Source organism: Sphingosinicella sp. BN140058, assembly GCF_004135585.1.
GTDB lineage: Bacteria > Pseudomonadota > Alphaproteobacteria > Sphingomonadales > Sphingomonadaceae > Allosphingosinicella.
The window spans coordinates 57,672-169,880 of sequence record NZ_CP035502.1 but is presented as its reverse complement, the minus strand read 5'-3'; the positions used below and the strand labels follow the sequence as shown (position 1 = coordinate 169,880).

Sequence of the window (112,209 nt, the reverse complement as noted above, 5' to 3'; positions counted from 1 at the left end):
TTGCGTCATTCGCCGAGACGCTGCTTCGCTGGCCCGCCACGAAGCGGGACGTCCTTTGGTCCGACGTCGACAAGCGGCGGCTCGCCTTCTTCGAGACCAGTCGTGACCTGAACCTCGCGCAACTCCATGGCTCGGGAGTGGCCGCATTTGGCGTCCAGCCCGAGGCCCTCGCCGGAACGAGCTACGACGAGTGCCAGGCGATTACCGCGATCGTGCACGACAAATCCAACCTCGACGGCATCCGCTATCGGTCTCGGTTCAACAACGACGAGTTCTGCATCGCGCTCTTCGAGAGAGCCGGCGCCGCGGTCAACCTGGTCACAGAAGGGGAACCCATCGACCGGGATTGGGCATTCGATGTGCTCAAGGACGGAGGGTACAACCTGATCGACTTGTGACTGGCTTCGATTAGGTGTCAGGCCTTCGTGCTTGATGCGTCGGCCTCCACATTAGTCAGAGTTCGAGCATTCTTTCGCCCGCCCAGGCTCCGCTTGGGTGGGCTTTCCGTGTTCTGTGATAAAGAATTCCGCTGTGTGGGTCTCGGGGGCAGGTGCGGTAAGGGGGAGTGTAGACTCCCTCAGGTGATTGAAAATGCCGTACGTGTTCAAAGTTTCCCTGGCTCTCGTGATCTTGGCCCTGCTTGCGGGTCAGTCGTGGCAGTCGATTGCGGCGGCGCCTGGCTCCAACGCTGTGGCTGCGGAGCTTCGAGCTGGTTGTCCCGGCATGGGAGGTCCGAAGCGGGTGAAGACGAGGGGCGACATGGTCCGCGTCTATGACGCCTACGCTGTCCGCGTTCTCAGCAGCCTGACTGGCGGCCGCGGCTGCTGAGCTCAACCGCGCGCTGCGACGCGCTCACGAGACCCACCGGCGTCCACGCGCCGGTGGGTCTTTTTGCGCCACAGGCGCCGACACTCAGGCAAAATTTCGGCTGCGCAGTCTTGATCCATTCAAATGGACGAAATCAGGAGAAGCCCAGTGTCTCACCACGATATCGCGCTCGGTCTGGCCCACGGTCACAATCACAGCATCTGCCTCGTCAGCATGGCTGTGATTGGCGCGCTCTTCGGCGCTGTCATCTTTTACTCGATCGCGAGCGGCCTGATCGACTGGGTCTCGACGCCGAGCCGCTGACTGTCGCTTAGCCTTCCAGAACGATCCTCTGCAGAGGACGAAATCAAGAACAGGAGTTTGCATGACGAGCCATGCCGCCGGCACCACCCGATTCCGCCCCGCCTTCAAGGTCATCGTGACCCCAGGCGCGATAGAGACGCGAACGGGCGAGAACGGCGACTACACGGTCCTTCCCGATGCCCACGTCGCAAAGCTGGGACGGGCGGATCGGAAACACACCCTCCTTGCCTTCGACGGCGTCCGTCAGACCCTCGAAGGCCGCCTCAAACCCGGCCAGCCGATCGAACTCACCTTGCGGAGCACCGCCCGTGGCGCCCTCAAGATCGTCGGCATGCCGACCGCGCAGGCCGCCTGAATTTACAAAGCCCTGCCCGATCGGCGGGGCTTTCAACCTTTAATCAACCACTGCTCCGCAAGAACGGGTTGAAGCAACAAGGAAGACGAGAATGCTCTCTATCGACGCGGCCGCTGCTCGCACCGACGTCCGCATAGCAGCCGTCGCCAAGCGGCTGGAGCATGCTCAGCGGTTCGTCGACCGCCGTGAAAGCTTCCTTGAAGGCTTCAACTTCGATGCCCTCAGCATCGAGCAGAAGAAGGCCATCACGCTCGACGATTGTCTCTACGACGATGATCTGGCGCTCCTGGCCGAAGAACTGCACATGCTCGAGGATGGTGGGCTCCCGCCCACGACCGCGGAGACGGCTGCCGAGTGGAGCCGCCTTTCTGCCTGCGAGCGGGAAGAGATCCACAGGGACTTTCTAGCCGATTGTGCCCTCGGATCCGCTGACGCTTGTCGTTTCTATCCCATTCTCATCAACGCCTAACAGCCCTGCCTCTATAAGGAAAAAGGGGCGCTGATCGCTGCGGTACGTACTTAAACGTAAGATACGTTTTCCGTCTCGTTCGGTACCTCGCCGGTGGACCATTTCCAGTTTGGGGCTTGGAAAGCGTTCCCAATTAAAAGGATGAAATCAGTGATCACGTCTCGCGCACTTTGCATGTCCGCATCGATCCTCGCGCTCGTGTCGCTCTCCGCTTGTGGTGGTGGCGGCAGCGGCGGCGGTGTGACCCCGCTTCCCCCGGCGCCTCCGGCCCCGACGCCTTCGCCGTCGCCTTCGCCGTCGCCGACGCCGGCCCCCACGCCGACTCCGGCTCCGACGCCCACTCCGACTCCGACTCCGACCCCGACCCCGACCCCGACGCCGACCCCGACGCCGACGCCGACCCCGACGCCGACGCCGACCCCGACGCCGACGCCGACCCCGACGCCCACGCCGACCCCCTCGACCACGGCCGAGTACGACCGCTCGCAGGCCGTCTCTCTGTCGAAGGCCGACTATGCGTACGACAAGGGCTTCACCGGCAAGGATGTGACCGTCGCGATCATCGATAGCGGCATCGACATCGGTGGCGCCGAGTTCACCGGCCGCATCTCCGACAAGTCGAAGTCGTTCGAGAACCGCTTCGCCGACGGCAACAACGTGACCTTCGATCTGGACGACGTCCAGGGCCATGGCACTCTCGTCAGCTCCATCGCTGCCGGCGGCGCGAATGACACCCTGACCCAGGGTGTTGCCTACAACGCGACGATCCTCGCTCTCAAGATCGCTGGCGCGAACTTCGACACCCGTGCCGAGGAGGGCATGAACGGCTCGAACATCGACGACGCGATCAAGTACGCCGTCGACAACGGCGCATTCGCGATCAACCTGAGCGTCAACGGCCGCGGCGGCGCGCTGTTCATGTCCGACCTTAACGCGGCGATGGACGCCGTCCGTCTCAACGACCGGCTGCTCGTCCAGTCGATCGACAATGCGGCCGGCGACAGCTTCGCCGGCACCGCCTCGGAGGGCCTCGTCGGCTCCGACTTCGAGAACAAGGCTTGGTTCTTGTACGCCATCGGCGTCGACAAGAACCTGAACCCGCTCACGGAGAACGGCAGCCCCGGCGCCCTCGCGGATCGCACCCTCGCCGTCGCGAGCCAGGGCGCGAGTGCCGTCAACAAGGACGGTGCTTCTGAAGTCGTCTTCGGAAACAGCTTCGCCGCTCCCGCGGTCGCTGGCGCTGCGACGCTGCTGAAGCAGTATTGGCCGCAGCTGGGTGGCAAGGAGATCTCCGAGATCCTCCTCACCACTGCGACCGACCTCGGCACGGCCGGTGTCGACCAGACGTACGGCGTCGGCCTCCTCAACATCGAGGCCGCGTTCAAGGCGAACAGCCCGACGATCGGCTCGAGCTCCGTCAAGGCGTCCTCGCTCGACGCCACCGGCATCGTCTTCTCGGCAGCCTTCGGCGGGACCGATGCTTCCGAGGCGTTCGGCGAGCAGGCGGGCAAGAGCGTGGCCGTTGACGCCTATGGTCGCGACTACGGTGTCAACATGTCGGCTCTCGCGGGCGGCATGCGCGGCAAGGGCATCAGCCTTGCTCCGCTGGCACAGGATGCGGGCATCGGCTATCAGCAGGTGACCGGCGGTGACGCTGGTCTGCTCGGAGGGACCAGCAGCCTGAACGACCGCCGCAACGTGACCCCGAGCGGCTACTTTGCCGCCCAGCTCGGCCGCAATTTCGCGGTTGCCGCGAAGCTGAACAGCTCGATCGACAGCAACGATCTCGTCTCGGGTTCGATGCTGCGCGCGAGCAACATCGCCACTTTCGGCCACCAGGTCGACATCATGGCGATGGGCCACAAAGTCAGCTTCGGCAGCGCCCGTTCCAGCTACGGCCGCCTGTCCTCGTCGACGCAGCGCTTCAGCATCGTGTCGCCGGATGGCTTCACCTTCGGCCTTACTTCGAACCGCGAGATCGGCTCGGCGCTCGGCATGATGGGCTCCGGTGCGTTCAACATCGAGGGCTCGCGCTCGACGTTCGCCACCGGCGGCTGGACCGGCAACCTCGCTGGCCTGCGCATGACCGGCGAGGCTCTGGTCGGTCGCACGAAGGTCGAGACCTCGAACTCCTTGCTGGAGTTTGCGCAGCCCGTCCTCTCGACTGGCTTCCGTCTGTCGGCGGAGCGCACGATGTTCGGCGGCATGGCCCTTCTCGGCTTCACGTCGCCGCTCAAGGTCGAGCGCGCGCAAGTGCGCTACACCCGGGCGGTTGGCTACAACCTCGAGACCCGGTCTCTCGTGGACGCGACGTCCATGATCGACCTCGCTCCCGAGGCTCGCGAGCTGAACGTCGAGATGGGCTGGTCCAAGACCGTCGGCACTGGCCTGTTCTCCCTCGGCGGCGCCTACGGGCTGAACAGCGGCAACATCCAGGGCGCCCGCTCGGCGGCGGCCTGGATGCGCTTCAACAGCCGCTTCTGACTGATGCGGGGAGCCTTCGCCGGCTCCCCGCGACCCACCTGACTTAGGCTCGTTGACGCCTCATCCTCGTCGCCGACTTGAGCAGATGGACCTGAGAACCCGCCCGGCACACGCCGCGGCGGGTTTTCTTACGCCCGGTCCACTCTCCCGACCTCCCTGAACTGCGACCTTGCACCCGAAGTGACGAGTGCTCCTGCAAGGAAATAGTCATGACGACATCGCAGCCAAAATCGAGAGAGCCGATCCCCGATCACGCCTTCCAATTCGACAAGTACGGCATCTCAGCTGACGCCTCCGAGCTCGCTCGCTACGACTTCCTTCAGCGCCTTCCCCGCGGCGACACCGGCTTCTGGGTTCAGACACCCAGGCGCAAAGTGCTCTTCGTCCTGCGTGATACCGAGGAGGATCCCTCCGGCCAGGTCATCCATTGGCACTTTGCAAATGCCACTTGGGCACCGCCCCGCGGCAAGCCAGTCCATCTGACCATCGCTAACCGCTGAGGGGCTGCCCCTGTTGCGGCGCGCCGCGCCCGCCGACGCGGAGGGTTGGGAGCCTTCCGCCGTCCCATCGCCACCCCGACGCCGCGACCGGGCTCAATCCAAGATTTGCCTGCGGGACCTTGGTCCAATCAACAGGAGGAAATCCAGGTGGAGCCCAACACGTTGAGCCTTGCCGCCATCATCGCTTGGCAGATCGCCACGATCATCGCAGCGGCCGCTACCATCGGCTGCGCTGCCATTGCGTGCGTCATCTACAACAACCGCCTCCGGAATGGCGAAGGCGGCGGCGCTACGCTCGAAAAGCTCATCGGCACCAGTCTCACCGCCGTCTCCGGCGTCGCCCTTACAACCCTGCTCTGGATCGACATGCCCAGCCGCATCTGATCAGCAGACTGCTCCAGCCCAGCAAGAGAGACCCGCCGAAGATCAGGCTTCGGCGGGTTTCTTTTTGCCGGCTGAGCCGCGGCCGACCGTCTGCCGATCGGCGGTCGCCTTCGCCCAGCGCCTTCGTGGCGCCGCGCTCACCCCGGGTCAGAATTTGGTCAGGGAAAGCGATCCCCATCCAGGGGATGAAATCAAGAAGGACACATCAGATCATGAACGACAACGGCACCACCGAGACCCAGGGCAACAACGGCTTTCGCGCGATCTTCCATGCAGACGTCACCGTCGGCGCAGTCGAGACCCGCACGTCGGCCACCAAGGGCGACTACAGCTACATCGCCGGCTCGAAGATCAGCTACAAGGGCCGCGAGAATCTCGGCGTCGTGATGGCGTTCGGCAACCAGCGCGCCGAGGTGCTCGAGCAGCTCGTCGAGGGCAACACCGTGAAGCTCGCGCTGCAGCGCGACGGCGGCACCCTGCGCGTCGTCGGCTTCCCCAAGGAGCGCGCCCCGCGCCAGGCGAAGGCCGCCTGAGCCCCACCAGGCTCGCGAGCACGTGAGGCCCGCCGGCGATGCCGGCGGGCCTTTTTCGCATGGTTTGACGACGAACTCGGTTCCGCGCACCACCCGGCGTACGTCAACCTGGCGGCTGCGGCGCTGCCGGATCGGGCTGAGGTGGAGTCGGCGTGGTCAGCTTCCAATTGAAGGTCTCCTCGAACGTCTCCGTCGATGGCTCGCCATTCGAATTCCGGAGCACACCGCCGCGGTAACGCGAGCGGATGATCCTGCACGTGGTCATGTCCAGTGAAACGGACCCACTCGAACCCACTACCTCACAGGCAGTTACTCGACCGTTGGAGCCCACCGTGATCTTGGCACGAACGGCACCCTCTTCCCCTGCGCGGATAGCGGCCGCTGGATAGTCGGTGTCAGTTATGATCCCTGCCAACGCTTTGCGGCGGGCTTCCACAACCTCACTCTGCGTTGGCGGCGGCGCCGCGAACGGATTTGCAGGGATATCTGCCCAGCGGGCTTTCTCTCGCGCCTCGGCTGCTCGCAACGACTTGACGTGCGAAAGACAGCGCCGCGCCTGTGCGAGTGCGGCAGCGCTCCCGGTCATCTTCAGCCGGTCGACCGCGACTTCACCCTTGTCGATGTGCAGGTATGTCGACTTCGCCAGATCATCAAGGAAGCCGCTATCGGCTTTGAACTTCGTGATGAATCCACTTCTGCCCGAGAAGTCTCCGCCGAAGGCCTTCTTCTCGTACTCATAGCCGTTTAGCGAATACACGAGGTCGAGGGCCTCTTCCTTCTTGATGGTCCAACTCGCGTTGGAGATCATCACGACAGATGAGCCGTCACTCTCGACCGTAGCCACCATCATCGTCTCGCCCGGGCCTTCGAATTCCATTCCGATCCCGCAGCTGTCCTCGTTTTCGAAGATGGTCCAACCACTGACTTCTCCCCAATCTCTCGCCGCAGCCGGACCTGCAGCGAACACAGTGGCGGCTACCACTGCATGCAAGATTCTCATTCCAAACTCCCTGCTTGTGCTGATTACTCTATGAGCGCTGACGCGCATGCGCGAGCGCAAAACGCTCGCGCCGAGCCGTAGCTCAAGCGAATATACCGGCTGCGCCACGGCCGACCGTCTGCCGATCGGCGGCCGCCGTCGCCCAGCGCCTTGGTGGCGCCGCGCTCACCCAAGGTCAGGAATTGATCAGGGAAAGCGATCCCCATCGAGGGGATGAAATCAAGAAGGACACATCAGATCATGAACGACAACAACGGCACCACCGAGACCCAGGGCAACAACGGGTTCCGCGCGATCTTCCATGCAGACGTCACCGTGGGCGCGGTCGAGACCCGCACGTCGGCCACCAAGGGCGACTACAGCTACATCGCCGGCTCGAAGATCAGCTACAAGGGCCGCGAGAATCTCGGCGTCGTGATGGCGTTCGGCAACCAGCGCGCCGAGGTGCTCGAGCAGCTCGTCGAGGGCAACACCGTGAAGCTCGCGCTGCAGCGCGACGGCGGCACCCTGCGCGTCGTTGGCTTCCCCAAGGAGCGCGCTCCGCGCCAGGCGAAGGCGGCCTAAGCCTCACCAGGCTCGCCACCCGATCAAGGCCCGCCGGCGTCACCGGCGGGCCTTTTTCATTCCCCAATCCCCTGCCGGATGATCAGCACCCACGCAGCAACACTGCGGCCGCGCATCCCGACCCGCCGAAGCCCAGGCTTCGGCGGGTCTCTTTTTGGCTGCGCCGCGGCCGACCGTCTGCCGATCGGCGTCCGCCTTCGCTCAGCGCCTTCATGGCGCCGCGCTCACCCAAGGTCAGGAATTGGTCAGGGAAAGCGATCCCCATCGAGGGGATGAAATCAAGAAGGACACATCAGATCATGAACGACAACAACGGCACCACCGAGACCCAGGGCAGCAACGCCTTCCGCGCGATTTTCCATGCAGACGTCACCGTCGGCGCCGTCGAGACCCGCACGTCGGCCACCAAAGGCGACTACAGCTACATCGCCGGCTCGAAGATCAGCTACAAGGGCCGCGAGAATCTCGGCGTCGTGATGGCGTTCGGCAACCAGCGCGCCGAGGTGCTCGAGCAGCTCGTCGAGGGCAACACCGTGAAGCTCGCGCTGCAGCGCGACGGCGGCACCCTGCGCGTCGTCGGCTTCCCCAAGGAGCGCGCTCCGCGCCAGGCGAAGGCGGCCTGAGATCGACCGCGGCGGACCGCTGCCGCGATCTGCGGTCGCCCGGAGACAGAGACCCGCCTCGGACAGCCGAGGCGGGTCTTTTCCTTGCCCACCTGCGAGCGCCCACCGAAAGGCCTCTCTCCTCGAAAGATTGGACTTCGATGACGTCCCGAACCTTTGCAGATTGCCCGAACACGATCGTTCTCGTCGGCCTCAGTCTGCACGTCGCGATGGTCCGCTACTTCGCGGCGGCTGCCGACTTCATCGCAGATGGGGGCGACTTGACTCCGTTGGCCGAATTGGATCCGGATGCCATGGCGCAGGACGCAGAAACGAAGCGCCTCCTGCAGCTGGCTCAAGCCAACATCAACGACCCGGAGTGGCTCGGCTTGGTCGCGAAGGCAAAGGCCGGGGCTAACGGTCTCGCCCAGGCATTCTCAACGATGATGCTCTGTTGAAACGCTACGGATAAGATCGAACGAGCTTAGAAGGGATCGAAGCCTGCCGCACTCCAGCGGCGGGCTTTTCCTACTCCTGCGGTGCAGCAAAGCTGGTGCGTGGGTTATCCCTGCCGAGGTCCTCTAGGGTCGTGCTGCTGTGAGCGGCGTGATGGCCTAGAGCTCATCGCCCGGCCGCTCTGCCAACTCGTTCGTCGAGAGGGACCGGGTGCGGGAGTTCGTAGGCAGGGGATGCCCACTGCCCCGGTGTTTGGCCGGAGAGTTCCGAATAGTAGGCCGTGCCCGGCGGACGGTTCACCCCCAGCCCAGCAACGCTGGGCTCTTCTCGCCTCGCGATCTCCGTCGCTAAGCTCACCATTGCGCGATCTCGCCTGAGCCGCCCCGTCGCCCATCGCCCTCGTGGCGCCGCGCTCACCCGAGGTCAGGATTTGGTCAGAGAAAGCGATCCCCATCGAGGGGATGAAATCAACAAGGACATCAGATCATGAACGACAACAGCGGCACCACCGACACCACCGACACCCAGGGCAACAACGGCTTCCGCGCGATCTTCCATGCAGACGTCACCGTCGGCGCCGTCGAGACCCGCACGTCGGCCACCAAGGGCGAATACAGCTACATCGCCGGCTCGAAGATCAGCTACAAGGGCCGCGAAAATCTCGGCGTCGTGATGGCGTTCGGCAACCAGCGCGCCGAGGTGCTCGAGCAGCTCGTCGAGGGCAACACCGTGAAGCTCGCGCTGCAGCGCGACGGCGGCACCCTGCGCGTCGTCGGCTTCCCTAAGGAGCGCGCCCCGCGCCAGGCGAAGGCCGCCTGAGCCCCACCAGGCTCGCCACCCGATCAAGGCCCGCCGGCGTCACCGGCGGGCCTTTTTCATTGCTTTGTGCAAGGAGTTGCAACCCTCAGCCCCGCACAAACGCAAGGAACGTCGGACGGCTCGCCGCAACCGAATGATCGCTCTCGCCCATTGGGACGTCTGGCGTCCAAACCTTGAGCTCGGCCGCTAACTGCACCAGCTTCTCGAAGCCTGCGCCTGCAACAAAGGCAACAGCGGGTCGGTACGGCACGTTCCCAACGATCGGTGTGAAGGCGGTGGCCGCTAACCCCGCCAAGACCACGAATACGATCGAAAATACCACGAAGACAGGTCGCTTGAACTGAGCACCGTGGTCCTTCAGGAGCAGAGACCGCCAACGCAAAAATTCGAAACATGCGCCACCGAGCAACCCGTACAGAAACGGCTCATATTGTTCCATCATCAGTCTCCCCGCGGAGGAACTGGACACGTTATCGTTGGATCAGGCGACTCGAAGCAAAGGACGCTGATCAGCCTGCCCCCGCCGACCGTAGACGCGCCACCAGCGAAAGCAGCGAAGTCAACGATCCACTCGGTTCGCTCGCTAACCGTTTCCTTCGAGTTCGGCGCCCGCCCGCCCGCGCTCAAGGTGGCGACGAGGTTCCCTGCGTCACGCGTCCAGATCCGACCTACTATGCTGAATCCGTCGGTCGCCGACGGGCTTGCCGCCGAGTTGCAGAATATGAACCAAGTCGCCCGTCTTGCCGCCTCGCTCAGCGTAGCTGGATCGAAGGCCTGGGCTGTTCCAGGTAGCCTTACAGCCTTACCATCTGGCATCCCCTCTCCGATAATGACTGGACGCCTGCCAGCGGCGACCTCCGCTTCGATAGCTGCCGCCAACGCCGCGGCCCCCAGACCGCTCCCCTGCTCCCGAAAGCCAGCTCTGCGCAGCTTGGAAGCCATACGACCATGCGCCACGGCGTAAGCATCTGCCTTCTCTGCATCGAAGCCCCAAATTCGCGCGTCGCTTCGAGTTCTCGGCAGAAGATTGAAGGGGACATGCTGGGCCTGCCCACTCCCGTGGACTAATTGCGCAAGCTGACGGTACTGCGGATGCCGCATCGATGGCAGCCTGATGAGCGGACGCCCCTGACGTTCCAGAATCTGTGTTTGATCCAAGTCAATGCGATCCAGAAACACGAGCTCAGCCCGGTCTAACTTCTCGATCAAGGGGCTGTCCGCAGCCAAAGCACGTGCCAGCTCGCCGCCAGACGTCTCGAGCATTACCCCGCGCTCGATACCAGACATCCCAATCGCCCTCTGAGACGCTGGATCATTGGTGTAGATGTAGGTTAGCTCGTGGGTCTTACCTTCAGCTTTGTAGCTCAATGGATCGGCCGACGCTCTTGCTGCATTTGCACGCAGCTCGCTCATCTCCTCGCTAATCAGCGGCCGAGAGCGATTTAAGACTACGCGAATGAACTCCTTCGAATATCTTCCCTCGTGCAGACTGTAGATCCGCGACACTAATGCTCCGTCGCTGAACGACCTTTTATCCGACGCGTAGGCAGGGTCGGCCAATATGGCCGCTCGTCTAGGCCCATAACGCTCAAGCAGTTGGCTGGCTGCAGCTTCATGGTAGCCACGTCTGTAGGCGGCCTCATGTCGCGAAATGTCCCCGAAGTTCGGCCTGGTTATCAATACAAACTTGCGATCTCCCGCTAATCGTCTCAGCTCGGGTAGCAGCGGCTGGATAGCTTCCCAGGTTGCATCACGCGAGGCGGCTCCAACCGGCAATGCGCAAAACTTTGCAGCAAAAGCAGGAACAGCGATGAGGAGCAGAAGCGCTATCGCTACTAATACAGGCTGTCGGAGAGCACGAACTCGAGTCCGGCCGTAAACGACTGTCATTGTCGCCTCCCTGTCCATCCCGGAGAATACACGGGAATCGAGGGGAAGGAAATACGCTGCTCTCGGCTTTTCGAAGGCGGGACTCGCCCCTCTGCGGCTCCCGGGGCACCCCAGATGGCCGGCGGCCCAGCGTCTTGGTGGCGCCGCGCTCACCCAAGGTCAGGATTTGCTCAGGGAAAGCGATCCCCATCGAGGGGATGAAATCAAGAAGGACACATCAGATCATGAACGACAACAACGGCACCACCGAGACCCAGGGCAACAACGGCTTCCGCGCGATCTTCCATGCAGACGTCACCGTGGGCGCGGTCGAGACCCGCACGTCGGCCACCAAGGGCGACTACAGCTACATCGCCGGCTCGAAGATCAGCTACAAGGGCCGCGAGAATCTCGGCGTCGTGATGGCGTTCGGCAACCAGCGCGCCGAGGTGCTCGAGCAGCTCGTCGAGGGCAATACCGTGAAGCTCGCGCTGCAGCGCGACGGCGGCACCCTGCGCGTCGTCGGCTTCCCCAAGGAGCGCGCCCCGCGCCAGGCGAAGGCGGCCTAAGCCTCACCAGGCTCGCGACACGATCAAGGCCCGCCGGCGTCACCGGCGGGCCTTTTTCATGCGGTTCGAGTGGCAAAGCCCTTTGGGGAGCAGTTCGCTTGCTGCTGCGATCCCGTTTCAGATGAGGAAATCAGACATGGCATTCGCGCAGCACTATCCGCTCTCCGCCTTCCAAGAAGCCGCCGCGATCAACCGCAAGGACGATCGAAAGGCGTTCTGCAGTCATCGAGTGTCGACCTTTCAGCCCGCGCTTCTCGCCCACCTCCTGGAGCTCCGAGCCGCGGGCCGCCTGAGCAAGATCATCGGCCTTGCTGGCCGGGACGTTTGGCAGGCCACTGCGTGGAACGGCTTTGTCGACGGCGGCGAAGTCCAGCCTTCGCTGCTGGCTGTCATTGGCGATCGTCTGATCATCTCCGCGGCCGTTGCTGTCGACTCCAAAAGCAACCGGCCGCTCGGCCGACTTGCCATGCAGGAGGAGCTTCCCCGCGAGAAACATGTCGAGCGGATCTGGAGCCAGCTTTGCGAGGTGCTCGAGCTTGGGGACACAGACGAATTCGACTGGCGCATCGACGACATCCAAGACGGAGCCTCCGGCGATCGCTGCGAAATCCAGTTCCGCAGCTGGGTCGCTACCCTCATGCGCCGCAATGACAGGTTCCATCTGGAACCCGCCCAGGATCTGGAAACGGTCCCACTCGTCTCTGCCGACTTCGACGTGCCCACCGGTCGCTTGCTTCTCACCGACACTCTTCGCGTGTCAGGCTTCTCGAACGGCATCGAGTTCGACGCCGATCGCGCTTACGGAGCGCTCAGCCTCAACCATGAAGCGGGCTGCGTGGCCCGCACCAAGGCACATGCTTCCGAGCACGGGCTCGGCTTCGCCCAGACCACCAACACCTATGTCGTTGCCCATCTCCATCCGACCAGCGGCCGCATCATCGTCTCGGAATGCTGGACCAGCGATGGCAAAGAGGATGCCGACGGCGACGCCGCGGCGCTCGGCTGGAAGAAGATCGGCACCTTCTCCTGCGACGTCTGGCGCGTAACCGCTGTCGACCAGGCAACCGCATGCGCGCTGATGACCGCTGGCGGAAATGCTTCAGCCAGGGCTACGCTCGACGCCTACCTCGCCTCGGACGATACCTACGCCCAAAATGTGCTCCGCTTGGACGTGCCGGCCGGACCCTGGCGTATCCACTCCGGTCCGGATTTTGCCGAGCGCGTCGACCGCGCTGCGTTCGACATCCCAGATCACATCATGCCCTGGCTCGTGCTGGAGCCGGTCACCGCCTGACAGCCGTCGAACGAAGGAGCCGTACGGCCTGCGCCCCAGGCCTCCCTCACTGATCGCCTCCGCTCCCGTGAGCCTGGCCAATTCAGATCGAATCAAAGCAGGTGTCCCCGATGACGGGGATGAAATCAGAAGAGGTTCCCATCGTGAGCAAGTTCGTTCCTTCCTTCGTCGCTTTCGTCACCCCGGCGTCCGTCTCCACCCGTCGTTCCTCCGCGGACAAGCCGTACGCTTATCTCGGCGGCGCCAAAATCGAGGCGGCCGGTCGCACCAACATCGCGACCGTGATGGTCTTCGGACCGGCGCACGCGGCAGTGAAGAGCAAGCTCAAGAAGGGCCGCAAGATCGAGCTCGTGCTCCAGCGCGACGGCGGCACCCTGCGCGTCATCGGCTTCCCCAAGCCCGCCGCGCAGGCCGCCTGAGCAGCGCGCACGCGAGACAACCCCGCTGCCTCCCCGCAGCGGGGTTTCTCTTTCACCGGAGCTGACGAAACCCGGGCTCATCCTGAAACCGCCAGTTTCAGGATGAGGAATAGAAAGCCGTTCTATTCCTCATGGAATGCCGGTATGAATGAGGAATAGAGGAGTGGGACGTATGCCTGTTTGGATCTGGCAGAAGTCGACCTGGCCTGAATTCCAGTACGACGCTGCTCGGCTACGGCCCTTGGAGGATCGCTTCCTTCATCTTGGCGGCCTCGCAGTTGCCAATCTGGATTATCTCTCGCCGTCCGACAAGACCGCCATCAAGATCAGCCTCTTCGAGGAAGAGGCAGTCGAAACCTCTGCCATCGAAGGCGAGGTCCTCGATCGAGCGAGCGTGCAATCGTCGCTCCGCAGGCACATGGGCCTGATGGCCGCCGGCCGTTCCCACCCGCGTGAGGCTGGCATAGCAGAGATGATGACCCACATCGGTAAGTCATTCGAAGACCCGCTGACCGAGGAGATGCTCTGCCAGTGGCACCGCCTCGTCGTCGCCGGGCGGAGCGATGTCGACGAGGTTGGGCGCTACCGCACCGATCCCTCCCCGATGCAGGTCGTCTCGGGTCCCGACCACGACCGCACCGTCCACTACGAGGCGCCGCCTTCCAGCGCCGTGCCACACGAAATGGCGCGGTTCCTGCTCTGGTTCAACGCGAGCCGAGAGAACGTCCCGGCGCTCACCCGCGCCGGCCTCGCGCATCTCTGGTACGAGACCGTCCACGCATTCGAGGATGGCAATGGCCGCATCGGCCGGTCGATCTCCCAAAAGGCCCTCGGCCAGGCCATTGGCGCGCCGCCGATCTCCATGCTCTCCGAGATCATCACCAGGAACAAAGTTGCGTACTATGACGCGCTAAACGCCGCCCAGAAAGGTGGATCAGTCCACGACTGGCTCACATGGTTCGCGGAAACCGCCCTAGCTGCGCAAGCGCGCACGATTGAACGGATCCGCTTCATCATCATGAAGACCCGACTCCTCGACACTCACATGACCACCCTGAACGCCCGCCAGCGCAAGGCCGTGCTCAGGCTGTTCGATGCTGGTCCCGACGGATTCAAAGGCGGGCTCAGTGCCCAGAATTACATCAAAATCACGGGCGCGACAGTTCCCACCACGACCCGGGACCTTGCCGACCTCGCCGACAGGGGCATTCTCCGACGCGAAGGGGAGAAGCGCTACACCCGCTATTATCTCGCGGTGTAGCGCGGATTGACGATCCCGGCTTCGCGCCGATGATCCGATAAGCCTCGCGGCACAGCCGCCGACTTCTTCCCGGCCGAGCGCTCCCGCGCCGGCCGGCTCTCTCTCGAAATTTGGGAAGGGAGAGTGTCCCCGACGACGGGGATGAAATCAGAAGAAGGCACCCATCATGAGCAAGTTCGTTCCCTCTTTCGTCGCCATCGTCACCCCCGCCTCCGTTTCGACCCGCCGCTCTTCCAAGAACGAGCCGTACGCCTACCTGGGCGGCGCCACCGTCGAGGCCGCCGGCCGCACCAACATCGCGACCGTTATGGCCTTCGGCCCGGCGCACGCAGCGGTGAAGAGCAAGCTCAAGAAGGGTCGCAAGGTCGAGCTGCTGCTCCAGCGCGATGGCGGCACCCTGCGGGTCCTCGGCTTCCCGAAGCCGGCCGCCACGGCCGCCGCCTAAGCCCGACAGCGATCGTACGAGAAGAAGCCCGCCCGGCACCGCCGCGGCGGGCTTCTCTCTGTCACTCGCGCCGACTGAGCAGGAAACACTGGCCGAGCTGCTGGCGTATGACAGGCAGGACGTGCGTTCGTTTGGCTTGGGCAAAGCTCATCGGAGACATGAAATGATTAGCGCTACTCCGGCCTTCGCCTCCTCGGCCATCGCAGTCGCAGCTCGAGCTCGTGGTCTCCAGAACGACATCGCGGCCGAAAGAGCTGCCCTGGCAACCGCAGCCTCGTCCCTGCCCGTCCATGATGCCTACACGGCCCGCCAAAACCTGGCAGCCGCCGATATCGCGATCCTGCAGAGCACCATCTTTCGCGATCATAACGCACTCGCGATAGCCGCCGCTGCTTATGGCCGCGCAACTCGCATTGTCGCAACCGCGCCGCGGAGCAGAACCGCCGCTGGGGTCCGGCTTGCGCCGACCATCATGGCCTAGCCGACACGCCGCCTCCCGCCGGAGAAATCACGGCTGCGAGACTGTGCCTCTTGCCCACATCAGACCGACGAACCGACGGGGGTATAGGCGAGATACGCGTTATAGGTGATCGACCTGAAACAACCGGCGCGAGGGCGAGACCGCATCGCTCCTCCCAGGTCCGCTTCACCCGATTCGATATGCGGCAAAGTCCCGCTTTGGCCGGATAAGCGCTCCAAGGCGTAGCAAGTTGCGCGTGCTTCGCTCGTACTCCCGATACTGAGCACTAGGAACGCCGCAGCCTGACCGTTGGTGCCGGCTGTTCGGTCGAGCAATTGATAGATGCTGGAGCCTACGGGCGGCGCCGGCGTCGACTTCAGGTAGCCGTCCGTGACCAGACTTGCGACTCTAGCTCCGGCGGTCGCCTGCGAGGCTTCCGCCGCTTGCATTGTGCCAGTGGCATATACTCGATCCTGAACCGCCTGCCCAATCAGCGCGAAGTCAGCCGCGATCCGTGTCGCCTTGGCTTGCGCCTGACCGTCTTGCACGTTCTCTCCAAAGTAGCTGGCGCCGGTCAACGCCATACCAATGAACAGAATGACTCCCAGAATGCCCATGAGCACATTAGACACAAAGATCTCCTGATTCGAACCGGTCTCCCGGTGCGCTGGCTTCGGCCTCGTTGAACGATGTGGACACGTTCAAAATCCGTCGCCGACCGGCTTATAGACGACGTAGCTGTTACCATTCTGGTTCCGAATGCAAGCGGGACGCCGGGATGGGTTCGCGGCCTCATGCGTCTGAGTATATGTGGCGTTCTCGATGGTATCCGGGTTTTCAAAACCGGCGCGCCGCTCGATCTCCAAGCAGATCTGTTTGGCCCGGTCGGTTAGGTCCATCCGGTAGTTGATACGAACCACGGGTCCTGTGGAGGCAGCATTGTTGCCATTGGCCCAGATCGTGATGGAATTTCCGGGGAAAATGTTGATCGGCGCGCTCTTCAGGTAGCCCTCAGCTACAAGCTGGTCGACTGTCGCATTCGGCCCCTCTAGCACCTCGCCCGTGCGCTGCTGTCGCGCCTCGATCGCTGCGTTGATCTGCTCCAACTGCGCCATGATGCGCGCCGCGTCACTGACCGTGCGAGCACCGGTAAATCTTGGCCCGAGATGAACGGCCCCAGCGATAGCCAGGCCGATGAACAGGATCACTCCGATGATCCCGATGATGACGTTCGACACAACTACCCCGCTGGCGTGGACGCGCTCTCTGCGCGGCTGGAACCTTATCCCTTACCCGACAGGCTGTCATCTGGATCTTTTCCCTGCGCATGGTCGAGGTTTGCGGAGCCAGGTCGCTGGAGGAAAACTTCCCGCTGTTGGCCTCTCACCATCATCCTCTCACCGGAAAGATCCTCATGGACGACCTGTACAACGATGTTTCCTCTCTCGCCTTTGACGAAGGGCTCAGCAATGAGACCGTCATCCGAGCTCTGACGGACTTCATCCATTCGAAGAACCTCGAGCATGAAGCGCTCGATTATCTGAAGCGCGTGGCGGTCGGCGACATCTAAGCGGATCCCGCCGAGCGAAACAGCTCGTCGGGACTTCGCCGCCTGCGCGGCACTCGTCCCCCATTCTCACCGGGATCTCCTGTCGAACCCCATCATGAGAAGGAAATCGACGATGCAAAAGCACGTCACCTGGACCTCCGTCACCGTCACCCTTCCTTGGGCGAGCCTGGTCGTTCTGGCCGCCCGCTCGAGCGGCATGTACCATGGCCGCACCGATTACCGGACCGCGACGTATGCGGCTCAACATCCTCTCGCCCCGTGGCGCACCGTCGCCAATGATCACCTCGGCGAGAGCGGCGAACTCCCGTTCGCCTGGACCGAGATCCGCCAGTTCGACGACCTCGACTGGATCAGCGCCTCCGCGATGGGGCTGCCGCAGATCGGAGATCACGTCCTGATCAAGCGCCCCAGCGGTTACATCACGATCGAGACCGAAATCATGTCCGCGACCTGGGAGGGTCCGGAGCGTAGCTGGCACAATCTTCAGGGCACCCGCCTCAGCGAGAGCGGGCCAGACCCCATCGCCTGGGTCCCGATCTCCTTCATCGAACAGGCGGAACCTACGACGACGTCCCTCGTCTTTCACGATCAGGGCGCCGACATCGTTGATCCGGTTCTCAACTTCGGCAAGCACCGTGGCCAGCGGCTCAGCACGGTCGACGCCGGATATCTCCGCTGGCTCGCCAACCCCGGCGCTGACCGCGGGGGCCAGGCCTATCGCGTGCCAGCCGACATCTCGGAGGCGGCTAAGGCGCGCCTCGCCGCCGACAGCACCCAGACCGTTCGCCTCCTCCTGTCGGGCGCCGAAGATCCGAAGCGTCCCACCGCCTATGTCATCGAGCATCATGACGATCGCGCCGTCGACACCGCTCACCCGTCGCTCGCAAGCGCGCTCGACCTGCTGCGAGAGACGTTCGACGAGAACGGAGGTCCGGACCCAGAGAGCGACCGCATCCTGATTTGGGAGGTTCTCCCGTCAGGGCATCGCAAGGCGGTGTGGCAGTTCGCCGGCTGGCACTTCAGCGCAGACCGGTTCGCCGTTGGGCAGTGTGCGCTGCCAGGCCAAACCGAGGATCTCTACACTATCGCCTGTCGCGAGGACGGCGATTGGGCCGAGGTAGGCTCCTGAACATTTCAAGGCAAATCCAGAGGACTCCATGACTGAAGCTCACGATCCGCTTGCGGCGCTGCGCGCCATGTTCGCTCCCGCTACCAGGGTGATTGCCATCGATCGCCCACCAGACATTCGCGCGACCCGCTGTGACAAATGCCCGTTCGGCGACGGCCTCACGGAATCGGAGCAGCGAGCCGCCGACATCCTTAAAGCGCGGCTTGCCGGGCGCCTGTCGGCCGGCGAGAGCGTCATCTGGGGCTGCCATGAGACGGTCGACGGTTCGAGGCCGCAGGTCTGCAATGGTTTTGCCGAGTGGACCAGGGAGCGGCCCGACCTCGAATAGGGCGTTTGCGTTCCTCCGGCGAGCGAGGATGCGACGCAAGCATAGTCAGATCTAAGATCCTTCCGAAGCCGCCTGAAGCTTAAATCGGGAGGAAATTATGGCCTTTGGTCGCTCGCGTCCGCTATCCGCTGCCGTCGCCACTTCGATGGCGATCGCCGCTCCTACCGCCGCTCCGGTGGCCTTCGACCTCCGGATCCCGGCCGTCGCCACCTTCCAGAAGGACGTCTGCGCCGTCTTCTGCAAGGCGAAGGACGAGCATGGCGCGCTCGGCAATATGGCCAACGGCATGCCGATCTACGCCTTCGGTCTGCGCTGGGGCTCGTCCGAGGCTCTGTACCAGGCGCTGCGGTTCCCGCACCTGCCTGAGTTCCAGGAGCAGATCCGGCACGCGCCGACCGCGTGGGCAGCGAAGGACCTCGCTTACACGCGCAAGAAAGAGACCCGGCCCGACTGGGAGCAGATGAACCTGCTGGCGATGGCGTTTGCGCTCACCTGCAAGCTGCAGAGTGAGCGCTTTCAGCTCGCGCTGGCGAACGCCGGCGGACGCCAGATCGTCGAACTCTCGATGCGCGATCGCTTCTGGGGTGCGGAGCCGCGCGGCGCCGTGCTGATCGGCCGGAACGTGCTGGGGTTCCTGCTGACGCAGCTCGCCGCTGGCGCCCGCGTGTTCGAAGCCGACCTGCCGGTTGGCTTCTTCCGCCTCGCGGCTTGAGCCCGCCTCGATAACTGCCAACCCGGAGACCTTGATGCACCCCTATTCGATTGTCCTCCTCGCGATCCTTCTTCTCGGCCTCTTCGCTGCCGCGCGTAGCCGCGCGCAGGGGTCGCTCCCCGCCTTCTTCGCCTACTCGTTCTATGAACTCGGCGACCCGGCCCGAACGGGGTTCGAGGCGCACAGCGGCATCCTCACGGAAGCTGAGGCAGCACTCGTCGCGCAGGGGAGGACCGTCATTCGCGAACATAGCTATGCGGCCCGGGACGCCCTGCGTCTGACGTTCACAGACCGAGGCCTAGCGATGCTGGACGAGCTCATGCCACACGAGATCGCGATGATCACCGACGGCAAGCATGACCTGCGGTCCTACGATCCGTCCGATCCGGCGCCGCTCGCGCGAGTCCTCAACAAATGGCACGCGCCACGCGCGAGCGCTTGATCACAACTCGGGAACCACGGATCCCCGCTGCTCTCCGGCAGCGGGGCTTTTCATGCGCTCAGCTTGCCACAGGCGCCCAGACCATGAGCGAGCCCGCAAGCGGGCGCCAGAAGCAGCCTGGACGCGGATTGGCCGCGGTCCAGGCGCCCATCCCGACTGCCGTGGCGGCCTCAAGATGCGCCATGCTCTGCATCCCCGCCTGACGCTCCAGCGCGATGCACGCGTCCTTCGCGCGATCCGACGAGCCGATGTCTACCCCGACAACCAACACAGCCTGATTGGTCACTCTCGCCCCATTATCCGAGTACAGTTGGTACGGCCGAGCCGCATCGAACGGATTCGTCGGCAGACTCTTCAAGTAGCCCTCCGACACGAGCAGACTGATGTCTGTGTTCGACGGCAGGACCTCGCCGGTCCTCTGTTGCCGCAGCTCAACCGCTGAGACGATTTGGGACAAGGCAGCTGTCACCTTCGCCATATCGCCGACGTTCTTCGAGTTCGTGAATTGCGGTCCCAGGTAGACGGCCCCGGCAATCGCCAGACCGATGAAGAGAACCACCCCGATGATCCCAATGATGACGTTCGACACTTGCCGTTCCCTGCTTCAAACGCCTCAGCCGCCGATCGGCGCGTAGACGAGGTATGATGATGATCCCTGGTTCATGAAGCAGCCGAGACGGCGATGAGCCGCGACGTGCGCCGACCAGAGGGTGCTCGTGTCGAGATATGACGGGCTCTCGTGGCCGGCGCGACGCTCGATTTCGAGGCAGGCGCTGCGCGCTCGCTCGCTCGTGCCGATCTCCATCGCGGTGAACGCGATCGGCTGCTGTGACCCGTCGGCAAAGCCGCCGTTCGAAAACAGAAAGGTGGCACCATCCGGCTTCACCGCATTCGGCGGCAAGGCCTGCAGATAGCCTTCTGCCTTGAGCAGAGCGAGCGTCGCCGCCGAGTCCTCGGCCAGCAGCTTCGTCCCATGATCCTGATTTCGGAACTCCACGGCGGCGCTAAGCTGCAGCAGCGCGGTACCGACACGCCCCGCCTCGGAATGGCTTCGCGCCTCCTCAAACTTCGGGCCCAGATTGGACACGGCGCCAAATGCCAAGCCAATCAGGAGAATGACGCCGATGACGCCGATCAGAACATTCGACACGCAAAAATCCATCGATGAGCGCGACGAGCGCGGCGCTGAGCGCAATTCTAGCCCGTGGCGCACGGGGTGTCATCTGGATCTTTTGCACAAAAGACCCAGCCGCGCAGCGGAACCCCTGATTTGAGTATGGATCATCGATCCACAAACGGAGAGGAAATCATGACCGTCCGCGCCAAGATGATCGACGCAGTTCCCTATGCCCCTGGCTCGGAAGCCGTCCGCGTCACGGCGGCTCCGGTCCGTATCGTCGAGGGTCGCGTCACATTCGATGAGGCCAACCCGATCGAGGCCGTGTACGTGCCTCTGCCGTGGAACATCGCAGGCGAAGTGCTGCGCTTCGCCCGCGACCAAATCGGATCTGTCGGGAAGATGTGCTTCGCTGACGGCGCTCCCATCGGCGGTATCCCGGAGGAAGTTCCAGCGGACCAACGCTTCCTGGAATTCTTCCTGGTAGGCCGCTGATCGCGCATCCTCTCTCCCTCCGTCCTAAGAGACAATCACTCCCTTATTCACCCCGCGAGCGGGACAAGAGGAACCAGATGCTCCAGAAGCTGCAGCAGCTTGCGATCGGCCTTCACGCCCAAGGCGATGCGCGCGAACTTGTCCAGTCCGTTCGGCGCCTCTTCATCGGCGCTGGGAACCTCGCCCGGAAGCCCGCCGAGCTCGTCCAGGCGATCAAGGGGATGGCAGAGATCTCGGCCCTTCATGAAGCCGAGACCGGCTCGTGGGTCGATCCGGATGTCGTCGCGGCCGGCGAAGGAGGAGCTTTCGACGCTTGCGACCTTCGTCACTGGCTAGCGCTGGCCGAACGCGCCGGGGTCTCGTACATCCCGACACGGGAGATCCTGCGCCTGGAAGAAGACGAGATTGGCCTCGTCTCTGGAACCATAGCGCCGCCGCCGAGCACCCCGGCGACCCGCCGCCTCCGCGCCAGCGCAACAGCTATCGCCGAAGCCTTCCCCGACGCGGCGCCCGCCGCGGCCGCGCCGTTAAACGGCGAGGCGATCCACGAACGTCTCTTCGCAGCCATGGACGACGTTCCGGAGGGCTGGATGGTTCGAAGCAATCGTTGCGGAGGCGGCGAGCTCAAGTCCCTCGCTGGCCTTGGTGCGATCGGCGACCGGACGCCCGAAGTCCGCTTTGGCCCGACCCTTGAGGTCGGTCCCGGGTGGGTCCGCGTCGGGAATCGTCGCCAGGTGAATTGCCGCGACATGCGGACGATCCAGGCAGCTGCACAGGGCCCCGGCTTCCTCGCCTTTCTTGCTCGTCCGTGGATTGAAGCTTCACGCTACATCGAGGCGCCAGACCCTCACCGCGAGGGATCGCCCTTCGCCGGCAAGGGCATTTGGCCTGCTGAATGGCGCGCCTTCGTTGAGAACGGCGAGGTCATCGGCGTCTCGTCCTATTACGGGTGGACCGACGCAGCCTCCCCAGAGACCGCGCGCACCGCGCTCGCCGTTCGCGCACTTGCCCAGCGCATCGTCGACGAGGCGCTCCGGCAACGCGCTTTCCCGCGCTACCCCGACATCGAGCTCGTGCGCAGCGCGCCTTGGGTCCTCGCCAAAGAGGAACTCAACCACAAGATCAATGTCGTGTTCGGTCGAGAAAGCGTCTCGTGCACGCTCGATTTCCTCGAGACCGCCGCCGGCCCGGTTCTTCTCGAAGGCGGTCCGCCTGCGTCGCCGATCGGCGGCGGCCATCCCTGCGCCTTTGCCGGTGTTGCCGGCAAGCCGACCATCGGCAACGCGCCGGCAACCGTCGGAGTGGCTTTCCGAACAATGCCGCACGTCCTTGTCGCCGACCCATCCACTTGGGACAAGGGTGATCCCTCTGGCTGCATTTTGAGCTGGGAGGAGGTCGAGGCGCTCGCCGCTGCCGACGGCCACGGCGCCGGCGCCGCGGACTGATGACTTCGGGGTGGTCCACGCCACTATCCAAAAGGATGAAATCATGAACACCGGTCGCCGCCTGAGCTTCCCGCTCCTCCTCACGACACTGGCTGTCGCTTTCGTCAGCTCGCTTCTCAGCGTGCGCTTCTTCTCAGCGTCTGCCGCAGCCGACGTCGCGCAGCGCGACACCCTGTTGTCCGCGGCGGTCTATCTTGGCGCGATCGGCGCTGTGGCGCTCGCCTACCCACTGAGCCTGACGGTAAGCGCGCTCTCCGCTTCGGCTCATCAGCGAAAGGATCTTCCGTGACAAACGACCAACTCCGACAGCAGGCCGTCCAGCGAGCTAAGGAAGACCTCGAGCGTGGAGACGATTGGCAGGAGGTTCAATGCACTCTCCTGAACACCGACAAGTTCCAGCCCCTCTTCCCATCGACGCTCGGGATGGGCCCCGTCTCGGCTGAAGACGGGGCACTGACCATGCGGATCATCCGAGAGGCCGAGGAAGTCCTCGGCTTCGCCTGAAGGCGCGCGACGACTTCAAGCCGCTGACCTAAGCGTCGCCCCGGCGCACCGCGCTACGCAGCTAGAAACCTACCCGAGGAAAAGATGGACAATCCCCTTCGTAAGCTGCGCGATACCCTCACCGCCGCCGGCCGGTCGCCCGACGTCGACGTGATCTGTGGCAGCAGATATCGGATCTTCCTGTCGGGTCCGCTTCTCACGACTCAAACGCTGAAGGGGATCGCGCGCGACGAAATCCGGCCAGCGGGCTTCATTATCCTCGACTACCGCATGTCGAGCGACGACCGGCCGAACGGGGCAATCGACGTCTTGCCGCTGGAGATTGGCCACTACGTCGTGACCCAGGACCGTCTCTCGCATACCGTCGCGCTCTACGATGGGGAGTCCTGGTGGTTGCCCGGCGTTGGGACGCCCTTCAACACGGCCGATTTCGACACGGACGGCTTGTACGAGGTCCTCTCGTTCGTGCCGATGCCCGCCGGCGATACGCCATGGCGCGTCTCTGCACACATCTCCGCGACCGCGGCCTGACCTTCCTCGATCGGAGAACCGCGTGGACAGCTCGCAGATCAACACCCCGTTCAACGAAAGCCGGTACCCGGTCCTCGATCGGAAAGGCCGCCCCTTCACCCCTGGATGTCGGATCCGCTACGTGCTGCCGTCCTACTACATCAACACGAAAGCGGGCACGGGCACGATATCGAAGATCGATCGCTACGGCGGCGTCTATTACGAGGCGGACAAGCCAGAGCAGGTCCTCGACCGATGTGGCGCGTGCCGCGACGTCCGCACGGCCCAGTACGCGACGGTGGGCGATTACCAGAGCTCCGGTCAGTTCGCTGGATCGTGGCTCACCGTCGGCACGCTTGGCGACCCGCACGAGCACGGCGAGACCGACGTCTTCATCGAAGTCGTCGACTGAACTGGGTGCCGCCCTGGGGCGGCACTTCCAGCATAGTTGAAGCCCTCCGGCGAAATCATCCGGAGGAAGAAAATGGCCTCAGCTGCCGCCGCGCTCGACCAGGTCGGGACGGAGAACCCTATCGACACCCTGTCAAAGCGCGGCTGGATGCTCCGTCGCCGCCTCAGCAGAGTGCTGCCCTACGCTGACCACCGGTACCGGTCGATCATCACCGATACCCTGAGGGTCTTGCCGGACGTCATCATGGGCCTGGACAGGGCCATCCCCCGCCCGACGATGATCCGAACAGTACAAGACCTTGTGGAACGGATCGCATCTCTCGAGCCGGTCATCGATCCTGAGGCTGACAAGGTCGGGATAGTGGTGGGGAGTTCCCTCGACGACCTACATGATCTACTCGCGGCCAGTCCAAAGCCGCCTAGCGTCGACGAAGGCCTCAGAGCTGAAGCCGCGATGCTGGTGGAGAGCGTTGACGCGCGGTTCAAAGCATTGGGAAAACGCTCGCGAGCCGACGCACACGAATCCGAGATTGAGCGCATCCTCATCGACGATCTGCCGCGACTGAACATGCTCCTCTCCAGCATGGGCCGCCCGGCGCTCCAGCCGCGTAGCATGGCCAAGCCAGACCTCAAGCACTTCCGGCTCGTGCTCGACATGCACGCTGTCGTCGACAACCTCTGATCACCGGAAGCACGCCTTGTGCCGCTATTGCGGGCTTTGCGGAGCGGCTCCGCCGGCCGAGGCGCGAGGTTCTTGCTGCTCGCTTGAGACCTGAATGGAGAAAGAAAATGCTCGATCCGCGCATCATCCCGCTTGACGTCCTCCTCGCATCCCCATTCTTCATCCTGTCTGGAGAGAGCGGGATCCGGCTCGCATGCCAATGGACCGACCGCGAGCTCGGTCCGTCCTCCACCGAGTTCGAGGTTATTACTCCCGCTAATCCGGATCTGATCGGCTGCATCTTCGGCGTCTATGACGCGGAGAACGACGAGTTCCGTCTGCGCCCGGCCGTCGATCGCGACAGCGGGGTTCCGCGGCCGGATCTCCCGGTCAACACGGCCTGGCGCGGCTCGCTCTCAGATATTCTCGAAGCGGGCTGCGATTGGGAATGGGACAGGAAGACGGGGAGCTTGACCCTCCTCAACGCCGTGCTGCCGCTGGCGGCCTGACAGCGGGCGCCAACCCGGGTCGCCTTCGCGCCTATAAATACGATGAAGCGGCATGAAGCCGCCGGAGCTACCGATGCGCCAGATCCTTGCCTACCTCATCGTTCCGTTCAGCTATCGGCGAAAGGTTGCCCGCGCGAAGCGCCTGATAGCTGCTACCGCCGTCGCCCCGGCTGGTCGTGAGCACGACCGATTGCTGCGTCGAGCATCATTCGCCGTTCGCGGCTGCGAGATCATGCAGAGGCGCTTTCCGGGGATCACGCACAAGATCGATCTGCGGTTGGCCGAGGCCGCACTCCGCAAAGAAATGGCGCGCTAACAGCAAACAGCAACCGGGATCTTCTCGATGTTCGACACCCTCACCACGGTTCTCGGCTACGCATTCCTGTTCTTCATGGCCTTGGGGTTTTTGCTCCAAATCTTGGGCGGCGAAGAAATCGACCGAGACGTACCCTACGCGATCGATGCCCAACTCGCGTATCGGGTGCTTTGCGCAAAGCTTCTGCAGCTCAACGGCCGGCTCGATGCCGACACCTATGAAGTGCACCAGAAGTTCACCCCCGATGAACCGGAGACGAGTGAGCTCCGGGGCAGTCTGAGAGATGCGGCCGCAACCACTCCCCTCGGCTGGCAGCGATCGGCGCGTGATCTCGCCTACCGTTTCAAACGGTTCCCCGATACGTTGCTCGACAGGTTCGAGCACCTGATTATTCAGATGAACGCCTCTCCGGACGGCGTGACCGTCTCGGGCCAAGCTGCGCTCGTTGAGCTCGCCCGCCTCTGGGGTATCGGACCAAACAAGACTCTCGAGATCTTTGTCGAGTGGCGGGTTCAGCCTCTTCAGCCCGTCCTTGCCTGGCAGGATACGGCGAGGTCCAAGCGCTGAGCCTCGGAAAGGAACGAAAATGTCGACTTGGATCGATCGCCAACTAAGCCTTCAGGTGGCGTATCGGATCGCCGACGAAGTCAGCTCCCGCCCGGTTGGCGATCTTTTCAATGCAATGGATCGCTTCTGGGCTGATCGTCACCTGCTTACTGAGAGCGAACGCGAGCAGCGTAGCGAAGCCGAACATCGGCTATCCGCAGAACTCGACCGGCGAAGCATTCCGCTCCGCGACCCGGCTATCGAAGCCGCCGCTATCGCCGACATTCGAGCGCGCATCCTTCCCGCCGCGCCTGATCTGGAGACACCAACATGAACAAAGATGAGGCCATTGCCGCACTCAAAGCGCGGCGAGCCGCGCGCGGGTTGGACGATCCCGTTAATCGGCTCACCCACACCATCAACCGGCTTCTTGCCGCCGGCGCCGAGCCGATCGTCGAGAAACACTAGGTCGGCATGCTCGCTTCGCCAGAGGCAGGCACCCCGAATGCTCCGCATCGGGCCTTATCCTTCGGTTGGTTCCCCAGTCTGAGGCTGGAAGGAGTGAGGAAAATGGGCCGTCAGATCGCACACATCCCGATGATTGCCCGCCGCAATGATGCTGGCTGGGACCTCTTCGAAGAAGCGATGCAAGTCCCTTTCGGGCATCTCGCTTTCGGTGAGTTCGGCTGGATCTTCTCCTCTGTCGACGAGGCCCCCGAGTTCGATGAGCGTCCGGGTTACATCCAGCATCGCCTGCGCGAGGGGATGACGTTCCAGGAAGCCCTCGCAACCGTTCGCGCCGGCATGGAGGCGATGTACGCCGATCAGCGGTCCGAGTCCGACGCCGAATTGGCCTCCGAGAATGCCTGGCTGCGCCATGCAGAGCTTCCGACCCTCGATGACATGGGCTTCGAGGCATACGAGCGGGCCCGCGGCGTCTTCTACAACTGACACCCTGCCGGGGCCTGGCTGCGCGCCTCCCCGGCCTGCACACCCGCCAGCGGCTCTGCCGCGCTGACACCCACGACACGATGCCGGGGTGGGCTACGGCTTCTCAAGAGCGCGCCATCCGCTGCCGGGCAACAAAGGAGGCCCTGATGAAGTAAGCATCGCTCGCTGCATAGCTGAGACGCGTAATCGTGCCGTGCGCCGGCGGCTCAACCGGCGCCTTCGCAAGCCCCGCCAGCGGGGTTTCCGAAGCAGATCAACTCGAAGACCCGTCGGCGTCACCGGCGGGTCTTCGCATGCTCAGCCCGTGCCGCAGCACGAAGCTCCCGCACAGCCTGAGCCGACCCGATTTGGATACCGGCTGCGCTGAGCAATCGATGAAGGAAAACAGCATGCACAACATTCTCGCCGCCCGTCTTCGTCATGGCGCCACCCGAATCCACAATGACGCGGCCGCATCTCGCGTTGCCCGGGTCGCGATTGCCCAGCTCTACGCTCGATGCCGCGATGCGCGCCGATACGCTGCTCGCGACCGGTCCACGCTTGGCCCGGACCACCCTGCAGCCCAAGCTTCGGACGGAGCGGCGATCGAGGCGTGGAACGCCCTCCAATCCATGAAGCAGGTCCTCGGCTCCGTAGCGGCCACCGCCTGAGCCCCTCAACACCTTTCGAAAGGTCAACGCATGCACGCAGCCGCCCGTCACTCGTCGACTTCGTACCAGGTCGGTCCCCGCCCTCTCCCCTCCGGAGACGCTCTCGTCCTCCAATCTGTCGAAGAAGACGGCGCGGGCGCGTTTCGATTGAGCCTTGTACGCTCGGCCGGCGCAAGCCTTCCCATCGGCGTCATCCGGCCGCTGAGCGGCGGGGGCTGCTCCTGGACCGTTGCGCTCTCCGGCGCCGTGTCCCCGCCGGCGTTCGTCGATGATGGCGTGGCTGCCCTCCCTGAGATCGCATCAACTCGCCTGTGGGGCGCCCTCGAGGAGCATGATCCTGCCCGCTTCGGGCGCTCTCAGCAGGCGATCTCAGCCATTCGAAATGCCTTCGTCCTGCTCGGGGCTGTCGCGATTCAGAGCGGCCGCACCGCGATCGATCTCGACGATACGATCGAGCTCGTGGCATCTACCGACCCAAGGGACAGCGTCACGGCAAACTCGATGAAGACGGAACTGTGGATGGTGCTTCCGGAACGCGCCACGCTCGACGGCTTCCTGGATTGCCACGGCGCCCCGGGCCTCGTCGATCTCTCCGAGCAGGTGATTGACCGCATGGACCGAATCTATCCGCTGGCGGCTTCTTCCTGACGTCGAAGCGACTCACTTCGCCTATGAGGAAGGGAGGATGATCCCGTCGCCCGCCAACCGGTCTCTCCTGAAAGGCCAATCGATGTCTACCTCGTTCGACTTCATCGCCAACGTTCCGACGAAACTCCCTGTCGAGGAGGCCCTTGCCGCTGTTGAGGAGGCGATGAACAGCATCCCGCACTACCCAGGAGCACATGCATATCCGACGCGAATATCGGACAAGCTCGCCTTCTCCGTCTGGAACGATACGCCCCTCGCGTCGAGCCTGGCGACAACAGGCGTGGGCGCGGTCCCGGGATTCGTCCAGATCGATGCCGACATGGAGAACATCTATCGCGACGTCGGGCGGGACATCGACGGCGTTGAGGTCAGCACCGGCGAGACGCGCCGCGACCAACTCTTTCGCGTTCTCAGCACGATCTGCAGCGCTCCAGTGGGCACCATCGTCGGCGCCATGCGGAGCGAACATAATCACCGAGTGCTCGGCCCGCTGATCGTCACGGAAGACGGCATCAGGCACATGGTCTCCAACGCGTCCGACGACACGGACGGTTCCGGATGGTTCCGATACCAGCCGGCCGAGCCTGTGCATGTGATCGGTCCGATCCCTGCAGACTGCCTGAACGTCGGGCCCGGCCGTGAGTACGTCGAGGTCGACGAGGCAAAGCTCCTCGCCAGCCTCACTACGAACTCCGCCTGCGGCGCCTCGCCCGATCAAGTTTAGCTCGCCATCCACACGGCACCGCCGACCTCCCATTCAGGAGCTTCGGCCCGCTAAGTCTCCTGCTTCAACACAGAACGATCCAAACGCCTCGCATGCTTCCGGTTTTTTAACCCGTCTCATTGCTGAGTGGCGTTTCAAATTGGAGTGAAATCATGCGTCCTTCCCTTGTTCTTCGCGTAGCCATCGCCTTGGCCGCGATCGCTACTACCCCGGCTACGGCAGCTCAAAGCTCGGACGTGATTCCGGCGTCCCTGCTTGAGGCTGATCCCTCCGACACAACGCTCGAGCAGTCCGCGCTAGCGCGCGGCGACATCACCTCCTTCGACATTCTCGGCTACAGGTTGGGGATGGCGCCCAGGGAGGTGCTGAGGGTCAGCAAGAAGCGGGGCGTGTTCAGCTATGGCGCGCCGATAACCACGGGCTCGTTCGAGGTGGAAGCAACGAGGATCGCAAACAGGAGCCTCAACCGCACCGTCAACAGATCATCGAAGGTTCAGCTCGCCGGCACGATGGGTCAGATGGAGAATGGAAGCACCTTCGTGTTTACGTTTGGCCTTGAGCCAACCGGCCCCAAGCTTTCGTCTCTCAAGTACTCAACTAATAGGAACGGTCAGACCAAAGATGCCATCATGGCCAGCCTCGTCGCTAAGTACGGTCCTTACACCTACGATCGAGATTATGCCGTCTTCTGGTGCAAGCCCACGAAGCATGATTGCGACTACGGCTCGGCCCATATGACCGCACAGATAGACGATCAAAAACTGACCATCAGCATCACGCGGCCGAAGAGCTACACGACGGAGCTGCAGCAGCAGCTGGAGAAGCGCGCAGCCGCGATCGCCGCGCAGCAAGGCGGCAAGGTCGCATTCTAACCGATGATCTCGGTGCGCACAGGCGCCAATCGATCCGACTGCCGAGAGGCCCGCTTTGGCTCCCGCCTTAGCGGGCCTTTTTCGTCTCACTCGCGTGGTGGCTCGTCGGGTGAATGCGTTCGGCCGATCGCTACCGCGCCAGCCGTCTTTCTCCACGATTCGGGAAATCGCTAGCGAACCAATCGTGAGGATGAAAAATCATGGTCATCGACTTCGCCGCGCTCCTAACTCGCACCGATGATGAGCGTGAGGCTGACCGCGCCGCCTCGGCCGCCAGCCTCGACGCCCGTCTCACCGACGAAGACATGGCCCGCAGGACGGGCCTTGCGCGCGGACTGCTCGTCATGACTCTCGTCGAAGAGCCCCGTTTCAACGTGCTTCCGAACGGCGATCAGATCTTCCGGCTCTACGGAACCCGCGCCGATGGCGCGTCGATCACTGCCAACTTTCAGGTGCCGCACGGCCTCACCCGCAACGACTGCTACGCCATGTTCGACGCTTTCGAGGTCGGCGACCCGATCGAGCTCGCCGGCTCTTGGCGCACTCGCTCCTGGAACGCGGCCGGTCGCGGCCGGGTCTCCGCACAACAGTTCGAGGTCGGGTTCGTCGGAACGGACGCGCTCAACGCAGTCGCCCGCGCAGCTTGATCGGAATCTTAGTGGCCCGCCCATACAGAGAACCTCGCCCGCCGCATCCCGGCTTCTTCCAGAAGCCGAAGCTGGAGAAGCGTCCTCCCCTCCGCCTCGCAGCCGCCGCCAAAGCGGCCGATCCCTATAAGGACGGAAGGCTGCGCATCTTCCTCGATGACGACCGCGCCTGCCCGCCCGGCTGGACCCTCGTGAAGTGCGTCGCGGATTTCGAAGACCTGCTGGCCGCATGCCCGCCCGCAAATCTCGCAGGGGTCGCTCTCGACTGGTACCTGGGCCACGCTGTCGCCGGGGATGGTCACGAGGCCGCCGCCGCGCTGATCCGCCATATCGAAGCGGCACCAGCCGAGTTCACCGCCCTCGAGGCAGTCTACTGCCACAGCAGTGTGCCCGAAGAGGCCGCCAAGATGGCTCGCGCGATCGCAGCCGCCATCCTCAGAAACGAGGACATGCCGGACATCGACGTTCGTGTCGGCTCAATTCCCCAGCGGCGCTCATAGCGCCTGCCTCCCCCAATCCGGTTCCAGGAAGCCTATGTCCGAAGACACTCAAATGACCGTCGCAAAGACGATCCTCGCCCAGCTCGGTGGCAATCGCTTTGTTCAAATGACCAGCGCCAAGGATTTCAGCGGCGGTCCCGATTGCCTGATGTTCCGGCTCCCGGCCGCCTCAACAAAGCATCGTGCTAACGCTATGCGGATCTACCTCGATCCCACGGACAGCTACCGCTTGGAGCTCGTAAAGGTCACGCGAGCGAAGGGACCGGAGGTCGTCGACAAGCGGGAGATGATCTACGCGGAGCAGCTCCAATCCATCTTCACGGATATGACGGGTCTCTACACGCGTCTCTGATGCGCGTCGACCACCTCGGCCTTGAGGGCCAGCCCCGGCCGACAGCTCGGCCAGCCGCCACACGACCGCCCCCGTGCGATCTATAATTCGAAGAGATCGCGAACGATGCAAGACAGGTCCCCACATGAAATCTGCCCTTTTGGTACTCTGGTCACTGGCTCTCATCTTCTTCGCGCTTTTCGCAAACGCACGAGGCGCAGGTGCGTGGGCCCTGGTGATTGTAGGGGCGGTGGCCGTCTGCGCACCCCTTTGGAACATGGTTGAGAACAAGGGCTATCGCTCCTTCCCTGCCGTCCGGATCAGCCTCGGAATCGTTGCGACCCTGTTCGTCCTCCTGGGCGTCTCCATCATGAGCGGTTCAGGCAGCTCTCCTGAGATCGACGACTATCTCGCGAACAGCCAGCGAGAGATTGCTGCGTTCAAGGAGCAGTACCCGACCGAAGACAACAGCCTCACCTGGGAATACCGCCGCGAAACCGACCCGATGACGGACAAGGTGATCCGCTTCGCGTGCCTGAGGTCGGCGAACGGCCTCGACGTCGGCTATGAGATGACGCGCGCCAAGCTCTGCCTTCGGGACGGCCTGGGCAACCCAGACGCGATTCTGATCCTTGAGCAGGGCGGCCAGTTCATGTGCGATTTCGGAGGTTGTGCCCTGCAGGTCCGGGTGGGGAAGGAGCCTGCCGCTCGGTTCAGGGCCAGCCGCTCCAGCGACGGCTCGCCGGACGTCCTCTTCTTCGCCGACCGTCGCAGAATCGAGCAGGCGATCAGGAGGGGTTCCGTCCTGTCGATCCAGGCCGAAGTGTTTCAAGCCGGTCTGCAGGTCATGCGCTTCAACACCGAGGGCCTCAAAGGCAACTTCTAGCCCGCTGCTGGGCTACCGGACAAATCCTCCCGCCTGACGATAATCGCTGTTTACGCCGCCCTCCGTGTGGATCTAGCGTCGGTGGACAGGGGAGACACAAAGTTGAAGTACATGACCATCGGCGTCGCGCTGCTCGCCTCCGCATGCAGCTCAGAAAACTCGCCAACCGCGCAATCACCGGCGAACGTTTCAGCCGGAAATGCCGTCTCCGCGCCGGCCGATGATGGCAACCTAATCCTCCGCTGTGATGAGAGCGGCACATCGGATATGACGTCTCAAACTCATCCAGAGGACGACATGCACGTCAACGTCGCGAGCCCGTCGCACTACCGTATCCAGAACGGGGCGAAAGCTCTGGAGGAGTGGGACGCGGAAAAGCGAGCTTTCAACGACATGTGCGAGGCTCATGAGAAGTGCGACCTTAAGACCGGTCCCGACGCGTTTGAGTGGACCTCGACCTTCCAGGGCGTAAACGAGGCTGGCGAACTCGAGATCCGCCATTCTACCATCAAGATCGACCGACGTCGTGGCTCCGTGACGAACATCCGCCTCGTGCGAGTGACCGATGGCCCCCGCACCGTCTTCGCGGTGAAGAAAGTGCTGTCGGGTGACTGCCAGAAAGTCGATAGCCCACCTCCTCCGGAGCCGGTTACAAAGCCGAAATTCTAGGCCTCATCGCGCGCCTGCGGCGCGTGTCCGTCGAGGATCCACGCGGCGCTCTCGCCCCTTCGCCAATCGGCATCGCTCCGGCCGCACTCTGCTGCTCCTGCGCAGTCGGCCTTGGCCTCCTTAAATCCGCGTTCTGATGACCTCGCCAACGTCGGAGGGACGCACGCTTCGCTATCGAGCATTCGAAGCCGGATCAGATGAGGAATAAGAACATGCCAATGGTCGTGATGGGACTCTCGCTCCCCGACGAAGCTGTGGCTGAAGCCAGGGTGGCGATCGCCGGCGACTTCATGCTCGACGACGTTCGGGGCACGTTGTCAGCGGCCCTTATCTCGCGAGACTTCGATTTCGGTCCGCTCAACAAGGACAAGGTGGTCGACCGTGCCGCCGATCGGATCCTCCAAAAGGCGAAGCGCGACGGCCTCGCCACCTACCAAGGTGGCCGCTGGAGCGCCTGACGGCGTCACGCTCCTGATCGGCTTGCCGATTGAGAAGCCCTTCCAGAGAGGAAAACAGCATGCGCAAGTTCATCCGCACCGTCCGTCGTCTCGCGCTCATCAACTCGAAGAAGCCGCACATCGAGATCTCCGATGGCGGCTGGAAGACCTCGCGCCCGCAGGTTCACGTCTCGATCCGCTCGGCGGGCGGTACCATGGGGATCGCGAGCCACCCGGCGGATGACGCAGGCAACGCTCGCTGCACCATGCTCGCCTCCAGCATGGAAAACATCCTTGGTCTCGCGGTTGTCGATCGCCGCGCCAAGGCCACGAACGAAGCTCAGACCGGCCGCATGACCGAGAAGTGGCACAGCCTCGCCCGCGACGCTGCCGCGGACCTCGTCCCGGCACACGCGTGACGGCCGAGCGATGACGCACCCAATCTTCGCTGCGATCGCCGCTGCCGGCATTCCTGGCGACCAGGTCGTCGCACTCGACAAGCGCGTCGAGACCTTCCTCCGTGTTCCTGCGGACGGTAGGGGCGATCACTGGGCGACGCGCCTCATTTTCGTCGACGGCTCCAAGTCCCCGGCCCTGCTTGGCCGCCATGTGGATACCGATTTCCTTGTGGTCAGCCATCGGCGAAGCAGCGAGCTCATCGCCTTCGTCGTCGCTGCTTCAGAGGCAATCGACCGCATTCAGCACGCGATTGACGACGACCTGCACCTGTCGATCGGAATGATCTCCGGACCGCTCACCTTGCCCGACGCCGACATCAATTTCTTCCTTCGCGCACGCGCCAGCCTTCGTTGCCCCCAGATTACCGAAAGGACTGCCTCTTAAACCCTCCCGGGTAAAGGCGCGGGTTCGACCCCCACCATCACCCTGCATAGCAATCGCGCCTCGGCTGGATCCGAGACGATGACCCGCCCGGCGCCAGCCGAGGCGGGTCATTCTGCGCCTGGCGCTCACGCGCAGGGCAGCCTCCTCATCAATTCGCCGGGTCGAATTGAAATCTTGATCGAGGATGAAATATGATCGCCGCCACCCACACCGTTCCGGCAGACTGCGCCGCTGCTGGGCTTCCGGCTGCAGCGACGGCTGCCGATACCTACGCCCCGGTCCTCAGCTACGACGAATATCTTCTTGATCTCGCCCTGGACGAGTTCGCCGGCGACGAACCGGAATATAGCGCTACGACCATTGCCCGGATGTTCGGCTTACCGGCATCGAAGGTCGACGCCGACGTCACCGCAACGATGAAGGCAATGTGCCGCGCCTGATCGCTTCTCCTGAGGTTGCATGTATAGACGCAGGGCGTTACCTCTGTCTATACAATGGCTAAGACGCTCACTCCGGCGCTCCGCACGATCTTCGCTGATCTTACGCAACAAGTCGAGACTGCTCCTCCGGCTGGCTCAACCTACACTCAGTCTCGCAATGGCATCCTCTACGCGCATGCCAAATTCACTGTAGGCATCAAGCGCGTCGACAAGCATCTCGGGCGAGCCGACGATCCCGAGATTTCAAAGCAGGTCGCAGCCCTGCGGACCGGGATGGACCTGGCAAAGCAGCGCCGCGAGACGGTCCGGATGCTGCGCAAAGCGGGCTTCGCTGGCCCTGACACCAATCAAGGCCCCATCCTCGCCGCTCTCGCGCATGCGGGCCTGTTCTCGAAGGGCGCGGTGCTCATCAGCACCGCCGCCTACATGCTCAGCGAGAATCTAATCGGGCAATTCCTGCCAGAGCAGCATCTCGGCACTGAGGACGTTGCCGTCGCCACGCCTGATCTGAGGATCGCGGCCGACGACCCCAGCGACAACCTGGTCGCCATCCTCCAGCGCGCCGATCCCTCATTCGACGGCATCCCGGAGCTAGATGGCCGCCGGTACCGATCTGGCTATCGGAACAGCGCTGGCTACCTCGTTGAACTCGTCACGCCCAGGCAGACCGAGGACGACAAGGTACCGCTGCATCTCAACCAGCTCGAAGCCGGCGCGGCCCCGCTCGTCTTCCTGAAGTGGCTGATCATGGATCCAGTTTCAGTCGTCGCCCTTTGGGACTCCGGGATCATGGTCCAGATCCCGCACCCTGTTCGCTTCGCGGTCCATAAGCTGATCGTTGCGCAGATCAGGACGGGCACGAACCGCCTTCAGAAGCGCCAGAAGGATCTTGCCCAAGCTCAAGCCGTCCTGTTGGCTCTTCAGGTCAACGACCCTTGGGCCATCTCAGACGCCCTTGACGATGCGCGCAGCCAAGGGCCGTCCTGGGCCCAGGCGATCGATCGATCGCTGCACGAGTTGGAGCCGTGGACGGTCGAACGCCAAGACTGACGCGACCCACGCCAGCCGAACTAATCCCCTCTATAATCTGGCTAACCAGATCGAACCCCTCGCGGGGATGAAACGCGACCGCTTGGTCGCGCGAGGCGAAGGAGATCGACGATGGGCGTTACTCGGCACGGCGGCACCCTAGACGGCGCACTTACCCCGATCTGCAACTCATGCGGTGTGTCTCTCTGCTGGGATATCGGACGCGGGGAATACCTCGAGGCGAAGCCGTTCTGGGAGGCTTGGACCTGCCAAGATTGCAATGGCTCGCGTCTCTCCGCATACGGCTGGCGCTGCGCGCACGGACGCGAGGCGCTCGCGCCTGTGATCGCTGCGGTCATCGACGCGTTTGAGAGCGCTCATCCAGAGCTCACCCGCAGCGAAGGCGCCACCGACCGCAGCAACGAGATCTCCGCCGCCTTTTGCGCCGCGCTCGCCGCGGCGGGAGCGATCGGCTCCGTCTGCGAGATTGCTTCGATCGACGGCATCTCCCACAAAGGTGTTACCGTCGGCGACTTCACTCTCGATTGGACCGCAGTCCAGTACGACTCCGACGCTCCTGTCCCTCTCGTCTACCGGACGCGCCACGATTGGCCCATTGAGCCGATCACCAGAGATGATCTTCGCGCATACATCTCGTCACTCAGCGCCGAAGGTCGCGAAGCCCTTGCTGCTCATTTCGCCGAGCGGCGAGGGGCAGCGTAATCTTCGAGAGAAGGCCCGCCTGGCAGATGCCAGAGCGGGTCTTCCCGCGCCGATCGCTACCGCGCCGGCCGGTCCGTCCCTGCATCAATTCGCCAGGTCGAATTGCAACGCAATCAAGGGAATGAAAATCATGAAGCTCTCGAACCGCGCTCTCGGTGCCATCATCGCTCGCCGCCGCAATGCCGAGAAGCCAGCCGCCCCCGCGAAGGCGATGACGGGCCGTCAGATTGGCGCGATGATCGCTCGTCGCCGCGCCGCCCAGCCGCGCGTCTCGCCCGAGCTCGCAGCCTGCGTGGCGGCAGCGGGCTTCGACTCGCATCGCGCTTACGGCGCCTAAGATCCAAGCGAGATGATTGAGAGGCCCGCCCGGCAGCCGCCGCGGCGGGCTTTTCCGTGACATGCCCCGAGCGCCAGCACGATGCTCTCCCCGGACCTGCTCCATCCCACTGAAGCCAGTCGATGGAATGAAAACAACAGGAGACCTGCCGTGGGTTCGATCTACCGCTACTCGATCAAGTCTGACATTGGCCTCCAGGCCTATGACGCTGCCAAAACGCTCCTCAAGCCGCGTGCGATCGAGGACGTCATCCTCGGCTTCGGAACCCCTTCGGACAATGCCGATGCCGTCGAGGGCGTCTTCTCCTTCTCCGGAGAACGCTTCATCATCCGCTGCGAGAGGATCAGCAATCTTCCCAAAGACGCGGATTCAACCTCGTTCAAGGAGGCGGCCGCACTAATCACGAACGACGGCCTCGCCTCTTGGCTCGTGAGCAAGGGCTTCGATCATAAGGTCGAGCATGCCGCCGGCGATCAGCAGCCCCACACGAGCGAGGATTGGGTTCTGGAGAGCACGAATGGCGATGGCACCAGCTACCTCGTCAACCAGGACACTCAGACGGTGGGCCTCTGGCGCATCTGCACCGGGAGCCCCGGTGCTGGAGAGTGGCAAGACCTCGCTACCAATCTGCGACCTGATCAGGCGTATGCGCTCCTAACCGTAACGCTGTAACCCGCCCGTCCGATCGGCCCGCCCGGCTCGCGCCGAGGCGGGTCTTTTCCTGCCAGTCGCTCCCGCTCCGGCCGGTCCATCCCTTCCAATTCGGTCCAACGAATTGAACTTAGATAAAGGGATGAAACAATGTCGGTGAACCTGATCGCGACCAACCGCAACGTCGACGCCAGCACCCGCGACCACACCAACTGGCTCGCCATCACTGCCATCGCGCCTGACCACGGTATGGTCTTTATCGACGAGAACACCGTGGACTCGATCGCGCGTCTCCTCGACGGCCAGAAACTCTCGAACGGCGAGGCAGTCTGCGCCTATGCCTATGACGACGACTGCAGCCCTCCGTATGTGAGCTCGTTCGGCCCGTGCCTCCTGCCGACACAGGTTCAGGACCAAATCCGCGATCGGCTGGCGTTGAGCGAGAATGGCAAGACCGCCGTCCGCCTCTTCAACGAGATCATCCGCCTCGGCCTTCAGATTACTCTGAATGGCAAGGAGCACTGCCCCGCATACATCAAGGGCGTGAACTGGGTCGCGGACGAGGTCGAAATCAACCGTTGCCAGGGCAACATGTTGGCTATGCTCCGCGACCTCGGCATCGACGCTCGCTATGAAGGCCCGTGCGAAGTCGAATTCGACACCTTCTCCGCGGCAGTTCAGGCCCGCGCTCACCTGACGGACTATTCCGCCGCTCGTCTCGCTGCGTTCGTTGCGAGCGGCCGTCGCCAGAAGGCCACCCACGTGTACTGGGCGTAAGCCCTGATCGCCCTTGGCCGGCGCCGCACCGGCTCCGGCCAGTATCCGCGCCGCAGGCGCCGCGCGTTTTTTTGGCTCACCCCGACGGGGCTCACCGCGCCCCACCCAGAAAGGTTCGACCATGGCCAGCCAAATCAAATTGACCGGCTCACGAGGCTCCTTCCTCCTCCGGATTGCAGCGCGAGGCGGCCGGATGACGAGTGATCACAGGGGCTTCCCGCCAGCCAAAGTGTTCATCCCCAATCGACGCCGCGGCCTAGTGCAGCTGCACCGCCAACCAGCAGGCGGCCGCTGCCGTTACAGCGTCTGGAGCCTAACTCCGAAAGGCTGGGCGGCAATCGGGCTCTCGGCGCCGATCGAGCCCCTCCAGGAGCGTTAAGGCAACATTCGGAGCAGAGATTGGACCCGCCCGGCTGAGAAGCCGAGGCGGGTCTTTGCGTGCCAGTCGCTCTCGCTCCGACAACGGCCATCCCCTCACAATCTGGGCGAGCCAGATCGATCCAGACAGAGGAACGAAAATGCTTCGCAACCACCGCCTCGCCGACGTCGCACATCGCATCCACGCAGCTGCGCCTCAGTACGCGCCGCTCCTCGTCACGCCCGTGGCAAGCGACAAGCGCAAGGGCGAGGTCGTGGCCTTCATCGGACAGCAGGTCTGCTTCTTCGAGAGGGGGTCCAGAATGCCGCTGACCGGCCAGCCGATCGAGGTGATGATCACGAGGGCCCTCTACCATCGAAACGCAAGCGGCCACTTTGATCGCGACCGCGTTCGCGCGCTCGTCATCCGCGTTGTCACGCAGGACGACATGCTCATTGCCCACGACGGGTTCGAGTGCTCGGGCAGCATGTGCCGCACCACCGCCGCTGGGGCTATCGGACACGGCGTCACTACGCTGACGCCAGGCCGCACCGACATCTTCGAGGCGGACAACGTCAACAGCCGCTTCTGCGGCCGCGAGGACGTTCCGGTTCGGCCAGGGCGCGTCTGGATAAAGCGCGCCGACACTCGCCGGGACGTGATCCGCATCGAAGGGCTCGCCCGCCTTGAAGATGCGCAGTTCGCCCCAGCTGTCCGCAAGTAACGCCTCTCAGCTCTCTTCATGGCCCGCCGGCAGCCGCCGCGCGGGCCTTTTCGTGTCAGTCGCTCCAGCTTCGCCCCGAGCATCCCACAATCCGACAAACCTTATTGAAAACAAATCATGGGATGAAACCACATGCGCATCGCTCGCCACGACATGAACCGGGCCGGCCGCGACTTCGTAGTCGGCGACATCCACGGCACCTACTCGGTGGTTGCCGCTGCCCTCAACGGCGTCCAGTTCGACTGGGCCAACGACCGCCTCTTTTCGGTCGGCGATCTTGTCGACCGGGGGCCGGAGTCTCGGCGCGTCCGCGCCTTCATCAACAATCCTCGCATCTTCCCTTGTCGTGGCAACCACGAGGATATGTTCCTCGAGATGTACGAGACCGGCGACACCCCGCCCGAAGAAGCCGTCCGGTTCTGGACCCGCAAGAACGGCATGTCCTGGTGGATGGATGTCCCGCAGGACGAACGCTTGGCGATCATAGCGGCCTTTCGGACTCTCCCGATCATCCAGGAAATCGAAACTGAGCGCGGGCTCGTCGGCCTGGTCCATGGCGAGGTGCCGCACGGGATGGACTGGGCAACCTTCAAGGCAGCCATCGAGGCTGGCGACAAGCACACGACCATGTCGGCGCTCTGGGGCCGCGACCGTATTTCCCATCGTAACGATTCCGGAGTGAAGGGTATCGATCGCGTCTTCTGTGGCCACACTCCTGTTGACGCTCCGACCCAGCTCGGGAACGTCTACTACATCGACTCCGGTAGCTTCATGGGCGTCGCCCGCGACGATCCCGACTCCGGCCGACTAACGATCGCCAGCCTGATCAGCGCCACGCAAACTTTCCGGCGCATCCCGATGGGCGAGTTCTTCGACATTCGCGATGAGCCGGTCACCGACCGTCCCTTCGGCGAATACGCCTCCTGATCATCGGATCGACTGTCGTTCGCCATCAGGCCCGCCCGGCTGACGAGCCGAGGCGGGTCTTTCCCTGGCCAGTCGCTCCGCTCCGACAGGGATCATCCTGCACAATTCGAAAGGGTCAAATCGAAGCCAGCAGAAGGATGAAAGCGATGATCGTCTCGAGGCACGCTCTCCCGACATCGATGCCGTTTCGCCATCACATGATGGTCCTCGCGGCCGCGAGCCGAACACACCATCGCCCCGCTGCTGCCAAGACCAAGGCGGAGCAGTATGACGCCCACATCGACGCGCTCATTGACCAGAACTACGGATACGTCCGTCCGTGGTGGGACGTCTATGGTGATGCCCCCACCCCGTCGGAGACCGAACTCGGCACCGTCGTTCGCCATTCCGACAACCCGGAGGCCGTTCGCTTCAGATCCCACTACCAGTAATCCCTCGGCCAAAGACCAGACGAAGGCCCGCCCGGCTGAAGAGCCGCGGCGGGTTTTCCATGCCAGTCGCTCAGCTCCGGCCGAGGCCGTTCCCCCTCACGATCAGGCAAGCCAGATCGAATCCAGATAGGGGAATGAAAAGATGATCATCGCCGCCTCGCTCGCTCCGCTTGCCCTCGTTGCCATCGGCTGCACCGATCAGCCCAAAGCCTACCGAGGCCAAGCTATTCACAACGGCCGAGCCATCGCGCTGATCGTCCTTCCCCATCAAGAAAAGGTCGTCTCCGACGCGATCGACGCAGGCGCCGGCCAGCCGCTGATCGTCCGCCTGGATAAGGGTGTCGGGCTGCTCGCTGGTTCTCGCGATGACGTGCTCGCCGCACGCCTTAATCAAGCCGAGACCGACGACTGCGCAGCCCGCCGCGCCGCCGACCCGCTCGGACATGCCGAGCAGGATCTCGCTTGGGCGCAGCAGATGCTGAACTGCGCTTATGCCGACGTCGAGCTCGGTCGCGCGCCGGCCGACGACTGGGTCCAGCGCCACGAGGACAAGGTCGCCGAACTCACCCAGCTCGTCGCTACCCACTCGGTTTGAACCACTCGCTACCGCGACCACAAAGGCCCGCCCGGCGTAGACGCCGAGGCGGGTCTTTCTGTGCCATTCGCTTCCGCTCCGGCCGAGACCATTCCCCCTCACGATCAGGCACGCCAGATCGGATCCAGATAGGGGAATGAAAGATGCTCACGCTCTCCGGCCGCAAGACGCTTGCTCGCCGCTTCCGCACCGACCTCCGCATCACCCTTGCTCAGGCCAATGCAGCGATCAATCGGCACTGGTTTGACCTCGCCTGCGCCGATGACATCGACTGGCGCGAGGTCACGATTGATCGCCTGACTGACACATGCATCAGCCTTTACAGTGCGGCTGTTTGGTTCGCGAACGTCTCGTTCCCGGCTGGTGTTCTCCCGTCGCGGATATCCCCCGGCTCTCCAACGCTCTCCCCGTTCGACGCGGACGAACTGAGCACGTCCACCAACCAGGACAATCTGCTCGAGTATCACGGGACAATCATCCTCGCCCGCTTCCACGACGCCGCTCCCGATTGCGTCGAAGTGACCGTCGCTCCCGCCGCTGCCGGTCGTCCCGTACAGATGGTCATGGCACCCATGCCATGGCACACCGGGTACGACCTATTGGACTACGCAGCGGGATGCATCGGCGTCCCCGCTCGCATCCTCCACAACGCCAGAGCCTCGAACACCGCCCCGGTTCTCGATGGGGTGCCGGGGGATGCCCGCTTGGTCGAGTTCGTTATCCCACAACGCACCCAGCCGTCGCGCCTGGCTGCCTGACCTCGCCCGACGGGTAGCCGCTGATAGGGTCGATCCCGGCCGCCCGACGCAGCGGACCTTTCCGGGTCGATCGCTCCGCTCGGCCGGCCCAATCCGACCAGGCCGCCAACGACAAATTGCCCGCCAAAGAAGGATTCAAACATGTGCCACGACGATGAACCGCGCCCCAACTCTTGGCAGAGCTTGGCCCACCTCCGGGGTGTTGCCAGCGCCTGCACGTGTTCTGACATGCAGCTTGCTCATGTGGGGTGCGACTGCTCCGCCGGGCAAAACCTCCCGATCCCGTGCAGCGCTTGCGGCGCCTTCTGCCGAACTGCAATGGAACTAGCGACCGGAAGCTGTAGGAAGTGCCGGGAACCTGACGTCCCGACCGCTGCTTACGAGGTGCTCGCGTGCGGCGGGTGAGGCCGCCAATCCCCGCCGTCACTGAAGCAGAGGGCGGGACCTACGACCGCTGCGAGAACGACCCCGTCAACGCCTTCTGATTGCCTCACACAAGTCATCGCAACGACAGCAATGCACTTGCAGAGACCCGCCAGGCGTGCGCCGCGGCGGGTCTCTTTACGAAGCTCTAAATCTGCCGTTCGCGCATCTCGTGCGCCGCCTGATGCCATCACGATGGCCAGCCATAGCCACCCGCTCTCAGAGGTTCCGGGCCCGCCGAACTACCGAGGCCTCGCCGGCCCCACCATCCTTGCCATTCGGCTTTGAAAAGGATGATCCAAGACAAGGGAATGAAAACGATGACTGCACGCTTCTACACTGGTCCCGCCTTCGTTGAGACCCTCGCCGCCAAAACGCGGACCGCCGTCCTGATGCTTCAGACCGGAGACGCCATCGGCGCCAGTTCCAGCCGCTTCCAAGACATCACGGGCGTGCCCGACGACGTCCGCGCGGAACTCTATGACACGGGCCTTGCCTTCGTCACCTTCGACACCGCAGCCGAAGCGAACGCCGCGTTCGACACCCTGGTCGCGAACTGGCCTCAGCAGGGGCAGACCACGCTCCCGCTCACCGCCGTCCTCGGCCTTCCTGATCGCCGCACGCGTGAGTTCCAACAGATCCCCGGGCACGAGCGAACCTTCAAGATCGCGGCCTGATCGCTCGATCCCAGGCGATGTCAGTGGAGCTCACGCTCACAGGCCTCGCCGCATCCACCCGCGTCGGCAAACCCCTGGGGCTCCCTGCACAGCTTTCGATCCCTCTTTGATCCAACAATCGGGGACGAAAATCATGGCTTCTGCACCGCTCTACCTCGCCGCGTGCGCCTCCTCCGCTCCGGTCCAGACCTACAGCCAAAGCCTCCTCCTACTCGCCGCCGCCGAGATGGCCGGCGAGGACACGGAAGGTCTTGCCCAGAGCTTCGCTGACGTCCTCGGGATCGACCCGCACACAATCCAGATCGAGGTCGAGGAGATCGTCGCCGAGCTTCGATACGCCTCCCGAGTGGCAGCCGCTCGGCCGGTGCTCTGCCTAGCATGACCGAACCGTCCACGCGCACCTGAACTGGCGTCCGATAGGGGCTCCGCCGTGCCATCGGCGGGGCCCCTTTTCATATCCTCGCAGCCTCCTCAGCTTCCCTCCGCAGATGGTTCCGCCCAGCCGCGTTCTCCACGCGATCCATCCTCCTCGGACGGCCGAAAAACAATCGGTGTCCGCCATTGCGCCTCCCGATTGATCCGGCTCCGACGGGGCCCCTCCCCGTCATTTCGCTGCTCGAAATGTAAGCAGAGAAGGGAATGAAAGATGCCGCCGATGACCATCAAGATTGCGCCGCAGGATGTCTCGCGCCGCATGGCATTCGCAGCCACGACCTCTACCGACGGCTACACCCGGGTCGTTCGTCCCCGTAAGGGTAAAGGTTCGTTCTCCCGCAAGCCGAAACACGGGGCTCGCGCCTTCGACTAAGTCTCAGTGCGCGGCGGCGCGAGGCCACCGAGTTCACCATTCTCCCCGACCCGGACAACCCGCCCGTTACAGAACGGGCGGTACTTTTTTTGACGCGCTTCTACGAAACCCCTGGCCGCTCGAAGTCGGCCAGCGGTACCCGCAAGGCATCCGCAACTCACACAAAAAAACCCCGGCCATCCTGCGGATGACCGGGGCCTGATGAGCCGCTTGTACCGAGAGGCTAGGCCGCCGCCTCCAGACCATCAAGGACCAGCCGCCGATCCTTCTGGGCTTCGGGGCGAGCCCTCTCTGCGGCGGTCCGCTTAGATCTCGCTCTCCTTCCGTCGCCGGCGGCCTCATCGCGCCTTACTTCGAACTTTCGTGCGACCTCCAAAAGCGCTCGCCGAAGCTCAGCTTCGTACGGCTCGTAACCGCAAAAGAAGTCCAACGATCCGAGCATCAACTCGGTCTCGGATGCGCGCTCCGCCCGCAGCCTTGCGGCCTCGTGTTGCTTCTCGTCCCCGATCGCCAACATCGTCTCGCGTTCCACCGCCTCGTCACTTAAGAACGACGAGATCGCACGCATAACCGTCCACGCCGGGCCCATCGCGAAAACGCCGGCCGTCATCTTCAGAAGTTCGTCGGTTACGAACCATTGAAGGGCCGCCGCCTCGATCGCCTGATAGTAGGCTTGCTTGTCCTCCTCGGCCCGTATCTGAACGTCGAGCAGGTCCCGCTGCGCTCGCAAGCCGGCCACCTTTTTCTCTTGCCTGGCTACTCGCGGACCCGCCCTTTGAAGCGACTGGATCGGCTTCTCATCTCCGGATGCCACCTTCTGCAGAACCTTATCTCCGAACGGGCTTCTGCCACCTTCTAGATAGGCCATCCAGAGATCCACGTTTGCCCTGGCTGGGACAATCTGAACGAGCAGCTCATTCAGAAACCGCGCTCGTTCCGGCTCGCTCAGAAGATTGCGCTGCAAGCTCGCTTCCACAGTTTCACCACGGCTCGGATCCAACACCCGCCTAGACAGCTGCCCGGCGAAACCCGCGAGGATCTCGACAGCATCTCCAACACTCCCGGACGGACCATTCTGGCCGCCGTCCGTCTCACCTTCGTTGCCTGTTGCCACACTATTTCCCCTATGGGCGAAGCCCTCCGAAACGGAGTTTCGGCCCTCCCGATGAACGTGAGGGAATCTATGCCCCGGCTCCGAGGTCGTCAACAAGATCTCCGAAGGGACTTTCCCGCCCCGTGTTACCTCCACGACGGATCCTACCGGATCGTCGTTTTGGTAACGCCGAGGGCCAGAAATCTGAGGATTTCTCCACTCTAATGGTAACGGGGCGGCGCCCACGTTACCTTGTGTGGAATAGGCGCAATAACGCAAACTTGGGGAGCCCCAATTTTGCAGGGAATTTTGCCGCCGGCGCGGCCAAAATTCCCTCTGTGCGCTCTCCGAGGGATACCGTAACGGCTTGGCGGCCCAAGCCCGTTACCTTGGCGACGCACCGCGTCGGGGCCTCCACCTGGTCACCGACCAGCTTCCGGCAGGCACACACTGTGGATCTTTTGTGGGCAGGCAATCTCGCTTGCCAGCCCTTCCACAATCCATCATGGTTTTGGAAGCCTCCCAAGGGAAAATGAAATGGCCAAGTCACCGCTCTCCGCCGACGTCCAGGCGGCGAATTCCAAGCTCGCTCAATTCCTCCGCCGCCAACAGGAAGAGGAGATGATCCTCCAGATCGGCAAGCGAAAACCAAAACTCGAACGGGATGAGGTCCGCCTCCCGGGCGGCCGTGCTCGCTGGGCTATGGAGCCAGACTATAAGGCGCCCTCTCCACTCATTGACCGTCCTCGAACCGCCGCCGGCGCTACCTCCTTCCACTTCTCATACATCCCCGTAAACAAGACCGCGTCTCCCACTGTCGGCGGGCAGCCGCTGGAAGGCCGCGTCGGGCGTGCGAAGACAGCTGCACTCGACCACTCCAAGTACATCGAGCGAGATGGAGCCGCCGAGGTTAGCCGTGGCGCTCAGCACGCCGCTTACGTAGAGCGCGACGACGTCGTCGAGCACGCCGCCAGTCGCATGGCCGCCGACCCCAGAGGCGTCGCTGAGGGCCTGATTGGCGAAGCTCCCACCACGGATGAAGTCGCCATTATGGGCGACCGACCCGAGTTCCGAAACGGCGTGCCCTCGATCTTCTCTAACATCTCTGAGGATCCGTTCGAACGTCAGGAATTCTGGCGCGCCGTCGAACGGATCGAGCGTGAGCCGAAGGTTCACGAGCTCCTCCTGGATCCGGAGATCTTGCCCGCCTGGTGGGCCGAGTTGAGGCACTATTCGTTCCCGGACGCAGGCTTCAAAGAGCATGCCTTACAAGTGCAAGCAGCCTACCAGGATTACCTCGCATCTCCCGACGCCGAACGGGGCAAGAAGCCGTTCAAAGCCAAGCCGTTCATCTCCACCGCCGAACGCGCCGGCAAGATCATCGCCGCGGCTCGTGGCATGGCCAAATACGACGAACGCCTGTCGCCCCTCGAGTTCAAATCCGGACGCGGCGGAAGAACGCAAATCCGCTTCGTCGCGGAGCTGCCGTACGAGATCTCCGCTGAGGATCGAGCGCTCATTGTCCAAAACTTCTGCGACTACCTCGGGAACCTCGAACAGCGCTCTCGCGAGGACGGGACCGTTGGCAAGGTTGGCCTCATGTACACGGCCGTCATCCACGCGCCGGACGCGCACAATGACAGCCGCAACTACCACCTCCACATCGTTGCCTACGATCGACCAGCCCGCTTCATTCCAGAGGAAGGGCTCTGGGATTTCGAATACGCCGAGCACTTCGATCACAAGGGCGAGGCTCGCGTGCGGCACCCCTTCCGCCAGAACAAGATTGAGGACCCCACTCGCGGCGACAAAAGGAAGGAGCGCCGCTGGGACGAGAACTTCGTGAAGCGCCATCGCATGAAATTCGCGGAGATCACGAACCGAGTCCTTAAGGCACGCGGCGTTCAACGCAGGATCGACGCCCGCCGGTACACCGAGATGGGCATCGACCGAACCCCGACCGAACACCTCGGGACCAAGGCTGCCGCATTGGAATCGATTGGCGTGCCGACCACAGTTGGCAAGCTGAACGCCATAGCCATCTGGAGCGACGCGGAGCGATCAATTGAGCGCCAGGCCAAGGAGTCGGAGAAGGCTTACAAGACAACTCAACACGAGCTCGACAATCTCGCGCGGACTGTTGGACGCGTGGACCCAGCACACCCCGCCATGACGCAATACCGTGCTCTCACCGCCGAGCGTGCTCGCCTGGTCGAGAGTGTTGCCGACGACCGCCGGGAGATCATGACGTTCGACCACCTGGAAGCCAAGGCTAAGTCCCGAGCGATCAGGACTCGACAGACCTGCCTCCAATATCTGACGGACATTCAAAAAGGACGCGCCGACCTCAACACTCGCATTATGAGGCAGGCGATCCAAGACCGTTGGCAGGGCGCCCAAAATCATATCAACGACATCGACGCTGCCCTAGCTCCACATCGTCCCGCACTCGCGGCAGCGGCGCGGAACGTGGAGGATCGCGAGCGTCGGATCAGGGAGATCAATGAGCTGCTCGAACCTCTCAAGACCGTGCTCGAGGAGCGGCTCGGAATGTCCACCCTCCGCCACGCGTTCCTCGACGGTGAAGTTCCTGCACCTCTGGATACGCGCCGACGCGCCCAGTCATCCACAGGGGCATCGCCGGCCTCTATCGACGCCGACGCCGAGAGCCCGAGGCTGCCTGCCGACTCCAGCGTCGTTGCGCCCGTCGACGCGGGTACCGCGTCCGCCACGCCCCCCGTGGCCAACCAACTCGCGGAGCCTGTCACCGAACCCGCTAACCCGCCGTTCGTCGCCATAGACCCGGCGAGCATCGAAGGCCTTCCGATTGTCCAACCAACGATTGGGCCCCGACAGGATTTGGACGCACCTTTGGCGGACGATCCGCAGGCTACTCCCGTCGGCCTCGACCCGCTGCGGGAGCACGCCCCAAGTCCGGCCGGGGAAATGGCGCCAGAGGTCATTATCCCGGACCTCAACAATCCGGAGGCTCCCGCATTTCAGGGCCCCTCCGAGCCGACCAACGTCGTTGACCCGCGAACTCTTGAGACGCCTTCCACAATAGCAACCAGCATTCCAGGTTCAGATCCAAGCGAAACACCCGCTCGCACTGATCAGGCCGCCGTTCACGGACGGGATTCTCTTCCAGCCGACCGTCCCGAGGAGAAGGTCGACCGGCGCCGCCGACAAGCCGATCCGACGCTCTTCGAGCTCCCCGATCAGACGCCGCCGGTGAAGCCCGGGACCACCCGAGCCGAGTACGCCGATTGGGACGCACTCATCAAACGCATTGCCGATCAGCGCATTCCCGTGAAGCAGGAGAAGCTGCCCAACGGTGCCTTCTCGTACAGCGCGCCTGCGCTCGATCGAGCAGACCAACTCTTGCTCCGCACACCACGCTTCGCCGCTCGCACAAACGGGCGGCTAGGATCCGTGTATGAACGGCAGCAGCATGAGGTCCAGCGGCTTGTTAGATGGATCCAGACGCAAGGCCAGGACCCGACCGCACTGAGCCTTGAGGGAAGGACCGTGGAATTGGGCAAGGAAGCCAGGCAAGCTGTGCGAACCCTGTTCCGAAACTGGGGCCGTGCGCCCGCTGTGATAGAGGCTCTGAGACACGAACACGCTCGGCGTGCCGAGCTCGCTAAGACTGCTCCTCACTCACCAACACCAGCCCTGCAGGCGACGCCCAACGAGGGCGGAGATCGAGCAACTCGCAAGGAGGAAGCATCTCGGATCTATCCGACTCCAGATCAGGCTCACACGCCTCAGGTCGCCGAGTTCATCCGGCTGCTCCGCGAGATCGCCCCCGATGAACAGCTGCGGCGGGCCGCCGAGCGAATCTACGATGACCCGGCCGCGCGCGAAGACGTCAATTACCACACCGTCGACCTCGCAACTGCCTACAACACCTACCGTGACGACGCGGATGAGATTGCCCGAGGCATTGGCCGGGATCGCGATCGAGAACGCTAAGCTGGCCGCTGCCCTCTCCGCCTCATTCCGCCCGGCTCCGATCGGCCGTTGCGGGATGGGGCGGAGACGCCTCCTGCATCCACAATCCTGCGTTTGACCAGGTTCGCCTCGGCGCCGCGCGAGCGCGGATAACGGCGGTTAGAAGCGGCGCAGTTCCAGCGACAAGATCCTAGGCAGCAGCCCCGGGAGGTCGGCCGCGCACGGTCACCAGTCGGTCCCTGATTGCGCCGGCGACACCGCCCGGTCGGCCGCGAGGCGCGCCTGGCCAAGCCACGGCGTCGAACACATTCTGGACCCACCGCGGCCAGCCACAACTTCTCGCCATTCAGGTCCGGTGACACCCCCGGCCGTCCCAGGCAACGGTCGTCCGATTTGGCCTTACTCGCTCCGACGATCATCCGTTTCGAAAATCGCTCGGCAACCTTCAGCGCGAGGCTCGGCATGTCTCTGCTCCCCCCTTCGATCCACTGCAGCGTCCTCACCGTGGCCGCAGCGCGTACGGAGCGTTGCCTCGTCCCCCGGCGCCGCCCCGCGCGCGCGCGGGCGCCCACGCGTGCGAGTCAAAGCCGCCATCGACCGCACCAAAGATCCAGCCGAATGCGTTACGCTCTTTGCACTGACGAATCCAATGTTCCTGCCGGCTTCCTAGCCCCTGGAACCGCGCCCCAGGCGCCTGGAAAAACTTCCTGCAAAAACCTGTTGGCGAGGGTCTTTTCCGCCGATAGTATGCGAGAGCGGGTTGGCGGGGGCCTCATCAGATTTCCTGACTCCCCCAGCCGCACGACAAACCACCGGGGAGTTTTTCCATGAACATCAATCGTACCCACGTCGGTCGCGGGATCGCGTTCGCCCAGCTAGCGCTCGCTCTTGCCGCCGTTGCCATGCCCGAGATCGCTCTTGCTCAGGCCTTCGACACCAGCAACCCGCTCGGCAAAGCAACCGCCGGCGCGAACACTTTCCGCAAATCGCTCGCAACGTTCGGTCTCGTCGTCGGCGGCATCGGCATGGTCGCCTGCCTGATGCTCGGCTTCTTCGGCAAGCTCAACTGGAAGTGGGTCAGCACCGGCGTCGGTGTCTCCTTCGCAATGGCGATCGTTCCGAACGTTATCGGCTGGCTGTCCACCCTCGGTGGCGGCGAAGCGCTCGCCACGAGCTGATCTACCCGCCGACCGCAAAGGAAACGACCGTGCTGAAGTCTCCCATCCTCAAGTATGTCGCGAGCCCTCAGACGGTCGCATACATGCCGCCGCTATTGGCGGGCTGCTCAATCGGCGGCGGCATGTTCCTTTGGTTCTTCGGTATGGCCGCGGGGTTTGGGATCATCCCCGGGATGATCGTCCTGCTCACGGCCTCCGCTTTCTCGGTCGTGGCGGGCTTCAAGGAGCCCCACCTCCACAACATCCTGATCGCGCGACAGGCCTTCATGAAGGCCACTCCCAATATCGTGAAGACCAAGGGCAAGACCTATGTCGGTTGACGTCTCCGCGCTCCTCATGACCCAGAGCACCGTTGGCGCAGTTATCGCGTCCGCAGGTCTCTTGGCCTCGGTCGCAGGCGGCGCCGCCATGCTTGTGCCTGCTGTCTCGCGCAGGCTGCTGCCGATGCCGAAGGAAACGCGCCTCGTCGACTTCCTGCCGTTCGAAGAGATGATGGCTGATCGAATGACGATCAAGACGAAAAGAGGGGACCTCCTTCGCGTCATCAAGGTTGCCGGCGCCGAGCTGCAGGTGACCAGTCAGAATGAGCACGAGGCCCTCGGTATCGCCCGCCGCACTTGGCTCAGTCAAATCGCCGATCGGGGCGCTCACGCCCGGGTTTTCACCGTTCGGACCGCGATCCGGCCCGGACAGCTGATGCCACACCCCAACACCCACATGGCGCGGCTTGCCGCGACGTGGGAAAGCTCGTTCGAGGGCTCTTCCTTTCTGACCGATCACTACATCGTGATCTCCGTCGACAAAAAGGCCGGCAAGCTTGCTCTTGGCGAGGCCGTCGACCTCACGAAGGCCGCTCTGTCACCCTTCGACCCTCAGGTGTTGAAGGACGGGGACGGTGGCGAGTCCCCCCTCAAGATCCTCGGCCGCCTAGCGTCGCCGATTAGCCGTCCCACACCCCATTACAGCCGGGGCGCCAGCGTCTCCGAGCAGATCACATCCGACACCGTCGAATTCGCTTCTGACAAGTCCGGACGCATCTACTGGACGTCCGGCCTTCGCAAGAAGTCGATGGCGATCGTCGGAGTCAAAACTTGGGGCGACGCAACGGAAGAACGCATGCTCGCCGACCTCGCCAGCCTGAAGTTCGAATACACCATCTACCACCATATCGAACCGCTTTCCCGCACGGCCGGCACAATGAAGCTGGATACCGCGAAGCGGATGGCCCGCACGACCTTCATGACAGAAAACGCACACGCTCAGTTCGCCGCGGTCGGAGAGATCATCGGGGGCGGCGCGGAGGACACTCAGGTCCTTTGCAATTACAACCTGAACCTGATCGTCGAGGCTGACACAGACGAGGAGTTGGACCGCTACTTGTCGCAGATCAATACCGTTGCCGCTCAGAACGAGGTCACTACCGTGGTTGAGGGGCCGGCCAGCCAAGCGGTCTGGTTCTCGATGTTCCCAACCTACGACAAGCTGCCGCGGCCCTGGAAATTCCTCGCGGTCAACGTGGCCACGCTTCTCGCCATGCAGCGGAATAGCAAGGGCGCGGACCGCAGTCCGTGGGGCGAGGGACCGGTCACGATCCTCAAGACCTCGACGGGCAGCCCCTACAACTTCGTCTTTCATGACACCTCGGATCCGGGCAACCGAGAACCCCTCGGGCACATGCTTGTCATCGGTCCCTCTGGTTCCGGTAAGACGGTCACGGTCTCCTGGCTCGCCCAAATGGCAATGCGCTTTCCGGAGCTCCGAGTCTTCTTCTTCGATCGCTTCTACGGCACGGAAGTCGTCACCCGCATGGCCGGCGGCAACTACGTGCGCTTCGACGACGACAGCTGCGCGATGAATCCGCTGCAGATGGATCTCTCGCAGCCCCGTAATCGCGAGTTCCTAACAACCTGGATGAAGCTGATCACCGGCCTGACGGATGACGCCTCTTCGGAACAGTTCGGGCAGATGCTTGACATCCTCGAGGCGGAGCCCTCGCGCGAAAATCGCCGCCTCAAGGAGATCTGGGACTCTGCCTTCAGCGCAGACTCGGCCGCTCGTGAGGCTATCCGCCCCTGGATCAGCGACAACCAGCACGGTCACGTCTTCAACGCCCTCAACGACAGCCTCGATCTCGGCGCTCGCATGACGTCCTTCGACTTCACCACGCTTCTGAGCGACGAGCAGAAGGATAACCTGGGCCCGGCCGTCGTCTCGTACATCATGCATCGCACGATGGACGTCTCTGTTCACCGCGGTCACCCAGCGCTCTACTTCGTTGATGAGACAGCCCCGCTCCTGCGGAACGAGTTCTTTGCGGCGAAGTTCGCGGCTGGCCTGCAGGAAGGTAGAAAGCTTGGGCAGATCTTCATCTGCGCGTTCCAGCGGCCCAACGCTATCGAAGAGACCCCACATGCCCAAACCATCATCGGCCAGTGCGCCACACAGATCTTCTTCAAGAACGTGAAGGCGAAGGAGGAGGATTTCAGGATCTTCGGCCTCACCGGTCGCGAGCTGGATTTCGTTCTTGGCCGTAGCCACGGTCACCTGAAACGCGCATTCTTGCTCCGACGCATGTCCGAAGCGGGCGTCGAGTCCGTGATTATCGACTCGGACATGGGCGTCCTCGGGGATGGACTGCAGACATTCGCATCCGGCACGACCAAGGTCAGATTAATCCGCGATCTTGCTCAGAAAGATCCACAAAACTTTCGTCGTCTCTACATGGAAGCCATGGCAGCGGAGCGCGAAGCCGCCTGAGCCGCGGAAAAATCTTCCTGCGTGGCTATCGCCGATCCGCCGGGCGAGCTACCATTCAGATGTTCCTGTTCAAGCAAGAGGGAATCCTCATGATCATCAAGACCCGTGCGCTCGTGATTGGTGCGCTTCTCGTCTCCTCGACCCTCGCCGGGGCGCCAGCCACTGCGCAGATCCCGACGATCGATCCAAGCCTGATCGCGAAGGCTGGCGAACAGCTCGCGACCGCCGGCAAGGCGCTCGCAACGGCCCAACAGCAGCTCAACACTGCCAAAGAGACGGCCAGCTCGATCGGCCAGGTCGGTCAAGGGAACTTCAACAACATCCTTAGCGACGCCGGCATCAACCTCTCAGGTCCGCAGAACGTTCTCCAGAACGTGCAGTCGATTGCGAACACGGCCCAGCAGGTCCCGAACTTCGCCGCCAAGCTTCCGAAGATCCCGGGCGAACGGGCGATCACACTCAAGGCCATCCAGACCGTCAACGACGGGCGAGAGGCAGCGAGCCAGATGTTCTACTCGAACGGCGGCAAGATGACCCAGGAAGCGGTCACCAGCCTTCGCGATCGCCGCAACACGGTTCTCCGCGAAACGGCTGTGAACGCCTATGGGGCCGCTTCGGCAATCAAGGGCAAGCTCACCGAAGCTTCCTCGACGAGTGATGCTCTTGCCAAGCGCGTCGGCGCCACTGTCAACATGCGCGAGGACATCGCGGCCGGCAATGCGATCATGCTGAACGTCTACCTGGAGCTCCAGAAGCAAACCGCGATGTCCGCCCAGCTGCTCGAGCTCGAGGCGGCGCGAACGCTCGCCGCGGACAGCACTGGTCTCCGTACGTCGGCGGACCAGTAAGACAATGCGCGCTCGTATCCTTGCGGGCGCCGCGACCCTCGCGGTGGCTTGCGCCCTCTCATCACCGGCGGAAGCTCAGCTTGGAGTATGTCCAACGCTGGTGCCTCCGCCTTGCATTGTGATCGACACCTCGGCTGTTGCGACAACGGCCAAGGAGATTGCTGCCAAAAAGAAGGCGCTCGAAAACGCGGTCGCCCAGGTGCAATCGGCCACCGACATCAAGAGTGCACTCGGGAAAGTTGGCCCGATCACCGGGCAGGGTTCGATCTCGATCGGAAAGCTCCCTGGACTGGACGCGCCCAAAGTCTCCTTCAGCGAGGCCGCAAATCAGCTTAGCGGCTCGTTGCAACAGCATCCCGACACTCAGGACGGCTACGAGGCGAAAGAGGCTGACGATCGCCTGCGGCAGCGCGCAGCTGCCGGCGACGCCTTCGGAGTGGCCCAAGCCATGAAAGCCCAGGTAGAAGCCGGTACCATCCTCGCCGCGAAGCACCTGGCATGCATGAGCCGCCCGCCGATAGCGAAGGGAGAAGATGCGGGCGTGCGGGAGTCGCTCTATCACCGAGCTCAGATCAGCTCGCTCGTCACGAAGGCTATGATCGATCTGCAAACGCTGCAGTCTTACCGCTCCAACCTTCATGCGATGGACGCCTTGGCGGCGACGGATGCCAGCGGCCCCGCCCCTCTCCAGCGGACCGAAGCGTCGGAAGTCCAGCCAGCCGCCGACGCTGCCGGTCTCAAAGCAAACATCGATTTTGGGAAGCTGGTCAACGCTGCAACGAAGCTCGTCGCCCTCAAGCAAGCGTTGGGCGTGATGCAAAGCCTCCGCAGTGGCCAGAAGAGCGTTCGAGATACCCAAGCCATGTACCAACAGATGGTTCAGGCCAAGGCGACAAGTCAGGCCGCCGTCGCGAGCCTGGCTACGCAGGAAGCGCGTCGTAAGGGCGTGTCTGCCGCTTCGCTCATGCAAGCCGCAAACATGGTCATGCAAGCGAACGACCGCACCACGTGGGACGATCCCTCGAAGAAGAAGATCACCGAAGCCGCCGCCAAAGCGGCCGAGCGTCGGCTTGATGCGATGGTGAATGGCGACGTGAGCGACGGCTGGAGCAAGCTCCTGCAGCAGCGCGCGGAAGCCTTCAAGCAGGAGGCCTTCTTCGCAGGCTTCAACAATGACGCCGTCGGCATTGAGGCTTCCACCGTGCAGGCGATATCCGATTTCGACGAAGCTCTTGGCGTCAAGGCATCCGACCCGGCCGCCCTCCAAGCGGCGATCACCGCCGCTACGACGGAAGTCAATCAGCTCAAGGCAAGCCTCGACGGTGCATCGCCCCTTCTTCGAGCTCAACGGGATCGCTTCCTGGCGAGTACCTTCTCCTCGCAGTAAGTCCGCGCTCGCAAAGTTCCTCAAGACCGAAGGGGCGGCTCGAAAGGGCCGCCCCTTCCCTTTTGTCAGGTCAGGGAAAAGTCTGGATTGTTAGTGGATGGGGGGAAAAGATGTTGACGCAACTCCTCCCTCCTCTAAGATCCACACTATAAGGTTCCCAGGGGGGTAGCCAGATCGGAGGACGGTCACCGCCTTGGCGGTACCGCCTTACGCGCGCCCTCCGAATAAGAAGCGGAGTTTTGATCCCGATGCGTATGATGGCCGCACTCGCTGCGATATTCGTTCTGGCCGGCTGCGGAGGTGAGGGCGCGAAGTTCCAGTCTCGCCCAATGTCTGCTGGGAGCACGCCCAACTCGCTCAAGCGCACCCCGTGCGCCTGTGTCGAGCTGCCGTCGAAATCGGGTCTCCCCCCCTTCCTCGCCTCCGACAACGCTGCGGTTCGAGCATGAACGCTCCCGTGACGCTGGCCAAGGGCGCCGACGCGGCGCCTGCCAGCGCCGACCAGATCGGCGCCTTTCCGCTCGAATACGACACCGACGCACTTCCCGCGCGCCGCGCAGCCGCAATGGCTCGCTGGATGACGATTATCGCCGTCGTTCTCGCTTTCGTCGTGGCAGCGCAGGGCTTCGCTCTCGCGATCCTCATGCCGCTGCAGAAGATTGTTCCGATGGTCGTCACCGGAAACAGCCGCGGGGACGAAATCATTCGAATCAACCCTGCCACACTCGAGAGCCCGACCAACGACTACATCACGGAAATCAACCTCCGGAACTACGTGACGAAGCGCTACTCGATCGTCGCTTCGGCCGCCGAGCAAACGATAAATTGGGGCCCAGGCTCGGTGCTCGAGCTGATGAGCACGCCAGAGGCGTACGGCAAGTTCGGGATGGCAATGAAAGCCGACTACGATCGGCTTCGCGCGTCGGGGATGATCAGAAACGTCCGGATCGACTCCGTGCGGAAGATCGGACCCAATCTCTGGCAGGTTGAATACATGACCACCGACCAGGCTGAGGGAGCCATCGCTGACGCGACCCTTGCCCCTCAGTCTCAGTCATGGGTCAGCACCTACGCGGTCACGTTCGAACCGAAAAATGTCCGATACTCCGACCGTCTCAACAATCCGTTCGGCATGACCGTCGTCGATAACACCGACGCCCGGCGCGACTAACGTCCAACACTACGGCAGGACACCAACATGGCACGCAAGATCATCCTCACCGCCATCGTATCTGCGATGGCTCTCTCGGTCGCCGCCCCGGCCGTAGCTGCTCCCAGCAAACAGCAGAAGGCTCAAGCCGCCGGCGACTATGGAACCATCAACGACAGCTATCTGGAGCCAGTCGGCGCAATTCAGAACGCGTGGTCCAATCCCGGTGCGAACAAAGCTGCCAACCAGGAGTCGCCCGGCTATAATCGTTTCGAGTTTCGGCCCGATCGCGTGATCCCGCTCCGCCTCCGGGAGGCGATGAACACGACCATTCGCTTCCCGGCCGACGAAATCATCGAAGACGTCTTCAACTCCGACCCGGTCTCTTTCGAGGCTATCATCCCACGCTCGAACGTGGTGATGATCCGCGTGATACGACCTGGCGCCGATGGCAATCTCATCGCCATGGGCAAGTCTGGCAACTTGTACCAGTTCTATATCCGCGGCGAAGGTGCGAACACCAAGATCATCACGGACATGTCGGTCGACATCATGGTGACCGGAAGGGGAAACGGAATGCCCGCCAACATGGGCGGGCTTTCCCGAACGGCTTCGGCCTCTGATCTGAAGGTCGAATCTGACTGGCTCCGCACCATCGGATTCAAGCCCGAGAACATCGTCCACGACCTCTCGATCTTCGTCCCGGAGGATCACTCGGCGGGCGTGGCGCCGGAACGCGTCTTCCGAGATGGCCAGTTCACGTACATCGATTATGGCTCGAACGCAGATGCTTTGAACGAGTGGCCGGTCGCCAGCCTCGTTGTTCAGGGCGTTGAGACGCCCGTGAACGTCAGGACTGCCGGGCCGAACGGCCGCATGTTGGTAGTCGAGGGCGTGGGCGACATCGTGCTTCGGAACGGTCAGAAACTTGTCTGCATCAAACGCCAGACGAACCGCCCGCCCCAGATCCGGTCTTTCAACCAGCCCGTCACGACGCCGCAGGCGACCCTGCGCGTTGCCGATGGCCAAGTGCTCCCTCCGTCGCTCTCCTCCCCGTCTACGGGGCGCAAGTACATGGTCGACCTCGGCGCCGGCGATCGTCCGTCGATGGAAAAGACGTTCCTGACCATCAAAGCTCAGAACGCCTCCCTCCTGTCTGCCAGCGAAGCCAGCTTCCCGGACGCGACTTCCCTGCGCACCGGCGGCACGCTGGATGCGAACGCTCGCCCCGGCGACGTTCGCCTCCGCGTTGGTCCGTTCTACGGGCTCTCGGAGGGCGTGGCGGTCTGTAAGGCGATGACCGCTTCCGGCCGGTCCTGCTCGGTCGTCTCGGTAAACTGAGACAGGGGCGCCGCCAGAGCGGCGCCCTAACGCGCGCGCGCCAAAGGATCGAGTTGTGGATAGCAAGCAGAAGAAGAAGCTCCTGATCGGCGGCGGCATCATGACCGCCGTCCTCGCCACCGGTGTGGGCGTCCTGATGGTCGCGATGAGCCCCTCAGAAGAGGCTGTCGCGAAAGGACCCTACGAGACCGTGTCCGCGCCGACCTTGAAGGATGCAAAGCAGCAGCCTGGCATCGTTTCAATCGATCCAATCCAAATTCAACTCGAGCGCGCTCCGAGCGGCAGCATCGAGAAAGCTGCGGCCATTTCCGCACTCTTCCAAGACTTCACGCCGGGAACGATCCAAATCACCGGCGGCGATCCGCGCCTCAAACTCACCACCGACTGCACGGCCGGGAAGCCGCTCCCCATGGGCCAGCGCTGCACAGCAACCGTCACTTTCGACCCGTCCCTGCCCGCGCCGCAGCAGCAGCCGAATATGCCCTACGTGGAGCCTGAGTTGCTCGTGCAGGGCAACAGCCGCACCCCCGGCGGTGCGACGCTGCCTGTAGAAGCGCGCGCCAAGATCCTTCCTCCGGATGCAAACGCTCTCGCCGCCGGAGTTGCGGGCCAGCTCATCCCGGGCGCAACGGCCCCGGTTGGCCTGGACCCATACGGTCCGGTGGCCACGCCCCCGCCAGCGGGGACGCCGGACACCGCTGCGCCGCCTCCGGTAGCCGAATACACGCAACCGCAAGTTCCGGTCTCGCAGCCGACCCTCTCGCCACGAGAGCAATTTCTCCTCGCCCGGCGCCAGGCAGTTCTTGGAGGCGTGCAGTCTCGAGGACGGGCCAACACCCAGCCACAGCAGCCGCAGGGCACCTGGGCGGACCTCAAGATCCCGACGTCTATGTCCTCTTATCCGCAGGACATGAGCCGCGTCGTCACCATGGATCGCGTCATCACCGCGGTCCTTGCTCGCACTTTCGACAGTCGCAGCACTCAGCAGGTCGTCGCTCAAGTCGATCGCAACGTCTACGGCGCTCATGGCCGAGCCGTTCTAATCCCGCGCGGCTCTCAAATCATCGGCACCGCCAGCGGCGGCGGCGAGCGTATGGCCGTCTCGTGGACCCAGATCATTCGTCCGGACGGTGCACGCCTCATCATCCAAGCGACGGCTGGTGACGCCATGGGACAAGCCGGCGTGCCCGGCCGACGCAACGAGCGCCTCCTCAAGCGCTATGGGAGCATCCTTCTGGGCACCATCTTCGGCGCTGGAACGGCGATTGCCTTCAAGGCTGAAGAGCAGCCCAGCGGCGATATCAACATTGGGGGCTCCGGTTCCGGTGGAGCCCGCAACAACGGCGCCATCATCAGCGACATCGTTCGTCAGGACCTGCAGAAGATCACCAGCGACATCCAGCAGCGTACCGGCAACGTTCAACCGATTGTCACCGTGCCCGCCGGCACCCGCGTCACGATCATCCCGACCATGGATATCGTTATGCGCCCGATGCAGGGACCAGTTCAGGAAGTGCAGTCCTACCCGCGAGCTCAGAACGCCGGGAGCGGCGCTCCGCAATTCGCTCCTCGGTACGCCGGTTCCGATGATAGCGGCTATGACACGCCGCAGCCGAGGCAGGCCGCCCGGCGCCAGGAGGATCCATTCCCGGCCGAAAATATCCCTGCGACCGGATCAACTCCTCCTTGGAACTCGAACTAAGATGAGCCTCGCAACCATCGAGCGAATGCTCGCCCCGCTCGAAAAATACTACATGCGCGATCATTACGAGGAGATCGCCGTCAACCAGCCTGGTGAGGTCTGGTGTCGCCGTAACAAGCCAGACGCGTACAACCGGATCTGGGTCCGTCACAACGACCCAGCGCTGACGCTGCGGTACCTCCGGACGCTCTGTCAGGCGATCGCGAACACCTTTGGTCACAAGTTCAATCCAGACGACCCGAAGAAGCCGTCGACGGTCTTCGCCACTCTGCCGCCTTTCGACCACCGGTTCGCTGCGATCGCCGGCAATCACATGGTCTATGATCAAACCCTTCCCGAGGGTGGCATCGGCATTTGCATCCGCAAAGGAGCAAAGGCCAGCCGGTCCCACCAGGTCGAGTTTTCCGATTGGGGCCTCGTCGAAGGCCGCGGCGTTCAAAAGGGGCACGCTCACCTTCCGACGATCCACGATCCCGTGCTGGATGCCATCAGAGCTCTGAAGGATGCCGTCCAGCAGGGCTGCAACATTCTCATCTCCGGCGGCACGTCGACTGGCAAGACGACGCTCTTCAACCGCATCCTGGAAGAGGTGGACACGCGCACCAGGATCATCACCGTTGAGGACACGCGCGAGATCAAGCTGCCGAAGCACCACAATCACGCGCACCTTGTTCTCTCTCGCACCGACCGCAACTCGATCTTCGGTTACGACGACGCGATCGACGTCATCATGCGCTTTACGCCGGACATCGTGCTCGTCGGCGAGATCTCGACGACAAACGCCGGCACGCTCTGGCGGCTCACTGGAACCGGTCACGGCGCCATGATGACGACAATCCACGCCTCGAGCGTCACGGATTGCTATGACGTGCTCTACGAGCGCATTTCCGGCTGCATTCCGAACCTAGATCGCGCCAAGACAATTGAGAAAATCCGCGAGAACTTCTGCATCATCCAGATGAGCCGCGATATGGGCGGCGCTCGCGTCATCACGGATATCAAAGCACCGGTCCCGAGGGACCAGCAGGCCGCTCACCACGCGGCGGCCACTACGATCGCAGCCTGACACCCCAAAGCACCAGCTGGGCCCTGAATGCCTCCGGCTGGCGCTTTGCACTGTTGCACGTCCAAGCGGCCAGCCGCGCCAGCGCTCAAAAGATCCACAAAGGATCCAGCTTCCGTTCGACAGCGGGACCAATCTCCCATAATGGTAGAGAGATCTTAGAGGAACTCCCATGTCCATTCAGAGCGAAACCTTCAGCCCCGAACATATGCGGCGCGAGAAGGATCTTTGGGTCCGCTGGCTCGTCGCTACCATCGCGCTAGGAATTTTTTCCTTCTGCCTCTTCATGGCCGTTGCTCCGCTCGTCTACTGGGCAATGGAGCGCAGCTTCGACCAGACCGCTTGGCGCTGGACCGCTGACTATCTCTCGCACCTCGGTGAGCCGAACTACATCGCGAACGCCCATTCTTCCCTTTGGAAGTTGCATTGGGAAGCTGGCTTCGCTTGCTTCGGCGTCAGCTTCCTGAGCGCCCTGTTCGTTGCCGCGATCTTTTATGCCGTCTGCCCGTACAAATCTTTCGAGATGACGCACGGCGACGTCCGCTGGGCGGTCGACAAGGACATCCGGCGCATGGAAGGCCGGCGGCAGATCGGCATCAGAGGCGGCTACGTCGGCATCCTCGGCAAGTGGAAGGATGGGAAATACATCCGGCTGATCGAACCGATTTCTGTCGCGATCCCGGCCCCTCCCGGCGCCGGTAAGACCGCGGCGATCGTGGTGCCGTCCATCGTTGAGTCGCCCACGGTGTCGATGATCGTGAACGACCCCAAACCCGAGCTTGCGGAGATGACGTCCGGCTACCGGGCCGAGATCGGCTTCGTGTTCATCATCGATTGGTCTGCGACCGATAAGCCCCACGAGGGCATCTTCTACCCGCGTTTCAACTTCCTCTCGACGGACCTGGTCCCGCCCGCAAACACCGCGGAGCGCGACACCTACCTCGATGCTGTCGCCAAGGTCCTCATTCCGGACACGAAGGGTGGCGACAAATACTTCACCGACAAGGGTCGTGACTGCCTCACGGGCTTCATGCACTACCTTGTCAGCCATGTGAACGATCACCGCTCGTACGAAGGCATCCCAACGCAGTGGCGCGGCATGGAGGCTTCCTTGCCGATGCTCGTCGATTGGATCGCCGACGCGCAGTTCCAGGCCGGCAAGAAGGCCGAGGAAGCGAACAGAGAGGCTGCAGCCAACAAGCAGCTGCCCACTGCCGACGGCATGAAGATGTTCCTCACCGGTCTCGTCGAGCAGATCAACGCCGGCGGCTACTCGCAGCGCGCCTTCACTTCGATCGCGCCGCTGATCGACATGGCAGACAAGGAGCGCTCAGGCGTTCTCGGCACCATGGACGCGGCCATGCTCCCGTTCAAAAACATGGCCGTGAAGGAACGCACGTCAGCCTGCGACTTCACGAGCATGGACCTCCGCGGGATGCAGGACCCGGATACGGGCGAGTGGCTTCCGGTCACCCTCTACATCTGCGTCAACCAGGCCGAGGCACAGGCGTTCGCCAACATCACCGCCCTCCTCTATGAGGTGCTCAGCCGCGACTTCCTTTCGTACGGACCGGGCGAGCGCGACAAGCGCGGCCGCGTCATGGGCCCGATGACCATCTGCTTCATGATGGACGAGTTCGCGAAACTGCCGAAATCCGAAACGGTCCTCACCGGGCCCGACCTCGGGCGCTCTAAGAAGGTCTCCTATTGGCTGATCTTTCAGGCCCGTTCGCAGCTGGTGAAGACCTACTCGAAGGAAGACGGCACGATCATCGACTCCACATGCGGTGTCACGGTCCTGCTCGCTCAGAACGATGCTGAGACGGCTGCCCACTACCAGAAGACCGTCGGCAAGACGACCATCCGCAAATCGTCGCATTCGCGCCAGGCCGGCCTCTCCAAGTCGGCGAATCCCTTCGCCAAGAACGAGAGCATCGCATCCGAAGGTGTCGAATTCCTCCGCATGGAAGACATCACGGCGATGGACCCTGGCACCCAGCTCGTCCTGCCGCAGAGCTTCCTCAATCGTCCGATGAAGGTCCAGAGCCCGTTCTTCTTCGAGGACGAGAAGATGCTCAAGAAGGTCTATAACCCGCGGACCAAGAAGGGCCCGGCGCCGGCGAATCCGCTGCCGGAGCACATCCGGCTCAAGCGTCAGGCAGAGTGGCTGGAGAAACTACGCCGCGAGCAGGAGCTCGATTCCAACATTCAGGAACGTGGCCTGGCCGAGGTCGCCCTGGCCGGCGTTCAGGAGCCCGCTGCATACTGACCCATCTGCCGGCGGCTCCGGCCGCCGGCTTCCCTTCCCGACCTCCACCTTCACGCGACCCGACGCAGCAAACGGTGGAGCCACCGGTCGTCATCAGAAACCTTTGGGCGGACGGCCACCATCCTACCCATCGTCCACAGGCGGTGGTCAGCGTCGCTGGTCAGATTGACCAGCGACGTTCAAGCCGGACATCCACATTGCTCTGCCCCAGAACGGGCACAAAAAAAGGGGGCGCCGCGAGGCGCCCCCTTTCCGTTTCGACCAGGATCGGCTCGATCAGCGACCACGGCCCCCGCGCTGAGCGGCGGCTGCCGCCAGCACATCGAGCTCGTTGTCCGCCGCCTGCTCCGAAGACACGCCGCGCGAGGTTGCACGACCGGTCTCCTGACCACGCTCCTGGGTCTGCTCGCGGTTCTGAACCCGCTCGGGCTTCTGAACCACGCCGCCACGGCCCCGGAGCTCGGCGTTGATCGCCGCCAGACCGCGAGCCAGCTGCGCATTGAGCATGAAGTCCTCGTCTTTGAGGCCCACGCCCGGCGCCGCTGCCTTCTGATCGGCGAACGACATCGCCTTGAGCTGATCGACCGAGAGACCCGAAGCGCTCGACCGGAGGCCCAGCTCTTTGGCCTGAAGGGCCTCGAACTGGCTCCGGGTGGCGCCGGCGACCGCCAGAAGCTGCGGCCGGGTTGCGGCGCGCATCTCGTTGAGCTGCTTCTGATGGTTGTCACGGCTGTTCTCCGGATCAGCAAGACGGAACCCACGATCCTTGTATTGGACCATGAACGCAGCGGAACCGCCGCGCTGGCGAGCCTCATCACGCGCGCGCTCGGTCGCCGTGTTGATGCCCTGCTGGTTGTCTTCCTTCCCGCCACGCGCCGCATGCTCGGCGACGTAACGATCCATCGCGGCCTTGCCGACGTAATCGGCGAAGCGCTCCGGCACCGCAGTCGTCACGCGATAGAAGGGGAGCTCGTCGCCCTTGCCCTTGATGAAGGGCGCGGACGATCCGGTCTCCTGCACGAGCTTGCGGAATTCCGCTTTCTGCGAATGAGCCGGGTACATCTTGATGCCCGTCTCTTCCGCCTTGGCATGCTGCCGCGGCTCACGCGTGGTCGCTTCACGCTTCCGCGCTTCGGACCGCAGGGCTTCGCCCTCGGCTGCCCGCGCGTCGCGATCCGCCTGCCAGCGCCCCTTCGCCTCATCGCCGATATAGGCCGCAAGGCCCTGTCGGAACGTGGCGAGTTCCTCGGTGGACTTGCCGTCCGTCTGCAGGATATAGGCACCGTGCTCCTTGTCGAAGCGGATGGGTGCGCCGATCTCACGCGCAGTGGCTTTGAGACGCTCGTTCTCTTCGCCCTTGACGGAATAGAGGTAGTTGTCTTCGGCTTCCGCCATACTCTCTTCTCCCAGCGGCCCGACTACCGGAGCCTCATGCCCCGGGAACTACCGCTTGCACCTATTCTCCCTGACGCGCAGCCGTTCGGCAAGCGCTAATCAAGATATTTTTCCACGCGGCTTCCTGAAGAACGCTTTGCCACCCTCTGATCCAGACGCTAGATTATCCTGCATGAGACTTTGGATAGCAGAGAAGGCGGCCGCAGCGCGCGACATCGCCAAAGCCCTTGGCGGTGGCCAGGAAAACGGCGGGATGATCCGCCTCTCCTCGAACGAGGTGGTCACATGGGCGATCGGGCACCTGCTCGAGAGCTACATGCCCCATGACTATGACGAGGCTTATCGCAAGTGGGATCTCGCCCAGCTCCCTATTCTTCCTGCGAAATTTCTGAACAAGCCTGATCCTGATAAGCGGCGTCAGCTCGGCGTCGTCACTGGCCTCATCCAGAAGGCCTCCGAAATCGTGATCGCGACCGACGCCGGGCGCGAGGGCGAAGCTATCGCCTGGTCTGTGCTCGATCACGCAGGTTGGCGGGGCCCTTGCAAGCGTCTTTGGACCAGCGCCCTCAACCAAAGCCATCTCAAGAAAGCAGTGCTTCAGCTGATCGACGACCGAGAGAAGTTTCCGCTCTATATCTCGGCGCGCATCCGATCCTCCATGGATTGGTCCGACGGCGTCAACTGGAGCCGCTACTACAATCTGCGCATCCTTGAGCCGTCTGACCGCGTGCTCTCTCTCGGGCGCGTTCAGACGGCAACCCTCGCGCTCGTCGTGGACCGGGACAACGAGATTGCACGCTTCGTTCCCTCGGCCTTCTACGAGCTGAAGGCGATCATGGACCTCCCAGAGGGCCGCCTCGAGCTTCTTCACCAGCCGGCAGCCGAGAAGCGTATCACCGATCGCGCCGCCGCGCAGGATATCGTGCGCCGGACGCAGGGCGTTCCGACCAACCTCAAGGTGGAGCACAAGCCGAAGTCCTTCGCGCCGCCACCACCTTACAGCCTCCCCGATCTCCAGATCGCAGCCTCTGCTCGGTGGGGTTGGTCACCCAAGCAAACACTCGACGTTCTCCAGTCTCTCTATGAGAAGGGTGCCGTCACCTACCCGCGTACCGACGCCGGCCACCTTAACAACGAGATGGAGGTCGACATGCCCCACCATCTCGCTGCGCTGCGTCAGCGGCCTCAGTTCCGACAGCTCGCCGACATCAACCCACCCGTCATCCGCAAGTCGGTCTTCGATTCCTCGAAGGTCGAGGATCACCACGGTATCATTCCCACCAACGAGTGCATCGACATCCAGGGTCTCGGCCCCGACGCGGAGAAGCTCTTCGACATCATCGCCCGCCGATTCATCGCCTGCTTAATGCCCGACGCGAAGGGTTCGACCACGAGCATCAGCGCCACCATCGACGGGGTCGTCTTCAGGACCGCCGGGACGACCATCACCGATCTCGGCTGGAAAGTTGTCTGGGGCGGTAAAGATGAGCCGGCGGACAAGGCAGATGACGACCAGGACGAGGATGAAGTGGCGGCCGAGACCAATCGGATCCTCCCGCCCGTGTACGACGGCGAGCCGGCGGTGGCGAACCCGGTCCAGATCCTCAACAAGATGACCAAGCCGCCGGTCCACTTTACCCAGGGAACGCTCCTCGCCGCGATGAAGAGCGCCGGCAAGAAGAGCGACGACGCTGAAGTGCGTGAGCTGCTGTCAGGCGGCGGCCTCGGCACCCAGGCGACCCGCCAAGACATTCTGGAGAAGCTGCGATACCGCAAATTCTGCGAGCTCAAGGGCAAGAAGTTCCTGTCGACCCAACGCGCTCGCGAGTTCATCGGTATCCTTCGCGAGGATGGGAACCGGCTGGCCGACATCATCGCCACGGCGGACCTTGAGCGCGAACTTCGTCTCGTCGAGAAGGATCCACGGCAAGCGCTGCCCATTTGGGAGCGATACAAGGCGCAACTCGCAGGCGAGATCAACAAACTCAAAGCGGGTCCAGCTCCTCGCAAGCTCACGCCCATCGGGGATGGTCGAAGAAGCAATGGCGCCGCCAGCGGTGGTCCTCGGGGAGGATCTCCTCGATCGGGTCCCAGCAGCGGGAGACGTGCCCCTTCCGGGGGCAACGGCGGAAGGAAAGGGTCCTACGGCGCCAGCCGATCCCCGCAACCATCTCGGTAAAGAGATCTCGAAGATAAGATCGGCAAATCCCTATGAGCCTCCTCACCTTCCCGCCTGGCTGGAATCTTGACATCCCCGCCGGAACGCTGCTCATCCGAGCGGACGTGGTGATGAACACACGTCCCGGCGCAGGCGGCTACTGCGCCATCATCGAAGCTTCAGACGTGAAGGACCTGACGCTTCTCCGCGGCGGCGAGCCTGAGAGCGACACCGAGAAGATGATGCGCTTCCTCGCCGTTCGCCTAGCGGAAGAGATCGGCGGCAATCGTGCGTTGGTGCTCACCCGCGGCCGCGTCGCTCAGCAAGCGCTCGCCGAAGCTTTCAAGCCTTGGAAGATGATCCGATTTCTTGGCCATTCGAACGCGGCGGTAGCAGACGCCACTCGCCACGCAGCGGTGATGGCCGAACGCTCTTATGGGCGCACGCTCCTCGCGCCCGGCCACCCGAATTACATGAAGGTTCACGAAGAGAGGCTTCAGCTCGCTCGCTACGAACCCAACGGCGAAGCCTACAATGAGAACCAGGATGTGAAGACGGTACATGCCGCCCTTCAGCATCTCGTCTCCGTGGTTGGATTCGGAGACCTCAAGAACCCGCGCGTTCAGCAGGCGGCGCAACAATACCTGAATGCGGCGGAGAATGAGCGCTTAGCGCATCAACAGTTTGCCATTCGCGCTATTACGGCGAATGACATTCCTAAGCCCACGAGGGATAAGGAAAGTAGGTTAGGTTCGTGAAGTACACCGCCCAATCCATGGCCGACGCCCTCAACGGCAATCGCGCGCGCACCAAGCGCACAACCCAGGGCTTCATGGCGCTCTGTCCGAATCACAACGACAAAAATCCCTCGCTCTCTGTTCGGGAGACCGAAGGTGGCCGCATTCTCCTCCGCTGCTTCGCCACGACCTGCACGAACGCCCGTGAAGTCTATGAGGCAGTCGAGAGCCATCTCAGGCTCGAGCGAGGCTCCCTGAGCGGCACAGCGCGCAACTATGAGGCTCCAAAGCCGCAGGACAGGGTGAAGAATGTTCGATCGCCAGTCGAGCCAATCGTGCCGGTACCCGACGACGCCCCGCCGATCGCCAAGAAAGCGCGCAACAAGAAGCACGGCGCCCCGACGAAACTATGGCCGTATCGCAACGCCGCTGGTCGCGTCATGGGATACGTGGCTCGATACGAGACCGCGCCGGCCGAGGGCCAGACTGGCTCTAAACTGATCTGGCCGTGGGTCTACGGCGTTCGCGAAGGCAAGCGCCAATGGTGCGTTCATGCGATGCCTGAGCCCCGCGTCCCGTTCAATCTCGACAAGATCGCGAAATATCCGACCGCGCCGATCCTATGGCACGAGGGCGAGAAGGCCGCTGACGCTGGCGAGATCCTCTTTCCGAATTGGGTTTCCACAACCACCGCTGGCGGCGGCAGCGCGCCCCATTTGACGGACTTCTCCGCGTTCGCCGGGCGGCTGGTTATCTTGTCGCCGGACTACGATGGGCACGGGCTCGAATACGCGGCCCAGGTTTCGGCCGAGCTCGTCAAGGTTGGTGCCGAAGTGAAGCTCCTTAGGTTCCCCACCTCCTATCGCGTCGAGGACGGGAAGTTGGTGCGTGGCATGTACCTCATGCAAGAAGGCGACGACATGCATGATCATCTGGACCGGGGCTGGACCACCGAACTCGTGCGGGAAGCAGTCACGCTGAGCGGCTTTCCACTCACGTGGTCCCTTAGCGACTGGAGCGCTCAGGAAGTTTCAGAGATGGCGGCGTAGCGCAAGGGAAAATTCTCAGGATTTTTTTACACGGGGCAGTTGCATGAGCAGGGATCTGAGTGGGACAATGGAGTGTCACTTGGAGGAAATTTGCCATGACGGTTTACTCGTTCAAGGGTCATGCACATCGCGAGAAGCAGGCTAACGAGCCGAAGCTCATCACGATTTCGCAGACCCACCCTCTCAATAACGCCCACCGCCCGCCGTATGCCAACGGCCCGGCCGCTGCCCGCGCGCTTCTCGCCCACGCGCAGCGTGAACTCGCCGACCCCGCCCAGGGCGCGGAGTATTTCGCGAAGCTTCGCAGCACCCTTCTGAAGGGCGCCGGCAACGATCGAGGCATCGACGCCCGCCTGCGCGCTCGTTCGCAGCGTGCGATCTCGGCTCTCTCGAACAACGATGTGGAGCTCACCGAAGAGCAGATTCAATTCGTTCCGGGCCTGATCGACCTCCAGGCCCGCCTTGCGGCGAAGCTCCTGCCGCTCGTCGCCACCACCGGCCAGCAGGCCGAGACGGTCATCGATCAGGTCGACAGCATCACGCGTGACGCCCTGCGCGCTGCGACGCACATGCGCCCCCAGCTCGACCGCGGCGAAGAGCCCGCCCAGGTCAGCGATTGGCAGCGGGACCTTATCCGCACCCTCGCGACTGCACCCGGGATCGACCACAGCGACGACGAACAGCTTGTCGCGGACTTCGACAAGCTGATCTTCCAGCTTGAGCAGAGCCTGCCGATCGCACTCGATCGCGACGAGCCCCTCTACGAGATCGACGATACGCTGGATCCGGCGGCCGTTGCCGCGACCGTCGACGCGCTCGAGTGGTCGGGCATGCAAGGCGCGCTGGCTGACGACGTCTCTTCGTTCGTCACCGGCGACGACGAGCTGACTCAGCAGGCGCGCGACGCGGTTTACGCCAACATGTCGATGGACGAGCGCGAGTTCGCAGCGACCAAGATCGCGCTGCGTCCGAGCGACCGCATCAACATGGGGATGCAGGTGGTGAACTCGTTCCCCTCGACCATCAAGCTCCCCGAGCCCGCGATTGAGATCGGCCGTTTCGACGTTCGCATGGCGAGCGAAGAAGAAGCGCAGGTGATGAACCAGCTCCTGCGTTGGGCCGACCAGCAGAAGGCCTATCCCGGGCCGGAAGCCGCCCACTCTGCCGTCGAAGCCATGAAGCAGCTGCCGCTCGCCGCCGGTGAGCAGGGTCGTTTCACCGTCGGCCTCGCCGTCGCGAATAACGAAGCTTCGATCGCTCACGCGGAATCGTTCCTCGCTGCCTCGGCGAAGAACCCCGATATGCGCGTAATCATCCACGCCGACATTCCGTCGGTGCGGGATCGTCTCATCGAAGCTCGCCGCCAGGCCCTCGTCGAAGCGGGTCGCGAGCCCACGTTCGCCGATGCTTCCGATGCCAACCGCAACTTCGGCGGCTGGACCCTTCGTGACAATGGCGCAGATCGTTTCCTGGGCGAAGGCGCGCACGACAGCGCGATCTTCGTCGCGAACGTCGACAAGGTCATGATCTACAACACCGCCAACGACCTGTCGGTGGGTTCGATCGAGCGTGCTCGGTCGGAGGCGATCAGCGCGCGCAAGGCCCTCGAAGCTCAAGAGGCGGCTCTTCGTGAGGCAACCGCAGCCGGCAAGACCGCCGAAGTTTCGCGTTTGACGGCCGTCGTCTCGGGCGCCACCAAGGCGAAGCACAGTGCCGATGTTCGCCTCGGAACGCTCAAGAGGCAGCAGGCCGACGCACCGCACCGCATGGTGACGCCCGGCGACATGGCTCGCGCCACCATCGTCGATCTCGCCTACCAGCAGGGCAAGCTTCAGAAGGTCTTCATCCCAGCCGAAGGCCAGAAGAGCGCCGTCGTGCAGACCAAGGCCGGCGACCTGGCCGATCAGAACCAGATCACGGCGCATCAGAAGGCCCGCGCCCTGCTTCGCGGCGAGGAGCATGACAAGCGTCAAATGCGCGACATCTTCACGCAGGCCGGCATCCGGACTGGCGGCGCCCAGCCGCACGCGGTCCTGGTCGACGGCTCCAATTGGTTCCAGGAGACAAAGGGCGCGAAGAAGGGTTTCGATGCCTTGCGTGACCGGATCAACGCCATTTCCCCGACGACGCCGATCCTGACCAGCAACAACGCGATCAACCCGATTTCGAAGGAGCTGATCGCTTCCGGTCGTCCGGTCATCCACGCAACCGCCTGGCGCGTGAGCGAAAGCTCGCGTCCGATCGGTCCGAACGGCAAGCCCATCACCGTCTCGGAGCGTCGCACCGAGCTCGATCTCGGTCGCGTCACCTACAAGGCAAAGGAGTTCGATCCGAAGCAGAACAAGGACGTCGAAGTTCTCAAGACTCGCCATCGCGAATTCACCGCTGCAGACCTCAAGGGCGCTGTGGTTGTGATCCGAGGCGGCGGCTCCATGGAAGCTGCAACGTGGGATGCCGTGCGCAAGCAGGCGCTGCTCGACGGCAAGGCCGGCAATGCCCTCTCTCCTGCCGACGCTTACCTCGCAGCTGAAAAGGCGTGGTGGGCGGACCAAGGAGCGAAGATCGTCACTCCCAAGGAGGCCGACGACAAGCTCGGCCGCGCGATCATGCAGGAGGCTCTCGTCGACTACGCCTCGCAAGCGGTGCTCGCGACCGACATGGGCAAGGACTATCACTCGGCGAACCTCATCCGCCTCGCCGCGGACGCGGACAAGCTCGCCTCCGTGACAGGCAAGGACGGGAATGCGATCCCGCTGCAGACCGCTTACGATCACAGCCTGCAGTTCTCGCAGACGATCGTGGACAATACCCTGAATGCGATCAAGAAGGACATGGCCGAGGAAGCCTCGTCCGATTACGCTCAGGCGATCCTCTCGAAGCTGCCGGGCGTCACCCCGGCGCGCGCCCAGGAGATGGGCGAAGTCTACGGCACTCTCAACGACATCTACCGTGCCGCAGAAGCCGGCGAGGCGTCGGCTGCCCTGCCGAAGGCTCTCCATCATGAGCTCGCCCTTGCCAACACATGGAAGAACGCGGTCGAGAACGTCGCCCACCTCGGCAACGCGCTCGACAATGCCGGCCTCGACGGGATCGCTGTCGGCAGCCCAGACTATCCGGCAACCGTTCGTGAGAGCGGCCGCTCGGATATGATCTATGCTCGGGGCGACATCGACCTGAACATCCCGACCATCGCGCTGGTCGTGGGCGGCGACACGAAGCCCTCCCCGGCCGACCAGGACGCGGCGCGCGCCGTCGCGACCGAAGCGAACGAGAAGGGTTGGGCGGTCTCGATCCACCTTTCCGGCGAGACGTCGGCCCGTGTCGCCAAGTCGATCGCCGAGCTGCCCGAGGCCGAACGTCCTCGGATCCTGCTCGTCGGCGACGGCGTGCCGCGGTCCAGCGATGTCAAGCTCCTCGACGCCGTTCGCGCTGTCGAGAAGGCTGGCGGTGGCTTCGTCACCCCGACTGCTCCCATCGTCCTTCGCGTGGAAGAGCGGCCGAAGACCGAAGCCGAAGTTGCGATGTCCGGTCCGGAGACCAAGACCGATCCGATGCTCGAAAAGGTCTACGCCGCCGACCGTCGCAGCGCCCTTGACCTCCAAGGACGTCAGGCTTCTGCGGTCGTAGTCGTGAAGAGCTCCGGCAACGACATGGAGATGGTTGCCCTCAAGTCGGCTCTCCAGGCAGGTCGCCCGGTCGGCGCGCTTGGCCCGTCGGACCCCGTCAACCCGACGGTGGACGATCTGCGCTATCGCACCGCCGACTACAGCGCCAACCGGCGTCTACTTGCTGGCGGCGATCGCGTCTCGGTCATGCTGGAAAACCGGCACCTCGCGTTCCAGCCGAACTTCATCCCGGACATGACGGCCGATGCCAAGCAGGTCTATGTCCCGTTCGAGGGCTCCAGCGAAGGCAAGTCGAACGACCGGCTGCAGAACCGCGATGCGGAGCGTGATGCCACGCCGCGCGGAGAACTGGAAAGCGGTGGTCGGATCCGTACCGAGATCGCGTGGCGCGAGCCTGCCCAGTTCATTGCGAACGGGCGCGGCACGGGCGACTTCATCTCCAAGGTTGAGTCCGGTGAGATCCGGCCGATCCTGGCGACTGAAGTCGACATCGCGGCACAGTCTCGCCGGAACGACGAGCGCTTCCTCGACAGCTCGAACGCGATGCTGGCAGCGGACGCCGCTCGCCTGCGGCGCGAACAGACCGGCCAGGTCGACGTTCGCTCCGACGTCAAAGCGGTCTTCGCCGAGGTGAACGACAGCGCCCGTGAAGCGATCGATGCGGAGACGCAGAGCCACTTCCTGGCTCAGCGCGCCGCACTCAGCCGCTAATCGATCGATCGAACGGGAGAGGGCCCGGCTGGTTCGCCAGCCGGGCCCTTTTTAATGCCCCATCGGCTGCGCTTCGACGAAGCGCAGAAGAGATAGGAAACCAGCGAGAGGGTTACCCCAAATTATGACGGCGCCTGATCAGCACACGGATGAGGCGTTGCCTGCGGCAAAAAGGTTCCAGGGGTGGTGGAAAGAGAAAAGCACTGGCCGTCAGCACGGAAAAACGATTTGACGGCCCCCAAGGCGAAGGATCAAAATAGGGATCTTTCGAGGGATTTTGGGCAACTGGGAGACCCTTCGAGGTCCGCCTGCCCGTCGTACAGAATCCACACTTTTCAACACCCTCGTGCCCGAGGCCTCTACAAGGATAAATTATGAAGGACAGATTCATCACCGTTCGTGCGCCGGTCAGCATCAAGATCGGCCCAGTCCCGCAGGACATCACCGCGACTGCAGGCGTTATCGCCTACGGCCACCAGAATTTCGGCAAGATCTTCAGCGAGCGCGGCATCGCCGCCCACATTCACGGCGAAGACTCGGTCGTGACGTTCTCGATCGACGGCGAACAGCCGGCCAAGTCCCAGACCGCCAACGGCCTGGTGCTTGACGAGCGCACGTTCCGCATCCAGCCCGCCGGGCCGGACCGCCATACACTGGAAATCAGCACCGATCTGGGCACCACGTTCCGCTTCGGCGGTACCTTCGCAGACGCCGTCTTCGCCAAGGCGATCGGCGACGCCTGGGTCGATGGTCGGATTGAGCCAACCGCGTGAACCTTAGCTGTCGCTTTGGATGGTACGAAAACGGCCGTGTGACGAAGTTCGTCCACGGCCGTCGGCAGTCGGACATCCCGGCTGACGAACCCTCCGCACCTGCAACTCTGACGGACATGGCCGAAGACGTCCGCATCGTCGAAGCACAGATCGACGGCGCGAGCTGGTTCGGCCGGCTCCTCCCCAGGAAGGCGGGCCAAGATCATGGCATCGTCCTCCTCTACCAATCGCCCACGGCGACAAGGACCTGATCCGATGACCGACTACGTATCCACCTCCAGCTCCGCGCAGGACACCACCGTCGGCGACCTTGCGGTCGCTGCCGCGGCTCTCGCGACGACCGTCGCCGCGTCCGCACCGGCTGAGGACAAAGTCCACGAAACGCCCGCCCCGCGTTTCGCACTGACGCTCGACCACTCGCGCGACAAGCTGCTGACGGACTTCGGCAAGGATACGCTTCAGGATCGCTACCTTCTCCCGGGCGAACGCTATCAGGATCTCTTCGTCCGCGTCGCCGGCGCTTATGCGGACGACCGGGATCACGCGCAGCGCATGTACGACTACATGTCGCAGCTTTGGTTCATGCCCGCGACCCCCGTCCTCTCCAACGGCGGTACCGGGCGCGGTCTCCCGATCAGCTGCTATCTCAACAGCGTCTCAGACAGCCTCGAAGGCATCGTGAGCACCTGGAATGAGAACGTCTGGCTCGCTAGCCGAGGCGGCGGCATCGGCACCTACTGGGGCAATGTCCGTGGCATCGGCGAGCCCGTCGGCCTGAACGGCAAGACCTCGGGCATCATCCCCTTTGTCCGCGTCATGGACTCGCTCACCCTCGCAATCAGCCAGGGCTCCCTCCGCCGCGGATCGGCCGCCTGCTACCTCGACATTTCCCACCCGGAGATCGAAGAGTTCCTCGAGATCCGCAAGGCTTCCGGCGACTTCAACCGCAAGGCCCTCAATCTGCACCACGGCGTGCTCGTCACCGACGAGTTCATGGAAGCGGTGCGCGACGGCCGTGAATGGAGCCTCCGTAGCCCGAAAGACGGCTCTGAGCGCGCCAAGGTCGATGCTCGCGCGCTGTTCCAGAAGCTCGTCGAGACCCGCCTTCAGACCGGCGAGCCGTATATCGTTTTCATCGACAAGGTGAACTCGACCATGCCGCGCCATCAGCGCGATCTCGGCCTCAAGGTCACCACGTCGAACCTCTGCTCCGAGATCACCCTGCCGACTGGCATCGATCACCTCGGCAAGGCGCGGACCGCAGTCTGCTGCCTCTCTTCGCTCAACCTCGTCACCTACGACGAGTGGAAGAACGACAAGCGCTTCATCGAGGACGTGATGCGTTTCCTCGACAACGTGCTCAGCGACTATATCGCGAACGCCCCGGAAGAGATGGCCAACGCCAAATACGGCGCGATGCGCGAGCGGTCCGTGGGCCTTGGCGTAATGGGCTTCCACTCGTTTCTCCAGGCTCGTGGTCTCCCCTTCGAAGGAGCCATGGCCAAGTCCTGGAACATGCGCATCTTCAAGCACATTCGCGCGCAGGTCGACGAAGCCTCGATGATGCTCGCCCACGAGCGCGGACCTTGCCCGGATGCCGGCGATATGGGCGTCATGGAGCGCTTCAGCTGCAAGATGGCGATCGCCCCGACCGCCTCCATCTCCATCATCGCCGGCGGCGCCTCCGCTTGCATCGAGCCTGTTCCGGCCAACGTTTACACCCACAAGACTCTGTCCGGCTCCTTCTCGATCCGCAACCCGTACCTGGAACAGCTCCTCATCAAGAAGGGCATGAACTCCGAAGCGATCTGGAACGGCATCCTCGAGAAGGGCGGCTCGGTCCAGCACCTCGACTTCTTGACCCAGGACGAGAAGGACACGTTCAAGACCAGCTTCGAGATTGACCAGCGCTGGCTGCTCGAGCTCGCCGGTGACCGCACGCCCTATATCGACCAGGCGCAATCGCTGAACCTGTTCATCCCGGCGGACGTTGAGAAGTGGGATCTCCTGATGCTCCACTACCGGGCCTGGGAGTTGGGCATCAAGTCGCTCTACTACCTGCGGTCGAAGGCCATCCACCGCGCGGGATTCGCCGGCGGTGTCGAGGCCGACAACACGATCGACCACAAACAGATTGAGTTGCCGAACGAAACGGATTATGACGAATGCCTCTCGTGCCAATGAGGGCAAGTGTCTGATCTCTCTCGGTTTTTCAAAGTTTTAGTGAAAGAGTTCCGCCATGTCTCTCCTCGAATCTCGCAAGCAATATAAGCCGTTCGAGTACCCTTGGGCGTTCGAATTCTGGAAGCGGCAGCAGCAGCTGCACTGGCTGCCCGAAGAGGTGCCGCTCGGCGAGGATTGCCGAGATTGGGCCCAGAAACTGACCGATCATGAGCGCAATCTGCTCACCCAGATCTTCCGCTTCTTCACCCAGGCGGACATCGAGGTGCAGGATTGCTACCACGAGAAATACGGCCGGATCTTCAAGCCGGTCGAGGTCAAGATGATGCTTGCCGCTTTCTCCAACATGGAGACAGTGCACATCGCCGCCTACTCGCATCTGCTCGACACGATCGGCATGCCCGAGAGCGAATATGGCATGTTCCTTCAGTACAAGGAAATGAAGGACAAGCACGATTATCTCGCCACCTTCGGCGTCGACAGCGACGAGGATATCGCCCGCACCCTCGCCATGTTCGGCGGCTTCACCGAGGGGCTGCAGCTCTTCGCCAGCTTCGCGATGCTGATGAATTTCCCGCGCTTCAACAAGATGAAGGGCATGGGCCAGATCGTCAGCTGGTCGGTCCGCGACGAGAGCCTCCACTGCGAAGGTATCACCCGCCTGTTCCACGCCTTCACCAAAGAGCGCGATTGCCTCACCCCGGCGGTGAAGAAGGACATCCGCGACGTCTGCCACACCACGGTCGACCTCGAGGACGCATTCATCGATCTCGCCTTCGAACATGGCCCGGTTCCCGGCATGACGCCCAAGGAGATCAAGCGCTACATCCGCTACATAGCCGATTGGCGCCTCAGTCAACTCGGCCTGCGCCCCATCTTCATGATTGACGAGCACCCGCTGCCCTGGCTCGCGCCTTTGCTCAACGGCGTCGAGCACGCCAATTTCTTCGAGACCCGGGCCACCGAGTATTCGAAGGCAGCGACCCGCGGCAATTGGGGCGAAGTCTGGGATAATTTCGATCGTCGGAAGTCGGCCAAAGCGGCAAACGACACCCCTACAGAAGCGGATGCCTCGCGACCTGCCGAAGGCGACATGTTCGCCCTCCCGGCGGCCGCAGAATAACGAAACCGCGGCGCCGGCGGCGCCGCAGCGACATCTATCGCTTGGGGGAGTCGTCCGGACGGATCCGACCACTCCCCCTCCGCCGCGACACGCGCTCGACGCTCTACCTCCCCGAACACCCCGGCACCGCCAGACTGCCGCCACCTGGGTGCCTACCCAAAGACATCCTCAGTCCGCCAGCGAGCTTGGCGGTTAGGGTTGAGATAGAGTTCAAAGGAAAATGTTGTGACGATCCAAATCGCTCTGAGCGGTGCCCATTTCACGCGCTTCGACCCCCAGAGCCTGCTGCAGGGCGACACGGTTCTCATCATTGCCGACCTCGCCGAGCCGCTCGAGATCGCTCCATACAGCCACTCGCGCGTGCCGACGCCGATCAGGTTCACGGGGGACGGGGCGACGATCGCTCTCGTCGACCTCAAGACGGGCAACCTCAATCGCGCGCTTGGCGGCTCTGAAGAAGGCCGCCCCAGCTACGGCGAGTATTTCCTCCCCTCGATGGGCGAGCACACGACCGTCACCGTCAACGTCGTGAACGAGACAGGCGCCGTCCTGCTAATCCAACCAGGCCACTGCCTCGGCTCTTTGACCTTCCTCCCCACCGCGGTGGGCGCTCAGGTGCCAGAAGCTGCAGCAACCCCCCACATCGCGATCAACGCTCGGTATGCGCCAAAGCACCTCGACGCACGCATGCTGCCCGCTGCATCCACCGACCCGTCCTTTGGCATCTCCCTGACCGCAGATCTGCCGGCGCCACTCACGATCCCACCTCACGGATCGGTTCAGATCGCCACCGGCCTCTTCCTGGCGCTGCCGATTGGTTTCGAGGCACGCGTCCAATCGTCCTCGTCGCTGCCGATCGAGGTCTTGGCGCAAGGACGCGCCGCAATCTCGCCGGGCCGCGATGCCATCGTCACGATCGCCAACGTCAGCACGACAGAGATCGTGATTAGCCCTGGTGACGAGCTCGCGCACCTCATCATCACACCGGTTGCACACGCGGCGCTCCGTTTCGGGGCGTCCGCTGCCGAAGTTCCCTCCGAGCAGCTCGAGACCGCCTGAAACTCTCTATGAGAGAATGGTAGCTGCCTGACGGGGCTTAGATGAAAGCTCCTGACCAGGCCCTGCGGCGCCAGCGCCGTGGGGCCTGAGCCATGACAACGGGATTTCGACGACGATGTACGGACGCTATGACTTCGCCGAACCGTTCAGCCCTTGGGCGGATGACGAGTTCTTCAACCAAGGCGTCTTCGAGGGAACTCTGTCAGAGCGCGTCCAAGCGGCTCTGGACGCGCCGCACCCGACGAGTAATCAACAAAGGCTCGTGAAGCTCGTCGAAGGAATGACGCCAGACCAGTTCGAGGCTGCGACGTTCGACGAACAGCCTCTTCTCGTCCTGGCTGGCGCCGGGACCGGCAAGACCCGCGTGCTGACGGTGCGCATCGCACTACTGGTCACTGCCGGCATGGCCCAGCCGAGCGAGATCCTCGCTCTAACTTTCACGAACAAGGCAGCGAAGGAGATGGGCACCCGCCTCAAGCGGATGCTTGATCTCGACGCAGTCGCAGTCACCGCCACTACCTTCCACGCGTTCTGCGCCCGCATGCTTCGGGACTACGGCGGCGAAATCGGCTGGCAGACCGACTGGACGATTCTGGACTCGGACGAGATGCGCAAGATGATGCGCAACTGCTGGAAGGATCGCTTCTCCTCTCCTCCGACCAAGGACGAGCTCAACGACGTCGAGCAAGCCCATGACGTGATGTTCTGCGCGGGGAACTCACCCGAGGAGGCCCAGAAGGATCTCGCCGAGGCTTCTGCCCACACCGTGTGGGACTACCAGGCCCGCAAGGCTCGCGAGAACGTGAAGGACTTCTCGGACCTGATCACCGAGATGGCCCAGATGCTCGAGCGCTCGCCATGGGTCCTGAAGGAGATCCAGCGGCGCTTCAAATACGTGCTCGTCGACGAATACCAGGACACCGACGGCAGGCAGGAGGCTCTGCTACGCAAGATCCTCGGGGACAACCCCAACGTCACCGTCGTCGGCGACGAGGATCAGCTGGTCTACACCTGGCGCCACGCGAAGATCGAGAACATCCTCAACTTCGGAACGCGCTGGAACGCCCATACTGTGCGCCTGCAGCTGAATTTCCGATCGACGCAGAACATTCTTGACGCTGCCAACCGCCTGATCCGCTACAACAAGAACCGCCTCGGCAAGGAACTTTACACCTTCGAGGACGATGGCCCGAAGGTCGCCCACTCGGAATTCGAGAGCGCCTACGACGAAGCCCGGTGGATCGTCGATCGGATCGAGGAAGACATCGCCGCCGGCGTCCCGCGCGAAGAGATCGCCGTCCTGGTCCGCGCTAGCCATGCCCTCAACTTCGTCGAACAAGCTCTCAATCAGAAGGGCATTCGCTACACCCTCTCGGGCGGCAAGAAATTCCAGGACCGCGTCGAGATCAAAGACATGTGCGCCCACCTGCGGCTGATCGCCAACGCCCATGACAGCATGGCGTTCGAGCGCGCGATCACCTCGATCAAGCGCAACGTCGGCGCCGGCCTACTTGAGGACATCGCCGCGGCCGCCAAACGAATGAGGACCGATATCACCGACGCGGCGCGTCGGATGGCTCTCGGGGGCATCATTCCACAGAACGCTCGCGGCCCGGTCCTTCAGTTTTGCCGGACGATCGCGAGCGTCGCTGCTGATGCCGTACATGGCGAGCTCGCCGACGTCATTCTCACCAAGCTCCTCGAGGACACCGGCTACACGGATGCGATCAAAGCCGATCTCGCTGAAGCCAAAGAGAATGGCGACAACGACGCCGTCGACGCGCTCAGCACCCGCCTGACAAACCTCGATGACCTACTGAACATCGCGAAGGACAAGAACCTCACGGAGTTCCTTGATCACCTCGGGCTGTCAGAGGACACGCGCAAGGACGACGGCAAGGGCGTTTGGATCGGAACCATCCACGCTGCGAAGGGCTTGGAATTCTTCAACGTCTACCTGCCTGGATGGGAGCAAGGCGTCCTACCTTCGAAGCAGGCAATGAAGGGCGACGGCGACCTCGAAGAGGAACGCCGCCTCGGCTATGTCGCCATCACGCGCGCCCGCAAGAAGCTCCACATCTCCCACAGCCTGCAGCGCTTTGGTCAAGACGCGTGGGCCTCCTGCTTTCTCGCAGATCTCGGCTTCGTGGAGCGTCCGGACACTGGAGAGGTGGCTGGCCTCTACGATCCCGATGCAGTGAACCCCTTCGACGATCTGGCGGACGTGCCCTTCTAGGCCCACTTCCGGCTGACGCGCGGGCAAAGAAAAAGGGGCGGCTCCATCGGAGCCGCCCCTTCTTTTATACGCCGAGGACCTCAGCGAGCCCCATTGCTCGTTGCTTTCCCGACCCCGTCCGGCGCAGCGCCGGGCCGCGCGGCTACAGCCCCTTTCGCGCCAGACCAGACAGCCTTCCCTGCCTGCGCCGCGCCGCCGCCGATCAAACCACCGGCGCTCGCTGTTGCGCCGCCAGCCTTCTGAGCACCGAACTTGGTAGCGTCACCGATCAACCCTTCGGTAGCCTTCCCAACGCTGCCCATCGATCCCTGGAAGCCCGCGAACTCGGTCGCCATCGACCCCGCCGCCTTGATGAAGCCCGAGATGCCGATCGCGCTCGCCAAGCAGATCAGAAAGTCGGGCACTCCCATCGGTCCCAACACATCCCGGTTCGTCTCGTTGATCTCCACGTCGAACACTGGCCCAAGAATCTGATCAAGAACCTGGATCGCGATACTCACAGCCAACGCCGTGAACATAAACGTGAGACCGGCCGCCAACACCGACGTGACGGCCTGCTTCACGACACCTCTCGTCGGTTTGAATTGATAGCCTAGCACCACCAAGGGCAACACGAACGAAACTGCACCAACTCGAAGCATGGCATCGAACAAACGCAGAGGGAGGAGCAGCATCATCATAAAGAACGCGGCGAAAAGGATGACCCCGCCCACCAGCTGTAACAGCTCGAATTGAGCCCCACCAAGCCCAATCTCGAACACCGCCGAGTCCGCCATGTAGCCGCCGAACGCCAAACCGGTACTCATCGTCTTGTGCATCTTGCACATCAGATTAACGCCCTGCGTAGCCAACGGGTCTCCGCCGACGTCGTAACCGCACAGGTCCATTCCCCCGCCGAGAAGCTTACCTCCAGCTCCCATCATCCCAGCAAGTGTCGGATTGATCCACTGGACCATCAGATAGGAGAACGTCCCCTGGCTCAGCAGGAACATGACGATCATCATGACAACGAGACGTTGAAAGATCTCATTGATACTCTGTTGAGCACCCACTGCTCCGCTGGGGCTCATCAAGAGGTACAGCTGCCAGGTAACCCAGACGCTCATGAACGCCGAGAGCGCCTGCAGCGCAGGCGTCTTGAATTGCTCCTCACCCTTTTCCCCAACCTCGGTGATCACCTGCGTCATGACGATCAGCAGTTTGCATCCCCAGCACCCTTCGTTCGAGGACATGCCGGCTTTCCACTGAGCGAGCGTCCATGACGCATCCATACCCGGCTTCGGCGAGCCGTCGTCCACCGGGACAGTAGACGGGGTCGGACTCGGCGCCGTCTGCGCCATGGCCGACGAAGAGAACGACGCCATCGCGCCGAACATCAGGGCCAAAATAATGAAAAGCTTCTTCATCGCGAACCTCATCGTGGGGAGGCTGGAAGCGCGACTACACGGCCCCGATCCTCGCCATCATCACCAAACTCGCCTCCACCCTGCTCTTCTAACACGTCGTCCTCCGGCTCAGCCGCTGGCTTAGAAAAGAGCCGCAGTGTCAGGCCCCTAAAAAGCACCAGGAACACGAACATTCCTGCCGCGAGCGTCCAAAAGAACACCGACATGATGAAAAGCGTCGATCCGAAGGTTTCCCCCAACTGAGCCGCGACCCAGTAGAGGGCGACGAGGACCGCGATGGCGCCATATCGACGCATATCAGGCGCTCGCCGCTTCTCGCGCGAGCGCAATCTGCTGGGTGATCGACTTCGGCGTGGCAACCACCTGGCTCCCGCGCATGACCATCTTCAAGGTGTGGTCGTCCGCTCCGTATGCAGCCCAGACGTCCAGCCCGACGTCATGCGGGTTCCGCAGCTTCTTATTCCCTGCCTCGTCGAACACGATGTTTCGATCGGCGTCGAGCTCGTAGCAGGACGTGCGGACCCGGATCAGCGGGCCGCCGTTCGCGTCGTCTTCCAGGATCACCGCGTAATAGTCGCTTTCGTGCGCATGGCGTCGCTCGAGCGCAGCCGCCTCCGACAGAGACATGATACTCTTGGCGCTCACCATCTCCACCGGCTTCGCCGCCATGGAGCTGGCCGGAGCCGTCTCGTCCGCAAATTTGGTTGCCATCACATAGCCCCCTTCCGCTTGGTTGATTGATTTCGAAGTTCTAAAGCGGATTTCCCTGCCTGTCAGCGGCTAAGTTGGATCTTTTGTGGATTCTTTGCGAGTGCCGCCCGGGCCCTCCCCTACTCGGCGGGGTTTCTCGCGGTCGGCGAGCGCTTCAGGAGGAAAGATCCAGAGCGCAGCAAGCCATGGTAGGCCAGCTCGAACAGGATGTGGTGGACACACCCCCATCCCGTCGACTAATCCTGTCTATAAATCCATCACGCATCCTGCCGGGGGCACGACATTGAAACGTACACTTTTGTGGGCGACGAGCGCCCTGACGGCATGCGTCGCGCTCCCTGGCGTGGCACACGCGCAACAGGCAATCAGCTGCCCCGGCCTTATCTCGGAAGCGGAAGCCCGCCGACAGATTCCCCGCGGCCTTCTCATGGCGATTGCGATCACCGAAAGCAGCGTCAACGGCATTCCCAATCCTTACGCGATGAACATCGCCGGCCGCGCGTATCACGCCCGCGATCTCAACGACATGGCTGGCCAAATCTCGGCGAACTGGTCCCGTGGCGTCAAATCGATCGATGTCGGCTGCATGCAGATCAACCTGCTGTATCACGGTGACAAGTTCAGCCGGCTCACCGATCTTCTTCATTCGCCGACGAATGTTGAGTACGGCGCAAACTACCTGATCCAGCTGGCCACAGCCCGCGGCTCGTGGCGCGAAGGCGTCATGGATTACCACAACAAGTCGAGCCAGGCTCGACGCCAATGGTACGGCTGCAAGGTCTGGAACAATTACCTTCGGATCAATGGCGCCCAAACCGGGTATGTCCAGTGCGGCCGTGCGCCAGGGGGGTCGTCGGTCGCCTCTTCGGCCAGTCCCAAGATCAATACCAGCCCGCTAAACATCCCCGGCTACAACTCGCCCGGGTCGGCACCTGCATACGCCCAGAATGCGTCGATCCAGACTGGCCGAGCGACTGCCAGCGCGCCGGGAGCGCAACCGATGATTGGAGGCCAGCCAATCGTGACCGGCCGGCAAGCGCCGGGCGCCCCGCGGACCTCACGCCCGATCTCGGCAGCGCCGTCCCCGGACGCATTGGCCGCCTCCTACGCCTCAATTCCGCTTGGATCCCCAATGGAATCCACGCCAGCCCCGCAGCCGCTGCTTGCGCAAGGCGGTCCGGCCGAGCCGATCGCCACGATTGGAGGTCAGCAGCTAGCAGATCAGAGCTTTGACGTGCCGCAGCCGCGTCAACGGGTCACTGGGTCCATCGAGCTCGCTGCGCCTGGAGTTGAAATGGGCGAGGTTACGACGTCCAACGATGTTCGCGCTGCCGCCTTCAAAGCCATTCGGCCCACCGATTGGAGCGGACGCGTTCAGGCCGAGACCAACGCTGCCGAACCGCCCGTTACAAGTCGAGGACAGGGCGGCTTTGCCCGAGTGTCGGCCTCCTCCGACTAATCTTCAGAGCGCCTCGCGAGGACTCGGGGTCACTCGCCGAAGATCACGAAGAAAATCCCGAACAACGCCATGGCGACAGCTGCGAGCCACAAGCTTCCGCTCGACCAGGCCATCGACGCCATAGCCCCGGCCGCGAATGCTGGCGCAAAGCGCTTGAGCGAGAAGCTCGATCGCCCGCCTGAGACCATGAACACGCCGAAGACCAGCATCATCACGACAACAAAGTAGCGGAAGAGATTCTCCGCCGTTTCAGCGTTGGCGAGCCGCCAGATCGGCAGCCAAGAGAACAATGCGTGCAAGGCCAGCCCGGAAAGAGCGGCGCCAATCTGGATCATGGAAGTTTTTCCTCGCTTCTCCTCTTTGGATGGGGGGTAATCTCCTGCTTGTCAAACCATCCTTTTCCCGCAAGAGTGGCAGGGAAAATATGACCACCCTCCGCGATGGTCATTCCCCTCCTCAGGAGAGATCCGCTTGGCTCGGTCGATCGATAGTGGCTCATCATCCGGGTTCGCCGCCGGCTTGTACTCACCAGCTTCTGGCCTTCATGACGTTCATCCGTTCCGGCTTTCCCGCACCGAAGCCCAGGCAGCCGCGTCGATGTCCCGAGTCCTACAACGGCTCTCGTTCGAGACCCACCCCATCCTCAACCGGCCGGTCTGCCCGATCGAGCACGACGGCGAAGTCGTCATGCTCGACGAGGAGGAACTTTCGTCGGCGGCCGGGCGAGCGCTGGCGCAGGTCATTGCCGCTGAGTTACCCCGGTTCTGCCATCTCCCGGATGTCCGGCTAGATCGCGCCTGCTTCCACTACCTGGTCCGCTGCGCCGCCAGCGACGTCCCTGCGAGATGGACGATATGACCGACCTTCTCTCCACCCTTGCTGCATTCGTCCTGATGATCTCCATCGTGGTGACCGTTCATGAGTTTGGCCACTACGCAGCCGGCCGCGCGTTCGGCCTCGTCGGGACAGTGTTTTCGATCGGCTTCGGCAGGCGCCTGCTTGGCATCAACCGCTGGGGCACGGACTGGCGAATCTCACCATTCTTGATCGGAGGTTATGTTCGCTTCCCAGAGGAGAACGACGATCTCCGACCCGGGCAGAAGACGCTAAACGCCCTTCCCCGCTGGCAACGCGCGATTGTGGTTGCGGCGGGACCTGCGATCAACTTCGTTCTCGCCGCCGCCCTCTTCGCTGTGATCGCCTACTCCTACGGCTACCCGTCAGGGCGCCCAATCGTGCTTGCCGTCACTCCCGGGTCGCCCGCTGCCGCTGCTGGCCTGCAACCTGGGGACGAGATCAAGGCGATCGGCGGCTTCAACGTTGTCCTCGCGAGCGACGTTACTCAGCTCGTGATGCTGATGCCCGGCAAACCGACATCGGTCTCCTTCATGCGGGACGCCTCTCGCCTGGAGGTCACCCCCAGACTAGGCTCACGCATCTACGACGACGGGATGGGCAACAGCGCGAAGATTGGATTCCTGGGAATCGAATTTCCCAAGGCTTTCGAACGCTCGCCAACGATCGGCGCCGCGATCACGAAAGGCGTCTCCGACGGCGCATTCACAACCTATGCCCAGCTCACCTCGATGGGCCAGATCGTCAAAGGCGATCGTTCGGTGAAAGAGCTCTCCGGCCCGATCCGAATAGCGAAGATGTCAGCGCACACTCTCTCGATGGGCACGCTCCCCTTCCTCTACATGATGGCAATGATCTCGATCGCGGTTGGCGTGATGAATCTGCTGCCCATCCCTACGCTCGATGGGGGACACCTCGCGACCTACGCTGTGGAGGGCATGCTGCGTCGGAGCATTTCCGTCCCAACCGCTAAGCGCCTTCTGAAGGTCGGCCTCATCATCATCATCGCAATGGCCGTATTCGCAATCACTTTGGACATACTGGCACTCTCATGAGCATGACGATTGACGCGCCCGCTGGCCTCCGGGTCGCCGGATCTCCCCAGGACCAATCGACGCCGCCCCGCCGGCTCGCTCAGGCGAGTCCTGCCGAACCTGAAACTGTGATCGTCGAACGGGGGCCTGGCTGGGCCTTCACCATCGCGACCTCCATCCTTGCACTCGCGTTGGGGGGCTTCGCAGGGATGTCGATCGACGGATCTCTCGAGGTTCTCAACGCGTACAATCTCGCGTCAAGGAAAGCCGCCCCAAGCACCGTAAGCCCCGTCGACCTGATCGACCATGCCGCCGCGGGCGCAGATGAACATACCACCCCTGCTTGGTATCCGGACAACAACAAGGTCGAGTGGTCCACGTCTTTGCCGATTGGGCAGCAACCAGCCTCCCTAGACATCCGCAACGAAAGCCGGACCCAAAACCGGAGGCTGATCTTCCAGCTGATTGAGGCTGGCGTCCCTCGCCAAGCGGCAATCCTCTACGTACGCGCCGGCGAGCAGGCAATCATCCAGCTGCCACTAGGCGACTATCGTATCGACGTTGCCTCAACCCCTTCTGACCTGCCCTGGGAAAAGGCCAAGGATCAAACCCCGGTCCCAACATTTTCCATACCGCTCCATTCTGCCGCGCAGGGCCAAATCCCTGAGGATCGCCTTTTCCTCGACGAAGATGGCCAGATCCGGCAGGTCAAAAAACCGGTCATCAAAGAATTTTCCCCGCGGAAGAAGGAATCGGCGGCCGCGCAGTCCGAGGAGCCTGCGGCCGCGCTGGATGACGACGAGATCTCTTACGAGACCGATCCCGACGAAGTCTGACGCTCGATGGGGGGAGGGTTTTTACCCACGCGAATTGTCCCACCTGAGAACACCCCCCCGAAACCAAAGCTTGCGACGTCCGTTCGAGTATGCGGAAAAGAGGTCACCGTTCGCGACATTCCGTTGCGGGTCCGGACCCTCAAGAGATTGTCGCCCTCGTGAACCTGCTCCAGCAACCTTCCGAAGTTCGAGTGCATCTGCACCGGCGCCACGCAGCCATTATGCGGGCGCAGATGATGTCCAAATTCCGCTCTCCAGCAGCGCAGAGCGGAATGCCCACATACCAGCCACACACGCTCTCGTAGGACCCGGTGGGCCTATATGCGCTGAGCGGCATGACCTTCGCCCTAGCGCTCGGACTCATATTCCTCGTTCTCCTTGGGCTCCGCAAAGCGAACATCCGTCTTCTGTCAGCGATCGCGGCGGCATCGTTCGTCACCGTTCTGTCGTTGGGCCTGACGCTATACGAACACCGCCAGCCCGCCGCTCCGTCTCGCATGAAGGCCGAGATTATGGGCCTCAGCCCCGCTGGCCAAGCCTTCGTCATGCGATATTTTGAGACCCGCGACCAAAACAGACGCCTTCACCCGGTCACGAACGGCGAGTTCAACACGCTGCTGATGCAAGTGAAGCATGTCGCGCCCGACGGAATCGTCCCAGTCCCGGACAACCGATCAACGCCGCCCTCAATCCTCATCATGCCGCCGGAACCAAAGGCAGCTCCTAAGCCTTCCTTTGATCCAGCGCCGGGGAACCAACCCCGCGAAATTTGATCCACAGGACCGCGACAAATTGACCGACGGACGCCGCCCCCGCGATCTCGCCCAGCTTTTCGGCCTCCACACGCTCGACATCGCGGACGGATCGCTTGCGTCACACTCCCCATGGCCGCAGACAGCGCACACGTCTCGTAGGCTCAGGCCGGTTCCAACCTCGCCTTCCAAGCGACGTCTGAGCGCGCCCTTGCGCCTGGCCGTCGTTGGTTCGATCATGTTCCTCGGCGGGATTGCAGCCGGTATGCTTTCGGACGGGGTCAGCGAAAGCGTCCTCTCGTGGAGATCCGCCCGGGCGGAGCCGCCCCAGTCTTCCCTACCTGATCACCTTCGCAACAGAGGCCAGGTGTTCCGCCTTCAGGACGTCTCTCGTGGCTCCTCGCCGGCCGTATCTATGGCGCCGCAGAGCACCCCACTTGTGGACGAGGCAGCCTGGTTTCCGCAAAACAATCGCGTCGACTGGAAGATCACTGCTCGACGGGGGGAACCGCCCCTCCCCGTGACCATCGCAAATCACAGCAGCCTTTCGAACCGCATGATTCTCTTCTACATCGCCACCGGCGATACCTCGCGGCCCTGGCAACACGCCGCCACTGTCTACGTCCGCGCTGCTGCTCGGGCGGCAATCAAACTACCCCGCGGGCGCTACTGGATGCAGACGATCACTGCCCCGACTTCCATGGCCTACGACGCGGCGATTCAGCAACCGATTGTCGAAGCCGGCGACTTGGCTTTACTCGATCCAACGAGACCGGCTCTGAGCCTCACAGTCGGCGCCTCCGGATCGGTCACAGCAGCGCGGCCGTCCGGTCGCGGCCGCGAGATGCTTGCAGGATCACAGCGCAACCCGTTCGTCGTTTCGGGAGAACCATCCGCGGAGCTACCACGAAGCAGCGCTGACCATTCCTACGATACGCTGCTCGAAGGCGAGCTGACAGGCTAAGCGCACCACTTCGAACCTTGCTGACGTAAGTTCTCCTGGTCGCAGGCGAGCGAGATGCGCACTGCGCGCAAGGCTTTAGGACGAAAATTGGCGGGGCCTGCGCGAGAGCAGCTGGCCCACCCCCTGAGCATCCTTTCACAGCCGATGCCCACCGATCGGAGGAGATCGTCTGGCCGCGAGCGAAAGACCCTCTATCGACTAAGGGATCTCCGGGGTAGAGCTTCGACAACGCTCGCGCCGAGAAGCCTACGAAAGACCCGAAAATTCTTCCTGCGGGTCTGTCCTTAAGCTAGAATGGGAGAGAGCCTGAAACCACCTGCCGAAGGCGCTGACATGTTCCCCATTGAGTTGCTCGTGCCGGTTGTTGCCATCGGCGGCGCCCTCCTGCTGATTCTGCTTTTCAAGCGCTTCATCAAGCCGCCAGCGATGGGCGCGCCGCTCCAGGCCAAGCCCATCCTTACCCCCAACGAGCTCGCCTTCATCGAAAAGCTGTCCGAGGCCGTCTCAGCATTCGAAGATATTCACATCTTCCCCCAGGTGAGCTTCCAAGCGTTTCTTCAGGTCGCTCCGTCCACGCCCAAAACAATCCGGCAAGCAACTCGAAATCGCATCTCGCAGAAGCACTGTGACTTCGCGCTTGTCGACAGTTCGAGCAATGTGCGCCTCCTCGTTGAGCTCGACGACACATCGCATCGCGGTCGCGAACGAGCAGACGCAGCACGGGATACGCTTCCAGCCGCAGCCGGCATCGCAACCCTTCGGATCCACTCACACCGCGTCTTAACGGTCCCGGCACTTGAGGCTATCATCCGTCCGTACCTTTCTCCGCCAGCAGCCGAGATTGCCTGATGGCCTATATCTCAGCCTCTTCCCCCGTCAGGGTCATCACCGTCGGGATCGATGAGGTAGGGCGCGGCTGCCTGGCTGGTGACTGCTGGGCCGCCGCAGTAGCCTTCACTGGGCCGATCCCCCAGGGCATTCGAGACTCCAAAGCGCTGTCAGCGAAACAGCGAACAGCCCTCGCGCAAGCCATCCGAGAGAATGCTCTCGTTGGCCTTGGACGCGCGTCGGTCGCGGAAATCGATCGGCTGAACATCCTTCGCGCAACGTTGCTTGCAATGCGCCGCGCGTTCGACGCGCTTCCAACGAACACCTATCGCGTGCTCGTCGACGGCAACCAGGTGCCGCCCCTCCCCTGCGATGACGTCTCTGCCGTCGTCGGCGGGGACGCACATCACGTCGAGATCGGAGCCGCCTCGATCGTCGCCAAAGTGGCACGAGACGCGGAGATGGATGCGCTCCACGCGGAGTTCCCGGAGTACGGCTGGGCCACGAACCGGGCTTACGGGACACCAGACCATCTGGAGGCCCTTCGGATTCACGGGCCGACACCACACCACCGGATGAGCTTTGGCCCTGTCTCTCAGCCCCTTCTGCCTTTTTGACTTTTACTCTCGAAGGAAATTGCCTGTGGACCTGTTCGCCCACGCTGCCCAGCAGCCTCCGGCCGCCCCTGCCGACGCGGACCTGGCGGCCGCAGCCGCCGAGATCTCGACGCTCCGTACCGAGATCGCGCGCCACAACGGACTCTACCATGGAGACGACGCGCCGGAGATCACCGACAGCGAGTTCGACGCCCTTGTGCGTCGGCACGAAGCGCTCGAGCGCAGCTTTCCCGCTCTCGCGCGCGCTGATGCGCCCACCACGACGGTTGGGGCACCCCCGAAAGCCGGCTTTCGGAAGGTCGCACACGCTCGCCCAATGCTCAGCCTGGAGAACGCCTTCAGCGAGGAAGAAGTTCGCGAGTTCGCAGCCCGCTGTCGCTCCGCCCTCGGCCTGCCGCCGACGGCACCGCTCAGCTTCGCGGCCGAGCCGAAAATCGACGGTCTCTCGCTCGATCTCCGGTACGAAAATGGCCAGCTTGTTCACGCCCTTACCCGTGGGGACGGAGCGGTTGGAGAAGATGTGACCGCCAACGTGCGAACAATCACCGACATCCCGCAGAACCTTCCGCACCCTTTTCCCCAAATCCTCGAGGTGCGGGGAGAGGTCTACATGACCAAAGACGGGCTCGCCTCCCTGAACATCGATCGCGCTGCCCAAGGCCGCGATCCGTATCCGAACTGCCGCAACGCAGCCGCTGGTGCGGTCCGCCAAAAGGATCCTGCAAAGACCGCTGCAAGGCCCCTGCGCTTCTACGCCTATGCGACGGGCGAGCTCAGCGAGCCGATCGGCGACACCCAGATGAGGCAACTCGCCACCTTCGCCCGGCTCGGCTTCGTCACGAACCCGCACAGCACCGCCTGCCCGCAGGTAGATGACCTGCTCGCCGCCTATCAACGCATCCACACACTGCGCCCTGACCTCCCGTACGACATTGACGGTGTGGTCTACAAAGTCGACGAGGTTGCCCTCCAGGCTCAGCTCGGCAACGTCTCCCGGACTCCTCGGTGGGCGATCGCCCACAAGTTTCCGGCCGAACGGGTCGTGACCCGTCTAGAAGCAATCGACATCCAAGTCGGCCGGACCGGGGCGCAGACACCCGTCGCACGCCTGACACCGGTTTTCGTTGGGGGCGTGACCGTATCCAACGCGACGCTTCACAACGAGGATGAAATCACCCGCAAGGACCTTCGGGTCGGTGACCTCGTGATTGTCGAGCGCGCCGGCGACGTTATTCCAGCGGTCATCGGCGTTGCCGACAGCGACGAAGATCGATCTGTCCGCGCTCCATACTCCTTCCCGCGCCAGTGCCCCGAATGTGGCTCTGACACCGTGCGGGGAGAGGATGAAGCAGTCCGCCGGTGCATTGGCGGACTTTCCTGTTCCAAACAGCGCGTAACTCGTCTCATCCACATGATCAGCCGCCCGGCGCTCGACATCAACGGTTTCGGCTCCGAGGCGATCGCCGAGTTCGTCGAAGCTCGCCTCATCTCGGAACCGGCCGACATTTTCCGTCTGCACACCCGTCGCGGCGATCTCCTCAGTCGCAAGGGCTGGGGCGAGGCATCCGTCGACAAGCTCCTTAGCTCGATCGAGGAGAAGCGCCGCTCACCGCTTAACCGAGCACTCTACTGCCTCGGCATTCATCAAGTCGGTCAGACAGCCAGCCGCGACATCGCCCGTCAGTACACCTCTCATTCCGCCGTCCGCGCGCTGATCGACCGGCTGCTCGGCGAGCGGCGAGCTGCTCTGGACGCCGCCGGCGGCACGCTTGACCAGAAGAGTCTTGATCGCCTCCATGAGACACTCGCCAAGCAGATTGGGATCGCCGGGATCGGGCCAGAGATCGTCCGCTCCCTCCTCAACTTCTTCGACGACAGCGACAACGCGCGTATGGCAGACGAACTCGCCGCCGAGATGATCATCGAGGATGTCGTCTACGTCACTGCCTCGTCGCCGATCACCGGGATGACAATCGTATTCACCGGCTCTCTCGAGACCATGACCAGGGACGAAGCCGAGGCAGAAGCCCAGAAGCTGGGGGCAAAGACGTCCGGCTCGGTTTCGGCGAAGACATCGATCCTCGTGTACGGGCCTGGCGCTGGCTCGAAGCTCGCGAAAGCAGAAAGCCTACGCGTACGGACAATGACCGAAGCCGAGTGGCGCCTATTCATCGCTCCACCCGGCGTTTCCTGATCAATAGGGCAGACCCAGATGGCACCGCAAACCACGAGCAATCTCTGCCGTTGCAAGTCCTGCAACACCGCCTTCCGTACAGAGCTCCCGACGAATGTTCCCGTCGAAGAGTGGGTTGCCGCTCTCTACGAAGTTCGTTGCCCAAGTTGCGGTGCCGGCACCGGCCAACTTGGGATTGGCGCCAATCTGAGCCAGGAAGAGGATATGGCTCTTCGGATCGACGGACCGGCTGACGTCCGGGCCGCGAACTGGCACGACCGCGCCGAGATCGGCGCCTCCGCCGTTTCGCTTTACCGCTACTTCCTCTCAGGCTCTACCGAGGGGCTGTGCGTGCCGGATGACCTAAGCGCCCTCCGCAGGTGTATCCGCCTCCTCGAGCACGTTCCGGAATGGACCGAGCGGATGTCCGAACTCTCGGCGGACCCCAAGTGGGGCTGGCTCGCCGCGAACTGGCCTCGCGTTGTGGACCTCTTTCGAGCGGAAGCTCCCACTCTCACGGGACCCGCACCCGGTACCCAACTGCTCCTGGCGGAGCTATCGTCCGAGGAGCCGCTGTGAGCGGGTGCTGGGTGGTATTCGATGGGCCGAACGCCGCTGGGAAGAGCAGCGCCCTTCGGGCCGTGGCGACGATGCTGCGCAACGACGGCCAGGAGGTTGTCGAAACGCGCGAGCCGGGCGGGAGCCCGCTCGCGGAGCAGATCAGAGCCCTTCTTCTCGATTCCAGCAATCGGATGGATACGACCACTCAGCTCTGCCTGTTCAACGCGGCGCGACGGTCCCACCTTGAAGAAACCATCCGCCCTAATCTCGCCGCCGGCCGCATCGTCCTATGCGATCGCTTCATCGCGTCGAGCTACGTCTTTCAGTCGCTCGATGCCGACGGCAGCTCGAATGGATCCGATGATCTGATCCTCGCAGCTCATCGGCTGTTTTGCGACGACGCTCGCCCAGACCTCAGCATCTATTTCGAAGCGCCTCTGAGCGTGCGTCGACAGCGAATGAGCCTGCGCGCCGGAGCGCCCGCAGATCGCTTCGAAGAATATGACGACGCCTTCGACGTCGCCGCTGCTGCAAAGTTCCAGGCATGCGGGCGCCTCCTCGACAACGCATACGCCACGATCGACGGCGCCGCTGACCCGGAAACCGTCGCCCGATCAGCCTATGAAGTCATCATCAACCACCTCTCGAACGGCGCTGCCCGACCGACGAGTGGATCTCAACGAATGGAGACATCACCATGAAGCACCTTTACCCTTTCGTTGCCGCGGCGCTGGCCATGAGCTCGATCGGCTACGGAGCGCCGCCGGCACCTGCGGCCAAGGTCGGGCTCGACGGACTCACTGATTTCGAGAGTGCCGAGGCCTGCATTTTCACCCCGCAGTCTTCGGCCCTCTTTGAGGCTATCGGATCCTACGAACCCGATCAGCCCCAATCGATCCTGCTCCCCGACGGAACCACCGTGAAGCCGCAAGCGAGCCGAACCAAGCCCGACGATAGAACCACGGTCATCACCAAGACCCTTGCAGCGCCCGCTGGCACCATCTGGAACGGGCTGCGCCTCACAGCCGTGCAGACTCGCTCCATAGAGCTCGAGGAGGCTGACGGCAGCTGGTACCGTGAGCTGATCTTCGCCGACACACCAGCGCAGGTCCAAAGCGCGCTGCAGTCCAAGCTCAACGCCGCAATCCCGATCGCCCGAGAATATCGCGCACTGCCCGAGGACCAACATCCGTGCGGCGGCGCGATCCAGATCGACGGAGTCGCCGGGGGCTCGAAGATCTCCTGCAGTTGGGGCTGCTGATCCGTTTCAAAAGCCAATCCGGCCGACGCCACGCGTCGGCCCGACCTTCAAAAGGGAAGATCCTCGTAGAGGCTCCATGAGGATGAAATGGGGCGCGCGCACGAGGAACCCCATGGCAAAGCTTACCCACGCTGAACTCAAGGCCCACGACAGGGCCATGTCTCTCGTCGCGTCCGAGAAGACGCTTAGCAGTGACGACATCATCGACGTCGCTGACGGCTATCACGAAGGCGCGACCCACGCGAACTCCGCCCATTCGGCCTTCTTCACCCCCTGGGACCTCGCGATCACCTTCGCACTCGAGGTCCCGGATGGCGGCCGGGTGTTAGACCTTTGCGCTGGCATCGGCGTCCTCTCGGCTGCCGCGCGCGTCTACCACCAGCACAATGGTCGACACGACTTCACGCTGGTCGAACTCAATCCGGCATACTGCGAGATCGCTCGCCGTCTGCTGCCCGACGCCACGGTGATCTGCGGGTCGATCTTCGACCCCGCCGTCCAGGCCCAGCTCGCTGGAGAACGCTTCGACTTCGCGATCAGCAATCCCCCGTTCGGCGCAAGGAACACCGCCTCGGGAACCGGGCCGCGGTACACCGGGCGCAAACAGGAATATGCGGTCATGGATCTGGCGGCAGACTACGCGCGAGCCGGCGCATTCATACTTCCGCTCGCCTCGGCGCCTCGCAGGCCGACCGACGAGCGTAAGGCGCCCCTGGACTTCGCGTACGACGCATACCAGAAGTTCGTCGATGAGACCGGCATCGAGATCCTCCCAAACCTTGGTATCGACACCTCGTTCGCCGACAACCTATGGAGGGGCACGAAAATCAAGACCGAAATCGCCCTCTGCGACTTCGATGCTGCGCATCGCCGCCGCCTCATGACAGCCTTCGACGATGGTGATCAACGAGGTCTCGCCCTCGCCGCGTAAACCCCCGATACGAGCGCGTCAGGGAAAATTCTGGATCTTTTGCAAAACTGATGGACGGATCTTCTCCGAGCGCTAATATCCCTTCTGAGAGCAACAAATGACGCTCACTCAGGGGGTTCCGTGGAACTGTATCAGCGGCCTGCCGCATCTAATGATCGCGTCTCAGTGCTGGCTTCGCCGGGCGCTCTCGATGGGCATCTCGGCATTGCCGCGCCGCGCCGGTGTGACAAGCCATGAACGCGCTTTCGACTGTCATGGCCTCTCAGCGGTCGTTCGCATCGCATCTGGGAGCTCATTGCCCCCACGGCATCGCGCGGCTTCATTGGGCCGTCATGAATTCCCTCGGTTTGGGGCCGAGCGACCTAGTCTGTTCTCCGATCGAACTGCGCATCTTCCACTCGATTGCGGCGCTTTCCGGCGCCCAGATGACGCGCAGCACGGTTGACGCCACCATCACGATCCTATGGAACGCCAGCGAAGTTGACGTTCTCTCCGCGGCCGCGCGCCTTCTCCCCTCCCGCCGGATCGCGGCGTACAACGACGAGAGGCAGATTGACGGCCTAGCCCTTCGAGGGTTCGAAATGGCCACCGCATGCCTCTTTGACCAGGACTCGAAGAAGGTCGTCCGGATCTTCGACTCCCAGCAGCCGCGTCGCCTCCCCGAATATCTTCATGTCGAGCTCGGCGAGCATAGCGATTCATCGCTCTCCATGTATGCCTCAAGGATTGCTTCGCTCCGATAGTGCGAGCGTGAGGAAATGGGTTCCTGACGACGCCTGCGGCGGAGACGTTCACCGATGGATCAGTTCAGCCTTTTCGCCGAAAGCGATCTTCCATCGCGTGATCTGGACGTGCTCGATGTGCGACAGCACCCCGGCGTTGCGATAAGCCGGGCGGCCGGCATCGACGGACTTCTAGAGCCCGACCTCGCCAGCTACGACGACGTTATTGTCGCGTTCTCCGGTGGTAAAGACAGCGTCGCGTGCGTTCTCCACCTCCTGGATCAAGGCGTCCGGCCGGAGCTCTGGCATCACGACATCGACGGACACGACGAGGGAACGTTCTTCGACTGGCCCGTCACGGCCGCCTACTGCGATGCTTTCGCCGCCGCCTTTGGGCTGATGATTTATCACTCTTGGCGGGTTGGCGGGCTCAAGCGGGAGCTGCTCAAGGATAATGACCGCCTCGCCCCAGTTATGTTCGAAACGCCCGACGGCGTTGGAACAGCCGGTGGTTTGCGCGGTAAGATCGACTCTCGCCTGCGCTGGCCGGCTCTCGCGGCCGACCTGCGCACCAGGTGGTGCAGCTCAATTGGCAAGATCGACGTCTTCGCAGCGGCGATCGCAAACCAAAGCCGTTTCCAAGGGCGCCGTATCCTCGTGGTCACCGGCGAGCGCGCTCAAGAGTCTGCCTCCCGGTCCAAGTACCAGACGTTTGAGCTCCACCGGAACCACGCTCCCGGTCCCATCGCCCGGCGTGTCGTCCACCACTGGCGCCCTATCCATGGCTGGTCAGAGCAACGGGTCTGGGAGATCATCGAACGGCACCGCGTCAACGCTCACCCGTGCTATCACCTCGGTTGGGCGCGTGCTTCCTGCGCGTTCTGTGTGTTCTCTGGCAAATCGCACCTTGCGACACTTCGCAAGATCATGCCGGTGCGGTTCCGAGAATTCGCCGACCTCGAAACACAGTTCGGCCACACGATCCGTCGTGGAGCTACCATCGACCAGGTCGCGGACCAAGGCTTGCCCTTCGAGCTTGATCCGCAAACCGTGCAGCTGGCACTGTCCACCGAGTATTCCGAAGCGATCATCCTTGATCGGTGGACGCTCCCCCGAGGCGCTTACGGCGAGAACGCCGGCCCGAACTAGTCGGTCCTAAGTCGCTCCCAATCGCCGCACGCTCAGTCTGAACGACGCAATGGCGTCGCAGGAGGGTGGAAGGAAAACTCCGTAGGAGCGAAGCTGCAACGACAGCGAACTTCCAGCTTTACAGCAAAAAAACCACTTCACCTCTATAATGGTGCCAAGGTCGTGTCGCTTGCTGGAAAGATCCACAAACTGGCGCGCTCCGCCCGAAAGATCCACAACACCGGCCGACAGAGTGTCGCGCCGGCTCCGGAGAAACTCGGGCATTCAACAACCAGCTTCTCACCGGAGCCGAACAATGAGCCTCGCACGTTACGCCAACAGGATCGATGTCATTGCAGCGATTGCCGAGACCGGCCGCCGCGGTGTCCTCATAACCCAGACACCCGCGCCCGAGGTCCTGGACCGAGTCGCCGTCCTTCTTCGCTCCGGAGCCCGCCAAGGGATCGTCCCCGAGTGGAAGCTGCGAAAGTCACCGTCGGTCGTCTTCGAGCAGCACGAGCTCGATGGAATCGCCAAGCAGGTTGAAGACGGCTTCTGCAGCGGGGCTGCGCCTTACGAAGATGGCCCGGCGAAAGCATGGCGCATCGACTTCTACGTCGACCAGGTTCTCGGCGGCCCCGAAGCCGTCACCCTGCCGGCCGAAACCAACGACAACGATTAACACCGCCTGCGGCGGGTGCGGCTGACAGCGCCCGCCACGCTCGCCGGCGCCCGAAGAGGCCGCCTATGTACACCTTGGATTCGCTCGATCTCCGCGCCCCTGTAATTCCAGCGTACGGCGCTGGGGTCGACTCCACTGCGATGATCATCGAGATGGTAAAGCGCGGCATCCCGATGCCATGCATTTTGTTTGCAAACACAGGTGGGGAGAAGCCTCCCACGATCGCCTATCTCGAGACCTTTTCCGACTGGCTGGAGCAGCATGGATATCCTCGGGTCACCGAGGTTCGGTACAAGGGCAATCATGGCCGATATTCCACCCTCCAAGGTGCCTGCGAAGCCAACGCAGTTCTCCCTTCGTTGGCCTATGGCGGAAAGTCGTGTTCCCTGAAATTTAAGGCCGAAATCCAAGAACTCTTTCTGCAAGGGCGCTCCCGCGGACCCAACAAGGCGCCAGGCTTTGAACCAGCTCTTGAGGCGTGGAAAAACGGCCTGAAGGTTGTTCGCGCGATAGGCTACGACGCCGGCGTGAAAGATGCCCGCCGCGAGGGAAAGTCAGAAGACGACAGGTACGTCTATGTCTACCCACTGAGGGAGTTTGGCATGGATCGCCTCGCTTGCATGGAAAGCATCCTCGCCGAGAAGTTACCGCTTCCTATAAAATCCAGCTGCTATTTCTGTCCGGCATCAAAGCAAGGCGAGCTGATATGGCTGCATGCACATTATCCAGAACTCTTCATGCATGCTCTGCTACTGGAGGAGATTGCGCGCCCGCGACTGACCACCATCGAAGGACTGTGGCGCAAATCAACCAAGACGCGGCCAGGTTCTTGGGTTACCTGGGCTCTCCAGGAAAAGCTGGCCTCTCGTGAGGCGAACGGCACCCTGAAGCTTATTCCTCATCAAGGCCCTCTGCCGCCTAACCCAGATGATGAGATCCTGAGGCTCACCGCTTTGAAGAAGGCTGCTTGAACCGCCGTGGTGGATGACCACCGAAGAGAGAAGAAATAGCATGTACGCCTCTGTCAGCATCGACGTCCGAATCCAGGACCCGGCAAAGCTCTATGCCGCAGCTGTCGCCTCCTATCAGACTGCCAACGCCGACCGTGCCTCTGACCAGGTGCAGCTTGAGATCGATGAATTCCTTGGGGCCGCGTCTGGCGCCAATCTGCGCGCGTGCCTGCTCCAGCTCTACGACCACGCGGGACCTGACGCCGGTCTCTCGATCGAGGGAACCAGCGTCGAGATCGACAAGGACGGGTTCGCCCCGCCACGCACCTCGACCATCCTCCACCTGTCCACAGCTCACCTCCGAGCGGCCGAGCGCGACGCGATCACGCGTGCCCTTGGTTTTGGTCCTGACAACGATCCGGTCCTTCAGGGCGCACGGGGCCTCGTTCTCGCCGAATACAATGGCCTTTATCTCCGGCCGAAAGATTTCGGCTTCTTCGTTCGCGTTCCCACTGATCCCGTCGACACTCTCCCGGCCATCTCCGCCGAAATGCGAGCTGCGCTCGTCCTCGCTACGAAGCTTGGTGCCTGGATGATCGATTTCGATCCCGACGAGACTGCGTGCGAAGGGCTTCCCGTCTTTGAGGACGAGCGGTTCATGATCCGCGATTTCAACGCCGATCCCGAAGACCCTCTCTATTGGAGCAGTGCATTCGGCTGGGTGGACCGCGGCAGCGCAGACTGCTTCTATCTGGAAGCCGTTATCAACGGGTTGGAACCGGCGGTCACGGGCAAGAATGCCGCTTGGGTCCGCGCAGACGATCACAGCGACAGCAAGGTAGACGTCGAAGCGCTGCGACCAACCGCTTAACCTCTCCCGGGGAGCTACAACGTTGACCCACGCCCTTTTCGCCGAACTCGACCTCGCCGGCGATCGCCGCGCCGCGGACATTGACAAGCTCCACCAGGGGACAGCCTTCTACACGGCCGTCCCCGAAATCGAGGCGCTGCTCGATCGCCTCGATTGGCCGAACACCGGATCCCGCCTCCTCGATCCCGGCGCCGGCAACGGGGGCTTCGTCGTCTCGGCTCTAGCGCGGCTCAACCTGGCCGCCAACGACGTCGCCACCGCAGCCACTCGTGTACGCGGCTATGAGATCCATCCTGGCGCGGCCACCGCAGCGCGGGTCAACGTGCGGCAACACCTCACCGGGCGCGGGTGGTCGCTGCCCGCTGCGATAGAAGCAGCAAACCAGATCATTCAAACGAAGGACTTCCTCCTTTCTCCCGTGCCCGTCGGGGTCTTCGACGTCATCGCTGCCAATCCCCCTTATTGGCGCCTGCTTTCTCACCTTCCACCCGACAGCCCCTATCGCCTCGACTACGAGGCGATCGTTCCAGCGCACGCCCGTGCAGATCTCCTGTTCGCGTATCTTCAACGAGCTATGGACATCGCTGCACCCGCCGCGCGGATGGGCTTGGTGACCGCCGATCGCTGGCTGATCAACAGCGGATCAGCTGAGCTTCGAGAGCGGATCGGCCGTGTCTATTCCGTGTTGGACATCCAGCGGCTGGACGCATCCTCGGCCTTCTACCGACCCAAAGCTCGCACGAAAGGTACGCCGGCGCGCGTTCACCCCGTCAGCCTCATTCTCACTCCATCGGCTGCGGGACGACCGCTGACCGCCGCGCCATTCCGCATCGAACAGCTTCCCGACGTCGACGGCGTCCCGCTTCGTGATCTCGCGCAGATCCGACTCGCGCCTTGGCTTGGGCCAGAAGGCATCTTCTACGTCCGCGACCGCGGCGATTTGCCGGCCGCGCGCCTCGTCCCATGCGTTGAGCCGGAGGACATCGATCCCGCTACCGACACCATCAAAGGCTACTCGCGATGGGCCCTCAAGACGGACAGCGCGAGACCCGAGGATTGCGTCGTCGCCCACATCGAAGCCGGTCTCGATGCAATGCCGAAGCGCGGCCGCCGCACACCTGTCTGGTTGCCGCCCGAGCGCTTCGACGGGAAACTCCCGCTCGACCGTGACGCGGTCCTCATCCCCCGGATTGCGAAGCGCTTGCGCCCGATCTTGCTCCCGGCCGGCGTCATGCCGATCAATCACAACCTGGTCTGCCTCGCCGGAGTAGATGCTCCTGAGCTCATGCGCATGCTCAACGACCCTGCTGTGCAAGAGCAAGCGGACGTTCTGGCCGTTCGGCTTGATGGTGGATATCGAAGCTACACCGCCACCCTCCTGCGCCAGCTCGTCATTCCAAGAGCGCTCGCCGTGAGGGCAATCTCCGCTCGAAGCTAAAGCCTGGGAAAAATTTCGTCCTTGGGCTTCCCCCGCGCCGAAATGTCACCGTACAATCGACGACATGGGGATCCAGAACATCAGGATATTGCCTTGCGGCAGCGATGCCGAACGTGCGCGGTTCAAGACAGCGTTCCTCGTGCTGATCCTGCTTGGCGAAGATCCGCATCGACCTAGGTCGACATACGAGCTCGGGCTCTGGGTGGCCGACGATCAGCTCCCACCCCGACCTCTCTCTGTCATCATGAAAAGCCTAGCTGACGATCGATATATCGTCCGGCACGCCGCGGCCGGCAAGCGGTCCGCGCTCTGGCTTATCGCGCAGCGCGGGATTGATTCACTGGCGCGCCGGGATGGCCTGCGCCTCGCCGCCCGCGCCTGGCTCGACGGCAACCCGAACTATACAGCCGACGAATTAGAGGTGATGCGTTCCCTCTGCCGCGAGCCCAACCAGCATCCATCAAGGCTCGCCACCTCAACCCGACTGCCCTTATCCTCCGTGCGCACCGCTCTCCGAAAGTTGCAGCTCCGATGCTACGCTGCTGCCGGCGCCGAAGACGCCACAAGCTATCGCCTCACCGCAATCGGGAAAAACGCAGTCCTCCCCGGAGCCTCTGCGACGCGGGTCCTCTCAGGATCTTTCTCTGCTCAGGCTGCATAACTAGATTTTCCCAGCAAACACTCGTTGACGAGCCTGCGTCGGTCGATCACCATAAGTCCCAAATCCCTGAGGGCATTTGCGACCATGAACCCGACCGACCCGAGCAATACGTCTCCCCCCGAACCCATCGCCCAGATTGATCCCGATCAAGGGTCGTCTGCTTCGGCAACGGGGGAAAGCGCGGTTCAAGGCTCCGAGCAGACCCCCGAAGCAGAAACAACATATCGCACCATCGATCCTACGCCGACCACGCCTGACAAGGTCGATCCTTCATGGAGCATCGCTCTGCGTCCGGGCGAAGAGCCTGTCGTTGAGTTCGGGCCCGGCGTCGCTATCGACAGCCCGCTCAACCGCAACGATCGCCAGACAGCAGCGGTCATCGCTGCCGGCACCGACGTCGCGAGCTCCGCTTCGGATCCGAAGGGTGCAGTGGCGGCAGCCTGTGCGGAGGCATCGAAGTTCGTGGGCGACGCAGAAGCGAATCCCAACAAGACCCGATACACCGAGCCGGCCGAGAAACTCGCGAAGCGCATCGCCAAGCTGAAAAAGAACCAGCTGCCCAAGAACTCTTTGGCGAAGAATCTCGCGGGTCAGCAGCACAGCAAGAACGAGGTCGTCGAAGGCGTCCCGGTGCTGCTCGAATTTTTCAAGGGCATGTGGCAGTCGGTCCGCACCCAACGCGAGGCAAGACGCCGTCGCGTCGACGAGCTTGAGGCTCAAGAGCTCAAAGACGCAGCGAAGACCATGAAGGAGCTGGAGGCCGAGGCGGCGAAAGCGGCGAGCGAGAACGCGGCGCAGCGCGCAACGGACAAAGCTGGTGCTCCTGAGAAAGATGGACCGGAGACGCCGGGCGGCGATGGTGGTGAAGGACCCGCAGCGGGCGGCTCTGAGCCAACTGTCGCGGCCGAGCCGGCCCCCACCCACGTGGATAGCGGGGAGACCGTCGGCGAGCGCATGGGGCGTGAGATCCAGGAGGCGATAAACGGTCGGCACGCGGACCCAGACTGGAAGGCTCCGGAAGCCTCCATGTTGCCCAGCGAGTTTCTCGAAGGAGCAACAAAAGACGATCTGCTTGCGGCCTCCCTTGGCCGCCCTGAGATGATGCAGAACGAGGCCAATCGCGCGCTGATCGAAGAGACTCGATCAATAGCCGACCAGCGATACATGATCGCGATCGATCCGCAGCAGCAGCCGGAAGCGCCAGCGGTGACGGAGCAAACCACGCCCGTCCCTGCCCGGGCTTCAGCCGAGCCAGCCGAACAGACGGCGCAAATCGTCCCGCCGGCATCAATCGTCACCGCACAACCTTCCCAGAAGGCTGAGATCCAAGCCACCGCGGCTCCCATCCTTCCGGATCAGGCTAAGTCAGTTGCCCCAGTGCAGGCGAAAGCTCCTCCGGCGGCCGCGTCGACAGGCAAGGCAACCATCGCTCCGGCCCAGCCGAGCGCCAACGAGCCAGCTAAATCCGCGGACGCGCTCGGCGGCAGCGGCCTTGGTATGGCCGTGACAGCCGTGAACCCGGTCGCCGGCGTCGGTCTGGCCGCCGCACAGATGCATGGTGCTCAGAAGGCGGCCGGGCAAACCCACACCCAAATGAAAGCGGCATCGGATGCCACAAAGGCCACCCCCAAAGGCTTCCAGGCCGCCGCCGTTAAGCCGGCGCCCGCTACATCGCCTGGCCCCAACCGCCGCGTCCTCATGCTCTCGCCGACTTCGAAAGAAGGATCAAAGCAGCATGCCGCTCTTGTCGTCACACTGCCTCCGAAACAACAGCGAACGGGGGCGATACACGAGCAGGCTAGCCGCCTACCACGGCCTGCGCGCCCGGTACTCTCCGTTGGGCCGAAGACTTCGGGCGGGGTCAGCCGAGTGCACGGTCTCGGCACCGAGATTAGAAAGTTCATCGGCGAAGAGCGCGCCCAGGCTGCACGCAGCGCGCCGTCCCGCGATCACGATCGTACGGCGCGATTTGTCAAAATTCGCGGTGACTCCAGCGGGCGCAGCAGGTAAGGTCGAACGATGAAAAAGATCCAGGGAGTTCCCAGCTGGTTCGCAGCTGATCCGGAAGCGAGTGGCCTGACATGGCTGCCGGTGCCGACGGTCGTGTTCGGTCGTGACGGACGCCAATACTTCGACGGCTTCATCGGCGAGATGCTTGCCCAGGAGAAAATCCCCCACGCCATCGAGGTTGTCCTCGATGGCCACACCTGGAAGTGCTTAGCCCGCCTCGCATATGGCGATGGCTCGGACGAACAAGCCGTCTTCACCTACCTGGAAAGCGAGTCCTTCGCCCGCCTCTGGAACTCGGACGCCACTACGGTTCACGCTCTTCCCGAAGATTGCATCACGCTTAGCCTAGAAGCCGCTGACACCCGGTTCCCATTCGTCACACCCAACGGCGTAATCTGTGACCTGTTTTTCCATGAAGGTCGCTTCGTCGCTCAACCGCACGAAGCCGCCGCCTTCGACTTCATCGAGCAAGCAGCATGATCCTCACCCTAATCACCACCGTCGCCATAGCAACTCTGACGCAAGCGCCAGCTGACCGCTACGCCGCGACGTCCAAGCGCTCCGAGATCCAGTTCGCCGGCATGTTCGGGGGCAAGCGGAAGTTCGTCGAGATCGTCCAGGAGCCGCAGATCGAGACTGATGTAGCCCCCACTGTTGGTCGTAGGCCTGAGCGCGCTCCCGAGCCGTTCGTGCCAGTCCGATATCTCACTCCCGAACAACGGGCGGAACCGATCATCGTCGATCCGGCGCCAGTTCTGATTTATGCGAACGCGCAGAAGGACAGCGGTCCTGAGCAAGCCTCGGAGTCCGACGCTCAATTCGGTTCCAACTACCCGGCCACGGCTGCAGACTCTGGCTATCAGCAGCCAGCTCCGAACAACGCGGCGCCCAGCTACATCACGTCGACGCCGCCACCCGCCGCGCCGGACGTCCCTTTGACACCCGCCGGGAGCGCCACCGGATCCAAGGCCGTCGCAAACTACGGCACGCCGCAATAACCGGAACGACTTCGCACATTCCTCAAGGCCGGGCCGTCATGCCCGGCCTTTTTCGTCTTGATGGCAAAGATGTGAAGAGGGGAGAAACCAATGGACCTGGTTACGACCATCACCATGCCGCAGCTCGCTTGGGCGCCTGCACCTTGCCCCACCTGCGGCGCAACGAGCACGTCGGACGCCGAGCAGCTGTGTCGCGCCACCTCGGACCAGTCCGGCGAGTTCTCATGTCTCGGTGACCGCGCTGACACCGACGGTCTGCTACTTCAGCCTGTGCAGGCCAGCCTGGACGCTTTCGACGCATGGATTGATCTGCACGCCCGCGCGGGATGAGGCGAAAGAAGTAGTAGCGGCGGCGCCGCTTGATCCCCGGGCACCCGAGAAGAGGGCGCTCGGGTCTTTTTGTTCAGTGTGGCTAAGCACTGGATGAAAGGTCCAAATTCAAAATGACGAAGTCGAAGAACCCGGTTCTCGCATCCGCCGAGGAGGAGCGCATTCCCCTCAGCCTACTCGTGGAATGGCCGGACAATCCGCGCAAGACCCGCCTCGAGGCGGACGTCGACAAGATCGCACACAGCAGCGCCTCCCGTGGTCAGCTCGTCCCGCTCCTCGGCTGGCGCGCCGCAGGCGATACCGAGACGATGGTGATCGACGGCGAGACCCGCCGCTGCGGCTATCTGAAGAACGCTGCAGCCGGCATCATCACCGCGGAAAAGGCGTACCGCGTCCTCGTCTTCCCGCCGGAGACGACACGGGATCAGCTGATCTCGATTGCCCTTGCGGCGAACACCGATCGCCAGGCGATGAATCCCATCGAGGAGATGGAAGCCTACACCGCTCTCGCCCGCGCCGGCATGAAGATCAAGGCGATCGCCGAGATGCGAGGCGTCGAGCAGCGTGAGATCCACCAGCGGCTCGCCCTCGGCGACCTCATCCCCGCCGCACGTGACCTGATCCGCAGCGGCACGCGCCAGATGGGCTGGGCCCAGGCCATGACCCTCGGCTCGCCAGCGGCCCAAGAGCGGATCGTCAACGAGATCATCGCAAACCCGACATCGTACCCCACCGGTGCGGCGGTGCGCGCTGAGCTCACACGCGGCGTCATCCCTGCCAAGTCAGCACGCTTCCCCCTGACTGAGCTCGCCGACTGCCTGGTCAGGGACCTCTTCGAGGACGGTGACCACTTCAGCGACCCAGACAAGTTCTGGGCTCGCCAGAAGATCGAGATCGACGCAATCATCGCTGACCTCAGGACGTCGCACAACGACGTCGTCTTCATCGATCGCATGCGCTTCGACGACGCCGGCTGGACCGCAGGCGGGGACGAGGCAGACGCTACCGCCGTGGTCATTGCTCATGACGACGGCTCGGTCGAGATCCGCCGCGGCTTGATCCCGCCGGTCATCGCGACCGACGAGGATGGAGAAGGCGCGTTCCTCGTCGGAGCCGACGCCGACTATGCGAGCGAGCACGACGCCTTCGCCTCCGAAGCTCCCACCGCCGTGCGGCCGGTTGCAGCAAACGACACCGGCTCGACGGCTACCGCCCCGCCGCCGCCGAAGGTCGACCTCAATCCGCTCGACAACCCGACCAAGGAGACGATGACGTACCTCATCGGCCAGGTAAGCGCGTCGCTGAAACTCCAGGTCGCCAGCAATCCCCGGTTGGCCATGGCAGCCGTCATCGCCGGCTCGCTGACGAAGCGGGGACCGACGAGCCCCAGCCTTTCGGTCACCGGTCTTCACCTCGATCCGAAGGACCAGACGTCTCAGGTGTTTGGACAGCTGCAGGCGAAGCGCTCTGCCCGCGACCGCATCGTCCTCGAAGCGGGTATCGCCGGCATGAACTCACCCGCCACGGTGATTCAAAAGCTGCTGGCGCTCGACGCCGGACTGCTCGAGCAGGTCTTCGCTTACACCGTCGCCGACTCCGTAACCGGCGCCGTCGACGAGCCGACGATCGAGATCTTCGACGCGATCGGCGCGGACGTCCTCACCGGCTGGCGCGTCGAGGAGACCTACATCAGCAAGCTCAGCAACGCGCAGAAGCGCGCCCTTGCCCTGGAGATCATCGACCTCCAGAACCAGCCGGGTCCGCGCAGCAGCCCTGGCGAGGTCACGAAGGCCATCCTCGAAGCCGTCGATGCCGACGCGCTCGCCGGCAACTTCCTGAACGCGGGGGGCTTTGTGCCGCCACAGATCCAGGCGGTGCTCAACAAGCTCGCTGCCAAGCGCGCCGCCCAGGAAGCCGCAGTGGACGCTGCGCTCCCGAAGGCCGCGTAACAGCCTTCTGCGCCCCCGATCTTCGGGGCGCAGCTCGCGGCACCCTGCGCCATCATTCAGTGCCACGCCGGCGCAGGGTGCCCATGCGAATGTCGCCTGGCACTCGCGAGACGCTCAACTATTTCTCGGCACATCTAACAAGGGCCTCAGATGAACCGCATCGCCACCTTCCGCATCGACGACAGGCTCCGCCAGATTGTCGAGCACGCAACCAATGCTCCCACCATCCGGCCGAACGGCAACGAGATGTGTGACCCTGACAATCTGAAGCCCGGCGTCACCCCGGCCGGCTTCCCCGGAGAGGATGACATAGACCTCGCCAAGATCCCCCGTGGCCTGTGGCTGGTGAAGGACAATGGGATCTACCTCATGAGCCCCGGCAACCCTCCTCTCCTCGACGACGCATTCATTGCCGCCAACCCGGACAGCACCCGACACCTCTGCGCGTATGCAGTCGAGACTCCCGCCGACGGAGAAGACTCTTATCTCGCGGCGCGCCGGATCGCAGGCGGGGACGACTTCTGCGAAAAGCTGGAGATCGGCCTCTTCCAGCAGGTGATCGCCGACGGCGCCAAGGAGCTCATGATCGAGTTCTCCGACGACGCCATGTCCGTGATGTCCCGTTGATGAGAGAGTATCAGTTCTCCGCCTCGGGCGGCGGGAAACAGCGTGATCTGGCTTTCGACGCCGTCGGCGATGACGCAGCATGCGCTCACGTTGATGCTGAGATGGCCTCCGACCCGACGCCCTATTCAAAAGGGGTGCTCACCGCGGAAGGCACAACCGTCGGCTATCGCAACATGCGCAACGGCGGCTGGATCATGGGCGACGTCCACTTCGATGATCGCCCGAGCTTTCGCGGCTACTCCAACCGTCAGCTGCGCGAGGCCTTCACATCGATTCAGAACGAGACCCACTGGAAGGATGCTATCGACAAAGTCGTCCCACCGGACGCCAACCTCGACCTTCTCGCTGCCTCAGCCATTTTCATGGCCGGAACGGTTCTCGAAACCGAAGTGGTAGCCGACGGGATCCGTGTCACTGGGGCTGGGTACTGGGCCTGTATCGGAGCGTAGGAGAGGGATCATAATCGAAGCACCTGAGCGCCATTCGATTTAGGCGGCCGTCGCCGCCGCCCTTGAGTGTGCCGAAGCCTCTCCTTCGTAGGGACAGCCTAGCAGCCCACGGTTCCTTGGTCCGATCGCCGCGGTCAATCCAACCCACAAGCCTCGTCGGCAATTGCGAAGAGGCTTGTGGCCGCGCAGCAGAAGACACATGTCAGGACCGGATCCTGAGAGGAGCGGGTATGGACGCCTCGGAAAACGCTGCCGGCGAAGCGATTGCTCGCGAAATGGCGCTGCTTGGCGCTGCAATCGTCCTTGTGCAGAAGTTCGAATTTGCACTTTACGGCATCGTCGCCGAGCTGTCGCAGCTGCCTGGCAGGGAGGGGAAGCGGTACAAGGACCTGGAACCCGAAGCCTTTCTTCGTGGCAATCCGTCCGATCTAAAAGTTACCCTCGGGCAGCTCGCCAAAGAATTCGGCGCGCCTCTGCTCCTGGCCTCCAATGAGCTCGATCGACTGGTCGCGGATCGGAACCTCATCGCGCACAATTATTGGCGAGTGTTCCACGCGGACATCCAAGGGGTCGCCAAACGGGACGACGCCGAGGAGTTCCTGACTGGCTTCATCGCACTCGTGGAACATCTCTTGAAGGTCATTTCGGGGCTGCTCACCCGCCTGAGGATCGCGGCAGCCGAGAAAGAGGGGCGCGCTGCCGAAATCACCTTGGGTGAAGACGACCTGGCGAACATGCTGCTCTACCACGGGCACGTTCATCGCGTCCTGACCTTCACGCACGAGCCGGACGGCAGTGTGACCGTTGGACCGCCGGCTGAGTCGCCCACCGCTGATGAGTGCAAACCGTAGCCAAACACTCGGCCGATTGCACGTTCGGATCGCGCGCGCGCTGACCGATTCACATGGTCCCCAGCTACCATCCCGTTCACAGCTTGAACCGGTCCGCATTCCCGTAGATGCACAATACGCCGCTGACTCCGGGGCTGGAGGTCTGAGACTCCTGTAAAGTGAGAAGTCGGTCGTGCTTGCCCGCCCGGCTGCGCTGAAGCGCTGCAAAGAGGGATGGCTTCTGAGGAAGCTATCAAGAAGATGAAAGGTCACCGATGACGCCCGAGACGGCCGCCAATGCTCTGCGCCAAGGCCAGGTTCTGAACGTCGATGTCGATACAGGAGTCGCCGCGATCGCGCTGACGATCCCCTATCTCTTCAACCACATCAATCCGACCCAGACGAACGGTGCCAGCGCGCTCGCGAAGTTCCGCAAGCTCTGTGACAACGCTGGGCTCCCGCACGACCATCAGGTCTTCGCGTCCTGGTTCGCATTCCGTGCTCTCCGCGCCCAGGCAGGCGATGCGATCCTCGTCGAGTACGACTGCCCAGTGGCAGTCGCACTGGCGGCAGCCCTCGGGACCGTGGCTGTCGCTAACGAGGCCCATATCCTTCGTGACGATCAAAGCAATCCGGCCGCGATCAGCCTGACCAGGGCCGAGCCTACCGCCGACGAAAGCGGCGTCATCGCTACCCCGGCCGGCACGCTCCGCTTCCCCGGTTGCCCAATCGCTTCCTCGATCGGAACCTGGGCTTCCGCGCTCGCAGCAATCGACAAGGTGGCCGCGAGCTTCGGCCGCAAAGCCTATGACGCCGATCCGGACGCGATCGTCGAGCTCGATTTCGTCCGCCCCGGCCGCGACGGCAAAGTCGATGCCGACTCCATCCACGAGGACTGGGCCCCGGAGATTGCCTTCCACGCCGATCTGAAGCCTCACCCGTCCCGCCTCATCCAGTCGGCTACCCTCGCGACGGTATCGCCCCCGCCGGTCGCGTACCGCCCGCGACTGCCGCGGCGCGTGATCTCCAGCGGTTTCATCTCGAACGCGCAATTCGACTTCATCGCCGCCGCCGGCGAAGCTCACCAGCGTTTCCTGCCGATCGATCCGGACGCTGACCAGCCACAGGAATATCGGACCGGGTTCGACCTTGCGGACGGCACCGGCGCGGGCAAGACCAACGAAATCCTCGGTGTCATTCTCGACAACTTCCTCCGCGGCCGAACCCAAGCCGTGATCGTGCTCGCCAAGCGCCGCCACCGTCACGGTTTCCTTGAGACATGGGCCCGCATGGGGCGCGATCGTCGCGATTTTCAGTTCCAGTGGGCGTTAAAGCCAGGCCAGGATTTCCGCGGCCGCCAGGGCATCATCCTGACCACCTACTCGACCTTGCGCGACTTCAATGCGACCGCGGAGGAGTATCCCCGCATCGAACAGCTGGAGCGCTGGCTCGGCGAGGACTTCGAAGGCGTCATGGCGTTCGACGAGTCCCAGGAGATGCGCAACGCTGCCGGGTTCGAGGACGTGTCCGGCCGTTCGAACACCAGTCGGCAGGGCTTGTCCGGCATCGCCGTTCAAGATCGTTTCCCCAAGGCGCGCGTAGTTTACGCCTCCGCCACCGGCGCAACGGATGTGCACAATTTGGCGTACGCGACCCGTCTGGGCCTCTGGGGTGCCGGCACGTGCTTCCCGCAGCGCTCGAATTTCATCAGCACCTTCGAGCAGGGCGGCATCGCCGACCTCGAACAGGTGACGCTCTCGCTGAAGGCGGCAGGCGTTTACATGGCCCGCTCTCTGTCCTTTGACGGCGTCGAGACGCGCCACCTTGCCGTCACGCTTACGCAACAGGAACGAGACGTCTATAACGAGGCATCCCGCGCCTGGGGCCGCCTGTTTGACGCGATGGGGCATTGTGCAGAACTATGCGGCGTTCCCTCCCGCGACGAAAAGAAGATGCGGGAGCTCGCTGAGAAGGGCGCTAGCGGCGCAGTCCCCTACTCCAACCTAAACGGCATGTTCGAGTCGAACCGCAAGAGTTCGATGGCGACCCTCATAGCGGCCTTCAAGGCACGCGCTGTTATCGTCGATGCCAAGGAGAACATCGACAGCGGCCATGCCGTCGTCATCCAGATGCAGAACACCTATGAGGCTCAGCTCAATCGTGCGCTCGACCGCCTCGAAGACATCACCAACATTCGTCTCGAGCCCGCCGAGCTCATCTCGTTCGCTGAGGCCCTGCCGACCGAGGAATATCACCTGGTCAAGAGCTTCACCGAGAAGGGCAACGAAATCCTCGTCTGGGAGCCGAAGCTCGATGCGGTCGGCAAGCCGGTCATCAACGGCCACGCTGCCGCCTGCCGCCAACGGATGATCGACGAAGTGCGGAGCATCAAGCTTCCGCTTCCTCCGCTCGATCAGATCATGCTGGCGTTTGGACCCGGCCGCCTGGCGGAAGTCACCGGTCGAACCAAGCGATTGATCCCGAACAAGCCGAACGGCGACCTTGACGGAGCCAACGGTGTGCTGATCGAGGATCGGACGGAGGCGCACCGCCTGAAAGACATTGAAGCGTTCCACGACGGTCGCAAGCAAGGCCTCGTTTTCTCGACCGGCGCTGGCGGCGCGAGCCTCTCCTACCACGCCAAGATCGGCACGAAAAACACAGCGCGGCGCGTCCACTACGTGATCCAGCTCGGCTACCGCGCCGATGAGGTGACGCAAGGTTTCGGCCGAACTCACCGATCGGACCAGGTCCACCCGCCGATCCTCACGATCGTCTCCTGCGATTTGCCCGCTGACCGCCTGTACGCAAGCCGCATTGTCTCGGCGCTGTTCAAGCTTGGTGCCCTGACCCAGGGCCACCGGCACGCGGCGTCCAACGGAATGTTCGACGAACGCGACTGCCTCGACGGCCCCTATGCTATCGCCGCGTGGGAGGATCTCCAGCTCGACGTTCAGGAAGGCCTCATCCCGGATTACACCTGGGAGCAGTTCATGATGGACCTCGGGCTGGATTTCTCCGACTCCGACGAGATGGAGGAGATCGGGAACCGCAAGGCTCGAAGCGTGCTCACCAATGTCAACCGCATGATCAATCGTGTCGCCGCTCTGACCGACCGACGGCAGGATCTCATTTTCGAGCACCTGCGCACGCGGATCGACAAACGGATCGAGAAGGCGATCGCCGACGGCACGTTCAACGCTGGCCCGGAGATTCTCAAGGCTTCCTCTCTGCAGATCGTTTCTGAAAAGCTGATCGAGCAGGACGAAGTCCACGGAGCGCGCACCCGCGTCCTGCGGATCCGCAAGAAGTCGGAGCTTGCCACCAACACTTGGAAGGAGGCGCAGCGCCGGTATTTCATCAGTCGAGCTGGCGCCGGCGGCTACGCGAACTTCGTGAAGCACCGCACCACCGGCCAGGTCGCTCTGCACGTGCCCGGCAAGCCCTTCGTCGACATCATGGGGCGCCGCCTCGCGACGAAAGACATCATAACGCCGACGTCCACCCAGAACCGCCTCGCGCGCATCGTCGAGCGAGAGCCCTGGATGCCTATGGGCGACATGGAGCTTCTCCAGGCCATGTGGGACGCCGCGGTCGAGGCTGCGCCGCGCGAGGCGATCTCCTACGTGACGATCGTCACCGACGCCCTTCTCCCGATCTGGAGTGCCCTCAAGCAGGGGTCAGGATTCAGGAATGCCGTTTACCGGCTCCAGACGGACGAGGGGCAACAGATCGTCGGTCGACCGCTCGCACCCGAAAGCCTGGAAGGTTTCTTCTCGATGATCGGCGTCAGCGCTGCTCCTTGCGACGAAGAGGTTGCGGAGATCGCCGGTCACCTCCGCACCGGCGCGCGGGTCGCCCTTGTGTCTAAGGCGACGGCTCCGCACTACCTTTCGGGAGTCTTCACTGGATCCGAGATGACGGGCGTCGAGATCGAGATCGGGGCGTCTCCCTCGCCCACCCTCAACGTGGCTTTGGAAGCCCTGGTCTCCGGGCACCCCGGCCGCGGTGCTGGAGCGGTGCTCAGGATCGCTTCTCAGCGCAGCGCCATCGACCACGCTCTACGCACCGTCATGGCTGTTGCCCCGGCGAAGTTCGTCGAGGAAGACATCACGGCGAAGGTCGCTCCTCTCGTGCCGTTTCCGCTCGCCGCCAACAGCGCAGCGACTTCTGTGCAACAGCAGCAGCTCGCCGCATAAATTTCCTCGCCGTCGGCTTGAGGGGCTGGGACTTGTCAGGATAAACTAGAAGCATGAGCAAG

126 protein-coding genes (2 of these 126 running past the window's edge) are annotated in these 112,209 nt (G+C 63.0%); 112 read left to right on the top strand and 14 right to left on the bottom strand.

What is annotated here, in order from left to right:
• The 8 genes from ETR14_RS26955 to ETR14_RS26925 all read left to right on the top strand — a co-directional run.
• A protein-coding gene (locus ETR14_RS26955) for an RES family NAD+ phosphorylase (protein ID WP_243455980.1) crosses the window boundary here: on the top strand, positions 1–398 show its 3' portion. It extends 172 nt beyond the left edge of the window; only the last 398 of its 570 coding nucleotides appear in the window; the start codon falls outside the window, past its left edge; it ends in the stop codon at positions 396–398.
• 577 nt (positions 399–975) lie between these two features.
• Positions 976–1,131: a hypothetical protein gene (locus ETR14_RS28655; RefSeq protein ID WP_165356664.1), complete on the top strand. Its 156-nt coding sequence runs from the start codon at positions 976–978 to the stop codon at positions 1,129–1,131.
• A gap of 61 nt (positions 1,132–1,192) precedes the next feature.
• The gene (locus tag ETR14_RS26950) at positions 1,193–1,486 is read left to right on the top strand and encodes a hypothetical protein (protein WP_129392957.1); all 294 of its coding nucleotides are present in this window, start codon (positions 1,193–1,195) and stop codon (positions 1,484–1,486) included.
• Positions 1,487–1,577: 91 nt separating this feature from the next.
• Positions 1,578–1,955, top strand: coding sequence for a hypothetical protein (locus tag ETR14_RS26945; protein WP_129392954.1), 378 nt, complete (start codon positions 1,578–1,580; stop codon positions 1,953–1,955).
• Positions 1,956–2,129: 174 nt separating this feature from the next.
• Positions 2,130–4,439 (top strand): S8 family serine peptidase, encoded by a 2,310-nt coding sequence (locus ETR14_RS26940; RefSeq protein ID WP_165356663.1) that lies wholly within the window; start codon positions 2,130–2,132, stop codon positions 4,437–4,439.
• Positions 4,440–4,648: 209 nt separating this feature from the next.
• Positions 4,649–4,939: a hypothetical protein gene (locus ETR14_RS26935; RefSeq protein ID WP_129392948.1), complete on the top strand. Its 291-nt coding sequence runs from the start codon at positions 4,649–4,651 to the stop codon at positions 4,937–4,939.
• A gap of 147 nt (positions 4,940–5,086) precedes the next feature.
• On the top strand, positions 5,087–5,323 hold the full coding sequence (locus tag ETR14_RS26930; protein ID WP_129392945.1) for a hypothetical protein: 237 nt from the start codon (positions 5,087–5,089) through the stop codon (positions 5,321–5,323).
• Between the two features lie 212 nt (positions 5,324–5,535).
• On the top strand, positions 5,536–5,856 hold the full coding sequence (locus tag ETR14_RS26925; protein ID WP_129392942.1) for a hypothetical protein: 321 nt from the start codon (positions 5,536–5,538) through the stop codon (positions 5,854–5,856).
• Between the two features lie 103 nt (positions 5,857–5,959).
• Here ETR14_RS26925 and ETR14_RS26920 read toward each other — a convergent pair whose 3' ends face one another.
• Positions 5,960–6,856 carry an energy transducer TonB gene (locus ETR14_RS26920; RefSeq protein WP_243455979.1) on the bottom strand — a complete coding sequence of 299 codons (897 nt, stop codon included), beginning with the start codon at positions 6,854–6,856 and terminating at the stop codon, positions 5,960–5,962.
• A 240-nt stretch (positions 6,857–7,096) separates the two neighbouring features.
• Here ETR14_RS26920 and ETR14_RS26915 point away from each other — a divergent pair, with 240 nt between their 5' ends.
• The 4 genes from ETR14_RS26915 (at position 7,097) to ETR14_RS26900 (ending at position 9,297) form a co-directional block, all read left to right on the top strand.
• Entirely contained in the window at positions 7,097–7,420 is a 324-nt protein-coding gene (locus ETR14_RS26915) for a hypothetical protein (RefSeq protein WP_129392925.1), read from the top strand.
• A gap of 299 nt (positions 7,421–7,719) precedes the next feature.
• The gene (locus ETR14_RS26910; RefSeq protein WP_129392939.1) at positions 7,720–8,043 is read left to right on the top strand and encodes a hypothetical protein; all 324 of its coding nucleotides are present in this window, start codon (positions 7,720–7,722) and stop codon (positions 8,041–8,043) included.
• 209 nt (positions 8,044–8,252) lie between these two features.
• The gene (locus ETR14_RS26905; protein WP_165356662.1) at positions 8,253–8,480 is read left to right on the top strand and encodes a hypothetical protein; all 228 of its coding nucleotides are present in this window, start codon (positions 8,253–8,255) and stop codon (positions 8,478–8,480) included.
• A 484-nt stretch (positions 8,481–8,964) separates the two neighbouring features.
• Positions 8,965–9,297: a hypothetical protein gene (locus tag ETR14_RS26900; protein ID WP_129392934.1), complete on the top strand. Its 333-nt coding sequence runs from the start codon at positions 8,965–8,967 to the stop codon at positions 9,295–9,297.
• 85 nt (positions 9,298–9,382) lie between these two features.
• Here ETR14_RS26900 and ETR14_RS26895 read toward each other — a convergent pair whose 3' ends face one another.
• Positions 9,383–9,739, bottom strand: coding sequence for a hypothetical protein (locus ETR14_RS26895; protein WP_129392931.1), 357 nt, complete (start codon positions 9,737–9,739; stop codon positions 9,383–9,385).
• Positions 9,739–11,187, bottom strand: a complete 1,449-nt coding sequence (locus ETR14_RS26890; protein ID WP_129392928.1) for a hypothetical protein — start codon at positions 11,185–11,187, stop codon at positions 9,739–9,741. Before ETR14_RS26890 ends, ETR14_RS26895 begins: the two co-directional genes overlap by 1 nt.
• Positions 11,188–11,411: 224 nt before the next feature.
• Here ETR14_RS26890 and ETR14_RS26885 point away from each other — a divergent pair, with 224 nt between their 5' ends.
• Complete coding sequence (locus tag ETR14_RS26885) at positions 11,412–11,735, top strand: hypothetical protein (RefSeq protein WP_129392925.1); 324 nt, start codon at positions 11,412–11,414, stop codon at positions 11,733–11,735.
• Between the two features lie 130 nt (positions 11,736–11,865).
• On the opposite strand, the gene ETR14_RS26880 is transcribed toward ETR14_RS26885, so the two are convergent.
• A complete protein-coding gene (locus ETR14_RS26880; RefSeq protein WP_129392922.1) occupies positions 11,866–12,396 on the bottom strand; it encodes a hypothetical protein in 531 nt (176 codons plus the stop codon).
• Between ETR14_RS26880 and ETR14_RS26875 the strand changes: the two genes are divergently transcribed.
• From ETR14_RS26875 to ETR14_RS26860, 4 genes are all read left to right on the top strand, one after another.
• Positions 12,373–13,029, top strand: a complete 657-nt coding sequence (locus ETR14_RS26875) for a hypothetical protein (RefSeq protein ID WP_129392919.1) — start codon at positions 12,373–12,375, stop codon at positions 13,027–13,029. The two genes, ETR14_RS26880 and ETR14_RS26875, sit on opposite strands and share 24 nt — an antisense overlap.
• Before the next feature lie 143 nt (positions 13,030–13,172).
• The gene (locus ETR14_RS26870; protein WP_129392915.1) at positions 13,173–13,448 is read left to right on the top strand and encodes a hypothetical protein; all 276 of its coding nucleotides are present in this window, start codon (positions 13,173–13,175) and stop codon (positions 13,446–13,448) included.
• A 148-nt stretch (positions 13,449–13,596) separates the two neighbouring features.
• Positions 13,597–14,709: a Fic family protein gene (locus tag ETR14_RS26865; protein WP_371416860.1), complete on the top strand. Its 1,113-nt coding sequence runs from the start codon at positions 13,597–13,599 to the stop codon at positions 14,707–14,709.
• A gap of 166 nt (positions 14,710–14,875) precedes the next feature.
• Positions 14,876–15,154, top strand: a complete 279-nt coding sequence (locus ETR14_RS26860; protein WP_129392909.1) for a hypothetical protein — start codon at positions 14,876–14,878, stop codon at positions 15,152–15,154.
• Positions 15,155–15,694: 540 nt separating this feature from the next.
• Here ETR14_RS26860 and ETR14_RS26855 read toward each other — a convergent pair.
• Together ETR14_RS26855 and ETR14_RS26850 are read right to left on the bottom strand one after the other, a co-directional pair.
• Positions 15,695–16,246 carry a hypothetical protein gene (locus ETR14_RS26855; protein ID WP_129392906.1) on the bottom strand — a complete coding sequence of 184 codons (552 nt, stop codon included), beginning with the start codon at positions 16,244–16,246 and terminating at the stop codon, positions 15,695–15,697.
• Positions 16,247–16,315: 69 nt separating this feature from the next.
• Complete coding sequence (locus tag ETR14_RS26850; RefSeq protein WP_129392903.1) at positions 16,316–16,852, bottom strand: hypothetical protein; 537 nt, start codon at positions 16,850–16,852, stop codon at positions 16,316–16,318.
• Between the two features lie 176 nt (positions 16,853–17,028).
• On the opposite strand from ETR14_RS26850, the gene ETR14_RS28650 reads away from it, so the two are divergent.
• The 5 genes from ETR14_RS28650 to ETR14_RS26830 all read left to right on the top strand — a co-directional run bounded on the left by ETR14_RS28650 (position 17,029) and on the right by ETR14_RS26830 (position 19,795).
• A complete protein-coding gene (locus ETR14_RS28650) occupies positions 17,029–17,184 on the top strand; it encodes a hypothetical protein (protein ID WP_165356661.1) in 156 nt (51 codons plus the stop codon).
• A 112-nt stretch (positions 17,185–17,296) separates the two neighbouring features.
• On the top strand, positions 17,297–18,313 hold the full coding sequence (locus tag ETR14_RS26845; RefSeq protein WP_129392900.1) for a hypothetical protein: 1,017 nt from the start codon (positions 17,297–17,299) through the stop codon (positions 18,311–18,313).
• A 28-nt stretch (positions 18,314–18,341) separates the two neighbouring features.
• On the top strand, positions 18,342–18,641 hold the full coding sequence (locus tag ETR14_RS26840) for a hypothetical protein (RefSeq protein WP_129392897.1): 300 nt from the start codon (positions 18,342–18,344) through the stop codon (positions 18,639–18,641).
• A gap of 145 nt (positions 18,642–18,786) precedes the next feature.
• The gene (locus ETR14_RS26835; protein WP_165356660.1) at positions 18,787–19,353 is read left to right on the top strand and encodes an NADAR family protein; all 567 of its coding nucleotides are present in this window, start codon (positions 18,787–18,789) and stop codon (positions 19,351–19,353) included.
• A 34-nt stretch (positions 19,354–19,387) separates the two neighbouring features.
• Entirely contained in the window at positions 19,388–19,795 is a 408-nt protein-coding gene (locus tag ETR14_RS26830) for a hypothetical protein (protein WP_129392891.1), read from the top strand.
• 58 nt (positions 19,796–19,853) lie between these two features.
• On the opposite strand, the gene ETR14_RS26825 is transcribed toward ETR14_RS26830, so the two are convergent.
• Positions 19,854–20,384, bottom strand: coding sequence for a hypothetical protein (locus ETR14_RS26825; RefSeq protein ID WP_129392888.1), 531 nt, complete (start codon positions 20,382–20,384; stop codon positions 19,854–19,856).
• 24 nt (positions 20,385–20,408) lie between these two features.
• On the bottom strand, positions 20,409–20,945 hold the full coding sequence (locus ETR14_RS26820) for a hypothetical protein (RefSeq protein WP_129392885.1): 537 nt from the start codon (positions 20,943–20,945) through the stop codon (positions 20,409–20,411).
• 159 nt (positions 20,946–21,104) lie between these two features.
• Here ETR14_RS26820 and ETR14_RS26815 point away from each other — a divergent pair, with 159 nt between their 5' ends.
• From ETR14_RS26815 to arfA, 39 genes are all read left to right on the top strand, one after another.
• Positions 21,105–21,407 carry a hypothetical protein gene (locus ETR14_RS26815; protein WP_129392882.1) on the top strand — a complete coding sequence of 101 codons (303 nt, stop codon included), beginning with the start codon at positions 21,105–21,107 and terminating at the stop codon, positions 21,405–21,407.
• Positions 21,408–21,484: 77 nt separating this feature from the next.
• Positions 21,485–22,852, top strand: a complete 1,368-nt coding sequence (locus ETR14_RS26810) for a hypothetical protein (RefSeq protein ID WP_129392879.1) — start codon at positions 21,485–21,487, stop codon at positions 22,850–22,852.
• Between the two features lie 43 nt (positions 22,853–22,895).
• Positions 22,896–23,141, top strand: coding sequence for a hypothetical protein (locus ETR14_RS26805; protein WP_129392876.1), 246 nt, complete (start codon positions 22,896–22,898; stop codon positions 23,139–23,141).
• A complete protein-coding gene (locus tag ETR14_RS26800) occupies positions 23,138–23,356 on the top strand; it encodes a hypothetical protein (protein ID WP_129392873.1) in 219 nt (72 codons plus the stop codon). The genes ETR14_RS26805 and ETR14_RS26800 overlap by 4 nt, the downstream gene beginning before the upstream one ends.
• An 84-nt stretch (positions 23,357–23,440) precedes the next feature.
• Positions 23,441–23,887, top strand: a complete 447-nt coding sequence (locus ETR14_RS26795) for a hypothetical protein (protein ID WP_129392870.1) — start codon at positions 23,441–23,443, stop codon at positions 23,885–23,887.
• Positions 23,888–23,909: 22 nt separating this feature from the next.
• On the top strand, positions 23,910–24,278 hold the full coding sequence (locus ETR14_RS26790) for a hypothetical protein (RefSeq protein WP_129392867.1): 369 nt from the start codon (positions 23,910–23,912) through the stop codon (positions 24,276–24,278).
• A 72-nt stretch (positions 24,279–24,350) separates the two neighbouring features.
• Positions 24,351–24,959 carry a hypothetical protein gene (locus tag ETR14_RS26785; protein WP_129392864.1) on the top strand — a complete coding sequence of 203 codons (609 nt, stop codon included), beginning with the start codon at positions 24,351–24,353 and terminating at the stop codon, positions 24,957–24,959.
• A 107-nt stretch (positions 24,960–25,066) separates the two neighbouring features.
• On the top strand, positions 25,067–25,447 hold the full coding sequence (locus tag ETR14_RS26780; protein WP_129392861.1) for a hypothetical protein: 381 nt from the start codon (positions 25,067–25,069) through the stop codon (positions 25,445–25,447).
• Positions 25,448–25,520: 73 nt separating this feature from the next.
• The gene (locus tag ETR14_RS26775) at positions 25,521–25,763 is read left to right on the top strand and encodes a hypothetical protein (RefSeq protein ID WP_129392858.1); all 243 of its coding nucleotides are present in this window, start codon (positions 25,521–25,523) and stop codon (positions 25,761–25,763) included.
• A 27-nt stretch (positions 25,764–25,790) separates the two neighbouring features.
• A complete protein-coding gene (locus ETR14_RS26770) occupies positions 25,791–26,330 on the top strand; it encodes a hypothetical protein (RefSeq protein ID WP_129392855.1) in 540 nt (179 codons plus the stop codon).
• Between the two features lie 19 nt (positions 26,331–26,349).
• On the top strand, positions 26,350–26,643 hold the full coding sequence (locus ETR14_RS26765) for a hypothetical protein (RefSeq protein ID WP_129392852.1): 294 nt from the start codon (positions 26,350–26,352) through the stop codon (positions 26,641–26,643).
• Entirely contained in the window at positions 26,640–26,777 is a 138-nt protein-coding gene (locus ETR14_RS28645) for a hypothetical protein (RefSeq protein ID WP_165356659.1), read from the top strand. Before ETR14_RS26765 ends, ETR14_RS28645 begins: the two co-directional genes overlap by 4 nt.
• A gap of 102 nt (positions 26,778–26,879) precedes the next feature.
• Positions 26,880–27,260, top strand: a complete 381-nt coding sequence (locus ETR14_RS26760) for a hypothetical protein (RefSeq protein ID WP_129392848.1) — start codon at positions 26,880–26,882, stop codon at positions 27,258–27,260.
• Between the two features lie 389 nt (positions 27,261–27,649).
• Positions 27,650–27,910, top strand: coding sequence for a hypothetical protein (locus tag ETR14_RS26755; protein ID WP_129392845.1), 261 nt, complete (start codon positions 27,650–27,652; stop codon positions 27,908–27,910).
• Positions 27,911–28,057: 147 nt separating this feature from the next.
• Positions 28,058–28,558 carry a hypothetical protein gene (locus ETR14_RS26750; protein ID WP_129392842.1) on the top strand — a complete coding sequence of 167 codons (501 nt, stop codon included), beginning with the start codon at positions 28,058–28,060 and terminating at the stop codon, positions 28,556–28,558.
• 37 nt (positions 28,559–28,595) lie between these two features.
• Positions 28,596–29,282, top strand: coding sequence for a hypothetical protein (locus tag ETR14_RS26745; RefSeq protein WP_129392840.1), 687 nt, complete (start codon positions 28,596–28,598; stop codon positions 29,280–29,282).
• Positions 29,283–29,434: 152 nt separating this feature from the next.
• The gene (locus ETR14_RS26740; RefSeq protein ID WP_129392837.1) at positions 29,435–30,154 is read left to right on the top strand and encodes a hypothetical protein; all 720 of its coding nucleotides are present in this window, start codon (positions 29,435–29,437) and stop codon (positions 30,152–30,154) included.
• Between the two features lie 200 nt (positions 30,155–30,354).
• The gene (locus ETR14_RS26735) at positions 30,355–30,801 is read left to right on the top strand and encodes a hypothetical protein (protein ID WP_129392834.1); all 447 of its coding nucleotides are present in this window, start codon (positions 30,355–30,357) and stop codon (positions 30,799–30,801) included.
• Positions 30,802–30,812: 11 nt separating this feature from the next.
• Positions 30,813–31,301 carry a cyclic-phosphate processing receiver domain-containing protein gene (locus ETR14_RS26730; RefSeq protein ID WP_129392832.1) on the top strand — a complete coding sequence of 163 codons (489 nt, stop codon included), beginning with the start codon at positions 30,813–30,815 and terminating at the stop codon, positions 31,299–31,301.
• 52 nt (positions 31,302–31,353) lie between these two features.
• Positions 31,354–31,653: a hypothetical protein gene (locus ETR14_RS26725; RefSeq protein ID WP_129392829.1), complete on the top strand. Its 300-nt coding sequence runs from the start codon at positions 31,354–31,356 to the stop codon at positions 31,651–31,653.
• 124 nt (positions 31,654–31,777) lie between these two features.
• The gene (locus ETR14_RS26720) at positions 31,778–32,518 is read left to right on the top strand and encodes a hypothetical protein (protein WP_129392826.1); all 741 of its coding nucleotides are present in this window, start codon (positions 31,778–31,780) and stop codon (positions 32,516–32,518) included.
• 111 nt (positions 32,519–32,629) lie between these two features.
• Positions 32,630–33,187 carry a hypothetical protein gene (locus ETR14_RS26715; RefSeq protein WP_129392823.1) on the top strand — a complete coding sequence of 186 codons (558 nt, stop codon included), beginning with the start codon at positions 32,630–32,632 and terminating at the stop codon, positions 33,185–33,187.
• 212 nt (positions 33,188–33,399) lie between these two features.
• Positions 33,400–33,645 carry a hypothetical protein gene (locus ETR14_RS26710; protein ID WP_129392820.1) on the top strand — a complete coding sequence of 82 codons (246 nt, stop codon included), beginning with the start codon at positions 33,400–33,402 and terminating at the stop codon, positions 33,643–33,645.
• Positions 33,646–33,704: 59 nt separating this feature from the next.
• Complete coding sequence (locus ETR14_RS26705; RefSeq protein ID WP_129392817.1) at positions 33,705–34,043, top strand: hypothetical protein; 339 nt, start codon at positions 33,705–33,707, stop codon at positions 34,041–34,043.
• A 10-nt stretch (positions 34,044–34,053) separates the two neighbouring features.
• The gene (locus ETR14_RS26700; RefSeq protein ID WP_129392814.1) at positions 34,054–34,467 is read left to right on the top strand and encodes a hypothetical protein; all 414 of its coding nucleotides are present in this window, start codon (positions 34,054–34,056) and stop codon (positions 34,465–34,467) included.
• Positions 34,468–34,658: 191 nt separating this feature from the next.
• Complete coding sequence (locus ETR14_RS26695) at positions 34,659–34,907, top strand: hypothetical protein (protein ID WP_129392811.1); 249 nt, start codon at positions 34,659–34,661, stop codon at positions 34,905–34,907.
• 54 nt (positions 34,908–34,961) lie between these two features.
• Positions 34,962–35,957, top strand: coding sequence for a GSU2403 family nucleotidyltransferase fold protein (locus ETR14_RS26690; RefSeq protein WP_129392808.1), 996 nt, complete (start codon positions 34,962–34,964; stop codon positions 35,955–35,957).
• A gap of 111 nt (positions 35,958–36,068) precedes the next feature.
• Entirely contained in the window at positions 36,069–36,659 is a 591-nt protein-coding gene (locus tag ETR14_RS26685) for a hypothetical protein (RefSeq protein ID WP_129392805.1), read from the top strand.
• A 130-nt stretch (positions 36,660–36,789) separates the two neighbouring features.
• On the top strand, positions 36,790–36,996 hold the full coding sequence (locus ETR14_RS26680) for a hypothetical protein (RefSeq protein WP_129392802.1): 207 nt from the start codon (positions 36,790–36,792) through the stop codon (positions 36,994–36,996).
• 150 nt (positions 36,997–37,146) lie between these two features.
• A complete protein-coding gene (locus ETR14_RS26675; protein WP_129392800.1) occupies positions 37,147–37,668 on the top strand; it encodes a hypothetical protein in 522 nt (173 codons plus the stop codon).
• A 129-nt stretch (positions 37,669–37,797) separates the two neighbouring features.
• Entirely contained in the window at positions 37,798–38,424 is a 627-nt protein-coding gene (locus tag ETR14_RS26670; RefSeq protein WP_129392797.1) for a hypothetical protein, read from the top strand.
• A 518-nt stretch (positions 38,425–38,942) separates the two neighbouring features.
• A complete protein-coding gene (locus ETR14_RS26665) occupies positions 38,943–39,506 on the top strand; it encodes a hypothetical protein (RefSeq protein WP_129392795.1) in 564 nt (187 codons plus the stop codon).
• Between the two features lie 132 nt (positions 39,507–39,638).
• Positions 39,639–40,433, top strand: a complete 795-nt coding sequence (locus ETR14_RS26660) for a metallophosphoesterase (protein ID WP_129392792.1) — start codon at positions 39,639–39,641, stop codon at positions 40,431–40,433.
• Between the two features lie 146 nt (positions 40,434–40,579).
• Entirely contained in the window at positions 40,580–40,864 is a 285-nt protein-coding gene (locus tag ETR14_RS26655) for a hypothetical protein (RefSeq protein ID WP_165356658.1), read from the top strand.
• Positions 40,865–41,006: 142 nt separating this feature from the next.
• Entirely contained in the window at positions 41,007–41,459 is a 453-nt protein-coding gene (locus tag ETR14_RS26650; RefSeq protein ID WP_129392786.1) for a hypothetical protein, read from the top strand.
• Between the two features lie 143 nt (positions 41,460–41,602).
• Positions 41,603–42,217 carry a hypothetical protein gene (locus tag ETR14_RS26645; RefSeq protein ID WP_129392783.1) on the top strand — a complete coding sequence of 205 codons (615 nt, stop codon included), beginning with the start codon at positions 41,603–41,605 and terminating at the stop codon, positions 42,215–42,217.
• A 743-nt stretch (positions 42,218–42,960) separates the two neighbouring features.
• Positions 42,961–43,317, top strand: a complete 357-nt coding sequence (locus ETR14_RS26640) for a hypothetical protein (protein WP_129392780.1) — start codon at positions 42,961–42,963, stop codon at positions 43,315–43,317.
• 133 nt (positions 43,318–43,450) lie between these two features.
• Positions 43,451–43,699, top strand: coding sequence for a hypothetical protein (locus ETR14_RS26635; RefSeq protein ID WP_129392777.1), 249 nt, complete (start codon positions 43,451–43,453; stop codon positions 43,697–43,699).
• 273 nt (positions 43,700–43,972) lie between these two features.
• Entirely contained in the window at positions 43,973–44,125 is a 153-nt protein-coding gene (gene arfA, locus ETR14_RS26630; RefSeq protein WP_165356657.1) for an alternative ribosome rescue factor ArfA, read from the top strand.
• A 223-nt stretch (positions 44,126–44,348) separates the two neighbouring features.
• On the opposite strand, the gene ETR14_RS26625 is transcribed toward arfA, so the two are convergent.
• Positions 44,349–45,239, bottom strand: a complete 891-nt coding sequence (locus ETR14_RS26625; protein WP_129392771.1) for a hypothetical protein — start codon at positions 45,237–45,239, stop codon at positions 44,349–44,351.
• Positions 45,240–45,755: 516 nt separating this feature from the next.
• Between ETR14_RS26625 and ETR14_RS26620 the strand changes: the two genes are divergently transcribed.
• The 11 genes from ETR14_RS26620 (at position 45,756) to ETR14_RS26570 (ending at position 62,867) form a co-directional block, all read left to right on the top strand.
• The gene (locus ETR14_RS26620; RefSeq protein WP_129392768.1) at positions 45,756–49,193 is read left to right on the top strand and encodes a MobA/MobL family protein; all 3,438 of its coding nucleotides are present in this window, start codon (positions 45,756–45,758) and stop codon (positions 49,191–49,193) included.
• A gap of 806 nt (positions 49,194–49,999) precedes the next feature.
• The gene (locus ETR14_RS26615; RefSeq protein WP_129392765.1) at positions 50,000–50,350 is read left to right on the top strand and encodes a hypothetical protein; all 351 of its coding nucleotides are present in this window, start codon (positions 50,000–50,002) and stop codon (positions 50,348–50,350) included.
• Between the two features lie 29 nt (positions 50,351–50,379).
• Complete coding sequence (locus tag ETR14_RS26610) at positions 50,380–50,670, top strand: hypothetical protein (RefSeq protein ID WP_129392762.1); 291 nt, start codon at positions 50,380–50,382, stop codon at positions 50,668–50,670.
• 16 nt (positions 50,671–50,686) lie between these two features.
• Positions 50,687–53,107 carry a hypothetical protein gene (locus ETR14_RS26605; protein ID WP_165356656.1) on the top strand — a complete coding sequence of 807 codons (2,421 nt, stop codon included), beginning with the start codon at positions 50,687–50,689 and terminating at the stop codon, positions 53,105–53,107.
• A gap of 89 nt (positions 53,108–53,196) precedes the next feature.
• Positions 53,197–53,955 carry a hypothetical protein gene (locus ETR14_RS26600; protein WP_129392756.1) on the top strand — a complete coding sequence of 253 codons (759 nt, stop codon included), beginning with the start codon at positions 53,197–53,199 and terminating at the stop codon, positions 53,953–53,955.
• A 118-nt stretch (positions 53,956–54,073) separates the two neighbouring features.
• Positions 54,074–55,342, top strand: a complete 1,269-nt coding sequence (locus ETR14_RS26595) for a hypothetical protein (RefSeq protein WP_129392753.1) — start codon at positions 54,074–54,076, stop codon at positions 55,340–55,342.
• A gap of 457 nt (positions 55,343–55,799) precedes the next feature.
• Entirely contained in the window at positions 55,800–56,513 is a 714-nt protein-coding gene (locus ETR14_RS26590; RefSeq protein WP_165356655.1) for a type IV secretion system protein, read from the top strand.
• Positions 56,514–56,540: 27 nt separating this feature from the next.
• On the top strand, positions 56,541–57,833 hold the full coding sequence (locus ETR14_RS26585) for a TrbG/VirB9 family P-type conjugative transfer protein (RefSeq protein WP_129392748.1): 1,293 nt from the start codon (positions 56,541–56,543) through the stop codon (positions 57,831–57,833).
• Positions 57,834–57,888: 55 nt separating this feature from the next.
• On the top strand, positions 57,889–59,535 hold the full coding sequence (locus ETR14_RS26580; protein WP_129392745.1) for a TrbI/VirB10 family protein: 1,647 nt from the start codon (positions 57,889–57,891) through the stop codon (positions 59,533–59,535).
• A 1-nt stretch (position 59,536) separates the two neighbouring features.
• Entirely contained in the window at positions 59,537–60,601 is a 1,065-nt protein-coding gene (locus tag ETR14_RS26575) for an ATPase, T2SS/T4P/T4SS family (RefSeq protein ID WP_165356654.1), read from the top strand.
• A 205-nt stretch (positions 60,602–60,806) separates the two neighbouring features.
• Positions 60,807–62,867, top strand: a complete 2,061-nt coding sequence (locus ETR14_RS26570) for a type IV secretory system conjugative DNA transfer family protein (protein WP_165356653.1) — start codon at positions 60,807–60,809, stop codon at positions 62,865–62,867.
• Between the two features lie 276 nt (positions 62,868–63,143).
• Here ETR14_RS26570 and ETR14_RS26565 read toward each other — a convergent pair whose 3' ends face one another.
• Positions 63,144–64,262: a hypothetical protein gene (locus ETR14_RS26565; RefSeq protein ID WP_129392736.1), complete on the bottom strand. Its 1,119-nt coding sequence runs from the start codon at positions 64,260–64,262 to the stop codon at positions 63,144–63,146.
• A 55-nt stretch (positions 64,263–64,317) separates the two neighbouring features.
• Between ETR14_RS26565 and ETR14_RS26560 the strand changes: the two genes are divergently transcribed.
• The 10 genes from ETR14_RS26560 to ETR14_RS26520 all read left to right on the top strand — a co-directional run bounded on the left by ETR14_RS26560 (position 64,318) and on the right by ETR14_RS26520 (position 79,915).
• Entirely contained in the window at positions 64,318–66,441 is a 2,124-nt protein-coding gene (locus ETR14_RS26560) for a DNA topoisomerase (protein WP_129392733.1), read from the top strand.
• Positions 66,442–66,473: 32 nt separating this feature from the next.
• Positions 66,474–67,178 (top strand): hypothetical protein, encoded by a 705-nt coding sequence (locus ETR14_RS26555; RefSeq protein WP_129392730.1) that lies wholly within the window; start codon positions 66,474–66,476, stop codon positions 67,176–67,178.
• Entirely contained in the window at positions 67,175–68,206 is a 1,032-nt protein-coding gene (locus ETR14_RS26550) for a CHC2 zinc finger domain-containing protein (RefSeq protein WP_129392727.1), read from the top strand. The genes ETR14_RS26555 and ETR14_RS26550 overlap by 4 nt, the downstream gene beginning before the upstream one ends.
• A 95-nt stretch (positions 68,207–68,301) precedes the next feature.
• Positions 68,302–72,543 carry a hypothetical protein gene (locus tag ETR14_RS26545; protein ID WP_129392724.1) on the top strand — a complete coding sequence of 1,414 codons (4,242 nt, stop codon included), beginning with the start codon at positions 68,302–68,304 and terminating at the stop codon, positions 72,541–72,543.
• A 374-nt stretch (positions 72,544–72,917) separates the two neighbouring features.
• Positions 72,918–73,316 carry a hypothetical protein gene (locus ETR14_RS26540; RefSeq protein WP_129392721.1) on the top strand — a complete coding sequence of 133 codons (399 nt, stop codon included), beginning with the start codon at positions 72,918–72,920 and terminating at the stop codon, positions 73,314–73,316.
• Between the two features lie 116 nt (positions 73,317–73,432).
• Positions 73,433–73,567 carry an acetyl-CoA synthetase gene (locus ETR14_RS29595; protein WP_165356652.1) on the top strand — a complete coding sequence of 45 codons (135 nt, stop codon included), beginning with the start codon at positions 73,433–73,435 and terminating at the stop codon, positions 73,565–73,567.
• 4 nt (positions 73,568–73,571) lie between these two features.
• A complete protein-coding gene (locus ETR14_RS26535) occupies positions 73,572–75,500 on the top strand; it encodes a ribonucleoside-diphosphate reductase subunit alpha (protein WP_129392718.1) in 1,929 nt (642 codons plus the stop codon).
• 55 nt (positions 75,501–75,555) lie between these two features.
• Positions 75,556–76,620, top strand: coding sequence for a ribonucleotide-diphosphate reductase subunit beta (locus ETR14_RS26530; protein WP_129392715.1), 1,065 nt, complete (start codon positions 75,556–75,558; stop codon positions 76,618–76,620).
• A gap of 225 nt (positions 76,621–76,845) precedes the next feature.
• Positions 76,846–77,679 carry a hypothetical protein gene (locus tag ETR14_RS26525; RefSeq protein WP_129392712.1) on the top strand — a complete coding sequence of 278 codons (834 nt, stop codon included), beginning with the start codon at positions 76,846–76,848 and terminating at the stop codon, positions 77,677–77,679.
• Between the two features lie 115 nt (positions 77,680–77,794).
• Entirely contained in the window at positions 77,795–79,915 is a 2,121-nt protein-coding gene (locus tag ETR14_RS26520; protein ID WP_129392709.1) for an ATP-dependent helicase, read from the top strand.
• Positions 79,916–79,995: 80 nt separating this feature from the next.
• Here ETR14_RS26520 and ETR14_RS26515 read toward each other — a convergent pair whose 3' ends face one another.
• The 3 genes from ETR14_RS26515 to ETR14_RS26505 are packed head-to-tail and all read right to left on the bottom strand — an operon-like array spanning position 79,996 to position 82,032.
• A complete protein-coding gene (locus tag ETR14_RS26515) occupies positions 79,996–81,321 on the bottom strand; it encodes a hypothetical protein (protein ID WP_129392706.1) in 1,326 nt (441 codons plus the stop codon).
• An 8-nt stretch (positions 81,322–81,329) separates the two neighbouring features.
• Positions 81,330–81,617, bottom strand: coding sequence for a hypothetical protein (locus ETR14_RS26510; RefSeq protein ID WP_129392703.1), 288 nt, complete (start codon positions 81,615–81,617; stop codon positions 81,330–81,332).
• A gap of 1 nt (position 81,618) precedes the next feature.
• Complete coding sequence (locus tag ETR14_RS26505; protein WP_129392700.1) at positions 81,619–82,032, bottom strand: hypothetical protein; 414 nt, start codon at positions 82,030–82,032, stop codon at positions 81,619–81,621.
• Positions 82,033–82,117: 85 nt separating this feature from the next.
• Here ETR14_RS26505 and ETR14_RS26500 point away from each other — a divergent pair, with 85 nt between their 5' ends.
• Positions 82,118–83,491: a transglycosylase SLT domain-containing protein gene (locus ETR14_RS26500; protein WP_129392697.1), complete on the top strand. Its 1,374-nt coding sequence runs from the start codon at positions 82,118–82,120 to the stop codon at positions 83,489–83,491.
• A gap of 29 nt (positions 83,492–83,520) precedes the next feature.
• Here the strand turns inward: ETR14_RS26500 and ETR14_RS26495 are convergent, their stop codons facing one another.
• Positions 83,521–83,826, bottom strand: a complete 306-nt coding sequence (locus ETR14_RS26495; protein WP_129392694.1) for a hypothetical protein — start codon at positions 83,824–83,826, stop codon at positions 83,521–83,523.
• A 136-nt stretch (positions 83,827–83,962) separates the two neighbouring features.
• On the opposite strand from ETR14_RS26495, the gene ETR14_RS26490 reads away from it, so the two are divergent.
• The 29 genes from ETR14_RS26490 to ETR14_RS26355 form a co-directional block, all read left to right on the top strand.
• Positions 83,963–84,349, top strand: a complete 387-nt coding sequence (locus ETR14_RS26490; RefSeq protein ID WP_129392692.1) for a hypothetical protein — start codon at positions 83,963–83,965, stop codon at positions 84,347–84,349.
• Positions 84,346–85,401 carry an RIP metalloprotease gene (locus tag ETR14_RS26485; protein ID WP_165356650.1) on the top strand — a complete coding sequence of 352 codons (1,056 nt, stop codon included), beginning with the start codon at positions 84,346–84,348 and terminating at the stop codon, positions 85,399–85,401. Before ETR14_RS26490 ends, ETR14_RS26485 begins: the two co-directional genes overlap by 4 nt.
• Positions 85,398–86,216, top strand: a complete 819-nt coding sequence (locus ETR14_RS26480; protein ID WP_129392686.1) for a hypothetical protein — start codon at positions 85,398–85,400, stop codon at positions 86,214–86,216. Before ETR14_RS26485 ends, ETR14_RS26480 begins: the two co-directional genes overlap by 4 nt.
• A 335-nt stretch (positions 86,217–86,551) precedes the next feature.
• On the top strand, positions 86,552–86,989 hold the full coding sequence (locus ETR14_RS26475; protein ID WP_129392683.1) for a hypothetical protein: 438 nt from the start codon (positions 86,552–86,554) through the stop codon (positions 86,987–86,989).
• 535 nt (positions 86,990–87,524) lie between these two features.
• Complete coding sequence (locus ETR14_RS26470; protein WP_129392681.1) at positions 87,525–87,932, top strand: hypothetical protein; 408 nt, start codon at positions 87,525–87,527, stop codon at positions 87,930–87,932.
• A 333-nt stretch (positions 87,933–88,265) separates the two neighbouring features.
• Positions 88,266–88,781 carry a DUF2726 domain-containing protein gene (locus ETR14_RS26465; RefSeq protein WP_165356649.1) on the top strand — a complete coding sequence of 172 codons (516 nt, stop codon included), beginning with the start codon at positions 88,266–88,268 and terminating at the stop codon, positions 88,779–88,781.
• Positions 88,781–89,377, top strand: a complete 597-nt coding sequence (locus ETR14_RS26460) for a ribonuclease HII (RefSeq protein WP_129392675.1) — start codon at positions 88,781–88,783, stop codon at positions 89,375–89,377. Before ETR14_RS26465 ends, ETR14_RS26460 begins: the two co-directional genes overlap by 1 nt.
• A 31-nt stretch (positions 89,378–89,408) precedes the next feature.
• Positions 89,409–91,571 (top strand): NAD-dependent DNA ligase LigA, encoded by a 2,163-nt coding sequence (gene ligA, locus ETR14_RS26455; RefSeq protein ID WP_243455981.1) that lies wholly within the window; start codon positions 89,409–89,411, stop codon positions 91,569–91,571.
• Positions 91,572–91,589: 18 nt separating this feature from the next.
• Positions 91,590–92,129, top strand: coding sequence for a hypothetical protein (locus ETR14_RS28635; RefSeq protein WP_165356648.1), 540 nt, complete (start codon positions 91,590–91,592; stop codon positions 92,127–92,129).
• Complete coding sequence (tmk, locus tag ETR14_RS26450; RefSeq protein WP_165356647.1) at positions 92,126–92,812, top strand: dTMP kinase; 687 nt, start codon at positions 92,126–92,128, stop codon at positions 92,810–92,812. Before ETR14_RS28635 ends, tmk begins: the two co-directional genes overlap by 4 nt.
• On the top strand, positions 92,809–93,372 hold the full coding sequence (locus ETR14_RS26445) for a hypothetical protein (protein WP_129392669.1): 564 nt from the start codon (positions 92,809–92,811) through the stop codon (positions 93,370–93,372). Before tmk ends, ETR14_RS26445 begins: the two co-directional genes overlap by 4 nt.
• A 112-nt stretch (positions 93,373–93,484) precedes the next feature.
• On the top strand, positions 93,485–94,303 hold the full coding sequence (locus ETR14_RS26440) for a methyltransferase (RefSeq protein WP_165356646.1): 819 nt from the start codon (positions 93,485–93,487) through the stop codon (positions 94,301–94,303).
• Positions 94,304–94,536: 233 nt separating this feature from the next.
• On the top strand, positions 94,537–95,046 hold the full coding sequence (locus ETR14_RS26435; RefSeq protein ID WP_129392664.1) for a hypothetical protein: 510 nt from the start codon (positions 94,537–94,539) through the stop codon (positions 95,044–95,046).
• 54 nt (positions 95,047–95,100) lie between these two features.
• Entirely contained in the window at positions 95,101–96,174 is a 1,074-nt protein-coding gene (locus ETR14_RS26430; protein ID WP_129392661.1) for a phosphoadenosine phosphosulfate reductase family protein, read from the top strand.
• Positions 96,175–96,469: 295 nt separating this feature from the next.
• Entirely contained in the window at positions 96,470–96,835 is a 366-nt protein-coding gene (locus ETR14_RS26425) for a hypothetical protein (protein WP_129392658.1), read from the top strand.
• Positions 96,836–96,975: 140 nt separating this feature from the next.
• Positions 96,976–97,806, top strand: a complete 831-nt coding sequence (locus ETR14_RS26420) for a hypothetical protein (protein WP_129392655.1) — start codon at positions 96,976–96,978, stop codon at positions 97,804–97,806.
• A 13-nt stretch (positions 97,807–97,819) separates the two neighbouring features.
• Positions 97,820–98,656 carry a hypothetical protein gene (locus ETR14_RS26415; protein ID WP_129392652.1) on the top strand — a complete coding sequence of 279 codons (837 nt, stop codon included), beginning with the start codon at positions 97,820–97,822 and terminating at the stop codon, positions 98,654–98,656.
• 22 nt (positions 98,657–98,678) lie between these two features.
• On the top strand, positions 98,679–100,094 hold the full coding sequence (locus ETR14_RS26410) for an N-6 DNA methylase (RefSeq protein ID WP_129392649.1): 1,416 nt from the start codon (positions 98,679–98,681) through the stop codon (positions 100,092–100,094).
• Between the two features lie 64 nt (positions 100,095–100,158).
• On the top strand, positions 100,159–100,755 hold the full coding sequence (locus tag ETR14_RS26405; RefSeq protein WP_129392646.1) for a hypothetical protein: 597 nt from the start codon (positions 100,159–100,161) through the stop codon (positions 100,753–100,755).
• An 84-nt stretch (positions 100,756–100,839) separates the two neighbouring features.
• A complete protein-coding gene (locus ETR14_RS26400; protein ID WP_129392643.1) occupies positions 100,840–102,765 on the top strand; it encodes a hypothetical protein in 1,926 nt (641 codons plus the stop codon).
• A gap of 9 nt (positions 102,766–102,774) precedes the next feature.
• The gene (locus ETR14_RS26395; RefSeq protein ID WP_129392640.1) at positions 102,775–103,245 is read left to right on the top strand and encodes a hypothetical protein; all 471 of its coding nucleotides are present in this window, start codon (positions 102,775–102,777) and stop codon (positions 103,243–103,245) included.
• The gene (locus ETR14_RS26390) at positions 103,242–103,763 is read left to right on the top strand and encodes a hypothetical protein (RefSeq protein ID WP_129392637.1); all 522 of its coding nucleotides are present in this window, start codon (positions 103,242–103,244) and stop codon (positions 103,761–103,763) included. The genes ETR14_RS26395 and ETR14_RS26390 overlap by 4 nt, the downstream gene beginning before the upstream one ends.
• Positions 103,764–103,853: 90 nt before the next feature.
• Positions 103,854–104,093: a hypothetical protein gene (locus ETR14_RS26385; protein WP_129392634.1), complete on the top strand. Its 240-nt coding sequence runs from the start codon at positions 103,854–103,856 to the stop codon at positions 104,091–104,093.
• 113 nt (positions 104,094–104,206) lie between these two features.
• A complete protein-coding gene (locus ETR14_RS26380; protein ID WP_129392631.1) occupies positions 104,207–106,042 on the top strand; it encodes a ParB N-terminal domain-containing protein in 1,836 nt (611 codons plus the stop codon).
• Between the two features lie 150 nt (positions 106,043–106,192).
• Positions 106,193–106,669, top strand: a complete 477-nt coding sequence (locus tag ETR14_RS26375; protein ID WP_129392629.1) for a DUF3085 domain-containing protein — start codon at positions 106,193–106,195, stop codon at positions 106,667–106,669.
• On the top strand, positions 106,669–107,118 hold the full coding sequence (locus ETR14_RS26370; protein WP_129392626.1) for a hypothetical protein: 450 nt from the start codon (positions 106,669–106,671) through the stop codon (positions 107,116–107,118). Before ETR14_RS26375 ends, ETR14_RS26370 begins: the two co-directional genes overlap by 1 nt.
• Before the next feature lie 230 nt (positions 107,119–107,348).
• Positions 107,349–107,969 (top strand): hypothetical protein, encoded by a 621-nt coding sequence (locus ETR14_RS26365; protein WP_129392623.1) that lies wholly within the window; start codon positions 107,349–107,351, stop codon positions 107,967–107,969.
• Positions 107,970–108,223: 254 nt separating this feature from the next.
• The gene (locus ETR14_RS26360) at positions 108,224–112,147 is read left to right on the top strand and encodes a strawberry notch-like NTP hydrolase domain-containing protein (RefSeq protein ID WP_129392620.1); all 3,924 of its coding nucleotides are present in this window, start codon (positions 108,224–108,226) and stop codon (positions 112,145–112,147) included.
• 53 nt (positions 112,148–112,200) lie between these two features.
• Positions 112,201–112,209, top strand: the 5' end (the start) of a protein-coding gene (locus tag ETR14_RS26355; RefSeq protein ID WP_129392617.1) for a DEAD/DEAH box helicase. Its footprint extends 1,608 nt past the window's final position; the window shows 9 of its 1,617 coding nt (coding positions 1–9); the start codon lies at positions 112,201–112,203; its stop codon lies beyond the right edge, outside the window.

What these genes read in the sequence shown, in the direction of transcription:
- ETR14_RS26755 (WP_129392845.1), top strand. Translation starts at nt 27,650, where the DNA reads ATGCACAACATTCTCGCCGCCCGTCTTCGTCATGGCGCCACCCGAATC.
- ETR14_RS26890 (WP_129392928.1), bottom strand. Translation starts at nt 11,187, where the DNA reads ATGACAGTCGTTTACGGCCGGACTCGAGTTCGTGCTCTCCGACAGCCT.
- ETR14_RS26690 (WP_129392808.1), top strand. Translation starts at nt 34,962, where the DNA reads ATGGCTAAGACGCTCACTCCGGCGCTCCGCACGATCTTCGCTGATCTT.
- ETR14_RS26920 (WP_243455979.1), bottom strand. Translation starts at nt 6,856, where the DNA reads ATGAGAATCTTGCATGCAGTGGTAGCCGCCACTGTGTTCGCTGCAGGT.
- ETR14_RS26520 (WP_129392709.1), top strand. Translation starts at nt 77,795, where the DNA reads ATGTACGGACGCTATGACTTCGCCGAACCGTTCAGCCCTTGGGCGGAT.
- ETR14_RS26715 (WP_129392823.1), top strand. Translation starts at nt 32,630, where the DNA reads ATGACCATCGGCGTCGCGCTGCTCGCCTCCGCATGCAGCTCAGAAAAC.
- ETR14_RS26645 (WP_129392783.1), top strand. Translation starts at nt 41,603, where the DNA reads ATGCTCACGCTCTCCGGCCGCAAGACGCTTGCTCGCCGCTTCCGCACC.
- ETR14_RS26440 (WP_165356646.1), top strand. Translation starts at nt 93,485, where the DNA reads ATGGCAAAGCTTACCCACGCTGAACTCAAGGCCCACGACAGGGCCATG.
- ETR14_RS28650 (WP_165356661.1), top strand. Translation starts at nt 17,029, where the DNA reads ATGGACGACCTGTACAACGATGTTTCCTCTCTCGCCTTTGACGAAGGG.
- ETR14_RS26875 (WP_129392919.1), top strand. Translation starts at nt 12,373, where the DNA reads ATGCGCCGCAATGACAGGTTCCATCTGGAACCCGCCCAGGATCTGGAA.
- ETR14_RS26655 (WP_165356658.1), top strand. Translation starts at nt 40,580, where the DNA reads ATGATCGTCTCGAGGCACGCTCTCCCGACATCGATGCCGTTTCGCCAT.
- ETR14_RS26780 (WP_129392861.1), top strand. Translation starts at nt 25,067, where the DNA reads ATGCTCGATCCGCGCATCATCCCGCTTGACGTCCTCCTCGCATCCCCA.
- ETR14_RS26540 (WP_129392721.1), top strand. Translation starts at nt 72,918, where the DNA reads ATGAAGGACAGATTCATCACCGTTCGTGCGCCGGTCAGCATCAAGATC.
- ETR14_RS26465 (WP_165356649.1), top strand. Translation starts at nt 88,266, where the DNA reads ATGTTCCCCATTGAGTTGCTCGTGCCGGTTGTTGCCATCGGCGGCGCC.
- ETR14_RS26460 (WP_129392675.1), top strand. Translation starts at nt 88,781, where the DNA reads ATGGCCTATATCTCAGCCTCTTCCCCCGTCAGGGTCATCACCGTCGGG.
- ETR14_RS26510 (WP_129392703.1), bottom strand. Translation starts at nt 81,617, where the DNA reads ATGCGTCGATATGGCGCCATCGCGGTCCTCGTCGCCCTCTACTGGGTC.
- ETR14_RS26570 (WP_165356653.1), top strand. Translation starts at nt 60,807, where the DNA reads ATGCGGCGCGAGAAGGATCTTTGGGTCCGCTGGCTCGTCGCTACCATC.
- ETR14_RS26910 (WP_129392939.1), top strand. Translation starts at nt 7,720, where the DNA reads ATGAACGACAACAACGGCACCACCGAGACCCAGGGCAGCAACGCCTTC.
- ETR14_RS26745 (WP_129392840.1), top strand. Translation starts at nt 28,596, where the DNA reads ATGATCCCGTCGCCCGCCAACCGGTCTCTCCTGAAAGGCCAATCGATG.
- ETR14_RS26895 (WP_129392931.1), bottom strand. Translation starts at nt 9,739, where the DNA reads ATGATGGAACAATATGAGCCGTTTCTGTACGGGTTGCTCGGTGGCGCA.
- ETR14_RS26925 (WP_129392942.1), top strand. Translation starts at nt 5,536, where the DNA reads ATGAACGACAACGGCACCACCGAGACCCAGGGCAACAACGGCTTTCGC.
- ETR14_RS26445 (WP_129392669.1), top strand. Translation starts at nt 92,809, where the DNA reads ATGAAGCACCTTTACCCTTTCGTTGCCGCGGCGCTGGCCATGAGCTCG.
- ETR14_RS26425 (WP_129392658.1), top strand. Translation starts at nt 96,470, where the DNA reads ATGAGCCTCGCACGTTACGCCAACAGGATCGATGTCATTGCAGCGATT.
- ETR14_RS26385 (WP_129392634.1), top strand. Translation starts at nt 103,854, where the DNA reads ATGGACCTGGTTACGACCATCACCATGCCGCAGCTCGCTTGGGCGCCT.
- ETR14_RS26635 (WP_129392777.1), top strand. Translation starts at nt 43,451, where the DNA reads ATGGCTTCTGCACCGCTCTACCTCGCCGCGTGCGCCTCCTCCGCTCCG.
- ETR14_RS26860 (WP_129392909.1), top strand. Translation starts at nt 14,876, where the DNA reads ATGAGCAAGTTCGTTCCCTCTTTCGTCGCCATCGTCACCCCCGCCTCC.
- ETR14_RS26485 (WP_165356650.1), top strand. Translation starts at nt 84,346, where the DNA reads ATGACCGACCTTCTCTCCACCCTTGCTGCATTCGTCCTGATGATCTCC.
- ETR14_RS26775 (WP_129392858.1), top strand. Translation starts at nt 25,521, where the DNA reads ATGCGCCAGATCCTTGCCTACCTCATCGTTCCGTTCAGCTATCGGCGA.
- ETR14_RS26415 (WP_129392652.1), top strand. Translation starts at nt 97,820, where the DNA reads ATGACCACCGAAGAGAGAAGAAATAGCATGTACGCCTCTGTCAGCATC.
- ETR14_RS26565 (WP_129392736.1), bottom strand. Translation starts at nt 64,262, where the DNA reads ATGGCGGAAGCCGAAGACAACTACCTCTATTCCGTCAAGGGCGAAGAG.
- ETR14_RS26530 (WP_129392715.1), top strand. Translation starts at nt 75,556, where the DNA reads ATGTCTCTCCTCGAATCTCGCAAGCAATATAAGCCGTTCGAGTACCCT.
- ETR14_RS26390 (WP_129392637.1), top strand. Translation starts at nt 103,242, where the DNA reads ATGATCCTCACCCTAATCACCACCGTCGCCATAGCAACTCTGACGCAA.
- ETR14_RS26375 (WP_129392629.1), top strand. Translation starts at nt 106,193, where the DNA reads ATGAACCGCATCGCCACCTTCCGCATCGACGACAGGCTCCGCCAGATT.
- ETR14_RS26770 (WP_129392855.1), top strand. Translation starts at nt 25,791, where the DNA reads ATGTTCGACACCCTCACCACGGTTCTCGGCTACGCATTCCTGTTCTTC.
- ETR14_RS26945 (WP_129392954.1), top strand. Translation starts at nt 1,578, where the DNA reads ATGCTCTCTATCGACGCGGCCGCTGCTCGCACCGACGTCCGCATAGCA.
- arfA (WP_165356657.1), top strand. Translation starts at nt 43,973, where the DNA reads ATGACCATCAAGATTGCGCCGCAGGATGTCTCGCGCCGCATGGCATTC.
- ETR14_RS26365 (WP_129392623.1), top strand. Translation starts at nt 107,349, where the DNA reads ATGGACGCCTCGGAAAACGCTGCCGGCGAAGCGATTGCTCGCGAAATG.
- ETR14_RS26880 (WP_129392922.1), bottom strand. Translation starts at nt 12,396, where the DNA reads ATGGAACCTGTCATTGCGGCGCATGAGGGTAGCGACCCAGCTGCGGAA.
- ETR14_RS26575 (WP_165356654.1), top strand. Translation starts at nt 59,537, where the DNA reads ATGAGCCTCGCAACCATCGAGCGAATGCTCGCCCCGCTCGAAAAATAC.
- ETR14_RS26685 (WP_129392805.1), top strand. Translation starts at nt 36,069, where the DNA reads ATGGGCGTTACTCGGCACGGCGGCACCCTAGACGGCGCACTTACCCCG.
- ETR14_RS26695 (WP_129392811.1), top strand. Translation starts at nt 34,659, where the DNA reads ATGATCGCCGCCACCCACACCGTTCCGGCAGACTGCGCCGCTGCTGGG.
- ETR14_RS26380 (WP_129392631.1), top strand. Translation starts at nt 104,207, where the DNA reads ATGACGAAGTCGAAGAACCCGGTTCTCGCATCCGCCGAGGAGGAGCGC.
- ETR14_RS26785 (WP_129392864.1), top strand. Translation starts at nt 24,351, where the DNA reads ATGGCCTCAGCTGCCGCCGCGCTCGACCAGGTCGGGACGGAGAACCCT.
- ETR14_RS26885 (WP_129392925.1), top strand. Translation starts at nt 11,412, where the DNA reads ATGAACGACAACAACGGCACCACCGAGACCCAGGGCAACAACGGCTTC.
- ETR14_RS26795 (WP_129392870.1), top strand. Translation starts at nt 23,441, where the DNA reads ATGGACAATCCCCTTCGTAAGCTGCGCGATACCCTCACCGCCGCCGGC.
- ETR14_RS26555 (WP_129392730.1), top strand. Translation starts at nt 66,474, where the DNA reads ATGAGCCTCCTCACCTTCCCGCCTGGCTGGAATCTTGACATCCCCGCC.
- ETR14_RS26840 (WP_129392897.1), top strand. Translation starts at nt 18,342, where the DNA reads ATGACTGAAGCTCACGATCCGCTTGCGGCGCTGCGCGCCATGTTCGCT.
- ETR14_RS26700 (WP_129392814.1), top strand. Translation starts at nt 34,054, where the DNA reads ATGACGCACCCAATCTTCGCTGCGATCGCCGCTGCCGGCATTCCTGGC.
- ETR14_RS26585 (WP_129392748.1), top strand. Translation starts at nt 56,541, where the DNA reads ATGGCACGCAAGATCATCCTCACCGCCATCGTATCTGCGATGGCTCTC.
- ETR14_RS26470 (WP_129392681.1), top strand. Translation starts at nt 87,525, where the DNA reads ATGATTCTCTTCTACATCGCCACCGGCGATACCTCGCGGCCCTGGCAA.
- ETR14_RS26605 (WP_165356656.1), top strand. Translation starts at nt 50,687, where the DNA reads ATGACCCAGAGCACCGTTGGCGCAGTTATCGCGTCCGCAGGTCTCTTG.
- ETR14_RS26725 (WP_129392829.1), top strand. Translation starts at nt 31,354, where the DNA reads ATGACCGTCGCAAAGACGATCCTCGCCCAGCTCGGTGGCAATCGCTTT.
- ETR14_RS26950 (WP_129392957.1), top strand. Translation starts at nt 1,193, where the DNA reads ATGACGAGCCATGCCGCCGGCACCACCCGATTCCGCCCCGCCTTCAAG.
- ETR14_RS26420 (WP_129392655.1), top strand. Translation starts at nt 96,976, where the DNA reads ATGATCATCGAGATGGTAAAGCGCGGCATCCCGATGCCATGCATTTTG.
- ETR14_RS26740 (WP_129392837.1), top strand. Translation starts at nt 29,435, where the DNA reads ATGCGTCCTTCCCTTGTTCTTCGCGTAGCCATCGCCTTGGCCGCGATC.
- ETR14_RS26370 (WP_129392626.1), top strand. Translation starts at nt 106,669, where the DNA reads ATGAGAGAGTATCAGTTCTCCGCCTCGGGCGGCGGGAAACAGCGTGAT.
- ETR14_RS26680 (WP_129392802.1), top strand. Translation starts at nt 36,790, where the DNA reads ATGAAGCTCTCGAACCGCGCTCTCGGTGCCATCATCGCTCGCCGCCGC.
- ETR14_RS26935 (WP_129392948.1), top strand. Translation starts at nt 4,649, where the DNA reads ATGACGACATCGCAGCCAAAATCGAGAGAGCCGATCCCCGATCACGCC.
- ETR14_RS26400 (WP_129392643.1), top strand. Translation starts at nt 100,840, where the DNA reads ATGAACCCGACCGACCCGAGCAATACGTCTCCCCCCGAACCCATCGCC.
- ETR14_RS26480 (WP_129392686.1), top strand. Translation starts at nt 85,398, where the DNA reads ATGAGCATGACGATTGACGCGCCCGCTGGCCTCCGGGTCGCCGGATCT.
- ETR14_RS26905 (WP_165356662.1), top strand. Translation starts at nt 8,253, where the DNA reads ATGGTCCGCTACTTCGCGGCGGCTGCCGACTTCATCGCAGATGGGGGC.
- ETR14_RS26515 (WP_129392706.1), bottom strand. Translation starts at nt 81,321, where the DNA reads ATGAAGAAGCTTTTCATTATTTTGGCCCTGATGTTCGGCGCGATGGCG.
- ETR14_RS26640 (WP_129392780.1), top strand. Translation starts at nt 42,961, where the DNA reads ATGACTGCACGCTTCTACACTGGTCCCGCCTTCGTTGAGACCCTCGCC.
- ETR14_RS26915 (WP_129392925.1), top strand. Translation starts at nt 7,097, where the DNA reads ATGAACGACAACAACGGCACCACCGAGACCCAGGGCAACAACGGGTTC.
- ETR14_RS26865 (WP_371416860.1), top strand. Translation starts at nt 13,597, where the DNA reads ATGAGGAATAGAGGAGTGGGACGTATGCCTGTTTGGATCTGGCAGAAG.
- ETR14_RS26360 (WP_129392620.1), top strand. Translation starts at nt 108,224, where the DNA reads ATGACGCCCGAGACGGCCGCCAATGCTCTGCGCCAAGGCCAGGTTCTG.
- ETR14_RS26940 (WP_165356663.1), top strand. Translation starts at nt 2,130, where the DNA reads ATGTCCGCATCGATCCTCGCGCTCGTGTCGCTCTCCGCTTGTGGTGGT.
- ETR14_RS28645 (WP_165356659.1), top strand. Translation starts at nt 26,640, where the DNA reads ATGAACAAAGATGAGGCCATTGCCGCACTCAAAGCGCGGCGAGCCGCG.
- ETR14_RS26805 (WP_129392876.1), top strand. Translation starts at nt 22,896, where the DNA reads ATGAACACCGGTCGCCGCCTGAGCTTCCCGCTCCTCCTCACGACACTG.
- ETR14_RS26765 (WP_129392852.1), top strand. Translation starts at nt 26,350, where the DNA reads ATGTCGACTTGGATCGATCGCCAACTAAGCCTTCAGGTGGCGTATCGG.
- ETR14_RS26505 (WP_129392700.1), bottom strand. Translation starts at nt 82,032, where the DNA reads ATGGCAACCAAATTTGCGGACGAGACGGCTCCGGCCAGCTCCATGGCG.
- ETR14_RS26810 (WP_129392879.1), top strand. Translation starts at nt 21,485, where the DNA reads ATGCTCCAGAAGCTGCAGCAGCTTGCGATCGGCCTTCACGCCCAAGGC.
- ETR14_RS26395 (WP_129392640.1), top strand. Translation starts at nt 102,775, where the DNA reads ATGAAAAAGATCCAGGGAGTTCCCAGCTGGTTCGCAGCTGATCCGGAA.
- ETR14_RS26760 (WP_129392848.1), top strand. Translation starts at nt 26,880, where the DNA reads ATGGGCCGTCAGATCGCACACATCCCGATGATTGCCCGCCGCAATGAT.
- ETR14_RS26535 (WP_129392718.1), top strand. Translation starts at nt 73,572, where the DNA reads ATGACCGACTACGTATCCACCTCCAGCTCCGCGCAGGACACCACCGTC.
- ETR14_RS26735 (WP_129392834.1), top strand. Translation starts at nt 30,355, where the DNA reads ATGGTCATCGACTTCGCCGCGCTCCTAACTCGCACCGATGATGAGCGT.
- ETR14_RS28635 (WP_165356648.1), top strand. Translation starts at nt 91,590, where the DNA reads ATGGCACCGCAAACCACGAGCAATCTCTGCCGTTGCAAGTCCTGCAAC.
- ETR14_RS26435 (WP_129392664.1), top strand. Translation starts at nt 94,537, where the DNA reads ATGAACGCGCTTTCGACTGTCATGGCCTCTCAGCGGTCGTTCGCATCG.
- ETR14_RS26665 (WP_129392795.1), top strand. Translation starts at nt 38,943, where the DNA reads ATGCTTCGCAACCACCGCCTCGCCGACGTCGCACATCGCATCCACGCA.
- ETR14_RS26705 (WP_129392817.1), top strand. Translation starts at nt 33,705, where the DNA reads ATGCGCAAGTTCATCCGCACCGTCCGTCGTCTCGCGCTCATCAACTCG.
- ETR14_RS26830 (WP_129392891.1), top strand. Translation starts at nt 19,388, where the DNA reads ATGCACCCCTATTCGATTGTCCTCCTCGCGATCCTTCTTCTCGGCCTC.
- ETR14_RS26720 (WP_129392826.1), top strand. Translation starts at nt 31,778, where the DNA reads ATGAAATCTGCCCTTTTGGTACTCTGGTCACTGGCTCTCATCTTCTTC.
- ETR14_RS26405 (WP_129392646.1), top strand. Translation starts at nt 100,159, where the DNA reads ATGGGGATCCAGAACATCAGGATATTGCCTTGCGGCAGCGATGCCGAA.
- ETR14_RS26430 (WP_129392661.1), top strand. Translation starts at nt 95,101, where the DNA reads ATGGATCAGTTCAGCCTTTTCGCCGAAAGCGATCTTCCATCGCGTGAT.
- ETR14_RS26475 (WP_129392683.1), top strand. Translation starts at nt 86,552, where the DNA reads ATGACCTTCGCCCTAGCGCTCGGACTCATATTCCTCGTTCTCCTTGGG.
- ETR14_RS26545 (WP_129392724.1), top strand. Translation starts at nt 68,302, where the DNA reads ATGACGGTTTACTCGTTCAAGGGTCATGCACATCGCGAGAAGCAGGCT.
- ETR14_RS26710 (WP_129392820.1), top strand. Translation starts at nt 33,400, where the DNA reads ATGCCAATGGTCGTGATGGGACTCTCGCTCCCCGACGAAGCTGTGGCT.
- ETR14_RS26620 (WP_129392768.1), top strand. Translation starts at nt 45,756, where the DNA reads ATGGCCAAGTCACCGCTCTCCGCCGACGTCCAGGCGGCGAATTCCAAG.
- ETR14_RS26835 (WP_165356660.1), top strand. Translation starts at nt 18,787, where the DNA reads ATGGCGATCGCCGCTCCTACCGCCGCTCCGGTGGCCTTCGACCTCCGG.
- ETR14_RS26615 (WP_129392765.1), top strand. Translation starts at nt 50,000, where the DNA reads ATGAACATCAATCGTACCCACGTCGGTCGCGGGATCGCGTTCGCCCAG.
- ETR14_RS26660 (WP_129392792.1), top strand. Translation starts at nt 39,639, where the DNA reads ATGCGCATCGCTCGCCACGACATGAACCGGGCCGGCCGCGACTTCGTA.
- ETR14_RS26845 (WP_129392900.1), top strand. Translation starts at nt 17,297, where the DNA reads ATGCAAAAGCACGTCACCTGGACCTCCGTCACCGTCACCCTTCCTTGG.
- ETR14_RS26900 (WP_129392934.1), top strand. Translation starts at nt 8,965, where the DNA reads ATGAACGACAACAGCGGCACCACCGACACCACCGACACCCAGGGCAAC.
- ETR14_RS26815 (WP_129392882.1), top strand. Translation starts at nt 21,105, where the DNA reads ATGACCGTCCGCGCCAAGATGATCGACGCAGTTCCCTATGCCCCTGGC.
- ETR14_RS26600 (WP_129392756.1), top strand. Translation starts at nt 53,197, where the DNA reads ATGATCATCAAGACCCGTGCGCTCGTGATTGGTGCGCTTCTCGTCTCC.
- ETR14_RS29595 (WP_165356652.1), top strand. Translation starts at nt 73,433, where the DNA reads ATGGCCGAAGACGTCCGCATCGTCGAAGCACAGATCGACGGCGCGAGC.
- ETR14_RS26495 (WP_129392694.1), bottom strand. Translation starts at nt 83,826, where the DNA reads ATGATCCAGATTGGCGCCGCTCTTTCCGGGCTGGCCTTGCACGCATTG.
- ETR14_RS26670 (WP_129392797.1), top strand. Translation starts at nt 37,798, where the DNA reads ATGTCGGTGAACCTGATCGCGACCAACCGCAACGTCGACGCCAGCACC.
- ETR14_RS26650 (WP_129392786.1), top strand. Translation starts at nt 41,007, where the DNA reads ATGATCATCGCCGCCTCGCTCGCTCCGCTTGCCCTCGTTGCCATCGGC.